The sequence below is a fragment of the Bartonella sp. AP4SXKL genome, assembly GCF_042195845.1.
In the GTDB taxonomy this organism is placed as follows: Bacteria; Pseudomonadota; Alphaproteobacteria; order Rhizobiales; family Rhizobiaceae; genus Bartonella.
This window is the reverse complement of sequence record NZ_JBHIPA010000010.1, coordinates 1-98,250: the sequence shown is the minus strand read 5'-3', so window position 1 is coordinate 98,250 and position 98,250 is coordinate 1. Positions and strand designations below refer to the sequence as shown.

78 protein-coding genes, 1 tRNA gene and 8 pseudogenes are annotated in these 98,250 nt (G+C 36.5%); 61 read left to right on the top strand and 26 right to left on the bottom strand.

The window, feature by feature from the left end; translation table 11 throughout:
• The first annotated feature begins 651 nt into the window (after positions 1-651).
• The 3 genes from ACFIMI_RS06685 to ACFIMI_RS06675 all read left to right on the top strand — a co-directional run bounded on the left by ACFIMI_RS06685 (position 652) and on the right by ACFIMI_RS06675 (position 1,632).
• Positions 652-804, top strand: a complete 153-nt coding sequence (locus ACFIMI_RS06685) for a hypothetical protein (protein ID WP_375613550.1) — start codon at positions 652-654, stop codon at positions 802-804.
• A gap of 463 nt (positions 805-1,267) precedes the next feature.
• On the top strand, positions 1,268-1,441 hold the full coding sequence (locus ACFIMI_RS06680; protein ID WP_375612064.1) for a hypothetical protein: 174 nt from the start codon (positions 1,268-1,270) through the stop codon (positions 1,439-1,441).
• Between the two features lie 65 nt (positions 1,442-1,506).
• Positions 1,507-1,632, top strand: a complete 126-nt coding sequence (locus ACFIMI_RS06675; protein WP_375613549.1) for a hypothetical protein — start codon at positions 1,507-1,509, stop codon at positions 1,630-1,632.
• Between the two features lie 996 nt (positions 1,633-2,628).
• On the opposite strand, the gene ACFIMI_RS06670 is transcribed toward ACFIMI_RS06675, so the two are convergent.
• Together ACFIMI_RS06670 and ACFIMI_RS06665 are read right to left on the bottom strand one after the other, a co-directional pair.
• The gene (locus tag ACFIMI_RS06670) at positions 2,629-3,849 is read right to left on the bottom strand and encodes an MFS transporter (protein WP_375613548.1); all 1,221 of its coding nucleotides are present in this window, start codon (positions 3,847-3,849) and stop codon (positions 2,629-2,631) included.
• 10 nt (positions 3,850-3,859) lie between these two features.
• Positions 3,860-5,281, bottom strand: coding sequence for a coproporphyrinogen-III oxidase family protein (locus tag ACFIMI_RS06665; protein WP_375692360.1), 1,422 nt, complete (start codon positions 5,279-5,281; stop codon positions 3,860-3,862).
• A gap of 450 nt (positions 5,282-5,731) precedes the next feature.
• Between ACFIMI_RS06665 and ACFIMI_RS06660 the strand changes: the two genes are divergently transcribed.
• The 7 genes from ACFIMI_RS06660 (at position 5,732) to edd (ending at position 14,165) form a co-directional block, all read left to right on the top strand.
• Positions 5,732-6,097: a hypothetical protein gene (locus ACFIMI_RS06660; RefSeq protein WP_375681072.1), complete on the top strand. Its 366-nt coding sequence runs from the start codon at positions 5,732-5,734 to the stop codon at positions 6,095-6,097.
• A gap of 436 nt (positions 6,098-6,533) precedes the next feature.
• Entirely contained in the window at positions 6,534-6,749 is a 216-nt protein-coding gene (locus ACFIMI_RS06655) for a class I SAM-dependent methyltransferase (protein WP_375692359.1), read from the top strand.
• Positions 6,750-7,207: 458 nt separating this feature from the next.
• A complete protein-coding gene (locus tag ACFIMI_RS06650) occupies positions 7,208-8,635 on the top strand; it encodes a glutamine synthetase family protein (protein ID WP_273790377.1) in 1,428 nt (475 codons plus the stop codon).
• Between the two features lie 11 nt (positions 8,636-8,646).
• On the top strand, positions 8,647-9,930 hold the full coding sequence (locus ACFIMI_RS06645) for an NAD(P)/FAD-dependent oxidoreductase (protein ID WP_375668517.1): 1,284 nt from the start codon (positions 8,647-8,649) through the stop codon (positions 9,928-9,930).
• Between the two features lie 120 nt (positions 9,931-10,050).
• Entirely contained in the window at positions 10,051-11,523 is a 1,473-nt protein-coding gene (gene zwf, locus ACFIMI_RS06640) for a glucose-6-phosphate dehydrogenase (RefSeq protein WP_375668499.1), read from the top strand.
• Positions 11,524-11,533: 10 nt separating this feature from the next.
• Complete coding sequence (gene pgl, locus ACFIMI_RS06635; RefSeq protein WP_375668500.1) at positions 11,534-12,286, top strand: 6-phosphogluconolactonase; 753 nt, start codon at positions 11,534-11,536, stop codon at positions 12,284-12,286.
• 55 nt (positions 12,287-12,341) lie between these two features.
• Positions 12,342-14,165, top strand: coding sequence for a phosphogluconate dehydratase (gene edd, locus ACFIMI_RS06630; RefSeq protein WP_375692358.1), 1,824 nt, complete (start codon positions 12,342-12,344; stop codon positions 14,163-14,165).
• A gap of 66 nt (positions 14,166-14,231) precedes the next feature.
• Here edd and folD read toward each other — a convergent pair whose 3' ends face one another.
• Positions 14,232-15,131, bottom strand: a complete 900-nt coding sequence (gene folD / locus ACFIMI_RS06625; RefSeq protein ID WP_375629801.1) for a bifunctional methylenetetrahydrofolate dehydrogenase/methenyltetrahydrofolate cyclohydrolase FolD — start codon at positions 15,129-15,131, stop codon at positions 14,232-14,234.
• A gap of 315 nt (positions 15,132-15,446) precedes the next feature.
• Here folD and ACFIMI_RS06620 point away from each other — a divergent pair, with 315 nt between their 5' ends.
• On the top strand, positions 15,447-17,327 hold the full coding sequence (locus ACFIMI_RS06620; protein WP_375638023.1) for an AsmA family protein: 1,881 nt from the start codon (positions 15,447-15,449) through the stop codon (positions 17,325-17,327).
• Between the two features lie 315 nt (positions 17,328-17,642).
• Here the strand turns inward: ACFIMI_RS06620 and ACFIMI_RS06615 are convergent, their stop codons facing one another.
• Positions 17,643-17,786 (bottom strand): hypothetical protein, encoded by a 144-nt coding sequence (locus ACFIMI_RS06615; RefSeq protein ID WP_273790383.1) that lies wholly within the window; start codon positions 17,784-17,786, stop codon positions 17,643-17,645.
• A gap of 235 nt (positions 17,787-18,021) precedes the next feature.
• Between ACFIMI_RS06615 and ACFIMI_RS06610 the strand changes: the two genes are divergently transcribed.
• Together ACFIMI_RS06610 and ACFIMI_RS06605 are read left to right on the top strand one after the other, a co-directional pair.
• Positions 18,022-18,765, top strand: a complete 744-nt coding sequence (locus ACFIMI_RS06610; protein ID WP_375634705.1) for a 16S rRNA (uracil(1498)-N(3))-methyltransferase — start codon at positions 18,022-18,024, stop codon at positions 18,763-18,765.
• A gap of 68 nt (positions 18,766-18,833) precedes the next feature.
• A complete protein-coding gene (locus ACFIMI_RS06605; RefSeq protein ID WP_375612076.1) occupies positions 18,834-20,207 on the top strand; it encodes a glutamate--cysteine ligase in 1,374 nt (457 codons plus the stop codon).
• A gap of 1,123 nt (positions 20,208-21,330) precedes the next feature.
• On the opposite strand, the gene ACFIMI_RS06600 is transcribed toward ACFIMI_RS06605, so the two are convergent.
• Positions 21,331-21,768, bottom strand: coding sequence for a type ISP restriction/modification enzyme (locus ACFIMI_RS06600; RefSeq protein ID WP_375692357.1), 438 nt, complete (start codon positions 21,766-21,768; stop codon positions 21,331-21,333).
• Between the two features lie 815 nt (positions 21,769-22,583).
• Here ACFIMI_RS06600 and ACFIMI_RS06595 point away from each other — a divergent pair.
• A complete protein-coding gene (locus ACFIMI_RS06595; protein WP_375613541.1) occupies positions 22,584-23,939 on the top strand; it encodes an L-cystine transporter in 1,356 nt (451 codons plus the stop codon).
• Positions 23,940-23,946: 7 nt separating this feature from the next.
• On the opposite strand, the gene ACFIMI_RS06590 is transcribed toward ACFIMI_RS06595, so the two are convergent.
• Entirely contained in the window at positions 23,947-24,825 is an 879-nt protein-coding gene (locus ACFIMI_RS06590; RefSeq protein WP_375613540.1) for a methyltransferase, read from the bottom strand.
• 196 nt (positions 24,826-25,021) lie between these two features.
• Between ACFIMI_RS06590 and ACFIMI_RS06585 the strand changes: the two genes are divergently transcribed.
• Positions 25,022-25,807: a ComF family protein gene (locus ACFIMI_RS06585; RefSeq protein WP_375692356.1), complete on the top strand. Its 786-nt coding sequence runs from the start codon at positions 25,022-25,024 to the stop codon at positions 25,805-25,807.
• A gap of 47 nt (positions 25,808-25,854) precedes the next feature.
• Positions 25,855-26,109 carry a glutaredoxin 3 gene (grxC, locus tag ACFIMI_RS06580; protein ID WP_375612081.1) on the top strand — a complete coding sequence of 85 codons (255 nt, stop codon included), beginning with the start codon at positions 25,855-25,857 and terminating at the stop codon, positions 26,107-26,109.
• Positions 26,110-26,129: 20 nt separating this feature from the next.
• Here grxC and ubiG read toward each other — a convergent pair whose 3' ends face one another.
• Positions 26,130-26,873, bottom strand: a complete 744-nt coding sequence (gene ubiG, locus ACFIMI_RS06575; protein ID WP_375612082.1) for a bifunctional 2-polyprenyl-6-hydroxyphenol methylase/3-demethylubiquinol 3-O-methyltransferase UbiG — start codon at positions 26,871-26,873, stop codon at positions 26,130-26,132.
• Positions 26,874-27,061: 188 nt separating this feature from the next.
• Between ubiG and ACFIMI_RS06570 the strand changes: the two genes are divergently transcribed.
• Positions 27,062-28,318: an aspartate kinase gene (locus ACFIMI_RS06570; protein WP_375612083.1), complete on the top strand. Its 1,257-nt coding sequence runs from the start codon at positions 27,062-27,064 to the stop codon at positions 28,316-28,318.
• Positions 28,319-30,906: 2,588 nt separating this feature from the next.
• Here ACFIMI_RS06570 and nhaA read toward each other — a convergent pair.
• Entirely contained in the window at positions 30,907-32,265 is a 1,359-nt protein-coding gene (nhaA, locus tag ACFIMI_RS06565; RefSeq protein ID WP_375692355.1) for a Na+/H+ antiporter NhaA, read from the bottom strand.
• A gap of 146 nt (positions 32,266-32,411) precedes the next feature.
• Positions 32,412-34,118 (bottom strand): hypothetical protein, encoded by a 1,707-nt coding sequence (locus ACFIMI_RS06560; protein ID WP_375685903.1) that lies wholly within the window; start codon positions 34,116-34,118, stop codon positions 32,412-32,414.
• A 354-nt stretch (positions 34,119-34,472) separates the two neighbouring features.
• On the opposite strand from ACFIMI_RS06560, the gene ACFIMI_RS06555 reads away from it, so the two are divergent.
• The 8 genes from ACFIMI_RS06555 (at position 34,473) to ACFIMI_RS06520 (ending at position 42,711) form a co-directional block, all read left to right on the top strand.
• Positions 34,473-36,245, top strand: a complete 1,773-nt coding sequence (locus ACFIMI_RS06555) for an SLC13 family permease (protein WP_375613534.1) — start codon at positions 34,473-34,475, stop codon at positions 36,243-36,245.
• 573 nt (positions 36,246-36,818) lie between these two features.
• Positions 36,819-37,490, top strand: a complete 672-nt coding sequence (locus ACFIMI_RS06550; protein WP_375612087.1) for a tetratricopeptide repeat protein — start codon at positions 36,819-36,821, stop codon at positions 37,488-37,490.
• A gap of 4 nt (positions 37,491-37,494) precedes the next feature.
• Positions 37,495-38,919 (top strand): ribosome biogenesis GTPase Der, encoded by a 1,425-nt coding sequence (der, locus tag ACFIMI_RS06545; protein ID WP_375668506.1) that lies wholly within the window; start codon positions 37,495-37,497, stop codon positions 38,917-38,919.
• Positions 38,920-40,009: 1,090 nt separating this feature from the next.
• Positions 40,010-40,444: an AtpZ/AtpI family protein gene (locus tag ACFIMI_RS06540; RefSeq protein ID WP_375692354.1), complete on the top strand. Its 435-nt coding sequence runs from the start codon at positions 40,010-40,012 to the stop codon at positions 40,442-40,444.
• A gap of 7 nt (positions 40,445-40,451) precedes the next feature.
• Positions 40,452-41,210, top strand: a complete 759-nt coding sequence (locus ACFIMI_RS06535; protein WP_375612111.1) for a F0F1 ATP synthase subunit A — start codon at positions 40,452-40,454, stop codon at positions 41,208-41,210.
• 54 nt (positions 41,211-41,264) lie between these two features.
• Positions 41,265-41,495, top strand: a complete 231-nt coding sequence (locus tag ACFIMI_RS06530; protein ID WP_005773968.1) for a F0F1 ATP synthase subunit C — start codon at positions 41,265-41,267, stop codon at positions 41,493-41,495.
• A 143-nt stretch (positions 41,496-41,638) separates the two neighbouring features.
• Entirely contained in the window at positions 41,639-42,205 is a 567-nt protein-coding gene (locus ACFIMI_RS06525) for a F0F1 ATP synthase subunit B (protein ID WP_375613532.1), read from the top strand.
• An 11-nt stretch (positions 42,206-42,216) separates the two neighbouring features.
• Positions 42,217-42,711 carry a F0F1 ATP synthase subunit B gene (locus tag ACFIMI_RS06520; RefSeq protein ID WP_375613531.1) on the top strand — a complete coding sequence of 165 codons (495 nt, stop codon included), beginning with the start codon at positions 42,217-42,219 and terminating at the stop codon, positions 42,709-42,711.
• 124 nt (positions 42,712-42,835) lie between these two features.
• Here the strand turns inward: ACFIMI_RS06520 and glyS are convergent, their stop codons facing one another.
• The 4 genes from glyS to ACFIMI_RS06500 all read right to left on the bottom strand — a co-directional run bounded on the left by glyS (position 42,836) and on the right by ACFIMI_RS06500 (position 48,958).
• Complete coding sequence (glyS, locus tag ACFIMI_RS06515) at positions 42,836-45,058, bottom strand: glycine--tRNA ligase subunit beta (RefSeq protein WP_375692353.1); 2,223 nt, start codon at positions 45,056-45,058, stop codon at positions 42,836-42,838.
• Positions 45,058-45,999, bottom strand: coding sequence for a glycine--tRNA ligase subunit alpha (locus ACFIMI_RS06510; RefSeq protein ID WP_375692352.1), 942 nt, complete (start codon positions 45,997-45,999; stop codon positions 45,058-45,060). Before ACFIMI_RS06510 ends, glyS begins: the two co-directional genes overlap by 1 nt.
• A 92-nt stretch (positions 46,000-46,091) precedes the next feature.
• Positions 46,092-47,786, bottom strand: a complete 1,695-nt coding sequence (locus ACFIMI_RS06505; RefSeq protein ID WP_375612092.1) for a tetratricopeptide repeat protein — start codon at positions 47,784-47,786, stop codon at positions 46,092-46,094.
• Positions 47,787-47,881: 95 nt separating this feature from the next.
• Positions 47,882-48,958: a polyprenyl synthetase family protein gene (locus ACFIMI_RS06500; protein WP_375613529.1), complete on the bottom strand. Its 1,077-nt coding sequence runs from the start codon at positions 48,956-48,958 to the stop codon at positions 47,882-47,884.
• 179 nt (positions 48,959-49,137) lie between these two features.
• On the opposite strand from ACFIMI_RS06500, the gene ACFIMI_RS06495 reads away from it, so the two are divergent.
• From ACFIMI_RS06495 to ACFIMI_RS06470, 6 genes and pseudogenes are all read left to right on the top strand, one after another.
• Positions 49,138-49,926, top strand: a complete 789-nt coding sequence (locus tag ACFIMI_RS06495) for a tRNA1(Val) (adenine(37)-N6)-methyltransferase (RefSeq protein ID WP_375612094.1) — start codon at positions 49,138-49,140, stop codon at positions 49,924-49,926.
• A gap of 192 nt (positions 49,927-50,118) precedes the next feature.
• Positions 50,119-50,967, top strand: a complete 849-nt coding sequence (locus ACFIMI_RS06490; RefSeq protein ID WP_375612095.1) for a S49 family peptidase — start codon at positions 50,119-50,121, stop codon at positions 50,965-50,967.
• 237 nt (positions 50,968-51,204) lie between these two features.
• Positions 51,205-52,113: a 4-(cytidine 5'-diphospho)-2-C-methyl-D-erythritol kinase gene (locus ACFIMI_RS06485; protein WP_375692351.1), complete on the top strand. Its 909-nt coding sequence runs from the start codon at positions 51,205-51,207 to the stop codon at positions 52,111-52,113.
• A gap of 199 nt (positions 52,114-52,312) precedes the next feature.
• Positions 52,313-52,948 (top strand): ribonuclease HII, encoded by a 636-nt coding sequence (locus ACFIMI_RS06480; protein WP_375613527.1) that lies wholly within the window; start codon positions 52,313-52,315, stop codon positions 52,946-52,948.
• A 205-nt stretch (positions 52,949-53,153) separates the two neighbouring features.
• A pseudogene (locus ACFIMI_RS06475) lies at positions 53,154-53,434 on the top strand (type II toxin-antitoxin system RelE/ParE family toxin).
• Between the two features lie 17 nt (positions 53,435-53,451).
• A complete protein-coding gene (locus ACFIMI_RS06470) occupies positions 53,452-53,751 on the top strand; it encodes a HigA family addiction module antitoxin (RefSeq protein WP_183194585.1) in 300 nt (99 codons plus the stop codon).
• Here the strand turns inward: ACFIMI_RS06470 and ACFIMI_RS06465 are convergent.
• The 3 genes and pseudogenes from ACFIMI_RS06465 to ACFIMI_RS06455 form a co-directional block, all read right to left on the bottom strand.
• A pseudogene (locus ACFIMI_RS06465) lies at positions 53,736-54,701 on the bottom strand (tyrosine-type recombinase/integrase); the annotation flags it as partial. The gene ACFIMI_RS06470 and the pseudogene ACFIMI_RS06465 overlap by 16 nt on opposite strands.
• A gap of 125 nt (positions 54,702-54,826) precedes the next feature.
• Positions 54,827-55,006 carry a hypothetical protein gene (locus tag ACFIMI_RS06460; protein ID WP_375613526.1) on the bottom strand — a complete coding sequence of 60 codons (180 nt, stop codon included), beginning with the start codon at positions 55,004-55,006 and terminating at the stop codon, positions 54,827-54,829.
• 103 nt (positions 55,007-55,109) lie between these two features.
• Positions 55,110-55,469, bottom strand: a pseudogene (locus tag ACFIMI_RS06455) (DUF488 family protein).
• A 160-nt stretch (positions 55,470-55,629) separates the two neighbouring features.
• Here ACFIMI_RS06455 and ACFIMI_RS06450 point away from each other — a divergent pair.
• The 8 genes and pseudogenes from ACFIMI_RS06450 (at position 55,630) to ACFIMI_RS06415 (ending at position 64,307) form a co-directional block, all read left to right on the top strand.
• Positions 55,630-55,797 carry a hypothetical protein gene (locus ACFIMI_RS06450; protein ID WP_375613525.1) on the top strand — a complete coding sequence of 56 codons (168 nt, stop codon included), beginning with the start codon at positions 55,630-55,632 and terminating at the stop codon, positions 55,795-55,797.
• A gap of 212 nt (positions 55,798-56,009) precedes the next feature.
• A complete protein-coding gene (locus ACFIMI_RS06445; RefSeq protein ID WP_375613524.1) occupies positions 56,010-57,017 on the top strand; it encodes a filamentous hemagglutinin in 1,008 nt (335 codons plus the stop codon).
• Positions 57,014-57,416: pseudogene (locus ACFIMI_RS06440) on the top strand (hypothetical protein). Before ACFIMI_RS06445 ends, ACFIMI_RS06440 begins: the two are co-directional and overlap by 4 nt.
• The gene (locus ACFIMI_RS06435; protein WP_375613522.1) at positions 57,404-57,568 is read left to right on the top strand and encodes a hypothetical protein; all 165 of its coding nucleotides are present in this window, start codon (positions 57,404-57,406) and stop codon (positions 57,566-57,568) included. Before ACFIMI_RS06440 ends, ACFIMI_RS06435 begins: the two are co-directional and overlap by 13 nt.
• Before the next feature lie 25 nt (positions 57,569-57,593).
• The gene (locus tag ACFIMI_RS06430; RefSeq protein ID WP_375681835.1) at positions 57,594-57,953 is read left to right on the top strand and encodes a hypothetical protein; all 360 of its coding nucleotides are present in this window, start codon (positions 57,594-57,596) and stop codon (positions 57,951-57,953) included.
• Between the two features lie 684 nt (positions 57,954-58,637).
• Positions 58,638-60,473, top strand: a complete 1,836-nt coding sequence (locus tag ACFIMI_RS06425) for an outer membrane beta-barrel protein (RefSeq protein WP_375692350.1) — start codon at positions 58,638-58,640, stop codon at positions 60,471-60,473.
• Positions 60,474-60,722: 249 nt separating this feature from the next.
• A complete protein-coding gene (ileS, locus tag ACFIMI_RS06420; RefSeq protein WP_375629739.1) occupies positions 60,723-63,638 on the top strand; it encodes an isoleucine--tRNA ligase in 2,916 nt (971 codons plus the stop codon).
• Between the two features lie 177 nt (positions 63,639-63,815).
• Positions 63,816-64,307, top strand: coding sequence for a hypothetical protein (locus ACFIMI_RS06415; protein WP_375612104.1), 492 nt, complete (start codon positions 63,816-63,818; stop codon positions 64,305-64,307).
• A 652-nt stretch (positions 64,308-64,959) separates the two neighbouring features.
• Here the strand turns inward: ACFIMI_RS06415 and ACFIMI_RS06410 are convergent.
• Entirely contained in the window at positions 64,960-65,406 is a 447-nt protein-coding gene (locus ACFIMI_RS06410) for a nucleoside deaminase (RefSeq protein ID WP_273790416.1), read from the bottom strand.
• 269 nt (positions 65,407-65,675) lie between these two features.
• Here ACFIMI_RS06410 and ACFIMI_RS06405 point away from each other — a divergent pair, with 269 nt between their 5' ends.
• The 8 genes from ACFIMI_RS06405 (at position 65,676) to lpxK (ending at position 76,467) form a co-directional block, all read left to right on the top strand.
• On the top strand, positions 65,676-67,076 hold the full coding sequence (locus tag ACFIMI_RS06405) for a pseudouridine synthase (protein WP_375612105.1): 1,401 nt from the start codon (positions 65,676-65,678) through the stop codon (positions 67,074-67,076).
• On the top strand, positions 67,057-67,623 hold the full coding sequence (gene rsmD, locus ACFIMI_RS06400; RefSeq protein WP_375612106.1) for a 16S rRNA (guanine(966)-N(2))-methyltransferase RsmD: 567 nt from the start codon (positions 67,057-67,059) through the stop codon (positions 67,621-67,623). Before ACFIMI_RS06405 ends, rsmD begins: the two co-directional genes overlap by 20 nt.
• Before the next feature lie 543 nt (positions 67,624-68,166).
• Positions 68,167-68,616 carry a hypothetical protein gene (locus ACFIMI_RS06395; protein WP_375629733.1) on the top strand — a complete coding sequence of 150 codons (450 nt, stop codon included), beginning with the start codon at positions 68,167-68,169 and terminating at the stop codon, positions 68,614-68,616.
• A 1,709-nt stretch (positions 68,617-70,325) separates the two neighbouring features.
• Positions 70,326-71,657, top strand: coding sequence for a TldD/PmbA family protein (locus ACFIMI_RS06390; RefSeq protein ID WP_375612375.1), 1,332 nt, complete (start codon positions 70,326-70,328; stop codon positions 71,655-71,657).
• The gene (locus tag ACFIMI_RS06385; protein ID WP_375612376.1) at positions 71,644-72,450 is read left to right on the top strand and encodes a 3'(2'),5'-bisphosphate nucleotidase CysQ; all 807 of its coding nucleotides are present in this window, start codon (positions 71,644-71,646) and stop codon (positions 72,448-72,450) included. Before ACFIMI_RS06390 ends, ACFIMI_RS06385 begins: the two co-directional genes overlap by 14 nt.
• Positions 72,451-72,496: 46 nt before the next feature.
• Positions 72,497-72,742: a DUF4170 domain-containing protein gene (locus tag ACFIMI_RS06380; protein WP_375612377.1), complete on the top strand. Its 246-nt coding sequence runs from the start codon at positions 72,497-72,499 to the stop codon at positions 72,740-72,742.
• A gap of 1,372 nt (positions 72,743-74,114) precedes the next feature.
• Entirely contained in the window at positions 74,115-75,437 is a 1,323-nt protein-coding gene (waaA, locus tag ACFIMI_RS06375) for a lipid IV(A) 3-deoxy-D-manno-octulosonic acid transferase (protein ID WP_375638580.1), read from the top strand.
• Entirely contained in the window at positions 75,427-76,467 is a 1,041-nt protein-coding gene (lpxK, locus tag ACFIMI_RS06370) for a tetraacyldisaccharide 4'-kinase (RefSeq protein WP_375692349.1), read from the top strand. The genes waaA and lpxK overlap by 11 nt, the downstream gene beginning before the upstream one ends.
• A 19-nt stretch (positions 76,468-76,486) precedes the next feature.
• On the opposite strand, the gene ACFIMI_RS06365 is transcribed toward lpxK, so the two are convergent.
• Positions 76,487-76,723, bottom strand: a complete 237-nt coding sequence (locus tag ACFIMI_RS06365) for a DUF2093 domain-containing protein (protein WP_375608064.1) — start codon at positions 76,721-76,723, stop codon at positions 76,487-76,489.
• Between the two features lie 109 nt (positions 76,724-76,832).
• A complete protein-coding gene (gene mutL / locus ACFIMI_RS06360) occupies positions 76,833-78,686 on the bottom strand; it encodes a DNA mismatch repair endonuclease MutL (protein WP_375675103.1) in 1,854 nt (617 codons plus the stop codon).
• A gap of 238 nt (positions 78,687-78,924) precedes the next feature.
• Here mutL and ACFIMI_RS06355 point away from each other — a divergent pair, with 238 nt between their 5' ends.
• On the top strand, positions 78,925-80,013 hold the full coding sequence (locus ACFIMI_RS06355) for a 2'-deoxycytidine 5'-triphosphate deaminase (RefSeq protein ID WP_375613513.1): 1,089 nt from the start codon (positions 78,925-78,927) through the stop codon (positions 80,011-80,013).
• A 1,152-nt stretch (positions 80,014-81,165) separates the two neighbouring features.
• Positions 81,166-82,317 (top strand): FMN-dependent L-lactate dehydrogenase LldD, encoded by a 1,152-nt coding sequence (gene lldD, locus ACFIMI_RS06350; protein ID WP_375632491.1) that lies wholly within the window; start codon positions 81,166-81,168, stop codon positions 82,315-82,317.
• A gap of 1,157 nt (positions 82,318-83,474) precedes the next feature.
• On the opposite strand, the gene ACFIMI_RS06345 is transcribed toward lldD, so the two are convergent.
• A complete protein-coding gene (locus ACFIMI_RS06345; protein WP_375612384.1) occupies positions 83,475-83,600 on the bottom strand; it encodes a hypothetical protein in 126 nt (41 codons plus the stop codon).
• A gap of 399 nt (positions 83,601-83,999) precedes the next feature.
• On the opposite strand from ACFIMI_RS06345, the gene ACFIMI_RS06340 reads away from it, so the two are divergent.
• Positions 84,000-84,272: a hypothetical protein gene (locus tag ACFIMI_RS06340; protein WP_375638585.1), complete on the top strand. Its 273-nt coding sequence runs from the start codon at positions 84,000-84,002 to the stop codon at positions 84,270-84,272.
• Positions 84,273-86,072: 1,800 nt separating this feature from the next.
• Here the strand turns inward: ACFIMI_RS06340 and ACFIMI_RS06335 are convergent.
• Positions 86,073-86,300, bottom strand: a complete 228-nt coding sequence (locus ACFIMI_RS06335) for a hypothetical protein (RefSeq protein WP_375618608.1) — start codon at positions 86,298-86,300, stop codon at positions 86,073-86,075.
• A complete protein-coding gene (locus ACFIMI_RS06330; RefSeq protein ID WP_375612387.1) occupies positions 86,297-86,959 on the bottom strand; it encodes a lysozyme in 663 nt (220 codons plus the stop codon). Before ACFIMI_RS06330 ends, ACFIMI_RS06335 begins: the two co-directional genes overlap by 4 nt.
• A gap of 1,025 nt (positions 86,960-87,984) precedes the next feature.
• Between ACFIMI_RS06330 and ACFIMI_RS06325 the strand changes: the two are divergent.
• Positions 87,985-88,185: pseudogene (locus ACFIMI_RS06325) on the top strand (helix-turn-helix transcriptional regulator).
• 87 nt (positions 88,186-88,272) lie between these two features.
• Here ACFIMI_RS06325 and ACFIMI_RS06320 read toward each other — a convergent pair.
• Positions 88,273-88,348, bottom strand: a tRNA-Thr gene (locus ACFIMI_RS06320).
• A 454-nt stretch (positions 88,349-88,802) separates the two neighbouring features.
• Here ACFIMI_RS06320 and ACFIMI_RS06315 point away from each other — a divergent pair.
• Positions 88,803-88,979 carry a SlyX family protein gene (locus ACFIMI_RS06315; protein ID WP_375612388.1) on the top strand — a complete coding sequence of 59 codons (177 nt, stop codon included), beginning with the start codon at positions 88,803-88,805 and terminating at the stop codon, positions 88,977-88,979.
• Between the two features lie 529 nt (positions 88,980-89,508).
• Here ACFIMI_RS06315 and ACFIMI_RS06310 read toward each other — a convergent pair.
• A complete protein-coding gene (locus ACFIMI_RS06310) occupies positions 89,509-89,847 on the bottom strand; it encodes a hypothetical protein (protein ID WP_375613811.1) in 339 nt (112 codons plus the stop codon).
• Between the two features lie 164 nt (positions 89,848-90,011).
• Between ACFIMI_RS06310 and ACFIMI_RS06305 the strand changes: the two genes are divergently transcribed.
• The 5 genes from ACFIMI_RS06305 (at position 90,012) to ACFIMI_RS06285 (ending at position 94,191) form a co-directional block, all read left to right on the top strand.
• Positions 90,012-91,439 carry an amino acid permease gene (locus tag ACFIMI_RS06305; protein WP_375613813.1) on the top strand — a complete coding sequence of 476 codons (1,428 nt, stop codon included), beginning with the start codon at positions 90,012-90,014 and terminating at the stop codon, positions 91,437-91,439.
• A 40-nt stretch (positions 91,440-91,479) separates the two neighbouring features.
• Complete coding sequence (locus ACFIMI_RS06300; RefSeq protein ID WP_375613810.1) at positions 91,480-92,160, top strand: energy-coupling factor ABC transporter ATP-binding protein; 681 nt, start codon at positions 91,480-91,482, stop codon at positions 92,158-92,160.
• On the top strand, positions 92,157-92,813 hold the full coding sequence (locus ACFIMI_RS06295; protein ID WP_375613809.1) for an energy-coupling factor transporter transmembrane component T family protein: 657 nt from the start codon (positions 92,157-92,159) through the stop codon (positions 92,811-92,813). The genes ACFIMI_RS06300 and ACFIMI_RS06295 overlap by 4 nt, the downstream gene beginning before the upstream one ends.
• On the top strand, positions 92,810-93,367 hold the full coding sequence (locus ACFIMI_RS06290; RefSeq protein ID WP_375613808.1) for a biotin transporter BioY: 558 nt from the start codon (positions 92,810-92,812) through the stop codon (positions 93,365-93,367). The genes ACFIMI_RS06295 and ACFIMI_RS06290 overlap by 4 nt, the downstream gene beginning before the upstream one ends.
• A gap of 257 nt (positions 93,368-93,624) precedes the next feature.
• On the top strand, positions 93,625-94,191 hold the full coding sequence (locus ACFIMI_RS06285) for a biotin transporter BioY (protein WP_375613807.1): 567 nt from the start codon (positions 93,625-93,627) through the stop codon (positions 94,189-94,191).
• A 21-nt stretch (positions 94,192-94,212) separates the two neighbouring features.
• Here ACFIMI_RS06285 and ACFIMI_RS06280 read toward each other — a convergent pair.
• A pseudogene (locus tag ACFIMI_RS06280) lies at positions 94,213-94,389 on the bottom strand (single-stranded DNA-binding protein); the annotation flags it as partial.
• Positions 94,390-94,881: 492 nt separating this feature from the next.
• On the opposite strand from ACFIMI_RS06280, the gene ACFIMI_RS06275 reads away from it, so the two are divergent.
• From ACFIMI_RS06275 to ACFIMI_RS06265, 3 genes are all read left to right on the top strand, one after another.
• Positions 94,882-95,190 carry a BrnA antitoxin family protein gene (locus ACFIMI_RS06275; RefSeq protein ID WP_375613812.1) on the top strand — a complete coding sequence of 103 codons (309 nt, stop codon included), beginning with the start codon at positions 94,882-94,884 and terminating at the stop codon, positions 95,188-95,190.
• A gap of 245 nt (positions 95,191-95,435) precedes the next feature.
• Positions 95,436-95,717 (top strand): hypothetical protein, encoded by a 282-nt coding sequence (locus ACFIMI_RS06270; protein ID WP_375629703.1) that lies wholly within the window; start codon positions 95,436-95,438, stop codon positions 95,715-95,717.
• A 24-nt stretch (positions 95,718-95,741) separates the two neighbouring features.
• Positions 95,742-96,293 carry a hypothetical protein gene (locus ACFIMI_RS06265; protein ID WP_375613805.1) on the top strand — a complete coding sequence of 184 codons (552 nt, stop codon included), beginning with the start codon at positions 95,742-95,744 and terminating at the stop codon, positions 96,291-96,293.
• Here the strand turns inward: ACFIMI_RS06265 and ACFIMI_RS06260 are convergent.
• A pseudogene (locus ACFIMI_RS06260) lies at positions 96,277-96,815 on the bottom strand (hypothetical protein). The gene ACFIMI_RS06265 and the pseudogene ACFIMI_RS06260 overlap by 17 nt on opposite strands.
• A gap of 1,011 nt (positions 96,816-97,826) precedes the next feature.
• Here ACFIMI_RS06260 and ACFIMI_RS06255 point away from each other — a divergent pair.
• Positions 97,827-98,250 (top strand): annotated as a pseudogene (locus ACFIMI_RS06255) (DUF637 domain-containing protein); the annotation flags it as partial.

Below are 98,250 nucleotides of genomic sequence, written 5' to 3'. Positions count from 1 at the left end.
ATCTAAAGTAGATAGTTATTCTACTGCCATGGCATTATTTGCCTCCATTTTTTTGTGGAAGCGAATAGTTCCGTTCTTAAAGACTAGCCTGCAATCTATTCATTAAAAGGCTTTTCATTTCATGAGATATAGCGTTTTGAATTTCATGACCTTTATTTCCTACCTCGGTAAAAAATACCGTGGTTATAAAATCGATCTTGTCTTTAAATCCTTTTATGCAATCTTTATAAACTAAACCTATAAGCTTATGACCGTTTCAAACGATTATTCCTTTGAAGGTTTAGCTCAAAAAAGAGCAAAACTCATACCATTTTTTAAACCTATACAATTTATGTTATCGATATTTTCAAACGACTAAATTTTTAAATAATGTGATTTGTGCTGTGATAAAAACGTACCATAAAATTTATGAACTGTTATGAATGATATCTGCTTTTCATTTCATTTGAACGTTTACATGCGTTATAATATTTGCATCATGATTTGCTTTTTACAGTCTATTCATCCATGGCAATCTTATATAAAAAATGGTCAAATGAATCACGTATAAAAGTATGGATTCTTAAGTGGATTCTTATAAAATAATTGCAAACAACATATTGACTTTATTGTGTTTTTTATATACTATACGATGTTTATGGGGTACCAGTTGTGCATACGCTTTATAGACAAGCTCTGCAATATCAAGTTGCTTCGGCTAAAGATGATTTTGTGTCTGAGAACGCAGGCCGTACATGGAGACTGAACAGCGAAGATGTACGGGCTTGCTGCGCACATCTTGTTGATGAAATGTATAAATTTTAAAATAATAAGGGTGGAGGATATGATCAAAAATGATAAGAAATACCGTTAGTTAGTCGTTGGTGGTACAGGAATATTGGCGCCCTTTTGCCGGTCATGAGGGCTGAACAACGTGATTATCGCAGCGCGTTTTCGTTCTCATCAATCCAAAATTGAGTTATTTCAGACAAGGGCTAAATGTATATTTTGGAGATTATTATAAGCCATAGGCACAATTTTTAAAAGGGGTACCACTATGGACGGGCTTGAAATATTGCATATTATGGGGGGCATTCGCCTGCACATGCATTTTCGTGTAGATTGAGATTGAGATTGAGCGGTTGGCCTTCTTACCGAAGCCTCTGTGTATTGTTCATGTTTTTGGTTCTAATGCAGAGGATAAAATAATCTCTGGATGTGCGCATCATAATAAGATTGATTCTACATCTGTAAAATTAGGTCGGAAAAGGCGATCATAGGGCCAACGGTGGTCAATGAGAAAAGTGTTTATGATCATGAGATTTGTGAGAGCCGTATTGAGAAAGAGTTTGCGCAAAATCTCGATAATGACTCTGATGTAAGATTGTTTTTTAAACTGCCAAGAAATTTAAAAATAGCCACTCCCATTGGTTCTTATACGCCTGATTGGGCGGTTTTTTAGAGTGAGATGGCGCGCAAAAGCTTTATTTTGTACTGGAAACAAAAGGAACGAATAGCGAGTTTGATTTGCGCCTTAAAGAAATGCTGAAGATTAAATGCAGCAAGGCGCATTTTACCGCCCTTGAGACTGGTGTGGTATTTAACGAGGTACCGGTGATGAGTTGGCGCGATTCTAAGCGGGGATGGTGGTAGAGAGAGTGGGGGCTGTGGTAAGAGTGGGCGGCACGAATGACGCTGTCTTTAGTTGCGTACCGCCAAGCTAATTTTGTGCTTTGCGGAATTCGCTAAGACTTTTGGACGTACCGCGTTTACCGCGTAATAAAATCTTATGAATATCATGCAGAAGGCGCGCGCAGAAGGGGGTGATTACGTGACTAGCTTCCCAATGCCGTAATTAAGTACAGCTACATAATGAGATAGCTCTTCAATATCATCAGTTGCACTGATACTTTTTCTTTATTTTCAAACAATAATAGGTCAGATGGTAACGATTATGTCCTTTCTATCTAAGAAAAGAGTAGCACCGCTTGCGTATATGCACGAGTAAAAGTCAATCAACATTGGTCTGAGGTAAAAACCGTCAATTATTTCTAATACACCTAAGGATTTCATAGCTTGCTCTAACGGTTTATATAAAGCCGCCCTTTTAAAAGGTGGATTGGGTGGAAAATTTATTGGGATATAGGCTTTATGAATCTCTCGAACTAAGCTTCCTACTATGCAGGCCCTAAGGCGTGATTGCATATATGGTCGCATCTGTTGCTCGTTGTGTAGGCAGAGATCCTAGATTAGGAAAGGAGGGCTGGTCTTTTAATTACAAAGGAAGAATACGGCGCGTAAGTGCAACAAAATGTATTTTGAGGAGCGGTAAAGGGGTGAGGCATTTGATGTCCAGCGGGTGACGGATTAACTGGAGTATAAGTAGGCATTGCTAGGGCGGAGTTTTTAGTTAAGAATTGCGCTCTGTGCGCTATAAGCTCTCTGCATCCTTCATATAGGCGTTGGATCATCGCCCAATGCAACGTAAAGGGGCTGTTTTGTCTTTAGCGCTTGTTTGGCTGCTTCTATAGTGCCGCTGGCTCTATCAGCCATTATGGTGATAATTTTCTCGTCCAAAGAATAGATCAATTGATTGCGTAATAGGGTATGTGTGCCTTTTTTGACCGTGTCTTTTTTAAAAAGCAGCTGTTACCTCGTGGCAGGGTTGGGTGTGTCTATATGATCAGCCTGCCAAAGAAAAGGAAGCGTTATCGCGATAGCCACCAATAGGAGCCCAGCGATAAAGGTGGCAGCAAACTGCAATGATATAAAAGAACCAAGGACGCCGACCAAAAAGCTTCCGACCGGCGTTCCAGCATAGCCGATCACTCGAAAAGCAGAATTAGCTCGCCCGAGAAGTTGCTTTGGTGTGAGGCGCTGCCTGAAGGCGGTAACACCAATAAACCATAAGCTTGCTCCAATGCCAGCGATAAAGGTGACGCCCCATACGACGACAGCACTTTTTGAAAAGGCTGGAATCAGCAACAAGACAACCGTTCCTAAACCGTCAGTGAGAACAGCTAGGCGCACCGGTGCATAACGTATACGCGGTGCAAATAGGGCACCTGCCATTGTTCCAAGCGCGTAGGCTGCAAACATCACGCCATATTGGCTGCTATGTAGGCCCAGATACTGACTGTCGGTAACGAAGAAGATGAATGAGGTTAGGAATGCTCCAAATACCACCGATAGAAAGAATGTGAGTAATGTAAGGGAGGAAAGATGCCGATTTGAAAAAATGAAATGAAAGCCGGCAATGATATAACGGAAAGTGATGTTTTCTTTATCAGGTGTTGGCGATGTCGGAACAGCATGGCGAGCGGTAAAAATCAATGTGATAAAAAGCACGATTAAAAGGCCGAGAAATAGCAGTGTGCTATGCGCTAAAATGCTGCTTGTTATGACAGGGGCAAGAAAATAGGAGACCCCGAAATCTAAGAACAAGACAATAGAGTAGAAGGTCATCAATCGCTCTCCCTCCATGATAAGTGGTGGAATCGTCATTATATAAGCTTCGGCAGAAACGACGATGAATCCAGCAATGGTTGCATAGAAGAAAATTTGTTCGGCTGGAGTAATCTGTATCATAAGTAGTATGAACAGGACAATATGCAGTAGCATGAAGATGAAGAGAGCTGTGGTGGCAAGTTTTATTTTGTCGCAGCGATCAAGTAAAACGCCTGCAAGGATGCCGAAAATTGGCCACGCTAATGAGAAGAGACCTTGCGCCCAACTTACTCCGACTACGCCATATCCAGATTGTCTTGCTAATAGCGGGATGGCAGTGCGCAAAGCACCGCTGAGTAAGGCGAGCAGACTAACGGTTAGGCAAAAATAGCGTATGTTCTTGTTGGCAAAAAGCGTGAACATTCTGTTCTCCTTAAGATGCCACACAGGTTTCCGCTGGTCCATCAAGTACGGCGGTTGTATTCAGCATGTTTGCGACATAGCCGTCCAAGATATTCCTATCTGCCTGAGGTAGAAGAAAATACATAAGGTTGGAATACCATTGCCAACCACGCTGAGTCAGCTGGAGATCGTTATCACTTTCTGCGATGAGACCTGCACCTATGAGCTGTTGTAGGTTATTGTAAACGAAAGAGGGGAGTGCGGTCCAGTCAATTCTTTCTTTTTTGGCATAACCGTTATAAGGTAGCCTCATACACAAAGCCTTGGAGGCTTGTTGCTCTGCTGATACCCAATTGTAGTATACTTTGGATTTGCCTTTAAGTTGTATGTCGGTAATGTATCCGCTTCGACTGGGATTGGCTCGTGTGACGAGTGAGCCGAGAATCGACATTGCTGACGCCCCGAAGCCAACCACATAATCGTCATGATAACCATGCAAATATTTGTGATAGCGGAAATAATTAGCTGAACTCGTTTTAGCGAGCGTTAGAGGAGTGTTATTGGCAATTTTGATATAGGAATGCCCATTACACGGCGCATAGCCGCAGCTGCGCATAACGATGTCGCTAAATAAGCGAAGCATCTGTCGATGCTGTAGGCTGGATGGCTTTAGCCCTTTTTGTGCGTAAGACTTATGCAGTTGCGACGTGATAGCCAGATTGTTAATTGCATAGAGGTTGATGGTTTCAGGGTGAAGCTCGCTGGCTTGCTTCAAATCGTATAATAGTTCTTCGGCTTGCTGGCTGTGCATGCCATATAGTAGGTCTAAACCGACATGTCCAATTATCTCTTGTGACCAAGCTACGGTATTGTTGATTTGTTCACGTGTTGAGGTGAGGTTAAACAATGATCGGAAACGCTCAATGAAACTCTGTATACCGAAGCTGATCCGGTTAACGCCGATCTCACGGGCAGCATAAAGTTTATCACGTGTGACGCTCTTCGGTTCGCTTTCCAGTGTAAGCTCAGTTAAGGAAGAGAGCTCAAATTCGGCATGCAATACTTTTCCGATGTGGCGGATATTATCTGCAGACAAAAGCGACGGTGTGCCGCCCCCTATATAGATGCTGCGGATGGGCCCTCTAAGCGAGCGAATGAAATTTCCTTTGTTTCTGATCTCTGTGGTAAGCGCTGACATATAAGATTCGATTTGCTTAACGTGCTTGTAGGCCCCTTTCTGAAAGGGACAGAAGGAACAGATGGTTTCACAAAAGGGAATATGCAAATAAAGAGAAATGGTACGCGCTTGTGGAATCTGCTTACTTTGCGCTAGCTTATTAAAGTCTAGGTAATTGTAAAATTCATTTGAAATAGTGCGAAATAACGGATATGTGAAGTTGTAAATCAGCTTGAGTTGATCGAATTTCACAAAAGGATGATCCACGAGTTGCATAGCTTATCTCCCCCAATTTCTTAACGCGCACTATATTATTGACGGGCGACTGGTGATCCAATTATCCGAGTGTATTACCAAAGATTTTCACGGAACATAATGAATCCTCCTTTTGTAGAAGTTATATGTATTATACATATAACTCATTATATGAACAGATGAGCTTGTTTAAGAGGCAATGTAAAGATAAAAATATAAAAGAACTTTCTCTTGCAGCCTTATGGTCTGATATTGCAATTGGTATCCTGTTTTACGTGGTCGGGCTATGGATGCCTAGGGCGAGAAAAAGCAGGGTATTTTAATGGACGTGCGGGGCATCATTGTTATGTTGCTGGGACTTGGAATTTGCGTCTGGTTATGAGATATCATTAGCGCAAAAAGATGGTTTTAAAGGTAGAGATACATTTTTTAATATCCCTGTAAAACTTCGAGAAGAGATAGAGTTATCCTATTAGAAAACATATAAATATCCAGTGTGATAATATTATCGAATTACATGACATCATCACTCTTGCACGCCATTTTGATATACTACCTAAAATCTCATTGAGATTGTGCCATGTACTGGCAAACGGGGATAGATCGCGTTTTGGTATGACTGCGGCGGAGTTACGTGCCGCATTATCTTTGCTAGAATCCAATAGGATTAGGCTTAATGGGGCGCCTTTTCATGTGGGCTCTAATTTGAATTCGACTGAGTTAATAGTATCCACCTTAACTAAGGCTGGAAAGGATATTTACGCATTGAAGGATCAAAAAAGTTTTATCAGTTTAGGCGGGGATATCCGACTTCCACAGCGTTCTGCGATGCCATGACGATCAATGACGAATACCCTCGTAAAATTTATGAGGCATTATCACAATTGGGTTGTGGTTTACATAAGCTTACGGTAATTATTGAACCTAGGCGTGTTATATCTAAAGATTATGGTTATTTATTTTCAAATATTAGCTCTATAAAAGAGCAGAATGGTACGAACTTAATTACAATCTGGGCTCTGGGGATGTGTACTCAATCTGCACAGTATCACTAGGTCAGAAGTCAAAGTATGTGAAAGCAACTGATACAAAAAAAAATTTACGATGGTGGAAGATCGACGATGAAGGACTTTAGTTCAAAGGAAATTGATATTATTGTGTTCTCATATCCTGATTTTTTGGCTTTTTAGATATAAATAACACATCTCCTAGTGGGCTGGAGACTATCAGATGTTGGATCCCGCATGGCGCAATTAGCAAAAATTCCTATCTATTGGATTTGGTATGCTCTACTGGATTCTCAGCTCTAAATATTGTGTGCGAAGAGCAATGTCAAGCGGTGGAAATTGATATAAGTGCAGAGTTTGTACCATCCGCTCAGAACAAGGTTGATAGCTCTATTATGCAGGCGATGGTTAAGTTTCATATTGGAAATGCTGAGCGTATGTCTTATCCTGAAAATACATTTACGCATATTATGGCGGGGTGAGTGTTTGTAAGCACTAGCTGTAAAGGCTACTCACCATCCTAGGGTGTTTACTTCTATGTGGATAATAATAGAGTTACAAAACTTGCTTCATAATATTAAAAGAAAAGTTGCCTTTCTTTTAATTAAGCATTGCTACAACCAAAAGGAAATTAAATATCTCGCCTTTATTATTCTCGCCAATGTTTGTTTATATATGATTATTTGAATCGGAATTAGGTTACGTACAATATGGTATTTCTCGCTGTTTTATATAAGGAGAAGGTTCGCACCGATGTATCGCGTGCAATATCAATTTTTTCACTATGGTGATAGGATAGCTTGTTGAGCGTAAAGTTCTTTTACCTTGATGGATCTTATAGTATTATTCAAAATATCAGTTGATAAATTTTTTTCGTGTCGTTTATGCATGGGCTGATACAATAAGAATAGGACTTGATTGTTTTTAAAGTTGGTATGTTATGGATGTAAAAAATGGTAAACAAACGAAAAGTAAGAATTTTAAACCTGTTTCTCGTTTTCTCAAAAGTTTACGTGGTGTGCACAATTGGGAACAAGTTTCACAATGGCTTGCTTTCCGTAAGGTAGAGGATATTGAATGTATTACGCCTGATCAAGCAGGGGTACCACGGGGCAAGATGATGCTTTCTAAAAAATTTACATCGGAAACATCATTGGCATTGCCTTCAGCAGTTTTTATGGCAACAATTTCAGGGGATTATCCGGAAGATGGTCATGGTTTTGAATATCCTAAAGCAGATGGTGATTTACGCCTTGAGCCTGATCTTTCTACGTTAAGCATTGTTCCATGGGAAGATGCTCCTACGGCACAGGTGATTTGTGATCTTGTGTATCAAAATGGTCAGGTTGTAGATTACACACCACGCAATGTTTTACGAACGGTGGTTCACTTTTACACAAAAATGGGTTTAAGCCCTGTTGTTTCACCAGAAATTGAGTTTTATTTGGTACAAAAAAATCCCGATCCTGATTATCCGTTAGTTCCACCGGTTGGTCGTTCTGGGCGTTCAATTGGTGGTGGACAGGGGTATTCCATTGCTGGTGTTAATGAATTTGATGATTTGATAGATGATATTTATCAATTTTCAGAGGCACAAGGATTGGAAATTGATACCCTCATTCATGAAGAAGGAGCAGGTCAGTTTGAAATTAATTTACGTCATGGTGATCCTATTGAGTTAGCGGATCAAGTTTTTATGTTTAAACGAACAATTCGTGAAGCAGCACTAAAACATAATATGTATGCAACTTTTATGGCAAAACCCATTCAAGGGCAGCCGGGTTCTGCTATGCATATTCACCAATCGGTTGTTGATAAGAAAACCGGTATGAATATTTTTACACAGGAAAATGGTGAAGAAAGTATCTGTTTTCGCCATTTTATTGGTGGATTGCAAAAACATATGCCAGGGGTACTTGTGATGCTTGCACCTTATGTGAATTCTTATCGACGTCTTGTCCCTGATAATTCGGCTCCTGTTAATTTGCGATGGGGATATGATAATCGTACTACAGCTTTTCGAGTTCCCCGTTCTGCTCCTCAAGCGCGACGTGTTGAGAATAGACTTCCTTCATCAGATGCGAATCCTTATTTAGCTCTTGCAGCTTCTTTAGCGTGTGGTCTTATTGGTTTGCAACAAAAAATTGAGCCGGATGAGCCAGCGACAAATAATGTAAACGCTGATAATATTGAGTTGCCGCGTGGACTCATTGAGGCAGTCAATTTGTTTGAACAAGATACAGTGATACGTGCTATTTTAGGGGATGTGTTTGTCAGTACTTATGCTGCAATCAAACGCCAAGAGTTTGAAACTTTTATGGAAGTAATCAGTCCGTGGGAGCGTGAATATCTCCTGCTGAATGTTTAAATTTTATGACGATGATTGATTATAATTCAATTTCTCCAGGAATTTCTTGGTATGAAGATGCTTTAAGAGAACGTCCATCGTATCCTTCTTTTTGTGAAAACAGACAGTGTGATGTGGTCATTATTGGAGGCGGATTTACGGGTCTTTCGGCTGCTTATCATTTAGCCAAGGCTGGAGTAGATGTTGTTTTATTTGAAGCATCACGTTTTGGTGATGGTGCTTCAGGGCGCAATGGTGGACAGCTGGGAACAGGGCAACGGCAATGGGTAGAAACATTAGAAAAAAAGTATGGTTTTGAGCGGAGTAAGGCTCTGTTTGATTTGGCAGAAGAAGCTAAAAGAGATATTTTAGCTTTATGCGCAATGCCTAATTGTCCGTGTGATTTGATAGGAGGACAGCTTTCTGTAACTCATAAAAGGCGTGAGCTTCTCTCTTATCAACGGCATATTGAGGCGATGCAGCGTTATGGCTATCACGCGCTTACTTTTATGGATAAGGCTGAAACATTTGAGCGACTTGGATCAACTTTTTATTGTGGTGGTATTTATGATGCGGATACCGGTCATATAAATCCCTTAAAATTGATTATTGGGTTGGCAAAAAGAGCACAAGATGCTGGTGCTAAGCTTTATGAGAAGTCACAAGTAACGACCATAAGGCGCAAGGGAGCACATTGGAAAGTAATAACAGAAAAAGGCAGTGTAACAGCAGAGCATGTTTTACTTGCAACAAATGGGTATAAACTTGGTCTGGAGCGTTTTATTGAGAAAAATATTGTTTCTATTCGCTCTTATATTGGAGCAACGGACCCATTACCAAAGCATAGTTCAATTCTTATAGGGGGGGAATCGGTTGATGATTCCCGTTTTATGGTTCGCTATTTTCGCAAAAGCATTGATAATCGTCTCTTATTTGGTGGTGTAGAAAGTTATGATAATAAGCATCCTCTAAATTTAGATGAACGTATAAAACGGCAAATTGTTGAAATTTATCCTCAATTACATTCTATCAATTTAAGCCATCGGTGGGGAGCAACGGTTGCCATCACAGTTGAACGCATGCCCTATGTTCGCCAACTTTTCTCAAGGATGACTTATTGTGGTGGTTATTCAGGGCATGGCGTTATGCTGGCTCCTTTCGTGGGAAAATTATACGCAGAATGGTTAACTGGAAAATATGAACGTTTTTCCTATTTCCAAGACTTAAAGATTTCATCTTTTCCGGGGGGACGCGTTTTGCGTTATCCGCTTATATTTTTAGCAATGCGTTGGTTTTCTTTATTGGATCGCCTTTAATGTAAACATTGCTTGAAATGAAGAAAATTAATGGCTTATTTAGTATCTGTCTGCTTTAATGATGAAAGCTTTTATAAGTGATATGGGATTTCATAATCGAATAGAAAAATAAACAAGTTCATGGTGCGTAAAATTATTCCAGTTTCTTCCTTTGATTGTATTGTTTTTGGTGGCAATGGTGATCTGGCGTTGCGCAAGCTTTTGCCGGCTTTATATCATTGTCAGTGTGCTGGGCAATTCAGTGAGCCAACACGTATTATTGGGGTTTCGCGCACTTCCTTAAGTTGTGAAGAATATCAAAATTTTGTTCGCATTTCTTTAGAAAAACATATCCATCCAAAAGATCTCAATTCAACAGAACTCAATCGTTTTCTTGCACGTTTAACTTACGTTTCTGTTGATGTTACCTCAAATCGAGGGTGGGAGGATTTAGCTCTCCTTCTGTCACAAGATTCAGCAGATATTCGAGCTTTTTATTTGGCTGTTGGTTCGTCACTTTTTGCTGATATTGCGATGAAGTTGGGAAAAAATAATTTGGTGACAGCACAAACACGGATTATCATTGAAAAACCAATTGGTTGCGATGTAAAAACAGCTATTTCACTTAATGATGTATTTGCAAGCGCCTTTAATGAAGAGCAGATCTTTCGCATTGATCATTATCTTGGGAAGGAAACTGTTCAAAATTTAATGGCATTGCGGTTTGTTAATACACTTTATGAACCGCTATGGAACTCCAATTATATTGATCATGTTCAAATAACCGTTGCTGAATCTTTAGGGTTAGAGGGGCGTACAGAATACTATGAAAGCACTGGTGCTCTACGCGATATGGTTCAAAACCATATGCTACAGTTACTTTGTTTGGTTGCGATGGAAATACCATTTACCAACAGTGCTAATGCTGTGCGCGATGAAAAACTTAAAGTTTTACATTCTTTAACACCGCTTGATGTCCATAATGTAGGGCAGCATACTGTACGTGGGCAGTATCTTTCTGGTCTATCAAATGGTATATCGGTAGAGTCTTATTTTGATGATCTAGGAAGAGTGAGTAAGAGTGAAACATTTGTAGCACTTAAGGTTAAGATTGATAACTGGCGTTGGGCTAATACGCCTTTTTATTTACGAACAGGTAAGCGCATGTTCACGCGAATGTCTGAAATTGTTGTGGTTTTTAAACCTATTCCTCATAATATTTTTAATGTGGATTTAGATGAAATTTTTTCTAATCGGCTTGTAATTCGTCTCCAACCTGATGAAGGTGTAAAACAATGGTTGATGATTAAGGATCCAAGTTATGGCGGTATGCGGTTTCGTCACATTCCATTAGACATGAGTTTTGCTTCCGCATTTTCTGAACGTAATCCTGATGCTTATGAACGTTTATTAATGGATGTTATTCGTGGAGATCAAACACTGTTTATGCGTCGTGATGAAGTTGAGGCTGCTTGGCGTTGGATTGATCCAATCATTGAGGGATGGGAAGCAATAAAACAGCCTGTTCACAGTTATAACGCTGGTTCGTGGGGTCCGTCTGCTTCGATGAGCCTCATGGAACGTGATGGACGTATATGGAACAATTTAGTTTAGAGCAATAAGTATGTATAGAATGAATATTGATCGTTTAGACTTTGAAACCCCTCAGACTTTAGCTTTGGCATTAGCAGATCGAGTAGCCGCAGAGCTTAGTGTATCTGTTCTTGAGCGCAAGAGAGCAGTTTTAGCGGTGTCTGGTGGTAAAACACCAGAATTGTTTTTTCATTATTTGTCAAAAGCAGATATTGATTGGCAAAAGATCATTATCACTTTGGTCGATGAACGTTTTGTCCCTACACACGATGAACGTTCAAATGAACATATGGTACGGTGTCATTTGTTACAAAATTTTGCCGAAAAAGCACGTTTTGTAGGGCTTTATCATAAAGCAATTACTGCTGAACTTGCTGCTTTTTCAGCGGCGAGTCGTGTTAATACTTTGCCTAAACCCTTTGATGTTGTTGTTTTAGGAATGGGGGAGGATGGACATACGGCTTCTTTTTTTCCTGATGCTGATCGTTTAAAGCAAGCGCTTGATTTACGAACACAAGCACTTGTTTTACCCCTTCATGCTAAGAGTGCTGTTGAGCCAAGACTCTCACTAACTTTGCCAGTTATTATGCAATCTCGTTGCATTATTCTCCATTTCGAGGGTTTTCAGAAACGCGATTGTTTTGAGGAAGCTTGTCAAGATGGGGCTGAAACAGAAATGCCTATTCGGGCAATTTTGCGTAATTCCCCTCATCTCGTTCAGGTTTATTGGTCGCCTGCAGAAAATGAAATAAGTGAATCAAAATATGCGACACAAGGTGAATAAAACGTAATCTCTCTCAATGAATGAGGGGAAGAAACAATGAAAGGGGGAGAGAAATATGGCACTTTCCAAGACAATTGCTACAGTTACACGAAGGATTTATGAACGTTCTCGATCAACACGAGAAATTTACTTAGATCGTATTGCGAAAGCACAAGTTCATCGCCCCAAACGGAGTTTTTTAGGATGCGCCAATCAGGCTCATGGCTTTGCTGCTTGTGGTGCAATAGATAAAGAGCGTTTGAAGGGAAATATCGTTGGGAATATTGGCATTATCACGGCATATAATGATATACTTTCAGCACATCAACCTTTTGAAAAATTTCCTCACTTAATTAAAGAGTCGGCCCGTATGGTTGGTGGTGTTGCACAGGTTGCAGGTGGTGTTCCCGCGATGTGCGATGGTGTTACGCAGGGAAATGCGGGGATGGAGCTTTCCCTTTTTTCGCGTGAAGTAATTGCAATGGCAACAGCTATAAGCTTATCACACGATGTCTTTGATGCAGCATTGTATCTTGGGGTGTGTGATAAAATTGTGCCAGGTTTATTGATTGGTGCCCTAACATTTGGTCATTTACCAGGAATTTTTATAGCTGCTGGTCCTATGACAAGTGGTCAAGGTAATGATGAAAAAGCAAAGATACGTCAACTTTACGCGGAAAATAAAATAGATCGCCAAACACTTCTAGCATCGGAAGCACGTTCTTATCATGGGCCAGGAACATGTACATTTTATGGAACAGCTAACTCTAATCAGGTGATACTGGAGATGATGGGGCTTCATATGCCTGGAGCTTCTTTTATTAATGCGAATACACCGTTGCGTGATGCTTTAACAAAAGAAGCTACGAAACGTGTACTTGAAATGACAGATCTTGGTGATCATTATAGTCCACTTGGTATGATCATTGATGAGCGTTCTTTTGTGAATGCCATTGTAGGATTAAATGCAACAGGAGGTTCTACCAATCATGCGATTCATTTGATTGCTATGGCTGCTGTTTGCGGTATTAAATTGACATGGCATGATATTGCAGAAATTTCATCCGTTGTGCCTCTTTTAGCGCGCATTTATCCTAACGGTTTAGCAGATATTAATCATTTTTACGCTGCGGGGGGAATGGGATTTATTATTCGCGAGCTTATCGAGGCAGGTTTGGTACATGAAGATGTTTCTACGGTTTTTGGTAAAGATCTCAATGCTTATGCAATTGAAGCAAAGCTTTCTGCTGATGGTCATGTGGTACGTGAAGCGGCTCTCAAGGAAAGTGGTGATTATAAGGTGTTAGCGGGGTGGAGAGAGCCATTTCAGCCTGAAGGGGGTATTCGCGTTTTATCGGGAGATTTGGGAACAGCTATTATAAAAGTTTCCTCTGTTAAACCAGAGTATTGGCAGATTAAAGCACCAGTCTTTGTTTTTAATGATCAAGAAGAACTACAAAAATCTTTTAAATCTGGAGCGTTGCATGATAAAGATTTTATCGCTGTTATTCGCTATCAAGGACCAAAAGCCAATGGTATGCCAGAGCTTCATAAGTTAACGACCATTTTAGGCGTTTTACAAGATCGCGGTCAAAAGGTAGCATTGATAACCGATGGTCGTATGTCAGGGGCATCAGGAAAAATTCCTGCTGCTCTCCATGTGACACCAGAAGCAGTGGATAATGGCCCCATTGCACGTTTGCAGGATGGTGATATTGTTTTCCTTGATGTTCATGGGGGTAAATTAACTCTTTTGGAGGATTTAGCAAAATTTAACGCGCGAACAACCACGCCTCCTGATCTTTCAAAAAATGAACATGGTGTTGGACGCGAACTTTTTCATGTTTTTCGTCAATCCGTTAATCGTGCAGATCAAGGGGCATCTGTTTTTATGACATGAAAAATGCAAAAATAAATAAGCTGAATCATATACAATGAAACCATATACAAGGAATTGTTACAATTTTTAGAATTTTGGTATCGGCAGATTGTGTGATCGCGCGGCGGCTTTGAGTGTATTAACCATAAGCATGGCAATTGTCATTGGTCCAACGCCTCCTGGAACAGGGGTGATCGCAGCAGCTTTTTCTTTTACGTTTTCAAAATCGACATCACCAACAAGACGTGTTTTCCCTATACCTTTTTCTGGTGCAGCAACGCGGTTAATACCGACATCAATAACAATTGCACCATCTTTTATCCAGTCTTTTTTAATCATTTGTGGGCGGCCTACAGCTGCTACTAGAATATCAGCGCTTCGACACACATCATCAAGGTCACGGGTACGACTATGGGCAATTGTCACAGTGGCATTGGCTGCTGTTAAAAGGGCAGCCATAGGTTTTCCAACAATATTAGAGCGTCCAACAACGACAGCATCAAGTCCAGATAAATCTCGTCCACAGTGTTGTTCAATCATCATCATGGCACCAGCTGGAGTGCAGGGAATAATTGCATCTTCAAGTGCATTTGCCGCGAGTTTTCCTACATTAATATAATGAAAACCATCAACATCTTTTTGGAAAGCAACGGCTTGTGTTATGCGATTTGTATTCATATGAGCAGGGAGAGGCAGCTGTACCAAAATACCATGAATTTTGGGATCAGAATTTAATGTTGCAATAAGTTGAAGGAGTTCTTTTTCTTGCGTTTCTTTGGAAACGACATGTTTGATTGAAAGAAACCCACATTCTTCGGCTTTTTTATTTTTTGAGGTGACATATACTTGACTTGCAGGATCATCTCCAACGATAATAACAGCGATACTAGGTTGTATATTATAGTGATGGCGGAGCTTTGCTGTTTCGGCCTTAACTTTCACAATAATCTCTTCAGCAAGTTTTTTTCCGTCGATAATATTATTCATTCAGAGATCCTTTCGGTAAGGCTGTTTGTTTTTTTTGTAAAGCATTTTCTAATAATACGATAGAGTTTTATAGCAATATTCATATGAGAACAGTAAGAATGGTTTTATAATGTTGTGGATTTATAGTTTTGAAGACTTTTAAATAATTGCTTTATAAAGAAGCAGCAACATTGCTGTTTGAATAAATTTTGGATAAAGAACAAAAATAATGAAGATACAAAGTGGATATAGTGAATTATAGGATTATAAAAACTTTTTATGATCATTTAAGTTTGTTTTTAATCTGTTATAGGGGGATAAGTATAGAGGGATAATGTGCGCATCAGAATAATAAAATTTTTGAGCGGAGTTTTTATTACAATTATCTTTTTATTTGGAGTGGGGATTCTCGTTTTACCTTATCTTATTTCTACAGATGCGATTCGTATTCGTTTAGCGCAGGATTTAAGTGCGTGGACGGGTTACAATGTGCAATTGCGTGATCCACCGCGGTTACATCTTTTTCCTTATCCTAAAGCATTTCTTTCTGGCGTTACTTTAACATCAAAAATGGATGATGTTGCGCCATTAATGGAAGCTGAATCAATAGAAGTTGATCTTTCTGTCGTCGATCTTCTTTGGGGACATATTTCTTTTTCAGAGACGCGGATTATGCGTCCTCAATTTGTTATGGAAAAGCCTGTTAAAACAATAGCAGATTTTTTTGATCGGTTTTCTCGCTCACAAGGTGCATTAGGGGTGGCAATACGTAATACGCGTGAAATATTAAAACATAATCCTGAGCATCCAGAGATAGAGCACCTTTTAAAACAACCTTTTGGACGGATTGTCATTAAAAATGGTGTTCTTGTGTATCACGATAGTTTTTCAGGAGTAGCAGAAAAAATAACAGGATTAAATGCAACTTTAGATTGGCCGGAATCAACTCAGGAAGTACGGTTACGTGCAGATGCGCGTTGGCGCGGAGAGTTTACAAAATTATCACTTGATGCTTCTCAAGCATTACTGCTTCTTGCTGGAGGCAAAAGTCATATTAGGGCAAGTCTCAATTCTGTACGTGGGGGAATAACTTTTACAGGAAAGGCTCGATTATCTGAATATTATATTTTTGACGGAAAAGTGTCAATGCGTTCTCCTGGATGGAATCAGACATTGTCTTGGGTTGGTGGAAATCAGTTTTGGGGACATAAATTAAAAATACCCATTGTATGGGAATCTCATTTTTTAGCGCAGCCAATGCATATCCAAATGAACAATGTTACATTTACGATGGGGAAAGCCAATGCGCGAGGAGCTTTAAAACTCGATTTTCAAGATTATGTACCAAATGTCATGGGCTCTTTAGCCTTTGATAATCTAGACCTTAGCCTCTTGGGTTCAATGTTTTTTTCAGGTAAAAAGAAAAATGCCTGCTTTGACATGAGAACTTTTGATTGTATTGGCGTGGATATACGACTTTCTGCGCCACAAGCTAAAATAGGAAATATTTCACTCACAAATTTAGCTGCTGCAATACAAATAAGAGATGGTCATGGTATTTTTGATCTTGGACATGCGAATATTTTTGGTGGATCTGTGCAAAGTAATATTGAAGTTACTTCAGCTGGACAGAAAGTGCGTATTGGAGGAAATATTTCAGGTGCTTCTATTGATATGCAGGAGACTTTAGAAATCTTGGGATTTATTCCATTTATACAAAGCAAAACGAATTTTACTGCAACGGTACGAACACTTGCTGATTCTTGGCCAGAAATTTTTACGAAAATGCAGGGTGAGTTAACACTGAAGATGTCTTCTGGTCGGCTATTAGGGTATGATCTGAATGAATTACAAACAAGACTTTCAAATAAACAACAATTTCTTTTAATGAATAATGATACTTTTTCAACAACATTTGATCACTGGGATATTCAGACAAGCTTTTCAGAAGGTATGATGAAGGTAACAGAGTCATTAATGCGTACAGCAGACTTGAGCTTATCCATTCAAGGAATCATTGCAACTGCTATTGCGCAAGGGAAGGAAAATGAACTGATATTACAGGCACAACTACGCAAAAACTATAGATCAGAAACTTTATGTAAAGATGTCCAATGTCTTGCTAATAGCCTTGCATGGCCTTTTACATTTTCTCTAAGCTCTAAAGGACAAAATCATGGCGATTTTTGGGTTACAAAAGATATTAACGCAGATTGAGTATCGTTTTTCATCTGTATAATATTCTATCCTATAATGGTAATTCGTCTTTTTGCAACTTAAAATTGTCTTTTAAATTTAAATCAGAGCTCCCATTATCGGAAGATTCTCTCATTTTAAATCCGTTCGTCGTGAAGCAGTAAAAACCATCCTCACCGTCATAATAAGTGAGGTTGGTATAGATAAATGACTGAAGAGAGGAATAAAAAACCTTCTTATGGAATCTTTCAAATACAAGAGATTCATAATATCGGTGCTAATCTTATAAAAATTGCTAAAAAACATTAAAATTTTAAGGAGGATGTTGGCCAGTGCTTATTGAATCGCAGAAGAAATACCATAGCCATCTTTGGTAATTGTATGCTTCCCGTCGGCTCCAACAGAACCAATTCCCACTGTAATCAAAATAAAGGCTAAGAGGGTTGTAATCGTAATAATTGTAGCTTTTTTAGCAGACATATTTTTCCTCCACGGATGCATCAATGACTGAATGCAAAGATGAATGGTGCATTATTTAAACTTTTATGAAAGCAGAATCACTTAAGGATCTATAAGTTCCTATTATTATCTCATAAAGCTAAAAAAACTCTATAATTCTTTAATATATTATAGTTCTATAGATATAATTTTTTCTTTTTGCTATATATTTTTCTTCATTTTCTCGATGACGATAGTGAGCATTGGCAAAATTTTTATGCGCATAAATTATAAACTTAAAAGATTATTTATCCGACAGACATTGGCTTTGAATGAAGAAATAAAGATAGAGGGGGCACAAGCTTCTTATCTTATGCATGTTTTGCGTATGAAAGAAGGAGCAGAAATTTTACTTTTTAATGGACAGGATGGTGAGTGGCTTGCTAAACTTATCACTGTTAAGAAAAAATTTGTTGTGGTTCAGCTTATCCATCAAGAAAGATTACAAACGACGCATTCCAATCTTATTTATTGCTTTGCTCCACTCAAAAATGCGCGGTTGGATTATATGGTGCAGAAAGCTGTTGAAATGGGGGTATCGATTTTGCAGCCTGTTATAACGCATCATACGCAGGTTACGCGTATCAATATGGCGCGTATGGAAGCCAATGTTATTGAAGCTTCTGAACAGTGTGGAATTTTATCTCTTCCTAAATGCGTATCGGCTCTATCATTAGCAGAACTTTTAGCACAGTGGGATGAGACACAGCCTTTATTCTTTTGTGATGAAGAGCATAAATTGCATAATCCATTACCTTCTTTTAAAAAGCGTGACGTTACAACACCTGGTATTCTTATTGGACCGGAAGGTGGCTTTAGTGAAGAAGAGCGGAGCTTTTTAAAAAAACATCCTTTTGTGTTTCCAATATCACTAGGTCCGCGTATTTTACGCGCTGATACTGCCGCTGTTGCTGCTTTGGCTCTTCTTAATGCTACCGTGGGGGATTGGGCAATGGATTGAGAAATCTGTAAAATCATTCTAAACAATTTATTTAAGATGATGATACCAATTATAGGATACGGTAAGTTATGGCGCTTGATATAACTGATGAAAGTGAAATTTATAACTTAGATTCTTTGGTTAGCTATTTCCAAGGGGGGTATAAAGCAGAAGATGATTGGCGCATTGGTACAGAACATGAAAAATTTCCGTTTTATAGAGATGGTTTTCACCCTGTTCCTTATGAAGGAGAGAGGGGAATCCGAGCGCTTTTAGAGAGGATGCAAAGCGCCTTAGGATGGAAACCTATTTTAGATGAAGAGAATATTATTGGGCTCGTAGGATCAGTTGATCAGGGAGCCATTTCTTTGGAACCTGGGGGACAATTTGAATTATCTGGTGCACCATTAAAATCAGTAAGCCATACATATTACGAGTTGATGGAGCATTTAACTCTTCTCAAAAAAATTGCAGAACCATTAGGTATAGGTTTTCTAGGTCTTGGAGCTAGTCCAAAGTGGACTTTAGCTGAAACGCCGCGAATGCCTAAATCACGTTATCAGATTATGACTGATTATATGCCTAAAGTGGGGTATAATGGTCTTAATATGATGTATCGCACATCAACAGTTCAGGTTAATCTTGATTTTTCATCTGAAAGTGATATGCGGCGAAAAATGCAAGTATCCATGAAGTTACAGTCCATTGCAACGGCATTATTTGCAAGTTCGCCCTTTACAGAAGGGCGCCCAAATGGCTTTTTATCGTGGCGTTCTGAAATTTGGCGTAATACGGATAATCAGAGGACAGGCGTTCTGCCCTTTGTATTTTCTGAGCGTTTTGGTTTTGCTGATTATGTTGAATGGGCCCTTGATGTTCCAATGTATTTTGTTGTGCGTGATGGTCGTTATTATGATTGTACACACATAACGTTTCGTCAGTTTATGAATGGAGCATTAAAAGGACAAGTTGCAAATTCAATTCCAAACATGGGAGATTGGATTAATCACTTATCAACGTTATTTCCTGAAGTCCGCTTAAAAAGATTTTTAGAAATGAGGGGAGCTGATTGTGGTTCTTGGAAGCGCATTTGTGCGTTGTCGGCTTTTTGGGTTGGGCTTCTTTATGATAGGGAAGCACTTAATGAGGCAGAGGCTTTGACAAAAGATTGGTGTTTTGAAGAAGTTTTAGAGTTGCGCCAACGCGTTCCTAAAGAAGGGTTAAGAACTCCTTTTCGTCAAACTATTCTTTTAGAGTTAGCACGTCAAGCTCTCGCTATTGCTCGCAAAGGCTTAAAAAATCGCAAACAGTATGATACGAATGGTTTTGATGAAACAAATTTTCTTAATCCTCTAGAAGAGGTTGTTGCAATGGGACAAACAGATGCTGAAAAATTTTTGTCCCATTACTATTCTATTTGGAATGAGTCGGTAGAACCTTTATTTTTAGAATGTGCCTATTAAATTTGAAGCAAAGATACTTCCTACTTTTTTAAAAATGCATATCACCGTGGTGGTTCATTCACTCATTTTCTCTAGAGAGCATATCCTACCTTGCTTTTAACATTTCTCATAACGGAAAGGATACAATACAAAAATCTCTTGGGCAGTGTGATTTTTATACCCAATAATATCACGATATTTCCGTAATCGTAATGTTGTCCCTTTGTACTAAAGATAGTTCATAAGAGATAAAGCTTATTATCAAACATTTTTTATTCACTTGGCTCATCTACTTATGAATAGGTCTGAAAATAATATTTTTCACTTTTAAAAGGGATAAAAAAATATAATTTGCGGTTAATAGTCAATTATTATAATTCAATATACAATGCTTATATGAAAGAGCATTTTATTATACAAAAATTATGATATCAATCTTTCAGTGCGCTAAAAAGACAGTAGAAAAAATACCGATAGATCTATGTATGTATAACTCAATTTTATTTTTATAAAAAAAAGAAATATATTATGTAAATAGATAGAAATAAAGATTATTATATATAATGAATGTGTTAATTACATCATTAAATATTGATAAATAAAAAATATTATCTTCATAGAGTTATATGAAATTATAAGCTATTCATAGATAAGAAATAACTATTTGTATGTAAAGGGGTATTATATTAAAATACTATTATTCTTGATAAAGAGGCACGAGATAAAGAGATTGAGCTTGTAACGAATGAGTGTTTGAATACGCACAAAAATTCAAAAAAGCACAACATTTCTATAGCAGAATAATCTTTATCAGTATGAGCGCAACTTATTATAGGCAACTAATTATCCCCATACATTGTAAATCTACTGTAAGACTGCTTTTAATGCTTTAAACTGTACTATTCATAAAATTTATAATATTTGTAGGCTTAAAGCCTCTCATTGTAATCATATATCCTCAGTCTTTTCCATTGTTTTCATTATCTAGAAATTTGTAATCGTCTTTGTTATGCTCCACTAGGATAAGCAGCTTTAAAATGTGCTCGTCCTTCATCCGTAATGGCATCACGCCTCTGTAAACCAGATGTTTTTCTTTCCTTTATTGAATTTGCAAACAAATGGGATTGTTTTTCATCATGAACAGTTACAGAGATTCAACGTTTTTATAAAGATACCGTGGAAAGCATTGACCTGTATCTATTGCATCTAGATTAGGCAAATTCTTAGCTATCAATACAGAAAAAACGCTTCGTGCTCCTATGCCTGTAATTTGTATCATCCTATTTTCAATTTTTTGTCCTATCAGGACTATACGAGGCATTTGGTAAATTCCATCGTTGAGATTCCGATTATAATAAAACCACTGTTGCGTAAAAGGATGATATGAACTCTGAGTGAGGCATGCCTCTTCAAATTCAAAAACCTTTCCTCTTATTAGTTCTTGCGTAACATTATAACTCCAACTTATCTTTTTTATATCTAAAGTGACAAAATTATCTATAGCACATGCACGTGTTGTTCGATCAGCATATGAATAGGTATCGTTAAAACGTTTTACTGCGCTATTATAAAAAGCAATCATATTATTTATATTTTCTGCTCAAGCTCCGCCCTCCAATGTTACGGCAACTCTTGCATTAAGATGTTTCATAAGAGGTCTTTCTACTCCTTTCTTATACATTTTTACTCATACGCCAGCCCTGCTTGTGACGTGCAAGCAAATGATTTTGATTGATTCAAGATAAACAGGTTTGAAATGAGAGAATCTTACGTTATTCGGGACTCTCATTTAATATGCAAAACAGTAAATTATGATTATAAATCAACATGTTGTATTTCAAAGCCTTTTTATGATTATAAAAAGAGTTTTGAAAAATAAAAAAGCTTTCATTGAGAGCAAAGAAAGAATGTATAAAAAGTATTTTCAATAAAATAATTATATTTGAAGTGCTGATCAAAGCTATTGAGAGTGCAGTCCATAAAATGAGCAGAAGTAGCTTGTTGGTGTATTTTCTAGAAAAATCATGAATGTTCGATTGTTAATTCATCCTTGCTTGGAAAGCTCGCTTCAGTTCAAATAGAAAAAGAGAGAGGTAAGGAGATTTATATGATAAGATATGCTGGAATTATTCAGTATTAAGATGCAATGAATGCTGCTTATATTTCTCTTTTTTAACTATTTTATGAGAGTGAAAATTTAAATAATAAGAAAATAATTTTATTTATTTTCTTTAAACAGTTATTAGTAGATAAAAAATTCTCTTTTAATCTATAAATTAAAAAAATAATGATTTTGTAAAAGCCTTGTAAGCTTTATAGGTTAATTTTAAATATCATGCATTGATTTTGAATTATGCAGATTATTTATGTCAACCATAATAATAGTGAGCATAGACAATGACATTTAATTTTTTCGTCAATTTATTTCTATTTGTTATTTTTTTATTGTTGGTTTTTCAAAGTAAGAAAATGCAATGGAGTCTTTCACTACGTGTTATGCTATGGCTTATCCTTGGCTTGATTTTTGGAAGTGTTTTGCAGTTTATTTATGGAGAGGGTGAAAGCACTTTATTGAAATCCGTTGAATGGTTTAACATTGTCGGTGAGGGCTATATTTTATTGTTGCAAATGATTGTTATGCCATTGGTTTTTATCTCTATCGTTTCAGCAGTTGCTCATTTACATTCTGTTTATGCTGTTGGAAAGATGAGTATAATAACAATTTCAATATTGCTTTTTACAACGGCTCTTTCAGCATTGGTTGGTGTGCTTGTGGTTAATTTTTTTGGATTAACAACCGATGGTTTGGTGCATGAAGGGCAAAATGTTTCTGCTCTTCTTGAAGGTCATATTTCTAAACTTGGAGATATGAATATACCAAAGATGATTTTGTCTATGATTCCTAAAAATCCATTTGCTGAGTTGAGTGGAGCTAAACGTACGTCAATTATTAGTGTTGTGATTTTTGCGTCATTTTTAGGTGCATCGGTTCTTCTTTTAAAGAAAGATGAGCCAGAAAAAGGAGAAAAAGCGCTTTTATTTATTCAAGTGGCACAAGCTTGGATTATGCGGTTAGTCCGTATTGTGATTGCTTTGACGCCTTATGGTATTTTTGCACTTATGACGAAAGTAGGAGCAATATCGCGTATTACAGATATTTTAAATTTACTGGTTTTTATCATTGCCTCTTATGTCGGTATTATTTTAATTTTTGGAATTCATGGTGTATTGCTTGGTATTTCTGGGATTAATCCCTTTCGTTTTTTCAAAAAGGTTTTACCAGTTTTAACATTTGCTTTTAGCAGTCGTTCAAGTGCTGCAAGTATTCCTTTGAATATTGAAGCGCAAACACAGTGGATAGGTGTACCACAATCCATTGCGAGTTTTGCAGCTTCTTTTGGGGCAACAATTGGACAAAATGGTTGTGCTGGTCTTTATCCAGCGATGCTTGCGACCATGATTGCACCCTCTATGGGTATTAATCCTCTTGATCCTACTTGGATTGCTACGCTTATTGGTGTTGTAACGTTGAGTTCTATTGGTGTTGCTGGTGTGGGGGGAGGTGCTATTTTCGCTGCATTGATTGTGTTACCAATTATGGGGCTTCCTGTTACTTTGGTTGCTGTACTTATCTCTATTGAACCGCTAATTGATATGGGACGGACTGCTCTAAACGTGAGCGATTCAATGATAGCTGGAACGGTCACCAGTCAAATATTACGGACAACAGATAAAAGTATTTTTAAAAAATAATTTTAGATTATATTTTTTGGGGCTGTAAAACATCTGTAAGAGATATTTGCGCTGAACCAGGTTGTAGCGGTTTTTGTTGATTGGGATGAGGAGCCCAACCAGAGAGCCAGATGAAAGAAAAATGTGCACGAATACGTCCATCAGGATCACTAAATCGTTGTGCATAGATTTCAGCTGCGCGGAGAAAAAAACGTTTGGATACAGGGCGTCGTGAACGATTGATGAGTGCATTTTGCATTCCCATAGCTTTAAGATCGTGCATAAGGTCAAACATTGTATTATAACGTATTGTGATATCTTCAACGTCTGCTACAGGCAGGGCAAAGCCAATACGCTGTAAAAGAGCGCCTGCATCACGAATGTCGGCAAAAGGGTAGATTCTAGGGCTTGCTCCATCATAAATTTCACTTTCAGCTTGCAGCAGGCTTTCGCGCAATTCTCTTAATGTACCAGCTCCTGCCATAACAGCAAGAAATAAGCCATCTGGTTTAAGGGTATTTTTTATCTGGCTTAGAACACCAGGGGTATCATTGGTCAATTGTAATGAAAGAAGTGAAACAATAAGGTCACAGTAACTTTGAGGTAAATCAAGAAATTCTCGATGACGTAAATGAAATTTTTTATCATGGCTTTGATAAAGCGGATCGGTTTCAATGCGTTCTATGGAACAAACTTTTCCAGATTTCATTAAAGCTTGCGCAGCAAGGTCTGTATGGCTGTGTAAATCGAGAGCTAATGTAAAGAGGCGATCAACAGTGCTAAGGCGTTTATAGAGATCTTCTGCCATGTGAGAGAGTAAAAAGTCACATCCTTTTTTTGCTTTTTGAAAGGCACGTTTTCGGAATTGTTCAATGCGGTTATGATCAAAAATTAAAGGATGCGACATATTGTAGAACACTTTCGATCTATGAAAGAATATATTTTAAAAAGGTTCATTATTTGTGCAAGCTCTGTCAAGTTTATAATATGAAAGAAAATAAATTTATAGAAGGTAAGAGTTTTTAAAGGAATTAAAATTATAAATTGAGGAAATACAAAGGAACTTTTGTTCTGAGGGAAACTTGTAAAAGCCTAAATTTATAATGTTGTATTTTCGAGAAGCGGCGTTAAATAGTGAGGATATACTAAGTAAGTTCGTTGAACGCGTGAAAACGATGCTTTATCCACCAATTTGTCCTGGATGTAAGCAAAATGTTTTTACTTATGGTACGATTTGCTCCGAATGTTGGAAAGATCTTCAATTTATCACAAAACCTTATTGTCCTGTTATGGGGATTCCTTTTGTTTGTGATATGGGGGATGGTTTTCTTAGTGGTGAAGCACTCCGTAATTCCCATCCTTTTTCACGTGTTCGCTCAGTCATTGTTCATAAAGGGCTTGCACGAACTTTAGTAACGCGCTTAAAATATGGTGATCATATAGAATTGGCATCATTTATGGCCAATTGGATGATGTTTGCTGGACGCGAGGTTATTGATGATTGTGATGTTATTATTCCCATTCCATTGCATTTTCGTCGTTTTTGGGAGAGGCGTTATAATCAATCTGCTGAGCTTGCACGTTACATTGCAGCATCACAAAAAAAGCTTTTAAAACCGAGTTGGCTTGTTCGTTGTCGGCATACCCGTCCGCAGGTTAGTCTTTCTTCGAGAGAGAGAAAACTTAACGTAAAAAATGCTTTTAAGGTTTCGCATAAAGTTAAAAAATATCTCAAAGGATGTTCTGTTTTGCTGATTGATGATGTATTTACAACGGGTGCAACAGTTACAGCAGCAGCTGCTGCATTAAAAGATGCAGGTGCACGACAGGTTGATGTGCTAACATTTTCGCGTGTTCTCAAAGAAGATTCTATTTTTCCCTCTTCTTAAGAGGAATTTAAAATGAATATTATTAAAAAATATTGGAGGATAATACTATGAAAGAGGTAATAATTTATACACGCCCTAACTGTCCTTATTGTACAAAAGCACGTGATTTGCTTAATAAAAAAGGCGTAAAGTATACAGATATTGATGCTTCCACATCTCTTCGCCAAGAAATGGTACAGCGTGCAAATGGACGTAATACATTTCCACAAATTTTCATAGGTGATTATCACGTTGGCGGTTGTGATGATCTTTATGCTTTAGAGGCTGAGGGAAAGCTCAATTCTTTATTACAAGGCATATGATATTTGTAAATTACATATTCTTAAGACCGTTTTGCAAGAAGGAGATAGTTAACGCCCATGTCTTTTGAGCGATTCCAGCTGTCGTTTAATGGGTTATAAGTAATACCTATCTCATCAACGACAGTCAGAGCGTTTTTTGATAAGAAATTTTTAAGTTCTAGAGGTTTTAGGAATTTTTTATAATCATGGGTTCCTTTAGGAAGCCAACGTAGAATATATTCAGCGCCTACAATAGCAAGCCCCCATGCTTTCCATGTGCGGTTGAGTGTTGAGACAAACATCACCCCTTGTGGTTTCAGCATTTTTGCTGTAGCTTCTATGAAGAGATTAACGTCAGCGACATGTTCAACAACTTCCATATTAAGGATGATATCAAATTTTTCTCCTTCATTGGCAAGTACTTCTGCTGTCGTCGTGCGGTAATCAATGGAAAGATCATTTTGGGCTGCATGGGTTTTTGCGACTTCAATATTCGTTTGTGAAGCATCAACGCCTACAACTATAGCACCAAGACGTGCCATTGGTTCAGATAACAAGCCTCCTCCACAGCCAATATCAAGAATTTTCAAATTGTGAAAGGGCGTAAGTGAAGAAGGGTCACGATTAAACTCTAAACAGATTTTTTCTCTGATGTAAGCAAGGCGCGTTGGGTTAAATTGGTGAAGAGGTCGAAATTTTCCTTGTGGATTCCACCATTCTGTAGCAATACGTGAAAAATGATCAATTTCACTTTGATCAATAGTTGTTTGTGTTTCATCGATCATGTTGCCTTCCTTTATTTTTAATGATCAGGTCAAGTAGATTTTATACAAAGTCAAGAGAAATTAATATAATCATAATGAAACTTGCACAAATGATAGATATTCGCTATGTCGAGAAAATGGTTAGTTGATACAGCATCTAATTCTCATTACTGTTTGAGATAAGAGATGTAAAGGTAAGAGTGTTATTAATGGCGCGCATTGTCATGAAATTTGGTGGAACGTCTGTAGCAAACATTGAATGTATTCATAATGTTGCAAGGCATGTCAAAAGAGAGGTTGATGCAGGCAATGAGGTTGCCGTTGTCGTATCTGCGATGGCTGGTAAAACGAATGAACTTGTTCAGTGGACAAGTGATGCTTCCTCTATGCATAGAGATGCTCGTGAATATGATGTTGTGGTTGCTTCTGGTGAACAGGTTACGTCAGGTTTGTTGGCTTTGACACTTCAAGAAATGGGGGTGAATGCACGTTCATGGCTTGGTTGGCAAATTCCTATTCATACAGACAATGCGCATGGCCGTGCACGTATTACTAATATTGATGGATCTTTTTTAATCGAGTGTTTTCAGGAAGGTCAGGTTGCCGTTATTGCTGGTTTTCAGGGGTTATCTCCGGATAACCGGATTTCTACCTTAGGGCGTGGGGGATCAGATACAAGTGCTGTTGCTATAGCCGCTGCTGTACAAGCTGATCGCTGTGATATTTATACGGATGTGGATGGTGTTTATACAACGGATCCACGTATAGAGCCGAAAGCGCGTCGTTTACCAAAAGTAGCTTTTGAAGAAATGCTAGAAATGGCTTCTCTTGGTGCAAAGGTTTTACAGGTTCGTTCTGTTGAATTGGCAATGGTTCATAAGGTTCGTACCTTTGTGCGTTCAAGTTTTGAGGATCCTGATGCGTTAGGCATGGAGGATCCAATGAGTTCTTCTGGAACACTTATTTGCGATGAGGATGAAATTGTGGAACAACAAAATGTTACTGGTATTGCTTTTGCTAAGGATGAAGCACAAATTTCCCTTCGTCGGCTTGCCGATCGTCCAGGGATTTCGGCAGCAATTTTTGGTCCCTTGGCTGAAGAAAGCATTAATGTTGATATGATTGTGCAAAATATTTCTGAAGATGGCTCAAAAACTGATATGACTTTTACTGTACCATCATCAGATGTAGAAAAAGCCGTTACACTTCTTGAAAAGAATCGCAAAGAAATTGGATTTGATGTTCTCCAGTTTGAAAGCGATCTCGCCAAGGTATCTGTGATTGGTATTGGAATGCGTAGCCATGCAGGTGTTGCCGCTACAGCATTTAAGGCTTTGGCTGAAAAGGGTATTAACATTCAAGCAATTACGACCTCAGAAATTAAAATTTCTATTTTGATTGATAGTGCTTACACTGAACTTGCGGTTAGAACATTACATGCTGTTTATGCACTTGATAAGGGATAAGTATTTTTTAGTTTCAACAGAGTTTCAATAACGTAAAGCTTTAATATATATTAATAATTTTTGTTAAGGATATTTATATTTTAACTTAAATGGAATATTTAATACAGCAGGACTCTCTCATTTTAAACTTGTTCATGATGAATTTAAAATGGTCACTTATACATTACAAGAGAAAGATGTTTGGGTAAAAAACTGTTTAAGAAGGGATATAAAATATGCCGTCTATAAACGTTTTAGGGCCTATAGAGTGAGATGGAGAAGACTTTACGATAAGCCTTAATAGAACTAAGGAACAATGCACTGCGTTTATTCAAAAGATGCATGTTACATGAGGGACAGCCTCGTGAATACAGATTTAATATTATAAATCTTAGAGAAATGGGAGCTCATTGGATTAGTGACGGAATTACCAAAATAGAATTGATGATGTATTTTCTAGAGATGTTTAGTTTGTCATCAAATGATTGTTTATGACTTTATGTATATCTTGAAAATTTAATTTTTTCCGTATTACGAGGCAATAAAAAATATATCTCTATAGATAATATTTATGTTGCACTATAAGTTATAAAATTACCATGTCTTACGCGTTTATAGCTTCTTCAGAAGTACTTTTCATAAAATAATGATAATGTTACAGTGTGTTTCTTTTATGATTTTATTACTTAAATTTTTTTCATGTCTATTTCTCTTTTTTGAATTATGATTAAGATTTTCAAAGTTTTTGATACCTCCATATGTTCTTTAGGTTAACTTTCTTCCCTTAACTACTCTATTATAAGTATTTTCTGTGTCATACTGCCAATCACACATGAAATACATTCTTTCGTTTTTGCAGTATATTGTGCTAGTTTCTTATCATGTTTACATATTTTGCAAATGGTGGTCTTTGTAAGTAAAGCTCTTCTTGTGAGAAATATAGCCATATTATTTTACTCTTCTTGTATTTTATGTGGCGTTGTATAAATTCGAAAGTCTCGGAAACTTTGCTTTTTAAATTATCTATGAAGAGTATTTTATGGTATCAAGAAATATAGAGCGACCTCTTTAAACAAAAAGAAAATAAATATCAAATAAGAGCGGAAAAAGGGGAGAACAACGATATATATGCTCTATTTTTCCATCAATCATATGTTTTAGAATAGTCTAAATGACTAGGGGTTTCTTTTTTCCCGCGAGTTAATTACGTAAACTAGAGTGCTCCCTATGGAAGCATGCTTCAAGTTTAATTCTTTCATGGAGTGAGACAAGCGATGTGTCGATGATAAAAAACGGGAATATTTTTCCACTCCATTGTCAATTTAATAGTGATGTTATGACGTTGTTATTCCAAATAAATCTTTTGTTTTTTGTTACCTGTATCAATATCTAATGTCAGAGCAGATGCATATTTGATGGTATATTGAGACGGATAAGGGGCCTACGAGCAACTCCTGTTTTGTATGCCAGATAGGAATAAGGATGTTGCGTATACCTAGTGGGGTAATTTCTGAAATGGAGATAAAACCTAATTGGGTGAGAATATGAAGCCATAAAAGTGAAAACCAACTTCCATTTTACAACTTCCTTTTAATTCTGCTTTACAATTTTCAAAGGTATTGACAGCAATATCTTTTAAATAATGGATATTACACATTGGTTCACGTTTTTGTTTATTGCGTTATTTAAATCGTATATACCTTTCACGTAAAACAAAACGCTATTATAGTGCCAATTTACGCGCTTGTTTTGAAAAAATATCTCTCAAGTCCATTTCACGGCACCGACCATGAATGGTATAACGGTAAAGCCATTGTGCGCCCCATCTCCTTCTTAGATCAAAGGTGTCAGTTGGCCGTCATCATTTAATTTTTAGTTTTTGTGTTGAACAACTCTTGTATGGATATGGTGAAGCAGTCTTCTTTCTTCAAATAATCCATATTTCTCATCGGCTTGTGACGTGTAAGAGAATAGTCTTGATTGATTTATCATGTACAGATTTGAAATGAAGAAATCATACGATATTTGAACTCCATTCAAGATTTATAATGATAAATTAAATATTTTTTATCCAAAAATAATGTGCTTTTAAGCAGATAAAAATTAAAGTTATTTAGAATACCGCAATAAAATCAGTAACGAGGAGGGTGGTTTATTGAAAAAAAATAAACCATGGAATTACTTAACTGATTATTGAATTTTGCTTATTCTTATCTGTTTCGTATGATTAAACATAAGATATTGATTCATAATAATTAATTTTTTTATAGTGAATAATAGTCCTGACGAAAGGCAGCTTTTCTGAAACCACGAAGCCTTTTATATTGAAACAATTAAAATCATTTCTGTGCATATCATGAGTGGAGCTGGTGCATGAGTAAAAGAATATTGAAGAAAGGAATACAAATATCTCTTATAAGTCTTTTTAAGAGTCAAAGGTGTTGTAACATTAGAGGCTCGTAAATAGTATGATAATGTTAGTTTTCTCCTTCATAAGTGTAAAGATGAGGCGAGACAACAGCTTTTACATTAAATATCGTCCGAACCCAACAAATGAGCGAAATCGCTTTTTAAAAGTTCTGCATAAAAATGTATTTTCAGTTAGTTTGTTAGGAACTATGAGAAATTCCTTTATTGCGCTTAATATAAATAAATCCATATCCCAGACCGATAAGGGCAGATAAACCTGAGCCACAAAGGACCCCAATTTTTGCCGCATCAAGCAGAATAATATCTTTAAAAGCGAGCATTGAAACAAAAATAGACATTGTAAAGCCAATTCCTGCTAAAAAACCAATGAGTAAAACACCTGTCCAGGTCATATGAGGGGGTAGGCGGCATAGTCCTGATTTTACAGCTATATAACTGGCAGTGATAATACCAAGAGGCTTACCGATGAAAAGACCAATGACAACACCCAGAACAATCAAGAATGATTTGTCAGAAGAAAGATCAAAGTTTGCAAAACTTACTCCTGCATTTGCGAAGGCAAAAACTGGCATGATACCGTATGCAACCCATGGATGCAATGCTTTTTGAACACGTGTTACTGGGGCAATCATGGCCCGTTGTCCTTTGCGCATCTTTTTCAATGCTGTTGAAATATGATGCAGATCTGTTTTTGTATTTTTTTCTTGAAGAATTTGCATAGCGTTACTGAGCATGGTGAGTGGCGCTACAAGAGTACGGGTAGGAAGAACGGGAGTCATCATCCCTAAGATTACGCCAGCAAGCGATGGGTGAACACCTGTTACCATTAAACCCCACCAAATGATTGCACCAGGTAAAATGTAAAGCCATGCTGATGCAAGCCCGATCCACTGAAAAAATAGTACCAAAGCAATACCTACTCCTGCAATCATTAAACCGCTAGGATCAATGTTTGTTGAGTAGAAAAAAGCAATAATAAGAACAGCAATAATATCGTCAATAATTGCTAATGATAGAAGAATAATATGAAGATTAGAAGGAATTTTTTTCCCTAGAAGAGCAAGAATACCTAGAGCAAAGGCAATATCTGTTGCTGTTGGCACAGCCCAACCGCGGATATGTCCCTCGTTAAAATTGAAGATAAAGTAAATAATTGCAGGAACACAAACGCCCCCTATTGCAGCAACAATTGGTAAGATTGCTTGTTTAAAATCGGCAAGAGCCCCTTCATGAATTTCGCGTCGAATTTCCATTCCTGCGACGAGAAAGAAAATAGTCATAAGGGCATCATTAACCCAGAAATGTAAATCCCATGAAAGAGTGAAATGACCCAAATTAAAGCCAAGAGGTGTATGCCAAAAAGATTCATAGAAAGCAGCATATTTAGAATTGGCAAAAATAAGTGCAGAAGCAGCAGCTAATAAAAGAACAACACCACTAAGAGCTTCAATATGGAGAAAACGCTCGATAGCAGAAAGCGCTTGATTAGTGACACGAGAAGCGCGATTAGGCAGGCGATTTGAAGATAAATCAGACATGAACAACTCCAAGCATCGTCAATTTTAGATTCTATACTCTCTGTATAAATGACTTTGTATGATACCTTCTGTATCATACAAAAGAAAAAAGAGGAATAAAGTTCTTAATTTATAGACAAGATCATCATGTTTAAAGCACAAAATGTTTAACGCGACGCTTCATTTTTAATAGTGAGATGTACTTTGCTTAAAGCCTTAGATAGATCATTTTGTAGAGCAGATTCGAGATCAACTATTGCGAGACCTTTATTATCTTTTGCTTTAATTTTAACGATCAATGTTTGTGGATTTTTAGCAAATTCTCCTAAGGATTTTGAAATTTTTTCTGCTTCGTCATGATTTTTTAGCAGAATTTTTGGGGTCTGCGTCATCATTAGATAGAAATCGTCATAAAGTTCCTTTTTTAGATCATGTTGGCTGTCATTAAGATTTTGCGCAAGATAAGAAAAAAGCTTATCAATGAAACCTGCATCCGTATATTGTATATCAATTTCATTGATGCCAAGGTCTTGAGACGCAGCAATCATTATATTTTTCTGACCAGAAAAAAGCTTTTCATCAACATCAATAACCTTAGCCGAGATGTTCCCAGATCCAACGTTTTTCATATTGAAAGACATTGTATCAAGAAAGAGCATACGTTTTTTTTCATCGTAAGAAATATCAATTTTTCCTGAAACATTAAAGCGCTCAAAGTTCAGATTTTTGAAGAACTCTAAGTCTTTTTCATTCATTTTTTTAGGTAAAACGGAAAGGTTATTGAGAGAAAGAAAAAGCTTTTTTGGGATAGGTTGTTTCCACAAACTTGGTTTGAATTGGAATGATTCGAGCGTTGCTTTCAACTGCGGTATATCAACGGTGATATTATCAACTTTGGCATCCGCTGAGGTAATGGCGAGCAGTATGTTTAGAAGAAGACCATTTTGTGCTACTTTTTCAGCGATTTTATTATTCTCTTTTCTTGCATTAAGATAAGCTTTGATTAATTTTTCAGGAGTTTGCTCAAGCAGTTTCATCTTTAAACCAGATGTTTTAAACTGCCCAAGGAAGAAAGAGCTGTTTTTTTCTGCTTCTTCAAAAATATCGACACTTATATTATTCAAAGAAATGGGGCCAGTAACGGTTTTACCTTGATTGAGAGCATTGTTTTTTCCAAAAATGATAGAGTAGGCATAGTTGATGTCGATATCATGGGCTTTTATTGTATTACTTTTAGCCATAAGTTGCATCTGTTTGGCACCATTTGCTACGATCGTTTTAAGATCCATATTTTTGATACTAACTGAATGGATATGGTTATTTCTAAAATCAGAAAGCTGGAAATTCTTGATTTCAACCGTTTCTGTTCGGTTATTTTTATTTTCTATAGAAAGTTGTATATTGGGAGCAATAATTGAGGAAAGCTCAATACGCATCATTGATTGTAAAAGACGTGATGTTATCGTTCTATCTTTTTCTTTTAAGGATACATTCCGAAGAGAAATTTGGGGAATTTGCACATGAATATTATTATACTTTAAATCAACATTATAAAATGTAAAAGTTCCGGGAATAAAGGAAAGAGGAGGACGGGCAGAAATGGCACCAATTTTAAGTGATGTACCAGCTGGAACAGGTATTGTCACATTCTTCAAATTGATTTTACCTAGAATGCTTACTTCAGATGTTTCGGCTTTTATGGAATGACGGGCTATTTCTTTTCTTACAAAACTGTCAAGATAGGGTTTTGCAATATAAAATCCACCAACAATTATAATTGCCAAGATAGCAACAAATCCAATAATGCAAGTGAGCCAATATCTGAGGTTACTTTGATACCCACTATTAAGATTGACCATTCTTTCTTCTTTCATTTTTATCACTCTTTGAATTGAGAGTGAAGATAAATACTTTTAAGCAACGACAAAGGTTTAAATATAGCGTGTACCAGTTTCAACAATTATCTACTCTCTATATTAGAGTTATTCTCATCTTTTTTGCAATATAGCTTTATCAACTTTTATCAATTTTCTTTGGGTTCAGCACTTTATAGAAAAGCACGCATAATAAGGAGAGGCAAGTTTATGCGCATCATAATTTTTTATCACTTTAAAATTATCCTAAAATATTTCGATGTCTGCTTTTATCTTGCTGCTGTTTATAGGAATATTTAAAACATAAAAAATATGTTCTTGTTCATTATAATTTAATGGGGAGAGGTAAGTGTTATGACAGAAAATCAAATAATGGCTTTTTCGATCATTGGTCTCATGATGGTTGTTTTTATTTGGGATCGATTTCGTTATGATCTTGTTGCTATTTGTACTTTATTAATAGCTTGTGCCCTTGGTCTTGTCAGTCCGAAGGAAGCTTTTAGCGGTTTTAGTAATGATATCGTTATTATCGTGGGGAGTGTGTTTGTTGTCAGTACTGCTGTATCTCGCTCTGGTATAATGGAATTTATTATCCAACGGATATGGCCAGACGTGAAATCGGTGCGTCTTCAATTAGCGTTTTTGGTTCTTTCTGTTGTCGTATTATCAATGTTTGTTAAAAACATTGGTGCTTTGGCGATTATGCTTCCGATAGCTTTTCAGTTTGCACGTCGTTCTCAGGTTTCTCCTTCTGTCTTTTTGATGCCCATGGCCTTTGGTTCTTTGTTGGGGGGGCTTATGACACAGATAGGAACATCTCCCAATGTTGTTATTTCAGCGATGCAAGAACGTTTAGCAGGAACACCTTTTACTATGTTTGATTTTACACCAGTTGGTGCGGTTGTTGCGACGGCTGGTGTTGTATATTTGGTTCTTTTTTATTGGCTTTTGCCTGTGCGTGTGCGTTCAGGTGTATCATTTGATGATGCCATTGATATTCGTAATTATGTTGCAGAAGTACATATTCCAATAAATTCACCGATTGTGGGAAAAAATATTGTTGATTTGGTTAAGCCATCAAGTGGTGATGTTATGGTGATTCAAATCATCAGAAACAAAGTATCTATTTCACCATTACCAGATTTTGTTTTGTCTGAAAATGATATTATTTTGCTGGAAGGATCACATACAGGGTTAGATAGCGTGATGAATTCTGCTCGTTTAGAGTTTTCTAAGGGGCGAACTATTGTTGCAGGTGATAAGGACAGTGATATTGATATTATTGAAGCAGTCATTACCCATAATTCACCTCTTATCGGTATTAGTGCGAAAGAGTTTTCCTTATTTGATCGGTATAATGTAAATTTGCTTGCGTTAAGTCGTCAACATGAAAGGGTGCGGGGAAGACTTGATGATATTATTTTCCATCTTGGAGATGTGATTGTTTTGCAAGGACAGGATGCAGTTATTCCAAATTTATTAAGAGAATTGAAATGCTTGCCCCTAGCAAAACGAAATATTGTGTTTGGAAATTTACGACATGGTTTCATCTCTTTAGCTGTTTTATTTATAGCAATTATTTTTACAGCTTTTCATATTGTTCCAGTTGCTTTTTCTTTCTTTTCTGCTGCTGCTGCAATGGTGATCTTTCGTGTTTTGCCCGCGCGTGATCTGTATCAGGCATTAGATGGCTCAATATTAGTGCTATTAGCGGCTCTTATTCCAGTGAGTGAAGCGTTAGAGAAAACAGGATGTACGGATCTCATTGGTCAATGGCTGAGCCAATTGGCAATATTTTTCCCGCCATCCGGTGCTTTAGCGCTTATGTTGGTGACAGCTATGTTGGTTACGCCATTTTTGAATAATGCAGCAACAGTGATGATGGTAGCACCAATTGCGTCAAGTTTTGCTCATTCCCTTCATTATAAGCCTGAAGCTTTTTTGATGGCTGTTGCAATTGGTGCGGGCTGTGAGTTTCTTACACCTATTGGACATCAAAGTAATATGCTCGTGATGGCGCCAGGAGGATATCGTTTTAGTGATTATCCACGTTTAGGTGCTCCATTGGCGGTGTTGATCGTTATTATTGCTGTTCCAATGCTTATGTGGGTTTGGCCCTTACAATAGGATATTTTTAGAAACTGTAAGAATCAATTATAAAAGGTTGTTAATCGTATGAAGATAAGTTGAAGGGATATACTTTATATAAAGAGCTTTAACTGAAGATTTGGAATTATACCACACTGTAATCATGGCGCTTCGGTATTTTTGATACAGATAAAAATTTATCTATTTGGTTTTAGTAGATATTCATGGAAATTTACTGTTTATTCAAGTTTTTTCAAGAATTGGTTTTTCTATTATAATTGTATAATCCAATACAACCAACGATTGCGGTTGAAGACTTTAAAAGATTATTCCTCTATATAATGGAGAGAAAGTTCGCTTGAGATGATAGGCAATCATGATAAATATTAAGGCAGTGAATTTTTCATAATATGTAAAAGCTGTAATGTGAACAAACAGGGTGCTTACATCATTTTCGATTAAGACTGTTGCAAAAATCTGATTGAATTGGCTACATGTTGATTTAAAATAAATAAACGAGCAATTTAAAGATTTTTAGTTAATTAGGGCTACCATCTTTATCCATTTATGCGTAAAAGCACAGGTGAAGTAACTTTTTTCAAGGTATGATATATGTCGTATGATAGTTTTATTGCTGAAGTGAATGCAGAATTTCGTCAGGAAAAGGCGCTTGCTTTTTGGAGACGGTATGGTTTTTCAATTATTGGAGCGGCTGTTCTTTTTATATTCATGATAGTTGCTTATCAAGTTTATCATCATACACAAATAAAGAAAGCTGGTTATATTGGTGATGCATTTGTAAAGAGTCTTGATCTTGCGGATACACGTGATTTTGATAAAGCGATAAAGCAATTAGAAACTGTTAAAACCTCTCATTTTGGGGGGTATCCTTTTCTTGCTCGTTTACGTGAGGCTTCTTTACTCATGGAGAAAGGTGATATTATTAAGTCAGTGGAGATCTTTGATTCTGTTGCAGCGGATGAGAAAGCACCGCAGATTTTGCAGAAAGTTGCAAAAATTCGGGCGGCTTATATTCTGGTTGATACAGGGACATTAGCTGATGTTGAAAAGCGCATCAAAGATATGGCAAGTGATACCGATCCTATGCGTATGTCTGCAAGAGAAGCTTTAGGCTTAGCTGCTTATAAGGCGGATAAAATGGATGAGGCGGTTTATTATTTTAAGAAAATTTCTGAAGAAGGTTCTTTGGGTTTAAAAATAACAGATCGGGCTCGAATGATGCTTGAGCTTATACAAGCTGAGGGCAAGGCAAATAAGGAATAAATCGATGAGCCTTACCATTGCTATCGTTGGTCGTCCCAATGTTGGGAAGTCAACACTATTTAATCGTTTGGTTGGGCAAAAATTGGCTTTGGTTGATGATAAGCCTGGTGTAACACGTGATCGGCGTATTCATGCGGCAAAACTTCAAGATCTACGTTTTGATGTGATTGATACGGCTGGGCTGGAAGAAGCAGGTGATCATACACTTGAGGGGCGTATGCGTTCTCATACAAAAGTTGCAATTGATGAAGCGGATCTTATTTTATTTGTATTTGATGCAAAGAGCGGAATAACACCAAGTGATTTAAATTTTTCTTCATTGGTTCGCAAATCAGGAAAGCCAATTGTGCTTGTTGCCAATAAGTCTGAGTCAAGAGCGGCAACAGGAGGAGAGTATGAGGCGTGGTCATTAGGTTTGGGAGAGCCATGCCCAATATCGGCTGAACATGGTTTGGGACTTAGTGATCTGCGTGATGCAATTATAGATGCTGTTGGGTCAGAGCATGTTTTTGGCAACAACAAAGAAGAAGATAGAATGATACAACCTGCATCTGTTGGTGATGATGTAAAGGATTTGGAAGAAGAGGAGCTTATTTACGATGAAAGTAAGCCCATTAGGATTGCAATTGCGGGGCGTCCCAATACAGGAAAATCCACTCTTATCAATAGTATGTTGAAACAAGAGCGATTGTTAACAGGACCAGAAGCAGGACTCACGCGTGATTCTATTTCTGTAGATTGGGAATGGCGTGGTCGTCATATTAAACTTTTTGATACTGCAGGTTTACGTCGAAAGTCGAGAATTCAAGAAAAATTAGAAAAACTATCTGTTGCAGATACTTTGCGTGCTATTCGTTTTGCAGAAGTGGTGGTCATTGTTTTTGATGCAACGATACCTTTTGAAAAGCAGGATTTACAAATTGCTGATCTTGTGATTCGTGAAGGGCGTGTTCCAGTTATTGCTTTCAATAAGTGGGATCTTATTGAAAACAGTCAGACCACATTGATTGATTTGCATGAAAAATGTGCGCGATTTCTTCCTCAAGTTCGTGGTTTGAGAGCTGTTCCTTTATCAGGACAATATGGTCAAGGGTTTGATAAACTGATGGAAAATGTCATGATGATGCACCGTGTATGGAATCGTCGCATTTCGACGGCTAAATTGAACCAATGGCTTGGAACTGTTGTGGCACATCATCCACCTCCTGCGGTTTCTGGACGTCGACTTAAGGTTAAATACATCACACAGGTTAAGACACGTCCTCCTGGATTTATGATTTCCTGCTCGCGCCCCAAAAGTATGCCTCAGTCGTATTTGCGGTATCTTGTCAATGGGTTACGTGAAACATTTGATATGTCTGGTATACCCGTTCGCATATCATTACGAGCCTCTGATAATCCTTTTGCGACACGTTCCAAGAAGAAATGATAACTCTTTAATTTTTTAAGTGAATGAAATCTATACTTAAGAATCTTAAAAATAAGTTTTTTAAATGATCGTTCTTTTCATAAAAGAAAAAGTTTTATTTGCTAAAGTTTTAATTTTATTGATAATCATTTATCATGAGCGCTATTGAATAGAGTTCTCTCATCTTGATAAAGATCATTTATTTGCATGTCATGAGAAGAGTTTAATAGGGAGTATTTAAGAAAGAGTACATAATCCTCTTAATGGGTTATTAAAGTGCAAGAATAGATGCAATATGAGGGTAGGGGAATGTAATTATGATGCTTGTTTGAAAAGCAGCATTAGATTATCGTTTCATAAAAATAAAGCTTATGAATAAGCGCTTTTGCTTACGATAGTTTGTCTGAATAAAAAGCAAAAATATTTGCTGAATCTACGGATATTCAATTGTAAAGAGCGAAATTCATAAAAGTGGATTAAAATTGTATAAAGTAGTATGGTAATCGTATTTAAATTTTATTGTGTTCTATTGGCTTAATCTATTTGAAATTTTGGATTTATTAATATCTTGTATTTAAAGGACCTTCTCTTAATACCCTCAAGCTCATTTCGTGATGAGGCCTGTAATGGCGTATATAAAATACTTTGCGAATAGGATCATATAGAAACCATTGATTATTTCATTTTCATAAAATAAAAAGTGCAAGTTTATTCGAATAAAAGGAGAAAACCAACGCTCTCATACTGTTTTTAGCTTTCTATGTTTTCTTTCAAAACTAGGACTGATATAACATTGGGAGTCGGAAAATAAGATGGTATTGGTTTACACCTTTTGTTAAGTGTAAAAATGGTTGTTCTATGAGTTTTATATTATTCACGTGAACTTTTCGTTATACATTCACGGGTGCTGTCGTGAAATCGGTTTAGGTGCTTGGAATATCTTTTTAAGAAAGCATGTAAATTGAAAAATACGTTATTTCTGCAATAAAATTTATACGATAATTTGTGATAGATTTCTTTTAGTATCTTGACGAATAAATTCGGGAACAATATGATGCACACGGTTTTATGAAGTGTATTCTTACGTTGCTTTTTAATTAAGGAGCCAATGATGGCGATGGGCGAGAAACCCGTTATGAGCCGTAAGGAGGCTGAAGAGGAAAAGCAAGGAGAGTGTCTTCATTCAGAGGATTTGGAATGTCGTAGTAGGAACTTAAGCGTAGCTTTAGTGCGCAAGCAAGCATTAAAGAAGCAGGAGCATAGGAATAAGCGGGAAAAATCACAAGGAAGGATGGCAGGTGCAATTAAGCTTTCCAGTGAGTTTCTGGCAAGTATTATAGTTGGTATTGTTTTGGGGTTGGGGTTTGATAAGTTAGCAGGTTCATGGCCTTGGGGATTGGTATTTTTTCTCTTCTTTGGATTTGCTGCTGGTGTATTGAGTATTCTTCGGTCTGTGGGGTATGTTTCCTCCAGTCAATTAGGAAAAAAAGGCGTATTGCGCCAAGATAAACAAAATAAAGGGGCCAATGAGAGGTCCGATAAATGAGGTTGAAGTGACAGCGCACGCTCCAGATCCTATTCATCAGTTTGAGGTTTTAAGGCTGATTAAGATTTCCATAGGAAATATGGATTTATCGTTTACAAATGTATCATTGTTTACAGTTCTCACGGTTGTTGTAACTTCTATTTTTCTCTTTATTTCATCATCGAGTCGTGGATTGGTTCCAACGCGGATGCAGTCTCTTTCGGAAATGGCATATGAATTTGTAGCATCGACTCTGCGGGAATCATCTGGTGTGCAGGGAATGCAGTTTTTTCCTTTAGTTTTTTCTCTGTTTACTTTTATTTTGGTTGCTAACTTTATTGGTCTCTTTCCTTATTTTTATACGGTTACGTCTCAAATCATGATCACGTTTTCGTTAGCAATGGTGGTAATTTTGACGGTGATTGGTTATGGCTTTTATAAGCATGGGGTCAGTTTTTTGAAACTGTTCGTTCCCAGTGGAGTTCCTGTTGTGGTTTTACCTCTGGTGACAATGATTGAGGTTATTTCTTTTCTCTCCCGTCCAATTAGTCTTTCTCTTCGTCTTTTTGCGAATATGCTTGCTGGTCATATTACGCTTAAAGTGTTTTCTGGGTTTGTTGTTTCAATGATTGGGGTAGGAATCGTAGGTGTGGGTGGTTCGATTTTACCGCTTATTATGACTGTAGCAATTACTGCTCTTGAGTTTTTGGTCGCATTTCTTCAGGCTTACGTCTTTACGGTTTTAACTTGTATGTATCTTAATGATGCAATTCATCCAGGACATTAATAGAACTGGCGGTTTTCCGTCGAATAATGCAATTTCGCTTTAAAGGAGAATAACATGGAAATGGTGCTTGCAGCAAAATATATTGGCGCTGGTCTTGCTTGCTTTGGTATGGCTGGAACAGCTTTAGGACTTGGTAATATTTTTGGTAGCTATCTTTCTGGTGCATTACGAAATCCATCAGCAGCAGATAGTCAGTTTGGACGTCTCGTCTTTGGTTTTGCTGTAACAGAAGCTTTGGGAATTTTTTCATTGCTCATTGCTTTATTACTTCTTTTTGGGGTTTAATCATTATCAAAAGGGTATATCTGTTCTTGCATGAGGAAAGATTTACCCTTTTAGGCTCTTAACTAGAGAGATGCCAGAGAGATGTTTGTCAGTTATCATCGGTTATAGAGGGCTTTAATAAGCTATTTAAAGGATGAAAGAAGATGTTTGTTTCAAGCGCTTATGCACAGAACACTGAAACGTCGATAGAACATATTAAAAAGGTAGCAGAGCATGCAAATCGTGTGTTTCCGCCTTTTGATTTTGTGCATTTTGGTTCGCATTTTTTCTGGTTGGCAATTTCTTTCGGACTGTTTTATCTTTTTATCTCCCGTGTAATTGTACCACGTATTGGCGGTGTTATTGAAACACGGCGAGATCGAATCGCATCTGATTTAGATCAGGCAATGCGCATGAAGCAAGAAGCAGACATTGTTGTTGAAACTTATGAGCGGAAATTAGCAGAAGCGCGTTTGAACGCGCAGGCTATAGCGCAGGTAGCTAGTGAAGAATTAAAAGAAAAGGCAGAGCTTGAACGGAAAGAAATTGAAGAGAGTCTAGAGAAAAAACTCGCAGATTCTGAAAAACAGATAGCAAAAATTCGGGATAAAGCGATGCAAAATGTTGGTTCTATCGCTGAAGAAGTAGCTCTTGAAATTGTGAAAAAATTGATTGACGTTGATATCAGCAAAGAGGCTGTTCGTTCAGTTGTTAAAACTGCGGATTATTGAGGAAGACAAAGATGACTGATACTTTTTGGGCATTTGTTGGGTTAGTTCTTTTTTTGGCTCTTTTAGTCTATTTCCAAATTCCACAGAGGGTTATACACCATCTTGATGCGCGCGCGAAACGTATCAAAGATGAACTGGATGAGGCTCTGCGTCTTCGTGAAGAGGCACAGGAAATATTGGCTGAATATCAACGCAAACATGCAGAAGCAGAAAAAGATGCGCAAGAAATTATTGCAGCAGCAAAGCATGAAGTTGAATCCGTTATTGCTGAGGCCCGTGCAAAAGCAGAGGAATATGTAAAAAACCGCAATAAATTGGCAGGACAAAAAATTGCCCAAGCAGAAGCGGATGCAATACGCATGGTTTCTTCATCGGCGATTGATTTGGCAATTTCTACAGCACGTACCCTTATTGCAAGGGAAATAGATTCTAACAAGGCAGATGAACTTATCAAAGAGTCTCTTGAGAAAGAATCATTTATCAAAATGAAAACATATCTTAATTAATGATATTTGAGAGATAAAGAACAGTCTCTTTGGTTACATAATTTTCTCAATATTAATTAATAAAAGTCATAAAAAAGAAAAAATTATCTTCATTGTTTTTATCAGTTAATAGGGTATTTTGATTTTAAATGACAAGTTTTGAGAAGTCTGCAACCGATTGTGTAACAATGTGAGTGCGTTTGAGAAGAGCAAGACGGTTAGCACGAACATCAGTTTTTTTATCATTCACCAATACTTTTTCAAAAAATATATCAATCAATTTTCCAAGTGGCGCTAGCACACTGAGTGCAAATGATAAATTTGTTGCATTGATGGGAGCAAGAACCTTTCTTTCTACTTCACAGATTGCATGATAGAGCTGCTTTTCTTCTTTCTCGACAAAGAGCTCAGGATTAATTTCATTCGCTATTGTTGTGCTTTTTTGAAATTCATTTTCAAGAATATTGGCAGTACGTTTTACAGAGGCTACAAAGTTCATTCCATCGTGGGTATTGATGAAAGCGATAAGCGATTCGACACGACGTGCAACCAATAAAAAATCATCAGAATCTTTATTTAAAACGGCTTCAAGGGCATCGTAACGAGCGCCTTCCTCTTTTAGATAGATTTTCAAACGGTCATGAAAAAAGAATAACAGATCTGATAAAATATATTCTGTTTTTTCTGGAAGCAGATTCTGCAATTGTGAATTTTCTCTTTGAGAGATTTCATATTTATTTTTTTGTTGTAAGAAAAGATTCGTTGCTAACTGGAACAGCGGCATAAGATTGATTTTCCAATCTCGCGAAAGTACAAGCCTAATAATTCCCAATGCTGCTCGTCTTAACGCATAGGGATCTTTTGAGCCCGTTGGTTTTTCATTAATGAGCCAAAAGCCAACGAGCATGTCAATTTTGTCGGCGAGCATAACGGTTATAGCAAGTGGTTCTTGTGGAAGACGATCTGTTGGACCTTGAGGTTTATAATGGTCTTCGATTGCTACAGCTACGCGAGGATTTTCCCCTTGAAGAAGGGCGTATTTTTTCCCCATAACACCTTGTAGTTCAGGAAATTCTCCGACAATTTCTGTTTGCAAATCAGCTTTTGCAAGGATGGCTGCACGTTTTGCTAAAAGAGGATCTGTTTGTATCAAAGGTGCGATTTCTTGTGCGAGTGTAGCAATGCGTTCTACTCTTGCACCTTGCGTACCTAATTTAGCATGAAAAGTTACATTCAAATGATCAAGTCGCGCCATTCTTTGATCGAGAGGTTTTTTTATATCAAGTTCAAATTTTTTTATAGAAGATTCCAATTGTTGAAGATCAGGCAAATCACGCTGATCAGTTTGCCAAAAATGAAGTGCATCGGAAAGACGGGCACGGACAACTTTACTATTTCCTTTGGAAATTTCTTTGCCTTCATCATTTGCAAGAATATTAGAAACGAGAATAAAATGATGAGAAAGTTTTACTTTTTCTCCTTGTTTACGGGTGACAAAACATTTTTGATTGGCTCGAATGGTCAAGCGAATAATTTCTGGAGGAATATCAAGGAATGATTTTTCAAAATCACCCATCAGGATAACAGGCCATTCAACAAGACCAGCAACTTCTTCTAGGAGAGGATTATCTTGAACCAGTTCTAAACCGTTTGCAAAGCAGAGATTTTGGGCATCAGCTAAAATAATATTCTTTCGTCTCTCGGCATCCAGAATGACTTTATGGGTTTCAAGTTTAGTAACATAATCATCAAAGCGGCGCACTTGAAATGGCTTTCCATCACTTAAGAAACGATGACCATAAGTTAAATTATTGCTTTTAAGAGAACCAATTGTAAATGGAATAACATGTGTTTCACCAATTTCTGGTCCGAAAATACAAAGAATGTTTTGTAAAGGTCGAATCCACTTCAAAGTACCACTTTGTGCTGAATCTTTTCCCCAACGCATAGATTTCGGCCACGGAAAGTTGCGGATAATATCCGGTAAAATATCGGCAATAATTTCTTCTGCTGCTCGACCTTTTTTAACAATTTTAGCAATATAAAAATGACCTTTTTTATCATCATGTCCAATATGCGCTTCAGAAATATCGTTTAATCCTGTTGCACGTAGAAAACCATCAATTACATGCTGTGGTGATTTTATACTGGGACCTTTGCGTTCTTCATGGACATCTTTGGAGCGTGTGGAAAGTCCGCGTATGTCCAATGTTAGCCGACGAGGTGTCCAATATTCACGAGCAGCTTCATAGATCAATCCAGCATTCACAAGTTGATCTGTAACAAATTTTTTAAGATCAGCAGCAGCTTTTCGTTGCATACGTGCGGGGATTTCTTCACTGAAAAGTTCAAGAAGAAGATCAGACATTAGGCTTCTCCAGTGTATATTTGTCCAGCTTCTGTGAGTAAGAAGGCTTCCCCACAACGGCGCGCGAGATTACGAACGCGAAGAATGTAATTTTGTCGTTCGGTTACAGAAATAACGCCACGTGCCTGCAAAAGGTTAAAGATATGGCTCGCTTTAATACATTGATCATAGGCAGGAAAAACACAGCGATGGAATACATTTTCTTTATTTGGTTTTCCAGCATCAAGAAGTGCGCTGCATTCGCGTTCTGCATCGATAAAGTGCTGATAGAGCAGTTTTGTATCAGCAAATTCAAAATTATAATATGAGTATTCCTGTTCTGCCTGTAAAAAAATATCTCTATAACTTATTTTGTTGTCTCCCTCCAAACCATTAAAGTTAAGGTCATAGACGTTATCAACCCCTTGGATATACATCGCTAGACGCTCAAGACCGTATGTGAGTTCCCCTGAAACTGGAGCGCATTCAATGCCGCACACTTGTTGAAAATAAGTAAACTGAGAGACTTCCATTCCATCGCACCAGCATTCCCATCCGAGCCCCCAAGCACCAAGAGTGGGACTTTCCCAATCATCTTCAACAAAGCGAATATCATGCAGTTTTGTATCAAGCCCGATAGCTTGTAGCGACTTTATATAAAGTTCTTGTAGATTGAGCGGAGAGGGTTTGAGAAGCACTTGGAATTGATAATAGTGTTGTAAACGATTTGGATTCTTACCATATCGGCCATCTGTTGGACGTCGAGAGGGTTGGACATAAGCAACTTTCCAAGGGCGTGGACCTAGAGAGCGTAATGTTGTTGCTGGATGAAAAGTCCCAGCTCCGACTTCCATATCGTAAGGTTGCAAAATTGCACATCCATAGTGTGCCCAATAATTTTGCAAAGTTAAGATTAGTCCCTGAAAAGAACGTTTGGGGTTAAGATGTTCAGGCAGTTTCACGCTTTATACTCTTTATATTGGACTAAACAAAAAACCAAAGTAATTTTAGTTTCTCTATTTATTATTTCATGTGGTTTATGGTTAAGCATCATTTATTGCAAACCAAATTTCAACTTTTCTTGAATTTGTTCAGAATTTTCTGGTTTTCCGTCAATTGCGTGGTTCCATTGAAAGATTGCTTCACGTTTACGTCCAACTTTCCAATAGGCATCCCCTAAATGATCATTCAGTGTTGGGTCCTCAGGTTGTAATCTGACAGCATTTTCTAATATTTGCACTGCTTTATTATATTCTTTTAGTTTATAATAAGCCCACCCTAAAGAATCGAGAATATGACTGTTGTGAGCTTGCAAAGCAGAGGCTTTTTGTAGCATACGGAGCGATTCTTCAAGCTTCTCACCACGTTCCACAAGGGAATAGGCTAAATAATTAAGAACCTGCGGTTGATTTGGAAAAAATTCAAGTGATTTTCGCAAGTCAAGTTCTGCTTTTGGCCATTGCTTTAAACGTTCAAAAGCAATACCACGCTGATAAAAGAGTTTCCAATCGTCCTGCTGAAAGTTTTTTATCTTTGTAATAGCGTAGTCTAGAGTTTTAATAGCCTCAAGAAATTTATTGTCCTGCATATAAAAAGCAACGAGCGTTATCAAAATATTACGATCATTGGGAAATTTTTTATTTAACAATGTGAGTAATTTTATTGCTTCTTTGTAATTGTTGTTATTGGCAAGAAGGAATGCAAGATGAAGTTGTCCATCTTTATAATAAGGAGATTTAGGGGATAAAGCGCGATAAAGTTTAATTGCTTGATGTGGATCGTTCAATTTAGCAGAAATGTGTGCGAGCTGAAACAGTGTTGCGTCATTTTGAGGGTATAAGGCGAAAGATAATTGCTTAAAAATACGTGCAATTCGCCCTGAGTTTTTGTAGTTGAGGGCTGTTCCAAAATTATATAATACCTCGGCTGCTCCTTGTTGAGGTGTTTTAATAACTCTCTCTAAGAAAGAATTTTTTTCAATTTTTTCTTGAAAGTTTTTAAGGACTTCTCGACCTGACAACATTTGTTCGCCATGCTGGATTGTTTGAAGAGCTTGGTTGCGCATATTATGGCGCAATTGGAATGAGGCATAGGCTATGATAATACGCTCATAAGTATTAGGAGCGATAAGAGTTCCCTGTTTGTTACTCAGTGCTTTAATGAAATATTTTTTTGCATCCTTTGGCCGTTCTGCAAGGTCGCTCATAAGTGCTAGATGATAAGATATAAAAAGATCATACCAGACAGGACCTTTGAGTTTCTTAAGATCATCGATTGCCTGAGATTTTTGTCCAGATCCAAATGTAATCCAAGCGCCGATGAGTTCAGGTATTGGATTATTGGACGTAGGAAGTTCCTTTAATTTCAGAAGAGCTTTGGCATTCTTATAATCTTTTTTGATGAGACTTTCTACTGACAAAGTTAAGGAAACAAAGGGAGTTATAACATCGTTCTCTTTGAGTTTTTGGGCTTGTTGGACAGCTTCTTTAAAGTTTCCGACCGAGAGCATAGCTTCAAGGAGCTCTTTTTGTGTTTCAATGTTATCAGGTTGATAAACCAGTGCTTGTTTAAAATAATTGATAGCAAGTTCTGTTTTATTTTCATGATTTGCAACCCGTCCAGCTAAATAAGCACCTGTAAATGAGCTTGTATGAGTTGCTGCACTTATTTTACTGTAGGTGAGGGATGGCATCAGCATGATACCCACGATAAAGAGGGCAAAAAGTCGAGATACCGTTGCAGAGCACATGGAGCTAATCCTTTTCAAGATAATCAATTGATGGTGTTGTTTATAGATCATATCTCATTACTTTGTTGAGAAATACTGCGATTCTTGCAAAGAATTCAGTTTACGCGCGCAATACAAAATTCAACAGTCTCAACGAGAGCATTATAAGCAAGATTTTCATTCATGGGAACAAGAGCATCAATTGCATATTTTCCATAGATGCGTGCTTGTTCTATTGTATCTGTGATACTATCATACTTTTCCATTAAGTGTTGCGCGTGTGCGAAGGATTCATCATTATTATTGCCATCTTCAAGCGCTTTTTTCCAGAAATCTTTTTCTACCATATTCCCACGCTCATATGCGAGAATAACAGGCATTGTGATTTTTCCTTCTCTAAAATCATCCCCTATATTTTTTCCTAAGTTTTGAGCACTACCGCTATAGTCAAGTGCATCATCAATTAATTGGAAAGCTAAACCTAAGGATGTTCCATATTCACGTAATGAAGAACGCTCTTTATTTCCATAGCCAGCAATAATGGGTCCTACTTCAGCGGCTGCTGAAAAAAGTGCTGCTGTTTTTGCATCGATGATTTTGAGATATTCTGAAGGGCTGGTTTTTATATTTTTTGCGGCAGAAAGTTGCATAACTTCTCCTTCAGCAATAATTGCAGCAGCGTTGGCTAGGACAGAGAGCGCTTCTATGGAACCGACATCGACCATCATTTTAAAGGCCTGGCCCAATAGGAAATCACCAACAAGTACACTTGCTTGATTCCCCCAAATCATCCGTGCTGTAGATTTTCCACGTCGTAAATTACTTTCGTCAATCACATCATCGTGTAGCAATGTTGCTGTATGCATAAATTCAACAGCTGTTGCGAGTTTTATATGCCCGTCACTTTGATAACCAAACATATGAGCAGAAGCGAGCGTAATCATTGGGCGTAATCGCTTTCCACCTGATGAAATAAGATGGTTAGAAATTTCAGGGATCATCTCAACCTCTGATTTTGCCATAGAGAGAATAAATTGATTTACGCAATCCATATCTTTTTGAGTAAGATTGACAAGAGATTGAAGAGAAATTTGATTATTTCTTATTTGTTTTGGTTTGATAGCTGCACTCAATGTGTTTACTCCTAGAGTATTGCAATGGACATATATAAAATTTACTTTATTCATTAGCATAAAGGGGGTTTGGTTTTGACTCAAGCTTTTGATGTCGTTTAAAAGTGTTAGCTTGGAATGTTATTGGCAAGAAATGTTCTTTAGCGAGTGTAATCTTATTGTTATGAAATAATAAAAAATTTAAAATAGTAGCTGAATGGCAAAAATGCAATTTATAAAGGTGAGCATTAGGCTTTTAAATGGATAAAGCAGCGAATCAGAGTGGTGAAACAATTGACAGTTTTCACCGCGGAAAATTTTATTTGGTTCAACCCCATAAATATGGTCATCGTTCTGGAATGGATGCGATGTTATTAGCTAGTTTGGTTCCAAGTGATTTAAAGGGCAAGGTTGTTGATTTAGGTGCAGGTGCTGGAGCTGCGGGTTTGGCTGTTGCTTCGCGTTGTCTGAAAGTTCATGTTACCTTAGTTGAACGTTCAGCTTTTATGGTATCTTACGCTCAAAAAACGCTTATGCTAAAACAAAATAAACAATTTGCTAGCCGAATTTGTTTGCTAGAAGCAGATGTTACCTTCAAAGGGAATGCCCGTATAAAAGCAGGTTTGATAGATAATAGCTTTGATTTTGCGATTATGAATCCACCTTTTAATAATCCCACCGATCGTAAGACACCTGATAAACAAAAATCTGAAGCACATGTTATGTCTGAAGCAATGTTTGATAACTGGTTGCGGAGTGCAGCAGCTATTGTTAAGCCAGGTGGATACTTAGGGCTCATTGCACGTCCACAATCGTTGACAGATATCTTGCATGCTTTAGAAGGGCGTTTTGGTGGTATTTGTATAATTCCTGTGCATGCCCGTGCGAAAACAGCAGCAATTCGTCTTTTATTTTACGCAAAACGAGGAAGCAGAGCAGCTTTATCTATTTTACCGGCATTGGTTATACATGAAGGTAATGACCATACTTTTTCACCTCGAGTTGATGCAATTAATAATGGATATATAAGCTTGTGGGAACTTTTCTAATAGTATCTTGTGTTTTTTAGTTTATTATTTAAAGTCTACACTTTGTCATTAGGGAGGCTTAGCTTTTGGGTGAAGTTATATTTCTGATTGTAATGTGGGGATTGATTGGCGCTTTTGGATGGTATCACGTTGTTCCTTTTTGTTGTCCTTGCCTATTTAATTGTTCTTAATTTATAAGGAGATTTTGTTTTGATGGATTTTATTAAAAGTTTTATTCCACGCCGTTTTTCTTCCGATAAACTTGAAATTCCTGTGGTGCGCCTTCAAGGAGCAATTATGGATTCATCAGCATCTATATCTCGTACCCTTTCCCTCAGTAGGTGTGCAAATCTTTTAGAGAAGGCTTTCGCACACAAAAAGTCACCGGTTGTTGCACTTATTATTAATTCTCCTGGTGGCTCACCTGTACAATCGCGTTTTATCTTCAAGCGCATTCGTGACTTGGCAGAAGAAAAAAATAAAAAGGTTCTTGTGTTTATTGAAGATATTGCAGCATCTGGTGGTTATATGATTGCTTGTGCAGGGGATGAAATTTTTGCAGATCCTTCTTCAATTGTTGGTTCCATTGGAGTGGTTTCAGCTTCCTTTGGTTTTCCGGAACTTTTGAAGAAAATTGGTATCGAACGGCGTGTATACACAGCAGGAAAGAACAAAGTTACATTAGATCCATTTCAGCCAGAAAAAAAGGCGGATATTGAGCATTTGAAATCTCTCCAACTTGAAGTGCATCAAACTTTTATCGATTTGGTTAAAGAACGGCGTGCTGAAAAATTATCAGATGATTCGAATCTCTTTACAGGAATGTTTTGGAGTGGAAAACAAAGCGTTGGGCTTGGTCTGGTTGATGGATTGAATGATGTACGTTCTGTTATTAAGGAGCGCTTTGGTAATGATGCAAAACTTCGACTTATTATGCCTCCAAAAAGTTTTTTAGGACCTAAAACGCCTTCAGGAGTGACGGCACATACGGTTTATACAGTCGTTGATAGTGCATTGATGGCAGCAGAAGAGCGAGCTCTTTGGCAGCGTTATGGTTTGTGATGGAAAGGATCATTCAAGCCAGAGAGATTTTTATCTAAAAACAGATACTAGAAGAAAAAAGGCTTGAAATGATACGAATGAGAACATGTCGTTTATTTTGTATGAGAACTCTTTATATTTATTGTTTTTTAGAAAACGATTAAGAATATTCCAAGCTGTTTATAGGGCTCGTGCTAAAAGTATGGGTAAAAGGGGGAAATTTTTAAAAGAACCCTATGTAAGTGAATATTACGTCATATGATATCAAATGTACAAACTTCGTTCCAAAGACATTCCTATTTATTTACACCTATTAAATTGAATTTAGCTCTACATGTTGTGGGGCAACGTGCTGATGGGTATCATTTAATAGAAAGTTTGGTTTATTTTAGTCTTAGCGGTGATTGTCTACACTATGCACCTTGTGAAAATAATCAGTTTGTTTTGACGGGGTCGTTTGCAAAAGGGCTTGTTTCTCATTTAGACAATTTGGTTATTCGCGCAAGGGACTTTATGCATAAGACTTTTCCGGAATGTGCTCAACCTGCTTTTTTTCGGCTTGTAAAAACATTACCTGTTGCTTCAGGCATTGGTGGTGGCTCAGGTGATGCAGCTGGGGTTATCAGCATGTTGCGTCGGCAGTGGAATCTTGATTGCTCTTACGAAGAATTAGCAAAAATGAGCTTAGTTCTTGGTGCTGATGTTCCCATGTGCCTTTGTGCATTAGAGTATCAGCAGCCGCTTTTGGTTAAAGGAATTGGTCAAGAGATGATACGACTAAAAGAAGCTTGTTCATTAGCAATGGTATTGGTTAATCATGGACAAGAGATTTCAACACAAGCTGTTTTTAAAGCGTTAGAGAAGCGTCATAATCCTTCTTTAAAAATTAATACAGACGCTTTAAAGAGTGTTGATTCATTAGTTGATGTTTTACAAGAAACGCGTAATGATCTTTTTTCTCCTGCATTAAAAATAGCACCTCAGTTAGCTGAAGTGTTATCTATATTAGATGAATGTGGGGCTCTTTTTTCCCGTATGTCTGGAACGGGAGCAACTTGCTTTGGCATTTTTAAAAATAAACAAACGGCGCAACAAGCAGCTCTTTTTATCAAATCAATGTACCCAAATTGGTTTGTAAAACCTATCATGACTTTAGGAAATATTTGATAAATAAATATAAAAGCTTTTATTTTATCATGATTTTATTATACATAATAAAAGAGGGGAACCAAAGAAATGTGTTTTTTTATTTTTTGTGCAAGAATTCGTGGAATGTTTGAAGAGCCATTTAAAACTGTAATGCTTGCAAAAAATGATCAGGCTACAGAAATAGATGTATGTTTGTTGTATTTGTGATGTATCAAAGATGTTTAATTTGCCGCTTCAACCAAATTTTTCGTGCGAATTGGATTTGCAAAAACAGGGTTTTTTTCATATAGCAGGTGTTGATGAAGTAGGACGGGGGCCTCTCGCTGGACCTGTGGTAACAGCAGCCGTTATCTTGGATAAAGATCGTATTCCTAATGGGTTAAATGATTCAAAAAAACTTTCTTTTCTCCAACGAAATAGACTTTATCATGAAATTTTGCAAAGTGCATTAGCGGTTTCAGTCGCCAGTCTTTGTGCTCGTACAATTGATCAATCTAATATTAGAAAAGCAACGTTAGAAGCAATGCGTCGCTGTATTATAGGATTAGCCATTCCAGCCCACTATGTCCTTGTTGATGGGCGTGATATTCCTTCTGAGTTGTCCTGTCCTGCAATGGCGTTGATTAAGGGCGATCAGCGTTCGGTTTCAATTGCAGCCGCATCTATTATTGCGAAAGTAACGCGTGACCGGATGATGGAATGTGCAGGACAAGTTTATAAAGGGTATGGTTTAGAGAAGCATGTAGGTTATGCAACGCTAGCGCATCGTACAGCTCTTGATAAATATGGACCAGTTATAGGATTACATCGTTATAGTTTTGCACCACTAAAAGAGTGTAAAAAAGGTAATTAAAATCAGTGATTTACTACAAGAGTAAAGGGTTTTATAATTCATTGATTCTATTATGTTTTTTGAGTGTCTATCCCTAACCTTTTTGAAGCTTTTTATCACTTATTCCTATCTATTTTTTCCAGATATAGAATCAGATATTTCTAACATGGGCTTAACTCTTATTTGTTATTAACCGTATAGCAATGATATACGACAAGGGGCGGTAATGGCAATTGTGAGTTTTAAATATAAGGGCTTAAAATTATTTTATACAACAGGTTCCACAAAAGCTATTTGACCAGATCACTTAAAAAATTACGCGTTATCTTAACGGCTTTAACAAGTGCTACTACGCCTGAAATGTTGAGAGCGCCTGCCTTTAAAATACACCCTCTTAAAGGTGAACTTACAGGGTACTATTCTATATGGATGAATGGAAATTGGCGTGTTACTTTTCGCTTTATAGGAACAGATGTGGAGCTTGTTGATTATCAAGATTACCATTGATGAAAGGAACGAAAATAATGATGCATAACCCCGCACATCCGGGCGAAGTTCTAAAAGTAGCTTTCTTAGACGAAATGGGGATAACAATACAAAAGTTAGCTAATCATCTCCATATGACAAGAGCTTCTCTATCAAGAGTGATTAACGGACATGCCTCTATGAGTACCGAACTTGCAGTGAAATTAGAACTAGCTGGTTTTAGTAAAGCGAAATTTTGGCTGGATATGCAAACAAATTATAATTTATGGCAAACAATGCAACAGACACAACCACCTATTTCTCCTCTGGTTTCTGAAGCACATCAAACGTCGCTTTGATTTCGTTTATAATTTTGACGAGGCTTTAGTTTTTTAGCTTCCGCCCGTTGCTCTAACCTTTTTTGAAGTTTTTTAATGGCTTCTATTGCAAGGCGTTTTCTATCGGCTGTTTTGGTATAAAGAGATGCCATTTTATCTTCTGTCCAGCCAAAAAGCGCTTTCATTTGCGAAACCGTAGCACCAGCATTGGCAGCACGTTTTGCTGCTAATTTTCGCAATCGGTGCGCTGATTTTTTAATACCCGCCGCATTACATGCTTCACGAAAGAGGTTGCCAAAACTTTCTTTGACAAGCTTATTTCCACCTTTACCACAAATGAATGTTTGATCACCTATGGGACCAATTTTAAGGGTTTCCTCTAGTTCTGGTAAAATAGGAAGAAAAACATCTGTTTTAAATTGGCTCTTTTCTGTTTTGAGATAAATGATATTATCTTTGACGTCTTTCCAGCCGATACGAACGGCATCACCACGACGCAAGCCTGTATAAAGAAGAACATCAATCCAGACGCGTTCATGTGTACCATGTGACCAATGGTGATAATATTTGTCTATGTCCTCTTCTAGCCATGGCAGTAATCCCCCACTGTTTAAAGATTTTGGTGCTTTTATATTAAAGGCAGGATTTCTATTTAAAAGGGCATTATCAACCGCCCAATTAAAGAGACCGTTTAAAGAGGTCAAAAAATATTTTGCCGCTGCGAGAGTAGCTCGCCTTCTGTCTACGGCGTCAAGGATGTGGTGTTTTTCTATGCTTTTATGTGCACGATCAGCAATATTTTTAGAAACATTGTTCAGAATTCGATATTTAACTTTTTTAGTAGATTCTAATTGATTATGCCATTGCATGCTTTGTAAATACTGATGCAATAACCAATCGAAAGAGCCTTTTGTAAGTCTGTTTATTTTCTTGGAGATGCCATTTTGCGCTTGTTTAATAGCCAGCGTATATTTGCTCTGATGGAAATCAATGGACTGTCATAAATTTTAGCTTTTCCACTAATAAATGTACCACCGAAAACTTGTGCATCCCCAAAAACTTTGGCATAACCATAGACTTTTGCATCATCACTTATTCAGCAATTGCCATCATGACTTAGATTGTCTTCTTTTTGTATAAAAGCGCCAAGATCACCTGCCTTTACATCTCCAAAGTCTCTCAAATCACGGATGCAGTAAAGTGTAATGTATCCACCAACCTCAATTGTTTCATTAGTCAGTTCATATTTCTTTTCCTTGATTTGCGCAGAATTCACCCGTAGCGTGAATCATGCATCACTTAAAAGTTATTAGGAATGGGTAGGGGGCTGGGAGGCATATGGGCACTCCCATTTTTTAAAAATATGCAAATTTATTTTTTTAGATGTGCTTAATTTCATATTTCCAATCAGGCAACGGAATGAGAGCTAATGCGAGTTGTCCTCTATGACACATGCATACATTAGCTTCAAAACAGGTGATTGCAACGCGCTTTTTGTTTAAAAAAATTTGATATAATTTGTTTATTGCACAAGAACTATCCTTGAGAGTTGTATTTTGATAATCTTCAAAAAGGCGATCATAATCTTTTGTGTTTTCAAATTTCTTCGTTTTTCAGAGGCAATTCCAAGTTCAGGCATATGCCATATATTCAATATCAATGTTGTTTACAACTTTCTCTAATTGTCTTTTTGAAAATCCGTATTTTCTGCTTATTGGATTTTTACGAATATCATACAAAAGTTTAATATTATTTTTGATAAGTTGATTGAAATAGTCCTCAAAGGATTTTCTTTCATAGCCAATGGTAAAAAACAAAAGCTCTCATCTTTAGCAGGCTGTATGATAATATGTTTGATGTTACACACGTTTATTTCCTTAGTAAATAGGTGGGGGCTCTATGAGCGCCTCTTTCCAAAAGGATAAATTCTCCAGTGATTATCACAGCGTTGTGGAGCAAACAGGGGTTAAAGCTGGTGATGGCGGTTTTGATATCACTGTTAAAGATAAAACAACTTTGACCGGAGGTATTATTGAAAGCACAGCCTCGGCAGAAAAAACAGCCTGACCACAGGAAGTATCAGTACCAGTGATATCACCAACAGTGCGCATGCTCAAGCCAGCAGCCAAGGGTTTAGTCTTTCTGGGAATGACACGATAAAGAACATTGCCAAAAATGTTTTAAATCACGGCAAAGCCAAGGATGGAGCAGAAGGGGAAACCAAATCTGCTATCAGTGATGGGAGTATCATCCTTACTGATATAACTGGACAGACGGCGATGGGGCAAGATGCTGGACAAATCATTGGCTCTCTCAACCGTAACACCGCAGCAGCCCACCAAGCAGTAGGACAGCTAGATGTCGCACCGCTTGAGGGGGTAGTGCATAATCGCGTAGATATGATCAATGATTTATCGGATGAAGGATTGGGATACTTTGATAAAATTTATAAAATCGCCTATGTCAAAAAATATCCTGAGGGTGAGGTTGAGCATGATGAAAATGGCAATGTCCTCTATGCAACAGATAAAAATGGAAACTATATAAAAGACAGCTATGGAAGAAAAATACCTCTGTATCACTATTTAACACCAGAAGAAGAAAAACATTTACAAAAAGGTTCTGATGGCAAGGTTCATATGTTTTACAATGGTATTTTTACCTCACCAGATGATGCTGCGCGTTATACTGTCCAGTTTGCTGACAATGATCATGGTCCCCTTTATTTTACATACTTCCCAGAAGCTGAAGACTGGGAAGTGGAAGTAGGGATAGCGATTTTTCAGAAGTTTCTGGAAGGTAGATTTTTTTTTGGATTGACCAATTCAACCAAGAAATTCCAGGATATAATGTATCTTTATGGCAATACAGGATTGCATGATGATGCCCATAGTCGTGGTACCATAACAGCAGGAAATGGATCATATAATTTAGTAAAGCATGGTGTTCTCGGTATAGCAAAGGAAACAATGGTTAATTTCTTTGGTCCAGCTTATAATACTCAAGACATGGCAGATACGTTATATATCTTAAAGGATGGCAAGCAAACCACTGTCGGCTTGGAAAACCATACAGATGATTTTGTTGGTGTAGTATTTGGTGGAAATCCCGCTACTTTTTACCAGAGACCCTTTGGTAGTAACGCAGTTAAAGAGGCAAAGAAAGTACTATTTAGTTATCCCAGCCCTCATGTTTGTTATGCAAATGCGGATCGAGCATGTAGACATGATTATGGTTCATCTCACCGTATACAAATTGATTCAATTAATTCATGGAGCAAAAAATGAAACAAACCTTAAAATTATTAAGTGCGATAACTCTATTGAGTATAGCTGGGTGCCAGTTTACTAAAACTCCCTCATCTTCTATAGGGGCATGGGAGAAGCCAGGAGCAGATTTTACAGAGGTAGCAAAAGCATTATTAGAATGTGGTATGCCAACTCCTTATGATAAGGATCCAGAAAGCTCAGCTACAATGCAAATGCAACCATTGATGCTTGCATGCTTCAAGCAGGATTTCGCTATAAATATGATGTGGGGGGAGGCTGGTGTGGAAATCATAAAGCCGAAAACTTGCCCATTTGTCGTCCAGGTGCTATCATATCATATCACAGCGCAGTGTCAAGAAGCGCTTAAACAGCCCTTATTGTAAAAAATATAAAAATGCACCTGAATGCAAACCTTAAGTCTTTCTTGTGATGATCAACAATCCGCCATCCTTGCCTTCGCTTGGAATGGCGGGATTATTTCCTCAACCAATCATCTCAATATTGTTCACCGTTGTTTTAATGAAGCGATGACAGAAAATATCAACAGGCTTATGAGCTTTTTATCGTAAATAAATCCATTAAAAGAGGGGAATAATGAAGAAAATCTTAAAACTGTTGAGTTGTATAGCTCTGTTAAGTATCACTGGATGTGTTAACTCAATTCCCTCACTTTCTCCAGCATTATGGAGAAATAAAATACTTTTAGAATGTGGAGTACCGGACCTTAATAAGGTTGTGGCGCTAGATTTAAATCAATTCGCCAGTATTGAAATGTGTATGGCGCAATCAGGTTTTCGTCCTAGCTTTACAATACAAGATTGGTGTGAAAATCATAAATCAGACAACCTTCCCATATGTCGTCCTGGTGCTGTCATGCCTCAGCGAAGTATTGAGAGACGCTTAAATAGCCCTTATTGTAAAAAGCATTCAGAACAACTTGAATGCAAACCTTAGGTCTTGCTTCAGCAGAGAAAGCCTTGTCCGTCCTTACGAAAATTTCGCTTGTAACGTGCAAGCAAGTGATTTTAATTAATACAACATGGAACAGATTTTAAATGATAGAATCCTACAGAATTAGTTTTTTCATTCAACATGAAAACAATAAGTTATCTTTATAAATCAATGTGATGTAGCAGGATGAAGATGTTTATGCAAAGAATCTAAAAGTTTTTTTGCGAGTGTTTGAATAATTTCTTTGTTTTTCTGAATTTTAGATACAAAATACTATTGCTAAAGTACTAAAAGTAGATCATGCTGGTAAATAGATGAAACTTTGATGGCGCTTGGTTTTAAAAAAGGCAATATTTGATTTCACTGTTTGCGCTGGTATTGATTTTGCAATAACAGATAATAGTTTATTGTATGCAAAATACTGTTATTTAGATTTTGGTAAAAGAAATTTATAAAGAATATTATCATTAACAGTTATGCGAAACTTTAATGAAAATGAATCCAACTTTAATACACATAATTTTAGTGTGATTTAGTTTACAAATTCTTATTGAATGCAGAATTAAAAGTTTAAGAAGCCTTATTTGCAAAAATTCTTTATTTTTTTGTGAGTGTGTCATTTTTGCTACAGATATTTCAGAAAAGATGCTCTATATGAATTTCATTTTGGATATTTGGAGAGATTTTATGAATACAAAACGTTTAATAACAGCGTCTATTTTTTCTTTAATTTCAGCGTCTACAGCACTAGCTGCTGATGTTATGATTCCTCATCAGCCAGCATCATCGACTGCTTCTACCATTGTTGCACCTACTTTTTCATGGACAGGTCTTTATTTAGGTGTCCAAGCTGGTGGTTTTTCGAGCAAAGCTGATATGGCTCTTGTTGGTCAAGAAAAGAGTTTACCACTGGATAAAGAGTTCTCTCCTAAACTTTCAGGTTTTGCAGGTGGTTTTTATGCAGGTTCTAATATTGATCTCGGTGACAACTTTATTTTTGGTATCGATACGGATTTAATGGTATCTGGAAAAAAACACACAAAGACCATTACCATAGGTGCAGCTGATAACGCTACAGTAGAAAATGCAGTCGTAAGATCCCGCAGATCCGCAAGCCTACAAACACCTCAAGCACCACAAGCAGCAACATCAGAAGAAACACAAAGAATTGCCTCAGGAACTGCAGGTGCAGGAGCTACAACAGGAGGGACTCTAACAGCAGTATCCGCTTCAGAAAAATCTGCTGGAACGCGATCCAGTCAAGCACCAGCTAAACCAGTAACTGCAATTCAACCGTCACGAGCAGGAGCAGCACAATCAAATCAAGCAGCAACAACTGGAGATTCTAGCAATGTTAATGCAACACAAACAGTGGCTGTGGAGGTAAAAAATCCAGGAGTTTCAACAATATCATCACAAACACCAGCTGCATCGCCAGTAGCACAATCAGCCTCCTCTAGACAGACGGTTAGATTAGTGCAATTGCCATCGTCTTCATTGGGAAGATCAAATACAGGAGGGACATCGGTAGGTGTGGTAAGTCGATCACAGCCAGTTGCATCTAAATCTTCCTCCCCCGACGCAGGGGGTAGAACACCAGAGCGGTCAGCATCGCTCTCATTGGCAAGATCAGCTATAGGAGGTCAGTTATCAGGGGGAAGGGCAAGTGAAGGAACAGTGTCTGAAAAACCAGTTGCTATAAAAACCGCGTCTTCTACCTCATCAACAGTATCAGGCGCAAGTCAGCCAGCAGTAAAAGCACCTACACTGGTACAACCTGTATCACAACCATCAGCAGCAGAAAAAACAGTACCGAGTTCATCACTTGTACTCGCGAGATCAGGATCATCCAATGGTTCAGAGACAAAAGTTTCTAATGGAATAAGCGGAGCCCAACAGGGAGGTCATCATAGTTCTTCCCATAGTAGTGGAAATGCTAATGCACATGGTGCACCTCATGCAGGTGGGCATAGCTCTGGTGCTCATCCGAATGGTACTAATCCACATGCTTCTCGTTCTCATGGTGGACAGAATATGTCTGGACACGGTGCACAAAGTACACAAGCGGTGGATAAGAACGCTTCCAGTGTATATGGTATAGAACAAATAAAAAAGATGGCTTCTGAACTTGGTCTTGATCAAGAGGATGCAGTTGAAACTTTAAGTCATACTTTCAAACAAAATTGGGGTGGTGCTACACGGGTACGTATTGGTTTTGCTGCTGATCGCTTTATGCCTTATCTTGCTGGTGGTATTGCTTATGGGCAATTCCAAGACACTGTATCAATATCTGTTAAGGATGAGGATGGAAGAGTCGTTTCTTCTAAGAACTTAGCTGATGAAACAAAAACCATGATTGGTTACACACTTGGTGGTGGCGTTGATTTCTCGCTTCTAGATAATGTGATTGTACGTGCAGAATATCGTTACTCTGATTTTGGTAAAAAGAAATTTGCAAAGGAAAAACTTGAAGTTAACTACAAAACCAATGATTTCCGTGTTGGTGTAGCTTATAAATTCTAATTTTTTAAAGAGTAAATTTCTAAGAGGCTCCACTGTCAGTGGAGCCTTTATTTTTTTTTAAGATCACTTTTTGGTTTCTTTTCTTGTGAATTTCATGATAAAGCCCATAGAGTGTGATGATATATTTTCCTGATCGCTGCTTAATACGAATGATAAGCTCGGCTTTCCCTATAGATAAAAACCAGAGTTGCAGGGTTCAGGGAAGTTATGCAAAAATGAAATCGTAAAAGTGGACAGGGATATTTCACAATGGCTGTGAAAAATGAAACAATAGATTATTCAAAAACTCTTTATCTCCCACAGACAAATTTTCCTATGCGTGCAGGGCTTCCGCAAAAAGAGCTTGAATTGATGGCGCGTTGGGAAAATATGGGGCTTTATGCGCAATTGCGTCAACAAGCAAAAGATCGTCCATTTTATATTCTTCATGATGGTCCGCCTTATGCAAATGGTCATATTCATATCGGGCATGCTTTAAATAAAGTTCTAAAGGATGTGGTTGTTCGTTCATTCCAAATGCGCGGTTTTAATGCAAATTATGTACCTGGTTGGGATTGCCATGGGCTTCCAATTGAATGGAAAATTGAAGAAAAATATCGAGCACAAGGAAAAAATAAGGATGAGGTACCTCTTAACGAGTTTCGTCAAGAATGCCGTGAATTTGCACAGCATTGGGTAACTATTCAAAGTGAAGAATTTAAACGCCTTGGTGTTGTGGGAGATTTTAACACGCCTTATACTACAATGGCTTTTCATGCAGAAGCACGCATTGCCAGTGAATTGATAAAATTTGCTATGTCAGATCAGATTTATCGTGGTTCCAAGCCAGTGATGTGGTCTGTTGTGGAACGTACGGCTTTGGCAGAGGCTGAGATTGAATATCATGATCATGAATCAGAGGTGCTTTGGGTTAAGTTTCCTGTTTTTGAAGCAAATTCTGATGATTTATATGGTGCTCATGTCGTCATTTGGACAACAACACCGTGGACGATTCCAAGCAATCGTGCAGTGAGTTATTCTTCGCAAATTTCTTATAGTATTTACGAAGTTGAAAGTGCTGAAAATGATTTTGGTCCTCAAGTGGGAGAAAAGCTTCTCTTTGCAGACGCTTTAGCGATGAGTTGTGGAGAAAAAGCCAAACTTGTTTTGAAGCATTTGCGTGTTATTTCTTCTGAAGAGTTGAAAGCTCTTGTTCTTTCTCATCCACTCAAAGGTTTAGCTGGAGGGTATAATTATAAAATTCCATTGCTTGATGGTTCGCACGTAACAGAGAGTGCTGGTACAGGTTTTGTCCATACAGCACCAAGCCATGGGCGTGAGGACTTTGAAATTTGGAATGATTATAAGTCCTTACTGGAGCAAGCGGGGATTGATTCATCTATACCGTTTCCTGTTGATGATGCAGGGTTCTATACGAAAGATGTTCCAGGTTTAGGACCAGATCGTGAAGGAGGACCTGCACGTGTTATTGATGATAATGGAAAAATGGGTGATGCCAATAAAGAGGTCATTAATGCTTTAATTAAAGCAGATCGATTGTTTGCACGGGGGCGTTTAAAGCATTCCTATCCCCATAGTTGGCGTTCAAAAAAACCCGTTATTTTTCGCAATACACCGCAATGGTTTATTTCAATGGATAAAGATTTTGGGGATGGTTCAACTTTACGTAGTCGGGCTTTGGAAGCTGTTTCAAAAACGCGTTTTGTGCCATCTTCTGGACAAAACCGCCTAGCTTCTATGATAGAAGATCGTCCTGATTGGGTTCTTTCTCGTCAGCGTTCTTGGGGTGTTCCTATTTGTATTTTTGCAAATGAGGATGGTGTTATTCTAAAAGATGAAGGTGTGAACGAGCGTATTTTACGGGCTTTTGAAGCAGAAGGGGCAGATGCATGGTTTGCTGAAGGAGCACGTGAACGTTTTTTAGGTGAGCGTGCACATGAGCCTTGGGTACAGGTTTATGATATTTTGGATGTTTGGTTTGATTCTGGAGCCAGCCATAGCTTTGTGTTAGAAGATCGGGCTGATTTGAAATGGCCTGCTGATGTTTATTTTGAAGGTTCAGATCAGCATCGCGGATGGTTCCAATCTTCTCTTTTGGAAAGCTGTGGTACGCGTGCTTGTTCTCCCTATAAGTCCGTGATCACACACGGTTTTACTTTGGATGAGAATGGTAAGAAAATGTCTAAATCTTTAGGCAATACGGTTGTTCCGCAAGAAATCATTAAAACATCTGGAGCTGATATTTTTCGTCTCTGGGTTATGACAGCCGATTATTGGGAAGATCAGCGTTTAGGCAAAAAAATACTTCAAACAAATGTGGATTCATATCGTAAACTACGCAATGCAATTCGTTGGATGCTAGGAACTTTAGCACATGATGATGGAGAAGAAGTATCTTATGGTGCACTGCCGGATCTTGAAAAATTTATATTGCATAGGCTTTTTGAACTTGATCAGTTGATTAATCGCGCTTACGATGAATTTGATTTTAAAAAGATTATGCGTGCATTATTGGATTTTTCAATCATTGAGTTATCGGCATTTTATTTTGATATCCGCAAGGATTCTCTTTATTGTGATGCGCCTTCATCAAAAAAACGCAAGGCCTCCTTGCAGGTTGTCCGTGAGATTTTTGAGCGTATGGTCACATGGCTTGCTCCAATGTTACCTTTTACTATGGAAGAAGCTTGGTTAGAGCGTTATCCAGGAAGCCAATCGGTGCATTTGGAACAATTTCGCTCTGTACCAGAAGAATGGCAAAACCAATCTTTGGCTGAGCGTTGGAAAAAAATTCGGCAGGTCCGTAAAGTTGTGACAGGTGCTTTAGAGCTTGAACGTGCTAATAAGCGTATTGGATCCTCTTTGGAAGCTGCGCCTATTGTTTTTATTTCCAATCTGGTTTTACGAGAGGCATTAGAAAATGTGGATATGGCGGAGATCTGTATTACCAGTGCGCTCACAATTACGCAGGACACGATACCTTCTGATGCTTTTACTTTGAATGATGTTGAAGGTGTTGGTGTATATCCAGAGAAGGCATTAGGAAAAAAATGTGCTCGATCATGGCGTTATACACAAGATGTTGGAAGTGATCCAGCTTATCCGGATGTATCTGCTCGTGATGCAGCTGCTTTGCGGGAATTGCAGATTCTTGGCAAGATTTAAAGTTTTAGATCAAAGGAAAGAAATGCAAGTAAATTTCTCATATTGATGAATATAGTTTTTTGTGGTACGAAAAAAATTCCGTTGTTTTATCTGCAGGGGGGAAATTTGTGTATGGACCGTTCTCTCATAAATAACGGGAATATTAATCAGCCATACACCTAGGAAATGGAATAGGCAGTGAGAAAACGTGAAATAAAAATATTTCCAATAGGAATTTTAGGGATGTGCTTTGTTTTAACGGGATGCAATTTATCCGCTCCTACCTATGGTACCAATAAACCAGTTTCAATACAGTTTTTTGAAGATGTTGCTAATATCACTTCATTAACACCAACAAATAACAGCAGCCAGATTGTTATGAAACCTCATCCAAAACTTGTAATACCAAGCCCTAGTTCACGCAGATTTTTGCCGGTACCACAACAAGATAGATCTGTCAATGAAATGGCAGCATCGAAGAAGCATCAAGGAAATACTCCTTTTCCTCACAAAGGATCGTCAGTTAATGGCGTTGGTTCAGAAAATCCTTCACAGTTGAATGCGAAGCAACGACAGGAATATTTACGTCGTCAGAGAGCACAAGTTGGAAGTTCAAAATACCGTCGCTATCTCACTGAACCACCTTTAAGTTATCGCCAACCGGCAAAAACCGCACCTATTGGTCGATAGGGAAAAGACAAAACATTTAAAGTAAAGTATTTTTCCAATTACTTATGATACCAAGCTCTCATTCGCGCGCAGTTATAATGCTGCTGTAGGAGGGGGGTATTCTCATGAAATAGCAATATGACAACAGCATCGAGAGATTCCTTATGCGTTTCCTTAACACGAAACATTTCTCAAGCTCATTTTACAACATTGCTCATGTGGCTAGTATAACGTAAAATCTATTGTGCTCCAATACTTTATGCTTAGGAAGGAGAAAGTGGATACCATCATTTTATTTTACAGACTCCAATGTTGCGATAATTTTTGCATTTGAGAGCTTTCATAAGAGACATTTTTAGTCTTTTCTAAAACGTTCTTTATCCAGACGATAATTCCGCTTATGATGTGCAAGAAAGTGATTTTTACTGTTTCAATGTAATTTGAAATGAGAGCATATCTACGATATTTTGGACTTTATATTTTATATACAAAATAATGAATTATTCTTTTGAATGAATGTACCATCTAATAGAAACAATATGCAGAATTAAAAGAGAGAAAAAATGCTTCGAAATAGCTTTTGCTATATATATATATATCAGAAGAATTAACAGTCTTTTTTGAGAAGTAGGATAGTTTTTAAAGAGTGAAAGTTATGGAAGAAGAATTATTTTTAGTATCGCTTTTGTACAAAAAAGTCTTTAAGTAATTGAGCTGCTTCTTTTTCCTTGAAACCAGAATAAATCTCAGGTTTGTGATGGCAGGTTGGTTGCTGATAAAAACGTGGGCCATTTTCTATAGCACCTCCTTTGGGATCATTTGTTGCATAATAGAGACGTCGTATGCGTGCAAATGAAATGGCAGCGGCACACATAGCACAAGGTTCAAGTGTTACATAAAGATCGCAATCAGGAAGCCTTTCGTTTTGCAATGTTTCGCAAGCCATACGGATTGCGCGTATTTCTGCGTGTCCTGTAGGGTCATATGCAGATTTTATAAAGTTACCAGCGCGTGCAATGATAGCTTTTCCACGTGTAATGACAGCACCTACGGGAACTTCATCTTTTTTTGCAGCCTCTTGCGCTTCTAAAAGGGCTATTTCCATGGGCGTCAAAGTCATAATATTCTTTCTACTGAAGGTATAGAAAATCTAAAGGTTATCTCGATAAGGAATGCTATGGAATGAATAATTTATTACGCTTTTATAATGAAAAGAATACCTCTATTTTTTAAAGAGTTTAAAACAAACTTGCAAGTCGACAGATACATTATTGTCGTTAAAGGATAGAAAATGATAAATGATTATGCTACTTCCTTTTTCAGGATAAGCGGTATGGTGCATGTGAATAATTTTCTGAACATACTTGCAAAGATTGGTTTGAAACGCAAATGAATGAAAATAATGAGAGTGAACGAATTGCTAAAAGGTTAGCGCGTGCTGGTATTGCTTCGCGTCGAGATGCAGAAATGATGATTGTTGCAGGTCGTATTTCTGTGAATGGTAAAGTCGTGACAACGCCTGCTTTTAATGTTAGCCGCTCTGATGTTATTAAAGTTGATGGCAAACCTTTACCTCCTATAGAACGAACGCGTTTATGGCTTTACCATAAGCCAGCAGGTCTTGTCACCACGAACCGTGATCCTGAAGGCAGACCTACAGTCTTTAGTAATTTACCAAAAGGAATGCCGCGTGTTCTTTCTGTTGGAAGGCTTGACATTAACACGGAAGGGCTTTTGCTTTTAACCAATGATGGTGGCTTAGCGCGTGTATTAGAGCTTCCTGTAACGGGGTGGGTCCGCAAATATCGTGTCCGTGCTCATGGAAGAGTCAAGCAGAGCGCGTTGGATAACCTTAAAAATGGTATTGCGATTAATGGTATTTTTTATGGTTCGATTGAAGCATCAATTGAACGCGAACAAGGGTCGAATGTATGGCTTTCTGTCGCTTTGCGAGAAGGAAAAAATCGTGAAATAAAGAATGTTTTAGGGGCATTGGGATTATCAGTTAATCGATTAATACGTGTATCTTATGGTCCATTTCATCTCTCTGATTTAGAAGAAGGAGCCGTGCAAGAGTTAAAAGGGCGGATGTTACGAGATCAGTTGGGGGAGCGTTTAATTATGCAAGCCAATGCAGATTTTGATGCTCCTATTCTTAAGCCATTTTCAAATTCTGCAGTTGTTGCAGAAAAGCAAAGCCAGAAAGATCTTTCTGTTGCAAATGATGGTTGGGTTTTCTCAAGTGAAAGGGCGATACGACGCCGACCAAGAGATGGTTCTGTTGAACATAGTCGCGCACGATTAAGTACAAAGTCTCATGAGAATGTAAAGAAGGAGAAAAGTGAAGAAGGAAAAGCAGAGCGTTTTCTACCGCGTTCTCGCCGTGCTAATGTTTGGATGGCTCCTGGTGCACGTCCGCAAAGTGCACGTAGAAAGCCTTCCTATAGTGAGGAGAAATCGCATGATCATAAGAGCGATTTGGATGGTAGAAAGTCCTTTCATCGAGGCAAGGAAAAACTAAAAGAAAATCCGTCATACAAAGAGAAGAGGGAAAGTTTTGTTCAAAAACATGGCAAAATATCTTATGACGAGACGCATCCCTTTGGTAAGAAAGATCGCTTTTTAAAGGATAAAGAGAAAATGATAAAAGGTGGTCATGATGAGCATTCTTTTGAGAGAAAGAAAAAGGTAAAATCGTTTGGTGGTGCTATGAAAAAATCTAAACCACATAGGGACGGTGCAAAAACTTCGAAGCGATTTGGAGGTCCACGTGCGGATCATAGGCGGTAAATTTGCTGGGCGTGTTTTGTTTTCGCCTGTTAATCAGTCGATTCGCCCAACGAGTGATCGTACACGTGAAAGCCTTTTTAATATTCTTTCTAGCCGTGAAGAAGAGTTTTGGACCAATAAACGCATTCTTGATCTTTTTGCTGGTACTGGTGCTTTAGGCATCGAAGCACTTTCGCGTGGAGCAAAGGCGGCTGTTTTTGTTGAAAACTCGGTTGAGGGGCGTGGGTTGCTTCAAAAAAATATAGAAGCCTTTGAATTACAGTCGATAGGACGGATTTTGCGTCGTGATGCGACCAAACTTGGCAATATTGGCACAATGCTGCCATTTGATGTTATCTGCGCTGATCCTCCCTATAGCCGTTGTTTAGGTGAACGTGCTTTTGTAGAAGCTTTGCGAGGAGGGTGGGCAAAAGCTGATACACTCTTCATACTTGAAGAAAAGAAAGATACAATGATTTATTTACCTGACGTCTTTTATCTAGACGATGAGCGTTTTTATGGTGAGACAGCAATACGTCTCTATAAATTACGATCGCTTACATCTTGAGAAAGTTCTTGTTTTTATCCGATAGGATGAAAAAATGCTTTTTCACAGTTTTCTTCATTTTATATGGTTTTTAAAAGGTTAAGCAGAAAATCAATAAAAGATTCTAATGTTAAAGGAATTGATGAATTTTTATTAGCTTTAATACAGAAGGATGTTTTTTCTCCAATAGGATATATATTCCTCGATAATAGTTATGATCTTTTTTATCTAATTTCTTTCTGCCATACCTTAATCATCACATTTCATCAGCAGTTGAAAGCTTTAAGCTATGCAGTCTGCATTGATATCTTATATGATGCGTAACTTCTATTTTTGCTATTGTCTAAACTTAAAAAAGATATTTTGTTTAGTATTGAAAATATTGTTCATTTATCCTGAATACTTGTGTGTTTAGTTTAGTAATATCGCTTGTTGAGTTAGTCATTACATATTAAGTAAATCTGAGAGTATTAAGTATCTTATCGTTGTGCAGCTTTAAGGATACTTTTTTATATTATTCTTTATCACTAAAGATAAGTAATTTGTAAAAAAGGGGAGATTATCGTGTTTAATTGGATATATAGTGAAGAGATTAGTACAGAAGCAAGTGCTGAGCAAATTTGGGCTATATGGGAAGATGTGGCATCATGGCCTTGCTGGGATAGTGAACTTGAGTGGGTAGAACTTTCTGGTCCTTTCAAAGAAGGCGCTATAGGACGCATGAAACCTAAAAAGGGACCTACAGTAACTTTTACACTTGATAAAGTTATAAAAAATGTTTGTTTTTCTGATTATGCTAAACTTCCTTTTACACGTATGAGTTTTAATCATGAATATATTTGTTCAACAAAATCGGGTTCTTCAAATAACAAAATTCGTCATACTGTAACCATGTCTGGTTTATTTTCTCCTTTCTTTGGAATGATTATTGGGTCAAAAATTAAGTTACATCTTCGCGATGCAATGATTGAAATGAGCAGACGTGCTCTTACTGAAAACAAAAGCATTTTGTAAGGGGGTGCATTTATAAAGAAGTTAATACCTTAAAAAAGGTGCAGAACTCTTAGCCTTGTTAGAATGAAATCAGTTATGAGTATATAGCAAATTGATGAGCTATGATTTGGTTTTAGTTAGCTGTTGAAATCGTGTCAAAGCATCTTACGGGATTAATTTTGCGCTAAAAATCTTATGAAATTCATTGAATTTTTTTATATATAAAAGCTTATAAGATGCTCTCTTCATTGAAAATGAGAAAGGTTCAGAAGTTCATTACTTCTCTTATGATGTAGGTCCATATCGTCATAATATTTGCCTGTTTCTAATGTTGCAATATTTTTTGCATTTAAAATCTTCATAAGAGGCATTTTGATTTCTTCTTAAATAGTTTTCATTCATACGCCCCTTACTTATGATTTGCTCGCAAATAGTTGTGATTGACTCAACATGAATAGGTTCGAAACAGAGAGAATTTTATGATATTAGGCTTTTTTATACAAATTACAAAACAATAAATTATAAGTATAAATCAAACTGTTAATTTTATTGAAAGATTACAAGATAATTTCTTGATTACTTTTCTAGAGAGTGCAGTTCTAAAAGGCTCTAGATGATAAAATAAAACCTCCCTTAATTTTCGTAAAAATTAATCTCGTATCGTTGTATGTATTTGGTTTAAATGTTTAAAAAGCGATTTTTTAAAATGCGCACAGATATCCCAGTTTCTGCAAATATTTTTGTATCTATTAAAACAATTATGAGCGATAAACTTGCCCAAATTAATTGGAAGAATATGCTTATTGTAGATTGAATTGAACAATAGATACAACATTGAGTTTTATATAAAAGTTTTATTGATTATCGTTTTATAACAATATTACGCTTCTTTATTTTTTAATGGAAGGAAAAGAGGAAGGAGTGTAGTTCTTAAATCAAAATCTATCCAGTATTTTGGAATTTTTGTTTCAGGAAAAAGAAGTCTATTAAGTTATATCTGTTTAATAACAAAGTAACCGATTAAGGATGAGGCATAAAAAAAGATGAGATGCTCTTGATTAGACGCATTAGAAACGAGAGAGAATATTATGATTATAACTTATTTCTGATAAATATAAAAAATGAGTTATTTGTAATATCACGCCTATGAGAATAAAGAAGCTTATGACTGCTCATTTTGTTGAAGCAATAACGCAAGAAAAATTTTTTATTCCGTTTATATTTTTTTGTTTACAAGATTGCCATCTTATTATGAGAGAGTTTATAGAAGCAAAGAAGTATACACAAATATAAGGCATTTTCTTGATTCTTGCTTGGAAATTAAAGAATGCTATAGGAATGAAGGAAGTTATTTGACTATCCAGAGGACATAAGGCTTGTGACTTAAGTCATTTTATACTTTTCGAATTTTTGAGGATTTTGGCTTAAATTCAAGTGTTATAGCTAAGACTTTTGTTAATTGCCAATTGTTCTGTTGATTTGATTGTCAGTGGAGATTTGGCTCCTAAAATGATAAGGGCCCATGAGAAATCTTGAAACTAAAGAGATTTTACGGCATATTACGTTTTTTCATAAAGAAGCTAAAAGGGAAATGATTTAATGCATTAAAAAAAAGAATGCATGAATGTGCATAATCTTATGAATCAATACACAAGAGTTATATTCTGATTTGTATAAATTTGTCAGAATGCTTATCAATGTAAATAATAAAATATTTTAGGGAGTCTATAATGACTGACAAAAACCAGATTGAGAAAGCTGTTTCGCTGGTTGAAGCAGCAAAGCGTTCTGGAGCAGATGCTGCTGATGCTGTTATTGTTCATGCTCATTCTACCAGTGTATCAGTTCGTTTTGGGAAAGTCGAATCGACAGAAGCAGCAGAGAGCAATGATTTTACTCTAAGGGTTTTTGTTGGAAAAAAAGTAGCAAGTGTTTCTGCTAATTTAGGATCTTATCCGCAAGAACTTGCGGAACGTGCTGTTGCGATGGCTAAAGCTTCTCCCGATAGTTTATTTGAAGGTTTGGCAGATAAAGAGTGTTTGGTTAAGTATCCTAAAGATCTTGATCTTTTTGATGATTTTGTACCCAGCAGTCATTTTTTAACAGAAGATGCTTTAAAAACGGAGGCAGCAGCTCTTGATGTTAAAGGTGTAAGCAATTCTGGTGGCGCTGCAACAGCTTATGGCCGTAGTGGGTTTATTCTTGTGACCAGCGATGGTTTTTGTGGAGCCTATCGCTCAAGTTGTTTTTCACGTTCTTGTAGTGCTCTTGCAGGTGAAGGAACACAGATGGAGCGGGATTATGATTATACAACAGCCTTACATTTTTCTGATTTAGAGGCAGCAGAAACTGTGGGAAAGAATGCAGGGCTTGGTGCTGTTCGACGTTTGGGTGCAGTTCGTGCGGCGACTGGGAGCGTTGATGTTATTTTTAATCCGCGTACGGCTCGTGGAATTGCAGGGCATATCGCATCTATGGTCAATGGAGCCTCTGTGGCTCGAAAAACGAGTCTTTTACAGAATTTCCTAGGCAAGGAAGTGATGAAGCCTAATGTTAATGTAACCGATCAACCTTTGCGATTACGTGGAAATGCTTCTCATCCTTTTGATGGAGAAGGGGTAGAGGGGCAAACACTCAATATTATTGAAAATGGTATTTTAAAAAATTGGCTTCTTTCATCATCTACAGCACGTGAATTGGGACTTAAAACAAATGGACACGGTATGCGTTCGGCATCATTAGTGCAGCCGACCAGTACAAATTTTGCTATTGAACCGGGTTTAGTATCACCTTGCGATATGATAAAAGATTTGCGAAATGGATTTTATGTGACCGAATTATTCGGTCATGGCATTGATTTTATTACTGGTCAGTATAGTCGTGGGGCTTCCGGTTTTTGGATTGAAAATGGTGAAATTGCTTATCCGGTAAGTGAAGTAACGCTAGGTTCTGATTTGCTTCATATGTTAGCACATTTAACACCTGCCAATGATATTGATCGGCGTTATAGTACAGCTGCTCCAACATTGTTAATTGAAGGGATGACACTTGCAGGAAAATAACACGCATCATTCTTCTGATTTAAATCTTTTGCGTGATGTTTGTCGAGAGGCAGGAGATTTAGCAATGCGGTATTTTGGATGCACGTTGGATGTCTGGATTAAAGAAGGTAATTCCCCGGTTAGTGAAGCAGATTTTGCTGTTGATCATTTCTTGAAAGAGAGGCTTCTTGGAGCTCGTCCAAATTATGGATGGATTTCAGAAGAAACAAAAGATAATCGAGAAAAACAAGATTATTATGAGCGCTCTTTTGTTGTTGATCCTATTGATGGAACGCGTGGTTTTCTTTCTGGCAATCCTTATTGGTGTATTTCGGTTGCCATTATTGAGAATGGGCGTCCTATTGTGGGCGTTCTACAATGTCCGGCTCAAGGAGATGTTTATACAGCTGTAACAGGTGGAGGGGCAACATTAAATGGGATAAAACTTCCTCGTTTAGCCTTTGAGGTTCATCGAAAATATAAAATTTCACTTGATAAATCGCTCGCACAAAAATTACCAGATGATTTTCTCAATCAAGTCAGTCTTTACCATTATCTTCCTTCTCTTGCTTATCGTATTGTTCTTGTTGCTCAAGATGAAATTGATATCGTATTAGTTCGTCCAAATTGTCATGAATGGGATATTGCCGCTGCTGATCTTATTTTGCAGGAGTGTGGAGGGTGTTTTTTATCGCTTGATGCCCCTTTACTATCTTATGGAATTGAACCTTACCAGTATGGACTTTTAATTGCTGGTAAAAATAATTGCTGTCAAGATATGATAGATGTTGTTCGTCAAACAAAGTTAGTTTAATCACGTAAAAGCGCGCTAAGATAATCTAAATGATATGGAGGCACATATGACTGAAACCAAAGAAAAAAAACAATATTTACATCTTGTATTTGGTGGGGAATTAAAAAATCTTAACAGTAATCAATTTAAGAATCCTGATGAGTTAGATGTGGTTGGTATTTTCTCAGATTATCAATCCGCTCAAGAAGCATGGCAGGCAAAAGCACAAAGCAGTGTAGATAATGCATTACAACGTTATTACATTGTAGATTTGCATCAGTTTCTTGATGCTGAGTTAGGCGATGCAGAATAAAGCTTGAATATTTGGTCATTATAACCTGTAGATTGCTTCATGCTTTTGTTTAGTCGTCCTTTTCATAGGTACGTTCTTCGGGTAAAATAGAATGCCGTAAAAAAGAATATGCTTGTTGTTTAAAATTCATATGTTTTTTTAAGAAACATCTCCCAAAGCACCCAAGCCCATTTCATAATAGCGTCCGTGCAAGGTATAAAATCCATTATTGCACCACCATCTTTACGCTTAATAAAAATGCAAGACAGTTTCTATCAACCTATTTACAACAGCAATATTATCATGACAGCTATCACTCGAAGTTTATGATTATATTGTGAATAGTCACTCTGCTTTTGAATGGGGTATGAGACACTAATGCGTTAAGATTAATAAAAAGATTAGCATTATTAATGATAGCAATTATTACTCTGTTGAGATTATTAGCACTCGTTACTTATCTATTGGAATTTTTTCAACGAGTTATTACTATAAGCTTAGAAACCATGAAAGTCGTTAGAAACTTTACCAAAATTAGAAACTTAGAGAAACTGAATAGATTTATGAAGTTAACTTACCTCATAAGGATTTCTTGAGTACTCATTTAAAACTACAATCTATAAGTTAATCATTTTGTGTTGATTATATACAATCTTAAAAGGAATAATATATCATTGCGACCTCCTGAAAAGAGAGGATTTAAAATTTTGAAAACTCTTATTTAAATTGCTTTAAGACTTTTAAGAAATTCTCTATTAAACAAGATTAGATTTTTCTGGATTACCTTTAAGAGATTATATCACAATTTAAAATGAGAACTCTATACTATTCAAAAGTTTTTTAAGATTAGTTTGACATATTCATTTTATTGAAATGAAATAATAGAGATTGAGCTTTCTTTTAAACACATTTTATTTGTTGTATTTATATTAGGTTGTAATGTCTATATGGGTTATTTTTTTGAAAAATTGACAATACCTAACATATGTAAAAATAAGCTTTTTCTCTAAAATACCAACGTGCAAAATTCAAAGTCTCATTAAAATCATAAGAAGTATTTATTCAGTGAGTTGAAAAAATTGATACAATCTATGTCATAGGTTTATCATTTATATTTTAAAAATTATAATCGACTGAAATGTAGTTTTGTTATTTTTGAGTAAGATTTTTTATAGGGTGCAGAATGAAGTGATAAAATCGATATAAGTTACAAAATTTAATTAAAAGAGATTTAAATAATGTGTATATGTATTGAATTTTCTCATGGATTAAGCTTTTTTTATTTAAGATATGAATGATATTAAAAAATATGGATGCAACCAATAGTGTTGATGAATTTTTTAACAAAATAAGTATATAGATATCTTAAAATAGCTGGATGAGGTGATTTTAAATGGTAGAATTAAAGGCACATACGGCTCTTTTAAGCTATCGAATGATTGGTTTTTGCTTATGTCCTGTTATTCCTTTTTATTTGTTCTTTCGTGCTATTCGTGGAAAAGAAGAGTGGTGTCGCAAAAAAGAGCGTTTAGGTAAAAGTTCTCATATACGCCCCCAAGGTTCGTTAGTTTGGTTGCATGCAGCAAGTGTTGGAGAAACACTTGCACTTGTTCCACTTATAAATTATATTTTATCATTGGAAATCAATGTATTAATGACAACTGGGACGGTGACATCTTCTACTCTTGTGAAAAAATATTTTGGTAATAGGTTGATTCATCAATATGCTCCTTTGGATTTAGATTTTGCAGTGCGCCGTTTTATTCGTCATTGGAAGCCTGATCTCGTCTTAATTTGTGAATCAGAAATTTGGCCTCTTCGTATTAAAGAACTTGCAAAAATGCGTATTCCGCAGATTTTGGTTAATGCCCATATGTCTGAACGTTCTTTTAAAGCTTGGCAAAAACGACGTGTTCTTGCCAAACATATTTTTAAGGATATTGATTTGGCGATTGGTCAAAATGAAAGAGATGTAGCTTATTACCATACACTTGGCGTAAAATCTGTTACGTTTTCTGGTAATCTCAAGGCTGATGTTTTTCTGGTTGAAAATCAAGAATTGCTTGCACGTTATCGTAATGCTATCGGCAATCGCCCAGTTTGGGCAGCTGTTTCAACGCATGAAGGGGAAGAGGAGATTGCTTTTGAGGTCCATAAAATTGTTAAAAATTATTTGCCAGATTTATTAACAATTATTGTGCCTCGTCATCCAGAACGTTCAGAAGATCTTATCAGAAAATGCGATAATAAGGGGTTAAGTTTTATTCGTAGGAGTAGAGATGCTGTTCCAAACATGAATACCGATATTTTATGGGGAGATACCATTGGAGAAATGGGACTTTTTCTTCGCTTATCGAAAGTTTCTTTCGTTGGTAAATCGTTATGTGGAAATGGTGGACACAATCCATTGGAATTGGCTTTGCTTGGTTCCGCTATTTTGACAGGGCCTCATGTTTCAAATTTTCAAGAGATGTTCAAACAATTTCTAACGCGTGATGCAGCATATATGGTTCAAGATACAAAACAGCTTGCTATTCAGGTGTATAAGCTTTTAACAAATGAAACATTGCGGCAAGAAATGGTTGATAAGGCTCATGAAGTGGCAACAGGTATGGCAGGTGCATTTGAGCGCACATTAAAGATTTTAGATCCATTTTTACAACCCCTTGTAATACAAACAGGTTTACGTCAGCGTCAGGGTAGATATGCATATTAGCGCCCCTCGTTTTTGGTGGAAAAATAAAAGCTTTTTGCGTTTTGTGTTAGCTCCAGTTTCATGGGGGTATGGTTATTTTTCAAGTCGTTTTATGACAAGACAGCCTCCCGTGATTGATCTGCCAGTTTTGTGTATTGGAAATTTTACATGTGGTGGTGCGGGTAAAACGCCGGTTGTTATTGCTTTTACAAAAGTGGCTAAAGAACTTGGTTTCGTACCTGGTATTATATCTCGTGGTTATGGTGGATCAGTTAAAGGGGTACATCTTGTAAATGAAAAATATGACAATGCACGCGATGTTGGAGATGAGGCACTTTTACTTGCACGGCATGCTTTTGTAGCTGTATCACCTAAGCGTTATGCAGCGGCACAACGGCTTAAACAAGAGGGATGTAATCTTATTTTAATGGATGACGGATTTCAAAGTCGCCGTCTTTATATGGATTATGCGTTACTCGTTGTTGATGCGATGCGCGGTTTTGGTAATGGAGCTGTCTTTCCAGCAGGACCTTTGCGCGTACCATTAAAAACGCAGTTTTCTTTTATGGATAGTGTTTTATTGATTGGTCACTCCGATGCGCCTGATAATGTCGCTTTTTTTGTTTCGCGTACTGGAAAGCCTTTATATCGTGCTCATCTTAAAGCCAGTGCCTCTGATGAGGTTTCAGGAAAATCATTTTTGGCATTTGCTGGTATTGGCAATCCAGATAAATTTTTTAAATCTATTAAAGAATTGTCTGGTCATGTGGTGCAAACTTACATATATCCAGACCACTATTTTTTCACAGATAAAAATTTAAAAAGCCTTATACAAAAGGCTAAAATGCACAATTTATGGCTCGCAACAACAGCTAAAGATTATACCCGTATACAGACAATTCACATGCAAAAGGATTTGAAAAATCTTATTATCTTTGATGTGAATGTCGATTTTGTTCAAAAAGACTTCTGTCGTATGGTCCTTGAAGAGGTCATAACCCGCTTTAGAAAACGTTCCCTTGAATTTTCTTGTCTAAAAGGCAAAGGCTAAATTTATAGCTTTTGAGGGGTTATTTTTCTTTTGTTTTTAACAATTGCTTGAGATATGGGTTGCACTCAAGTTCGCGCTGATAGGAGATTTCACAACTAGCATATGCTTCTTGGCGGTGATGATTCCAATATTTTAAATCATCTATAGGGATTTTTTGCCCGCTAACAGCACAAATGGTATAGGTACCATATTCTATAATGTCATATCCATTATTAGAATAATGAATTTTTGCTTCGCGTTCACCATTGGGAAACATTATAACTCCTTTTTACTTGATACAAGAGATTCAAGAAAAGTGCCATAAAATATATTATAAAGTCGAGAGTTAATTTTAAAATATTTTTCTTGTAAAAATGATGAAGGGCTTATTTTCTGCCAAAAAGCCGTTCTATATCTGCCAATTTGAGTTCAATATAAGTAGGGCGTCCATGATTACATGTACTTGTATTAGGTATTGCCTCCATTTGTCGTAATAGTGTGTTCATTTCTTCGGGGCGTAAAAGGCGCCCTGACCGTATTGAGCCGTGACAGGCCATCGTTGCTGCAACATAATCAAGCATTGCTTTTAAATTATTTGTTGTATCATACTCAGCAGCCTCATCTGCGAGATCTTTAATAAGGGCTTGGACATTGATCTCTCCTAACATGGAAGGTGTTTCACGCACAACAATTGCTCCTGGTCCAAATGGTTCTATTCCTAATCCAAATTTTTGCAAAGCATCTTTATGCGTTAAAAGGCATGTTGCATCCTCTTCAGAGAGTTCTACAATTTCAGGAATAAGTAATAACTGTGAAGGAAGTGGTTTGGAATAAAGTGCATTTTTGAGTGCTTCATAAACCAATCGTTCGTGAGCTGCATGCTGATCGACAATGATCAAACTATCTTGTGTTTGGGCGATAATATAGTTTTTATGGATTTGTGCTCTGGCCGCTCCTAATGGATAAGATAACTCTTCTGATGAAGATGTCGTGCTTGGAATGTATGCATCCCCACTTGGTGTATTTAAGCCCTCCATAATAGGAGCGGCATCTTCTTTTAAATCAAAAGAGTGAGTACTATCCAATGGTTTTTGGACCATTGGAGCGCTGGTAAAATGATGAGGTTGTGAACTGTAAGAAGAGAACTGGTGCGTGTTCTTAAAACTGCCTAATGGTTGTTGTGCCAATGATTGTTGTGTTTGAAATGCAGCAAGCATTGCTTCAGAACGGGTTGAAGTAGGACGAATACCAGATTGCTGCAATGCTTCACGAATAGCTCCAACAATCAAACCACGAATTAATCCTGGATCACGGAATCGTACATCAGCTTTGGCTGGGTGAACATTAACATCTACCTCAGCAGGTGGGAGGTCAATAAAAAGAATAGCGACAGGATAACGATCTCGTGTCATGACATCAGCATAAGCGCCTCGGATAGCGCCCCATAGAAATTTATCACGCACGGGACGTCCATTAACATAAGCAAATTGATGAAGGCTGTTATTTCGGTTGAAAGATGGCAAACAGGCAAAACCTGTTAAGCGCACCGCTTCGCGTTCAGCATTCAGCGCAATGCTATTAGGGGCAAATTCTTTTCCCATAATCTGCGTAATACGTTGTAATTGTCCTTGAATATTATTTTCTGTAGCAGACAATTCCATAGATGTTCTGTCTAGTCCTGAAAGAGAAAAGCGGATATGTGGAAATGCGATAGCAATTCGCTTAATCATATCGCTAATAGCATTTGTTTCAGCCCGATCAGTTTTCATAAATTTTAATCGTGCCGGCGTGACAAAGAAAAGATCACGAACTTCAACAATTGTTCCAAGATTCGCAGCAGCTGGTTTGGGTCCTACAATTTTTCCTGCAGTAACGGAAATTTCAGCAGCGCTCTCAGCATCTTTTGTTCGTGAAATGAGTTTAAGTTTAGCAACAGAACCAATAGAGGGGAGGGCTTCTCCTCTAAATCCAAGGAAGCAGATATTGTGTACGTCATCGGTAATCTTTGAGGTACAATGGCGAGAAACTGCTAAAGTTAATTGATCTGCAGGAATTCCATAACCATTATCACTCACCTTTATAAAATTTTTTCCACCATTTGCTGTAATAATTTCAATGCGTGTTGCACCAGCATCAATAGCGTTTTCAACAAGTTCTTTGACAACATTTGCTGGTCGTTCAATAACTTCACCGGCGGCGATTTGATTAATAATATTTTCGCTAAGATGGCGTATAATCATAATAAATTCTAACAGGAATCTTAAGGGTTCTATAGAAAATTATGATAACATCATTTGCGAGACATTCAAGAATAAGAGAGCATGAGAGGTATTATTTTTACAATACCTCCTATTTTATTTTATGTTAACAAGTCGGTTGGAAAAAACATAAAAATAGTTTTTATCACTTTAAAATAGCTTGCACCAGTTTATCATCTAGGTCAAAAAAGAAACAATGTAAAAAGGGAAGGCAATATATATGGCGCGTATAAGCGGTATTTTAGCAGATAGTGATATACAAGCTTTGATTGAGAATAACTTTCTCAAGGCTCAGTATCCATTTGATAGATCTCAAATACAACCAGCAAGCCTTGATCTTCGTTTAGGGGAGAAAGCTTATCGTATACGTGCTTCTTTTATGCCGGGACCTGATACAAAAGTTTTGGATAAGCTTGAACGGTTAAAGTTGCATGAGTTTGATTTACGAGACGGAGCCGTTTTGGAAACGGGGTGTGTTTATATTGTTCCTCTTTTAGAAAGTTTAGCTTTACCAGAATTCTTATCTGCTGTTGCCAATCCCAAAAGTTCTACAGGACGATTAGATATTTTTACACGTGTCATTACGGATAATGCTCAGGAGTTTGATAAAATTTGTGCTGGTTATCATGGTCCACTTTATTTGGAAATTAGTCCACGCACATTTCCAATTTTGGTGCATACAGGCTCACATTTATCACAGCTTCGGTTTAGAAAAGGGCAAAGTTATTTAAATGAAATAGAGTTGCACACTTTGCAAAGGCAAGAAACACTGATATCGGATGATTTTCCTAATATTAGTGTTGGTGGTATTGGTCTTTCCATTAATTTAAAGGGAGACAAAAACGGGCTTATAGGTTATCGTGGTAAACATCATACAAGTGTTATTGATATTGATAAACGTGCCGTTGCCCACGTTTTAGATTTTTGGGAACCTCTTTTTGATCGTGGTCAAAGGGAGTTGGTTCTTGATCCTGATGAATTTTACATTTTAGTTTCACGAGAGTCTGTTCATGTGCCTCCGCTTTATGCCGCAGAAATGACACCTTTTGATCCTTTAGTTGGCGAGTTTAGGGTGCATTATGCAGGCTTTTTTGATCCAGGATTTGGGCATAAGGAGGCGGGTGGAAAAGGAGCAAGAGCGGTTTTAGAAGTGCGGAGCCATGAAGTTCCTTTTATCTTAGAGCATGGTCAAATTATTGGCCGTTTGGTCTATGAGCATATGCTTAATCGACCATCAACCCTTTATGGACATGATGTTGGATCACATTATCAAGCACAGGGTTTAAAGTTGTCCAAGCATTTTAAATGAGTTGGGAACTACGAATTTTGATAACATGTATGCAGAAAGCGTATTTTAGATAAAAGAAAATTTTGTGCTTCGCAAAACTGGCGTCATGCATTCTATTTTTAATTTCCAAGGTTATCTCATCTCTTGCATTTGAGAGGGTATGAGAGGCATTTTTACTTCTTTTTTCAAGAGGTTCTATCTATACGAACTCCATTTATGATGTGCAAAAGAATAGTTTTGATTATTTCATCGTGACAAAATTTACAATGAAAGAATTTTACTATATTCAATATGTTATTCATATTTATTATTATAATAAATCAATAGGTTAATAAAATTCAACATAACAGTAGCTACTCACTTTTCAAAGTAAATATGCGAGATTGGATGCTGCAATTGACTCAATTTTTCTAGAGTGTAATAACCAGTATATTTTATTCCGCATAAAAATTATCCTTAAGAGTTAATAAATAAGTTTTCACTCCAGTTTAGTAACAATTATTTTCAATAAACATTATTCTAATTTTAGTAACTCATTTATAGCCTCAAGATATAATATTGCTAGAAAATTATTCAATTAAATATGAAGGTTTCTATTGGTATGAACATTAAAAGTTTTTATGCTTTATATGAATTAGGCACTATATATTTTTATAAACTTTCATGAATAAGTAACAGATCTCAGTTTTGAATATTGATATAAGAAGATTTCTGCATGTATGCGACAGCTTTATTTCCAGTATTAATAAAGGATTTTTTCATCTTTTGGAGGAGATTATGATTTATACTTAATGACACTCTATATTCTTAATAACTGATAATGTAAGGATCTTTGGAGGGAGAAGCGACTTTAAATTATGACTAATTAAGCTACGGAGCAATCGCTTTCGAAGAGGGATTGCTTTAAAGAGAGTATAACATTTTAATTGCACATGAAGAATATATGAGTAGATACGTTATTAATGATACTTCATACTGTGAGATTTTAAATTTGGATAAGAGCAATAAAGACGTTGTTTTTATCAATTAGTTTTTTTAGAAAGTGGCAGTCTCTGTTGCTTCTATCTATTCAATAGAGTGCTTTGGGAGAATAGCGAATAGGTAGGTACATGGATTCGCTTTTATGCGTTTTAGGATGTTTTCTCTTTTCATTTAGGAACAATGGTGCCATCAATGATTATTTCTTCAACACTTGATTATCGTAAGGCAGCAAAGCGTCGTCTTCCTCCCTTTCTTTTTCACTATATTGATGGTGGGGCTTATGCTGAAGAAACGATGCGACGTAATTGTACAGATCTTCAAGCACTTGCATTGCGTCAAAGGATTCTAAGGCAAGTTGGTGAAGTTGATCTTTCAATCAAGCTTTTTGATCAGACACTTGATTTACCGATTGTACTTGCGCCTGTTGGGCTAACGGGCATGTATGCACGTCGTGGAGAGGTAAAAGCAGCGCGTGCCGCAGCGGCAAAAGGGATTCCTTTTACTCTATCCTCTGTTTCAGTTTGTCCTATTGCGGAAGTGCAAGAAGCGGTTGGAGGTGCATTTTGGTTTCAACTTTATGTTCTCAAAGATCGCGGTTTCATGCGTGATGCACTAGAACGGGCTTGGTTGGCTGGTGTACGCACGTTGGTTTTTACAGTTGATATGCCAATTCCTGGTGCACGTTATCGTGATGCGCATTCGGGAATGTCTGGTCCTTATGCTGGTTTACGTCGTTTTTTACAAGCTTTGACTCATCCATATTGGGCTTGGAACGTTGGTGTTATGGGGCGCCCTCATGATCTTGGAAATGTCTCTGCTTATCTCAAAAAGAAAATTGCATTGGATGATTACGTTGGTTGGCTTGGTGCAAATTTTGATCCATCAATTGGTTGGCATGATTTACAATGGATTCGCGATTTTTGGAAAGGAAAAATGATTTTGAAAGGTATTCTTGATCCAGAAGATGCACGAGAAGCAGTAAAATTTGGTGCGGATGGTATTGTTGTTTCTAATCACGGCGGACGTCAGCTTGATGGTGTATTATCAACAACACGAGCGTTGCCTGCAATTGCGGATGCTGTAAAGGATTATTTGACTATTTTAGTGGACTCAGGTGTTCGTTCTGGTCTTGATGTTGTACGCATGATAGCACAAGGTGCGGATGCTGTTATGATTGGCCGTGCTTTTGTTTATGCGCTTGCAGCAGCAGGTAAGAAAGGTGTTATGCATCTCCTTGATCTTTTTGCCAATGAAATGCGGGTAGCTATGACACTGACTGGTACTCAGACAATCAAAGATATTACACGCAAGAGTTTAGTAAATATAGATGTTTTTAAGCAATGAAAGCAATATGTTATACTTCTTTCAGAAAAAGAAAGTCTTTTTATAGAGGAGCATAATTATATATTTTAAAAAATATGTTGACAGTTAAAGTTAAATAGAAAAGATCAATAAGCTCCTCTATAAAATCACAGAAAATACTCAGTAACTACAATAATATTAAGTATTAATAATAATAAACACGAAAAAAAACAATAATAACATTGCATACATATTTTATTTACTTTATTAAAAGCTCATTCTACGGATAAAAAGGAACAAGCGCTGATATTAAAGGTAAAACAACTGTTGATATAGAAAAAATAGCTATAAATAATGCTGTGAGCATTTTTCCCTCCTGTATATAAAAAACATTAAAATATAATATGTTAATTACTTCTTTTCCATATTGGCATAAAACGTAAATTTATAAAATCCATTTAGTTTTATTTTAATATAAATAATATTAATTATAGTATATAAATAAAATTATTAAAAATGTCAATATGTATTTATTTTAATCTATAATTATAATAAAAAATGTATCTAATAGATAATATTTCTATAATCTATATATTATTTATATTAATTATCATTGGATAATATATTATATGGATATGATATTGTTTTTATGGAGTACATTTTTAAGCAATGAAAAAAATATCCGTACTATCTTTAAAAAAGCTCGTTTACTGAGAGCAAAACTGCGTGAATTAATGTGCTTTTCTTTCTTATTTTCTTGTATTCTCAATGATTTATGATGTTTTTGAACTGACGAGCATATTAGGAAGCAGTTGAATATTTTTTGTATAGTATGTCATTTCTAACACTATTTATGCGTTCTCGATTGATTTTATAACTTGTTAAAATATCCAGTTCGTTTTTATTGCAGATGGGGATGGTGGGGGGGGCAATGATACAAATTGGCATAGAATGTTTTGTTCCATAAGCGATTTAACAATTGCATCTCCAAGCTTCTCCTTTGATACTATGCTCTTCATAGACAACAACAGATTGGTGAGATTGGCATAACTCTAGCACTGATCTATTATCTCAAAGTTGAATTGTTGGCACACTTGTAAGCGTTGGGATAACTTCATGTTTTTTGAATCTCTTTAGCAACATCAAGACAAATCTGAACAGTTTCTTCAGTAGCAAGTAAGAGAACATCTTTTCCTTTTTTAAACAGAGGTTTTGCTGATATCAATTTTTGAAGCATTTTTATGAATATTCATAACAGCACGCTTTCCTAAACCTATATAAATAGGTACAAGATTACTCAGAGTAGAAAGAATTACAGTTTCCATTTGATCGAATTACTACTCATAAGTAATTGGATAATATTTACTTTATCGCTGAATAAAAAAGAAAAGTTTTTCTCTCTTTAAATAGAGGATGGATTGTCATCTAGCCAATAGGGATAGTTTGCGAGAAATTTGTTCGATGCAAAACGACTTAACATTGCAGTTACTTTTTATCATTTGAAGCTGTGAAAAGAAGGCTAAGATAGATGAAAGAATGTAAAAAATGATGGATACATTTTAAGATAAAAAATTATAATTTTGTTAATTCTACACCAGTTGCTGCCGATATTGGTGGCAAAAGAAATTTGATCAAAAAATATCAAAATTATTTGAGAACATTCCTCATAGCATGTAGCATTAAACCTTTTTGTTGGTATGGGTGAGATTTTCTTTGAGCAGAAATTGATTCTATCTCCTGAAATCAGCAATAATCTCTCAGGTTATGTCGTAAACTTTTTAGGGATGTTACAACGCCACTATCGTCCTTTTATGAAAATGTTAGCATTTCAGATGAGCAGTTGTGAGGAATTTCAACGTTTAATACAGCAAGATCCAGAAACTCTCACGGATTTAGAACGGGCTTCAAGATTTTTATATTTACAGCGATTAAGTTTTAGAGGGAATGTAAATCGTACGATGAGAGTAGAAAACCATCGTAGCGCGCGGGGGGCTTAAGCCCTTCCAATTTGAATGCGTGCTAAAACTTATTTCCACTGTTTAGCAGGTGTTAGCATTGAACATTTAGACTGGTCTGATTTTATTGTGCGTTATGATCGCCTAAAAATCTTGTTTTATCTTTCACCACTTTAATTGTGGTTTTGAAGGTTATTAAAGAAAGGATTTTTATAAGCGGGAGGATTATCAGCCGATGTCTAAGCTGCTTGCATAATAAGAGGGAGTTTTTTGTCTTTAAACAATATGCTAGAAATTCAAAAAACTTTAGTTAACTTTATACACCATCTTATACAGACTGCTCTGCAAATAACACAATTGCTGGTAAGGAATGGGGCATCACCAATTTTGATTTCTAAAAAAGAAACAATACGTATTAAATAGTCTTTAACTTTACAGACTTTTTGAGAATCCTTTCAGAATCTTTTGAAAAAAGTGAACTGATAGAAGATATTTCTATCAAAATATAGCAACTTTTCTAACAAGTTAGGAATAAATCTAAAAATATACATTAAATATAAAAACAGTACGATATGTAGGCAATCTGGGCTTTAGAAACAAGAATCAGAGCGTATAAAGATGCATAGAGGTGAGATTGAGACATATCATTTTTATGATTCAATAAAAAATAAAAATTAAAGAAAAAATTTTATATCAAAAATTTAAGGTGGTTTAAAAGGTGGACAGGCAATGCATGGAAGGATGAGCGAGAAGGTGAATTAGGGGAGAGCGATTTATAGATTATCAGTATCTTTCTAAAAGTATCTTCTCAAGATAAATATTGTGATGAAATAAGATTGTAGTTGAATGTTCGAAAAGATAATACGCACTCTTAATTTTTCCGTTATACACATCACAATAAAAGCCGTGAAAGGCACGGTCTTATTACAAACTTTCTCTAAAAGCAGTACATGAGTTTGCAAGATATTACCGTAATATTTTAAAAGAAGGATTTTATTTCAGAAAAAAATTATCTTAAAATAGTAAAGCAATATTTTTCAAGAAATTGCTAGGCGACTTTTGAAAGTAAAAAAGCTAAGTTAAAAAATAAAAGCAAAAATGGTTGTTGGTTTTCTCGACTGGAGTTGCATGTCATTTCCCACATAGGGAATTTACCTATAGAAAAATTAAAAGCCAAGATCATTCACAATGTTTTCCCGCCACTTTAGCATGAAAAAGCAGATACAGTGCGAAAGTATTTGCCTTATCGTCAACACCATTATTATAATTAGGAAGTTGAAGCAACGTCATTTACAAATCACATAAAAGCCTTACCATTATTCATTATATAGCTCCGTAGATTTCTTTTCTTCAAGCATGCCAGCCCCTAGATGTTATTTTTGTTGAAAACAGAGCCTTTGTGTATGATCAGTTCTTTGAACGACGATAGTAGTGCAATCCATAAAATCTTTTCTCATCTTCTTTTGATAGGATAACAAAGATGCCCTTAGAATACATCAATAGACTCAATCATTTTACACAAACATAATCTGTTGAATCCTTTAGTTTCAATTCAGACACCTCAGTCACTCTAATTAAATCTAATTGACCACCAGAGTGTTTTAATCCTTTAAGTGCTTTTACTTTTAATCTGAATGTATCCACCTCTTTCAAATCTTTTCATTGATTGATGTTTCAGAGGAATTATATTTTTATCACTTTATTTTCCGTTTATCTCTCCAACCACATAAACGTTCACCTTGTTCGTTATGTTTTAAAATATCTCTCGCCAAATTTGGACTAATGACATTGATATCTTGTCGATTCAAATAAATTGGCAGCCATCCAATACAAGAAGTTCGTTCATTCGTCGCGCAACCAGCTAGAAAGCTTAGTGCGCACATCAGCATCACTTTTCTTATTAATTTCATTTTCTACCTCAAGCCGTGTTGTCGCTATCTTGAAATCTTCTTTTGTTTGCTTTTGCTTCTCAACTTTTTTCCCAAGAAAAAAGGCTTTGACTAAAGCTATAAGAAAAGCTGCTATGAGCGCTGACGTCATTGTCAGATATTTTTTTATCCATAAAATCATAGACGGTGTTCCTGAAAACGTTTAGCAATGTATATCATAGCCGTACAAGCGGCTAAAACCATAATGCCTGCTAGAACCCATTGAACAGGACCATTTCCTGCAAAAAGACCTCCAAGCCCTGAAAAAGAACCTATGATTGGTGCAAGAGCTTCTACTTTGCAAATACCTGTTACGCCTTCTGGTTCTACTACATGATAATTGGGGGCAACATGAGCTCCTTTTGCCCACAATCCTGCTTCGGTTGCTCGGCGATTGACAAGACCTTGGATACGTTTTCCTCCCACTCTTGTCCATTTTTGCAATTCGGTTGGTATCGCTTCATATTCACCTTTATTAAGCTTTTTTAAAAGTGTAGAACTACGAAATGCTGTGATTCCTACATTATAGCAAAATGATACTAATGCCGCGAATTGTTCATCGTTTAAAGGAACGGTAACGGCTTTTTCAACAACAGCTTCATACTCCCTCAAGTCCTGACAAAGGATTTTTTCAGCTTCTTTTTCCGTAATTTGCATATCTTTGTGAACGCTTGGGGCACCAGCAGCACTTGTATGTCCATAACCAATTGTCCAGACACCACCAGAATCTTCATAAGCTGATAAACGCAAGCCTTCCAATTGCTTAATCAATACAAGCCCTTCTTTTGATATTTTTCGCATTATTTTTACCTATAAAAAACTACACAAAGCAGGATATGAATTAAAAACTTACATCTACTCATTTTTAAGAACAGAACAGCGAAAGGGCATAATAAATTCAAAACATCCATAGTGGATTATTTTAAGATCCATATCATTTTTTTGAATAAAGGTTATGCTAAATACTATTCATTTTGCAGCAATTGATCTCCATCTAAAGACAATAACTTTATAATAATTCCATTTATAATCAGATAGATTTCACTCATAAATTCTTACAGTTGATCCAGAATGATTTAGAAGAACTTTACTTGAAAAAACTTCAATAATTCCGATGACAAAAAGCATTTTTAACAAAAAATAAGAGACATAATAATTAATGAAATAATTAGGTGTTAATTTTTAAGTAATTTCAAAAGTCATAAATTGCACCACAGAATTTTTTTATAAAAACAAAAAAACATTATAATTTAATATTATATATCTAAAAATTATCTTAGAATCAATAAGACATATACATAACGTGTTATACATATTTAATAAAAAAATCTATAGTTAATTTAATTATTCTTTGTTTTTTTCCTAATTGCTTAATTTCATTAAAAAATACCTTTATGAAGGATTTTAAATAAACTGTTATATAAAAACATAATGGATGTTTCTCCTCTCTTACAGTCTGTTTCCAACTGAAACAATATATTAGTGGAGCATATTCAATATATAGACCAATGATATTTGATAGTTTTTTAAAGAATATTGTACTGTAATAAATTTGAACAAGTAGTTCGGTTTCATATATTTTCTTTTTCATATGAAGCATTTGGTGGGGCGTTTGGGTCCAATGGTATCATCTTTGTCTGGTGTTGTATTGGCTACGTTTCCAGCAGCCTCTTAAACAAATCAATCAAGCTATTGAAATCTTTTTAGAGGCAATAGCACAAGAGACACAAAAGATTTTGACAAAAAGCTGCTTGACAATATAGGAAGCTCTCTCCTCCTAGCATCCCAGTCCATTCACATAACATAAAAAATAAAAAGGCAATGAGATGATATTTGATGATGGCAATAGATATGTAATAATACGTGAGTGTGCACAGCTTTTTAGTATATCCACAACAACGATTCGCAATTGGATGCTTCAGAGGGGGCCGGAGCCATATAAGCTAGGGTGAGCAGTGAGGTGGAGAAAGAAAGAGGTTTTAGCATTTACTCCAGAGAAAAATACGGAGCAAATAACAACAGATTAGATAAAATTGCATAAACCCTAGAAGGTGGTCTTCAAACAGATAATTAATTAAAAAAAATATATATTTCAATATGTTTAAGAAATAAAATGGTGCCGCATGCCGGATTCGAACCAGCGACCCCATCATTACGAATGATGTGCTCTACCAACTGAGCTAATGCGGCATAGGTTTGTAAGTCAATGAGACAAAACTAATTTGAGGGTAATAGCTAAAAGTACGTATAAAAGCAAGAATGCATTTTTTCAATAATTTATACATATGATAATAATTTGAAGGAGAAGTATGTAAAAGTCAGAGGAAAGTATTCTTTGACCTTAATGCTATAAAATGCTTTTCAATTTACGATAGCACTTAAATTAAGAAGCTGGGAATGTAGATCTTTAGGATGAAAAATGGTGTCAAGATAACTTAGTAAAGATAAAAACATTTTCTGATTCTTAAGAAAGAAATTTGTTGCATAGAGTGATTGGGAAAATAAAGATCATCATAAACCTTTTATAATGTGCAAATAGATGAGTAGAATTAGTTGAGAAGTTACTTCTCATTTTTATGGGAAGAAAAAGGGAGGAGGATTAATAAAATTAATCACGTTTTTTATTTTAGAGGGAGTAAAAATCATGTCGGATGAAGATCGGCTGATAGAATTAGAAATGAAGCTAGCTTACCAAGAAAAATTCATTGAGGAACTTTCTCGAGAGGTAACTAATCAATGGAAAAGTTTGGATGAGATATCTAAAAAAGTTGATATTTTAGCGAGACGATTTTCAGATTTAAAAGAACTAGAGTGTTACTGAAGCTGTTATCTTACCATTTTCTCAATAGGGAGAAGGTGCGAAATATTTTTTATCACAATTGCAATTATTTACAGATGAGTCTTTATTTCACGCATTTTGTTAGACTTGTAGAATAATTTTTATAAGCTTCTTCATTAATTTTAATAAGTTCCAATCTTATAAGGAGAGCTGATATTAGAAGACGTTTTTTTATGTGGGGTTTCTAGTACGAAAATTAAGAAAAGTTTTTGTAGAGTATTAAAGAAGCAGCTATAGAAAAATATATGAACTGCAGTATTTTAAGTTTTTTCTGTACAGAGTTTTCTTATAGATGGGAGGTAGATTTATTCGCTAATTTTTTTTAAATTGATACAAATAAAGTGATGTTATCGTTATCTATAGAAATCATAAGTGAGCGCCTATATTTATAATGAAGCGTTTTAATTTTTTCTGATGATCAAGTGATCTTCAGTTGTTTTAATAGAGTGAGGGGTTTTAAGCGACATCGATTATGTTATAGTACAGAGAGCTCTAGAAGTTTTTTTAAAGATCAAATGTACTCTTCGTTATATGCATATGATATTTTGTGAAAAGGCTTTTGTTTTTCGTAATTTAAGATACAAAATACTATTGCTAAAGCACCAAAGATAGACCATGCGGGTAAATAAGTGAGAGTAATGCAAATTGAGGACAGAAAATCAGGCATTACCTTGCATAGAGATTGATTAAGGTGATAGATATCTGTTTGCAGAAGGCTTGTTAAAATTTTATTAAAGGGGGTTGTTGTCCAATGTGATGTGATTACAGAGTGTGCGTTATCAATGACCAATGCTATAATGGTTAGTGTAACGAAAATGAAGGACATTAATTTAAATAAAGGGTGGAGCATATTTTTTCTTAAAACTTCAACGGGACATACGTATAATGCACAAAAAAATAAGGAGTTGCATTATGATAAGAAAATAAGTTTACGTTTGTTTTGTGTTTTTTGAAAGAGGTGCCTAATTTTTCAATAAAAGTTGAGGTTAAGTTCAACAAAAGTAGTGAGGCATGATGTCTGAAAAAAAGCACGAGGAATTGAAGCGTAGCCTTCAAAATCGCCATATTCAAATGATTGCTTTGGGTGGGGTTATTGGGACAGGACTTTTTTATGGGTCAACCGAGGCAATTCAATTAGCTGGTCCCTCAGTTATTTTATCTTATCTTGTCGGCGGGCTTATTATGTATTTCATTATGCGAATGCTTGGTGAAATGTCAGTAGAAGAACCGTCTTCAGGAGCATTTAGTTTTTTTGCTTATAAATATTGGGGGAGATTAGCTGGTTTCATAACAGGTTGGAATTATTGGTTTCTTTATATTCTTGTGAGTATGGCTGAACTTACAGTGATAGGGTTTTACCTTGATCATTGGATTTTGATTGATCATTGGAAGACATCTTTCATTGTTCTTTTATTTGTTACATTTGTTAATTTGTTTAATGTTCGTTTTTATGGAGAATTTGAATTTGTTTGCGCTTTGATCAAAGTGGCTGCTGTTATTGGTATGATTATTTTTGGAATTTTTCTCATTGTCACTGGACTAGGGGAAAATCAAGCGAATATTCATTATCTTTGGGACCATGGTGGTTTTTTCCCTTATGGAGCAGTAGGGGTTGTTTTAGCAACTTCTGTAGTAATGTTTTCTTTTGGAGGAACGGAGCTTATTGGTATTGCTGCTGGAGAGGCATCTAATCCACAAAAAACAATTCCAGCGGCTATTCGTCAAGTTATGTGGAGGATTATAATTTTTTATATTGGATCTATCAGCATTATTATGATAATCAGCCCTTGGAATATGATTGGAAAAAATGGTAGTCCTTTTGTCACAATTTTCGAGACTATAGGAATTCCTGCTGCTGGTCATATTTTGAATTTTGTGGTGATTATGGCTGCTATTTCTGTTTACAATAGTGGCATTTATTCTAATGGCCGTATGCTTTATAGTTTAGCTGTACAAAAAAATGCACCACATATTTTTAGTAAACTGAGTGCTACTCGTGTTCCTTATATTGCTATCCTTTTTTCTTCATTATGTACGGCGTTGATTGTCGTTGTTAATGCTCTTGTTCCTGATAATAGTTTCATGCGGATCATGGCTCTTGCAACTGCAGCAGCAGTGATTACTTGGGCTATTATTGTTATTGTTCATTTGAAATTTCGCAATGCCCATAAGAACAGAAAGGGCGATTTTATTTATGCGTTTGGTTTATATCCTTACGCTAACTATCTTTGCCTCTGCTTTCTTGTTTTATTATTTTGCATTATGTTTGTCAGTGGTTTTGGGAAAAATGGATTGATGACTCGACTTTTTGATATGATAGGAATAAGCTTGCCTTTTCTTGAAGCATATATTCCTGTACAGATGCCTGATATGAGTTTGGCAGTCATTATTATTCCTCTATGGTGCTTGTTATTACTTTTAGGTTATAAACTGAAGCGATAGAGAAAGAAGAGCTAATAAAAGGGATTGATTGGAATAAACCTTGGGGATTATAAAATTTGATAAGGTAACACAAGTTTTTGGTGATTTGTGTGTTTTAAGAAATATTACTGTACAGCTTACCGAAAGACGAGTTGCTATTATAGGTGCGAATGGTTCTGGAAAAAGTACATTTGTTCGCCTTATTAATGGGCTCCAATTACCATCTCATGGTTTTGTAAGCGTTGATGGGCTTGATACAAAACGCGATGCAAAAGCAGTAAAACGTAAAGTTGGATTTGTTTTTCAGAATCCCGATAATCAGATTGTTTTACCATTAGTTGAAGAGGATTTATCCTTTGGTCTCAAAAATTTAAAGCTTAATAAAGATGAAATTAAGGAGCGTGTAGATGAAATTTTACAGCGCTATGAACTTCAAGATTTCAGAAATCACGCTGTCCATTTATTAAGTGGTGGGCAAAAACAACTTGTTGCTATTTCTAGTGTAGTTGCAATGAAACCAGACTACATTATTTTTGATGAGCCGACGACATTACTTGATTTGCGAAATAAGCATCGCGTTACGCAAGTGATAGAAGAATTACCGCAAACGGCAATAGTTGTATCGCATGATTTAGAGTTTTTGAAAAAGTTTGATAGAGTGCTGGTTTTTGATAAGGGGGAGATAGCAATTGATGATGTACCTTTTGTTGCTATAAAGGAGTATATAAGAAGAATGTCATGATCGGTTTATATATTCCGAGGGATACATTTATTCATAGGTTAAGTCCTGGAGTTAAGTTATTATTTCTTACGGCCTGTGGAACTTTTATAATAATGGTTTCTTCCATAGCGCTTCTTGGTTTATTTTTATTGTTGGTCATCTTATTCTATAGAGTCGCCAAAATCCCTTTCAAAACTGTGATAAAGCAATTTAAATCGATGGGATTGCTTTTAGTTCTTCTATTTGTATTTCAAACTATTTTTAGCGGTTGGCTTACGGGGGTTGAGGTCATATTACGTCTTGTTATCCTCTTTTCTTTATCATCAGTTATTTCATTCACAACAAAAGTGTCAGATATGGTGGATGCAATTGAAGCAGGCCTCCAGCCCTTTCGTTGTTTTGGTATAAATCCATCAAAAGTGAGTATGGTTATCTCTATGGCGATCAGGTTTATTCCTCTTTTGGGTGAAAAGTTTAATGAGGTACATGAAGCACAGCAAGCACGAGGACTTAATACTAACATTGTTGCTCTTGCGATACCTTTAATTATACGAACCATAAGAATGGCTTCAGAAGTGGCTGAAGCATTGGACGCGCGTTCTTATGATGCTGATACTATTGATATAGCATCTCATAATAATAAAAGTTTTTATAGTAAAAGAAGAATCAAATGAATACAAAAGATTTAGTTTATATTGCTTTATTCGCCGCTATTTATGCTATTTTGGGCCTTTTTCCTTCTATTTATCTTCCTTTTCTTCTAGGGGTACCTATTACAGCTCAATCGATGGGACCGATGCTAGCAGGGTCTATACTTGGGGCAAAAAGGGGTGCTTTAGCGTCACTCCTTTTTCTTGTTCTTGTTGCGATTGGATTACCTCTGTTGTCTGGTGGTCGTGGTGGAATCAGTGTCTTTTCAGGGATTGCAAGTGGTTATTTAATAGGTTTTCCATTTGCCGCATTTTTTATTGGTTTAATGGTAGAGTTGTTTTGGCAGCGGTTAAATTTTATAACATTATTTATGATAAATACTTTTGGTGGCATTGGGATAGTTTATTCTTTTGGGGTTCCATGGACAGCGTATATGACCAAAGTTTCTTTACTGAAGGTTTTAATGGCTTCATCAGTTTTTTTGATAGGCGATTGTTTAAAAGCGTTGATTGCATCCTTTATTGCACTCGCGATTAAAAGATCTGTTCCTCTCATGCATTCAAAGCATAATAACTAAAATAAATGTATTATTTTGTTATGCTGTTGTTATATAATATTCGTATATCACTATTATTGAATTTAACTATAGTAATTTATGATATAATTAAACATTGTAGAATCTAATATGATTCATATAAGTAATATTATTAAAATAAATTATTATAATATTTTTCTCTATATCTAAGGCATTTAAAGTGTACTTTTATAAATCTGATACTTTTTATTAATTGTACAACAATAACGAAAGCTTTTCCCTAGTGAAGGAATAATTCAGTGAATACAAAGGATTTGGTTTATATTGCTTTATTTGCCTCTATTTACGCTGTTTTGAGTCTTTTTCCTCCTCTTTATCTTCCTTTTTTGCTGGGTGTCCCTATTACAGCTCAGTCTATGGCTCCGATGTTAGCAGGCTCTATACTTGGAGCAAAAAGGGGAGCGTTAGCATCACTTCTTTTCCTTGTTCTTATTGCGATTGGGTTACCTCTATTGCCTAGTGGTCGTGGTGGAATTAGTGTTTTTTCAGGAGTTACAAGTGGTTATCTGATTAGTTTTCCATTTGCTGCATTTTTTATTGGCTTTATGGTAGAATTATTTTGGCAGCGGTTAAATTTTATAATATTATTTGTGATAAATACTGTGGGTGGCATTGGGATAGTCTATTCTTTTGGAATACCATGGGTAGCGTATATGACACAGGTTCCTTTGCTGACAGTTTTAATAAGTTCATTAGGTTTTTTGGTTAGTGGTTTCTTGAAAGTGCTGATTGCATCCTTTGTAGCGTTGACCATAAAAAAAACCGTTCCTCTCATTCATTCGGAAAAAGGGGCAATTTTGTACTGAAGAACAAGTTTTGCCAAATGTATGTAGATTAAAAAGCATCACGGAATACCATTCTGTTTTGTCTACTTTTTATTGGTATTTTTATCTGTATAGCTCTCAAAGGTAGCCATACGAAAGTTGAATATTTCGGCACCAAAATTCATTTTTGCTTTCAGGAGCAGCTCCCAAATAGCCAATTAATATCATTTTATTCAACATGCTTGTAAGTTTTATTCGATTTGCATATTATATGCATAAAGCCTTAGAATAATTTATTATTTTTTTAATATTTTTAGTTAATTAATCACTAATTTTTAAATTATTATTATATTAATTGTACAAAAACATGGATAATTAAGTGTTCATCTAAAACTCTTGATGTATATAATACCCTTATAAATGTGTTAATATAAGTAAATGTATTAATATAAGGTATAAAAATGAGATTTGAATGGAATGAAGCTAAAACAAAAAGTAATCTTAGAAAGCACCGTGTAAAGTTTTGAAATAGCTGCAAGTGTTTTTGCAGCCCCATTCACTATGGTTAAACAAGACCGTATTGAAAACGAGAGTATGGTGAGCAAGCTTTATGGCTCATGGATGGTTTTTTATTAATATTCGTAGCGCATACTGTCCATGACGATAAAGATGGCATAGAGGTAATCCGTATTATTTCAGCACGACGAGCCAACTCGAAAGAAAAGAAACGTTATAAAGAAGAAAGTTCGTTATAAAATTGATGTAGGTAACTTATCACCTTTGACAGATAAACAGAGAGTTGAAGTTGATAAACTGGCTGCAATGCCGGACAGTGCAATTGATCATAGTGATATTCCGTCACTCAATGATGTGTTCTGGAAAAATGCCGTTCGCAATCCATTCTATAAACCACCCAAAACTGTCACAACAGTGCGTGTGGATTCAGACGTGCTAGCGCGTGACTTTAAAAGTCAAGGGAAAGGATATCAAAAGCGGATTAACGCCATTTTACGTGATGCCATGCTTCGTTCAATGCACTGATTTCTCCTCCACTTAAAAGCCGAGAAGGGGGGGCCCATATTCTAAAAATCTAAGCAGCTTTCACTGCAGAGTTCTCTAAAACTCGTATTGCTTTTGCAATTAAAATTTTATAGCCTTAATTTTCAGCCAAACGATTCTAAATGACGCAGTATATTTGGGATACACTACCCTCCCGTAGTCACTAAGATAACTTAGGCAACACCTGCCGTCTGATAAGACATAGACATTGTAATTATGTTAACTTTATGAATACCATTAACTTCCTTTCTTATAAATATAAAATAGATCCAGCCTCAGAATTAGTTAATATCAATGATGCTGATAAATTTTTAGAGGAAGGGAGATACGATTTTAACTGTGATAATCAATGTGCTACCTTAATAATCGAAAAGTTTTCTGTGAACTCGAAGATCTGCTATTGGATTTATGTTTTAACGGGAGAAAATAGTCCTTATAATCCTGAAGTGATTGATTCTGAAAACGACTTTCAGAATATTCCTAACCCACGTTCTAAAAATCAGATTTAACAAAATAAGCAATATTTTGGAATTTTGATTCCTATAGAGTTAACTCTTTTTTCTTCAAATAAAGAGTTAAACAAATTCTTGCAGCTACACTACAAAAAATCTTTTCCCCCGAAAACGATTGATATCTCACCTGATATTGTTGGTAAGGAAGAGTTCGAAAAAAAATTGCTTTTAATTAAAGAAATAAAACTGAAATATACACAACCAAAACAATTAGATTTTTTTGCAATGCAATCAGAAGACAACTTGCTAAAGATGGCTAAACTTTTGTTGGGTGAATTTCCCACGGATGATTATTCTGAAATGGAACTTGACTTGGGTATCAAATTTAAAGAAAAAAATAATTTAAAGAATTATTTTTTGAATCTTTTTAAAAAATATAAATTAAATCCAGCATTTAAAAACATAAGTTTTGTTGGAAAGACACATAATAATTTTGATATAATCTTTAATACTGAAACTTTTCAACATAAATTTGCTATTAAAACAAGTAAAAATGATAATGTTATGTATAATGAAGGAAATATAAAAGAAAAATTAAAGCATGAAATTGTAAATTTTACTGTATCTCTTTAATAGAGCACTGTAGCGTGTAAATAGATATATTTATTAAACTGCGTGTACGCAACATAAGGAAGAATACACAGACTAAAAAAAGTACCAAATTATAATATTTGAATATCCAAGAGCAATATCTAAGTACCAAAGTACGGTATCCAATGAAAAAGAAAACTTGTGCTCCACGTACTTAGAAATGACAGGCAAAGAAACAGTTTCTTTATAACTACTTGGGAAAATTAAAACGACAAGCGCTAAAATTATTAACTTTAGGAGACTGTGCATATACTGATGTAACTCACATGTTAATCTCTTCCAACCTGTTGTATTGCCGCATTTATATTGTGGGTTGTTTTGCAACTCAGAAGGGATATTAGAATTGCATAAAATTGCAAAAACAGTTGTTACGATCACCAAAGAAATAGACGCGAATGTCAAAATACCCTGAATAAAGTCAAGATTTTTTCTTATTCCTAAAAAACATACAAATATAAAAATTATAACGCCAAACAAGGCTTTTCTCTTCTTATCTGTAAACATATTTATTTCCTGTGAAAAAATTATGATCTCAATTTCTTAAATTATTTTCTGATATAAAAACACAAACTACCTTTTAGTCTTTTTAGCATTTGCTTTTCTTTTAATAGCAATGTCTTCTATTGCATCCAGTTGCTTTTAATATTTTAGTTAACCTCGTCTATGATTTATCTATAGTTGATGATAGCTTTAAACACAGAGCTCCATAATCCCAAACTCTTGCTTGCATTTTGATACCCAAATCCACCTTTCAACAAAGCCCATCGCACTGGCAATCCTTTCATAAAGATTAAAGAAAAGCTCTGTTATTTCAAAAGTACACGAAAGGGAATCATAATTGCCGCAACATTTTTTGCGCTGATGCTGGCTACTCATGTTTTAAAAAACAAATATTTTGAAATTCGCGTATCCTAAAATCCTTAATTTGTATTAATGGATTTATTTACTTTATAAATTTGATACTATAGAGCTATTTTAGCTTCTAGAAATATATTGTACATTAAAAAAACTTTTTAATCACTCTTTAAATGCATATCCAATCCAAAAATGATCAGCACTTTTCACTATTTTGCTATTTTTTAGAAATCTATTTTAAACTCTCCTCATTATTTCATGAGGAGTTTTGGCGCGTGAAAGAAGATCTTTTTCAGTCTCTTCACAATACTTAGAAAAATCTGTTGCTCTTGGAATGATTTTTTTTAGACATGCTTTCTACGTTGCTCTGCAAAATGCGTTTTAAGAACTCTTTCAAAATCAATAAGGAAATACCTTTGAGTTCAGTTTGATAAGCTTGAGAAGAGGTATTATAGTCCATATATTTTTGCATGTGGAAGCTACCACAAGAGAACAAGCGAAAAGTATTAGAGATATCATCATTTGAAGCTTTTACAGCAATAAACCTGTGAAGCCATATGCAAGTCTCAAGTGCGTTTTCTTCATTCGGTTTTTGTTTTTAATTTTCCATACGACACACGGCTATTTCAGGCTATTACTTTGGGTTGATTAAGATTTGTAAGGAAAGTTGATTGGCAAGCAGTTAAGGCTGAATTTAAAGACTGGGATTATAAAGCCCAAGGGCTGACAGAAGCCGGTGCGGCTATCCGTGGCATTGGCTGTCACGGCGGTTACAGGCGGAGCAGCCTCGGGCGCTGCTAGTGCCATTACCGGTGCTTTGGGGCTTGGCTCGAGCACCGCCATGAATGCAGGGATACAGGCAGGTGTCCAAGCGCTGATTAACAAAAGCGCTGTGGCTTTTGTCAATAATCGCGGCAATATTGCCGGCGCCTTGCATGAGTTAGGTTCTTCCAAGAATGTTCTCAGCATTGTCTCATCGATGTTGACAGCGGGCTTAACCAGCCAAATAACGGAAATGGCAGGTGTTGGACAATCTTTGCCAAAAACCGCTCCTTTTGTCGATCGTATCGCCAGTGAAGCGGAA

What these genes read in the sequence shown, in the direction of transcription:
- ACFIMI_RS06670 (WP_375613548.1), bottom strand. Translation starts at nt 3,849, where the DNA reads ATGTTCACGCTTTTTGCCAACAAGAACATACGCTATTTTTGCCTAACC.
- ACFIMI_RS06665 (WP_375692360.1), bottom strand. Translation starts at nt 5,281, where the DNA reads ATGCAACTCGTGGATCATCCTTTTGTGAAATTCGATCAACTCAAGCTG.
- ACFIMI_RS06650 (WP_273790377.1), top strand. Translation starts at nt 7,208, where the DNA reads ATGGATGTAAAAAATGGTAAACAAACGAAAAGTAAGAATTTTAAACCT.
- ACFIMI_RS06645 (WP_375668517.1), top strand. Translation starts at nt 8,647, where the DNA reads ATGATTGATTATAATTCAATTTCTCCAGGAATTTCTTGGTATGAAGAT.
- zwf (WP_375668499.1), top strand. Translation starts at nt 10,051, where the DNA reads ATGGTGCGTAAAATTATTCCAGTTTCTTCCTTTGATTGTATTGTTTTT.
- pgl (WP_375668500.1), top strand. Translation starts at nt 11,534, where the DNA reads ATGTATAGAATGAATATTGATCGTTTAGACTTTGAAACCCCTCAGACT.
- edd (WP_375692358.1), top strand. Translation starts at nt 12,342, where the DNA reads ATGGCACTTTCCAAGACAATTGCTACAGTTACACGAAGGATTTATGAA.
- folD (WP_375629801.1), bottom strand. Translation starts at nt 15,131, where the DNA reads ATGAATAATATTATCGACGGAAAAAAACTTGCTGAAGAGATTATTGTG.
- ACFIMI_RS06615 (WP_273790383.1), bottom strand. Translation starts at nt 17,786, where the DNA reads ATGTCTGCTAAAAAAGCTACAATTATTACGATTACAACCCTCTTAGCC.
- ACFIMI_RS06610 (WP_375634705.1), top strand. Translation starts at nt 18,022, where the DNA reads ATGCGCATAAATTATAAACTTAAAAGATTATTTATCCGACAGACATTG.
- ACFIMI_RS06605 (WP_375612076.1), top strand. Translation starts at nt 18,834, where the DNA reads ATGGCGCTTGATATAACTGATGAAAGTGAAATTTATAACTTAGATTCT.
- ACFIMI_RS06600 (WP_375692357.1), bottom strand. Translation starts at nt 21,768, where the DNA reads ATGATTGCTTTTTATAATAGCGCAGTAAAACGTTTTAACGATACCTAT.
- ACFIMI_RS06595 (WP_375613541.1), top strand. Translation starts at nt 22,584, where the DNA reads ATGACATTTAATTTTTTCGTCAATTTATTTCTATTTGTTATTTTTTTA.
- ACFIMI_RS06590 (WP_375613540.1), bottom strand. Translation starts at nt 24,825, where the DNA reads ATGTCGCATCCTTTAATTTTTGATCATAACCGCATTGAACAATTCCGA.
- ACFIMI_RS06585 (WP_375692356.1), top strand. Translation starts at nt 25,022, where the DNA reads ATGTTGTATTTTCGAGAAGCGGCGTTAAATAGTGAGGATATACTAAGT.
- grxC (WP_375612081.1), top strand. Translation starts at nt 25,855, where the DNA reads ATGAAAGAGGTAATAATTTATACACGCCCTAACTGTCCTTATTGTACA.
- ubiG (WP_375612082.1), bottom strand. Translation starts at nt 26,873, where the DNA reads ATGATCGATGAAACACAAACAACTATTGATCAAAGTGAAATTGATCAT.
- ACFIMI_RS06570 (WP_375612083.1), top strand. Translation starts at nt 27,062, where the DNA reads ATGGCGCGCATTGTCATGAAATTTGGTGGAACGTCTGTAGCAAACATT.
- nhaA (WP_375692355.1), bottom strand. Translation starts at nt 32,265, where the DNA reads ATGTCTGATTTATCTTCAAATCGCCTGCCTAATCGCGCTTCTCGTGTC.
- ACFIMI_RS06560 (WP_375685903.1), bottom strand. Translation starts at nt 34,118, where the DNA reads ATGAAAGAAGAAAGAATGGTCAATCTTAATAGTGGGTATCAAAGTAAC.
- ACFIMI_RS06555 (WP_375613534.1), top strand. Translation starts at nt 34,473, where the DNA reads ATGACAGAAAATCAAATAATGGCTTTTTCGATCATTGGTCTCATGATG.
- ACFIMI_RS06550 (WP_375612087.1), top strand. Translation starts at nt 36,819, where the DNA reads ATGTCGTATGATAGTTTTATTGCTGAAGTGAATGCAGAATTTCGTCAG.
- der (WP_375668506.1), top strand. Translation starts at nt 37,495, where the DNA reads ATGAGCCTTACCATTGCTATCGTTGGTCGTCCCAATGTTGGGAAGTCA.
- ACFIMI_RS06540 (WP_375692354.1), top strand. Translation starts at nt 40,010, where the DNA reads ATGGCGATGGGCGAGAAACCCGTTATGAGCCGTAAGGAGGCTGAAGAG.
- ACFIMI_RS06530 (WP_005773968.1), top strand. Translation starts at nt 41,265, where the DNA reads ATGGAAATGGTGCTTGCAGCAAAATATATTGGCGCTGGTCTTGCTTGC.
- ACFIMI_RS06525 (WP_375613532.1), top strand. Translation starts at nt 41,639, where the DNA reads ATGTTTGTTTCAAGCGCTTATGCACAGAACACTGAAACGTCGATAGAA.
- ACFIMI_RS06520 (WP_375613531.1), top strand. Translation starts at nt 42,217, where the DNA reads ATGACTGATACTTTTTGGGCATTTGTTGGGTTAGTTCTTTTTTTGGCT.
- glyS (WP_375692353.1), bottom strand. Translation starts at nt 45,058, where the DNA reads ATGTCTGATCTTCTTCTTGAACTTTTCAGTGAAGAAATCCCCGCACGT.
- ACFIMI_RS06505 (WP_375612092.1), bottom strand. Translation starts at nt 47,786, where the DNA reads ATGTGCTCTGCAACGGTATCTCGACTTTTTGCCCTCTTTATCGTGGGT.
- ACFIMI_RS06500 (WP_375613529.1), bottom strand. Translation starts at nt 48,958, where the DNA reads ATGCTAATGAATAAAGTAAATTTTATATATGTCCATTGCAATACTCTA.
- ACFIMI_RS06495 (WP_375612094.1), top strand. Translation starts at nt 49,138, where the DNA reads ATGGATAAAGCAGCGAATCAGAGTGGTGAAACAATTGACAGTTTTCAC.
- ACFIMI_RS06490 (WP_375612095.1), top strand. Translation starts at nt 50,119, where the DNA reads ATGGATTTTATTAAAAGTTTTATTCCACGCCGTTTTTCTTCCGATAAA.
- ACFIMI_RS06485 (WP_375692351.1), top strand. Translation starts at nt 51,205, where the DNA reads ATGATATCAAATGTACAAACTTCGTTCCAAAGACATTCCTATTTATTT.
- ACFIMI_RS06480 (WP_375613527.1), top strand. Translation starts at nt 52,313, where the DNA reads ATGTTTAATTTGCCGCTTCAACCAAATTTTTCGTGCGAATTGGATTTG.
- ACFIMI_RS06470 (WP_183194585.1), top strand. Translation starts at nt 53,452, where the DNA reads ATGATGCATAACCCCGCACATCCGGGCGAAGTTCTAAAAGTAGCTTTC.
- ACFIMI_RS06450 (WP_375613525.1), top strand. Translation starts at nt 55,630, where the DNA reads ATGAGCGCCTCTTTCCAAAAGGATAAATTCTCCAGTGATTATCACAGC.
- ACFIMI_RS06445 (WP_375613524.1), top strand. Translation starts at nt 56,010, where the DNA reads ATGGGGCAAGATGCTGGACAAATCATTGGCTCTCTCAACCGTAACACC.
- ACFIMI_RS06435 (WP_375613522.1), top strand. Translation starts at nt 57,404, where the DNA reads ATGCAAACCTTAAGTCTTTCTTGTGATGATCAACAATCCGCCATCCTT.
- ACFIMI_RS06430 (WP_375681835.1), top strand. Translation starts at nt 57,594, where the DNA reads ATGAAGAAAATCTTAAAACTGTTGAGTTGTATAGCTCTGTTAAGTATC.
- ACFIMI_RS06425 (WP_375692350.1), top strand. Translation starts at nt 58,638, where the DNA reads ATGAATACAAAACGTTTAATAACAGCGTCTATTTTTTCTTTAATTTCA.
- ileS (WP_375629739.1), top strand. Translation starts at nt 60,723, where the DNA reads ATGGCTGTGAAAAATGAAACAATAGATTATTCAAAAACTCTTTATCTC.
- ACFIMI_RS06410 (WP_273790416.1), bottom strand. Translation starts at nt 65,406, where the DNA reads ATGACTTTGACGCCCATGGAAATAGCCCTTTTAGAAGCGCAAGAGGCT.
- ACFIMI_RS06405 (WP_375612105.1), top strand. Translation starts at nt 65,676, where the DNA reads ATGAATGAAAATAATGAGAGTGAACGAATTGCTAAAAGGTTAGCGCGT.
- ACFIMI_RS06390 (WP_375612375.1), top strand. Translation starts at nt 70,326, where the DNA reads ATGACTGACAAAAACCAGATTGAGAAAGCTGTTTCGCTGGTTGAAGCA.
- ACFIMI_RS06380 (WP_375612377.1), top strand. Translation starts at nt 72,497, where the DNA reads ATGACTGAAACCAAAGAAAAAAAACAATATTTACATCTTGTATTTGGT.
- waaA (WP_375638580.1), top strand. Translation starts at nt 74,115, where the DNA reads ATGGTAGAATTAAAGGCACATACGGCTCTTTTAAGCTATCGAATGATT.
- lpxK (WP_375692349.1), top strand. Translation starts at nt 75,427, where the DNA reads ATGCATATTAGCGCCCCTCGTTTTTGGTGGAAAAATAAAAGCTTTTTG.
- ACFIMI_RS06365 (WP_375608064.1), bottom strand. Translation starts at nt 76,723, where the DNA reads ATGTTTCCCAATGGTGAACGCGAAGCAAAAATTCATTATTCTAATAAT.
- mutL (WP_375675103.1), bottom strand. Translation starts at nt 78,686, where the DNA reads ATGATTATACGCCATCTTAGCGAAAATATTATTAATCAAATCGCCGCC.
- ACFIMI_RS06355 (WP_375613513.1), top strand. Translation starts at nt 78,925, where the DNA reads ATGGCGCGTATAAGCGGTATTTTAGCAGATAGTGATATACAAGCTTTG.
- lldD (WP_375632491.1), top strand. Translation starts at nt 81,166, where the DNA reads ATGATTATTTCTTCAACACTTGATTATCGTAAGGCAGCAAAGCGTCGT.
- ACFIMI_RS06345 (WP_375612384.1), bottom strand. Translation starts at nt 83,600, where the DNA reads ATGGAAACTGTAATTCTTTCTACTCTGAGTAATCTTGTACCTATTTAT.
- ACFIMI_RS06335 (WP_375618608.1), bottom strand. Translation starts at nt 86,300, where the DNA reads ATGATTTTATGGATAAAAAAATATCTGACAATGACGTCAGCGCTCATA.
- ACFIMI_RS06330 (WP_375612387.1), bottom strand. Translation starts at nt 86,959, where the DNA reads ATGCGAAAAATATCAAAAGAAGGGCTTGTATTGATTAAGCAATTGGAA.
- ACFIMI_RS06315 (WP_375612388.1), top strand. Translation starts at nt 88,803, where the DNA reads ATGTCGGATGAAGATCGGCTGATAGAATTAGAAATGAAGCTAGCTTAC.
- ACFIMI_RS06310 (WP_375613811.1), bottom strand. Translation starts at nt 89,847, where the DNA reads ATGCTCCACCCTTTATTTAAATTAATGTCCTTCATTTTCGTTACACTA.
- ACFIMI_RS06305 (WP_375613813.1), top strand. Translation starts at nt 90,012, where the DNA reads ATGTCTGAAAAAAAGCACGAGGAATTGAAGCGTAGCCTTCAAAATCGC.
- ACFIMI_RS06295 (WP_375613809.1), top strand. Translation starts at nt 92,157, where the DNA reads ATGATCGGTTTATATATTCCGAGGGATACATTTATTCATAGGTTAAGT.
- ACFIMI_RS06290 (WP_375613808.1), top strand. Translation starts at nt 92,810, where the DNA reads ATGAATACAAAAGATTTAGTTTATATTGCTTTATTCGCCGCTATTTAT.
- ACFIMI_RS06270 (WP_375629703.1), top strand. Translation starts at nt 95,436, where the DNA reads ATGAATACCATTAACTTCCTTTCTTATAAATATAAAATAGATCCAGCC.